The organism is Sporosarcina sp. P17b (genome assembly GCF_002743115.1).
Classification (GTDB): domain Bacteria; phylum Bacillota; class Bacilli; order Bacillales_A; family Planococcaceae; genus Sporosarcina; species Sporosarcina ureae_C.
This window is the reverse complement of the sequence record NZ_PDYP01000008.1, coordinates 1-115343: the sequence shown is the minus strand read 5'-3', so window position 1 is coordinate 115343 and position 115343 is coordinate 1. Positions and strand designations below refer to the sequence as shown.

Below are 115343 nucleotides of genomic sequence, written 5' to 3'. Positions count from 1 at the left end.
GTCTTAAACAGCGGCTGAATCGTAGCCACACGCTTCTTTTCATCATAGGAGAGCACCTTACAAGGCATCGAGGTGTTTATAGTCAGTAACATCTGATTGCGGAAGTTCTCAAAGAACATTGCGGATTCTGCCATATTATTCGACCTCTACTTCTGTATAGAAATTATCACCGCTCCACCCATGTGTTCCTCGTCTAACCCGATAACGTCCTTGTACAAAGCGAGTTTTTATCTGGACAATGGATGCGGTAGTCATTCTGTATTGAAGCAGGCACTTGACCTTGTAGCCTTTACGCCCCTTCTTGTTGTCTGTCTCTTCTTCAAATGGCTCCGGTGCACCAATCAATCCCGTTTCCGCACTAAGCACGAACTGCGCATCGTCGCCTGCGTTAATGGCACGAATGTATAACTTGCTACGGCTGATGTAGAAACTTGCGTTGCAGTCTTTCGCTATCGATTTCATACTGTCTGCAATGGATCCGTTGATAGAGAAGCCTTTAGCGTATACTTTATCATTTGGGAGTTTAAGTACAGCGAGCTTGACGCCGAGCTTGGTAGACAAGTCGGATAGGATGTAGGAGGCTTTGACGCCTTTTTTGTATGACTTCTTCGCTGTCTTTTCAGTATTGAGGGGCTGTGAGTCAATCACAGAGATAATCGTGGGGTGGTCTGTACCGTCTCGTTTCGTAAGCACTTTTGTGATATGACCCGAGAGGATGACACCTTTGTCATTTTTGTAGCCAGCATTCAGTGTGATTTTGCTGTTTTTCTTGAAGCTGTTAATTGTAGTACCAGATAAGTTGTATATGGTGATTTCACTTGTGTTCGGTGTAGGATCGTCGTCAAAGTCGATGTGGAACTCAATCTTAAAATCATCACTGGATAAACGCTTGCCATTGCATAAGACTTCTGCGATGCGGCCGAATTGTATATTACTCATCTTCTTTGTTCACCACCATCAGAAACACGGTTTTACTCAGCGTATCGTAAGAAACTTTGGTCTCTACGCCTGCTTCATCCATAGGAATGATCGTAGGTGCTGGAAAACGATCGTCATGTATTTCAGAAAACAAAGGAACACCATAGACGATTTTCTCGCCATAGACCAACACTTCATCGTCTTTGAGTACGTCGAGAGTAAAGTAGTCATGAAGCTCGTTGTAGCGGACACGCAGTTCAAAGTTCTCTACGCCCAGTTCTACTTCGAAACGATATGGCACCATGTCTTTCTCGATTGGAATATGTTCAAAGCTCATTTCTAGCTCACCTCTATTTCACTCGTATTTTTTGTCCAACTTTTATCTTCTTAGAATCGATATTTCCATTTAGCTTCTGTAGCTGTTGCCATGTCGTGCCGTACTTCGGAGCCAATGCCCAGAGAGTATCACCCTTCTTGATTGTGTGCGTCGTCTTACCTGTGTTCTGGTTCTGCGTTTGCTTCTGTCCTGAAGTGGATTCAGGCTTTGCTGATTTGGATCCTGTCTTATAGGATTTACCTGCAATACGAATCTCTTGAAGAGTCATTGTGAAGTTAAAGCCATTAGCAATGTTGGAATCTGCGTCGTAGGAAAAGTTCTTTACGACCATGTTGTGATACACCTTGCGTCCGGTGTAGGTTGCGACTTTCCCTTGCTTTTCCAAGTTGATGATGCTCGCAATCGCACTATTCACGGCACTACTGGTATTACGTAAGATCTTCCCACTTAGGGAAAGGCTCTGTGGGAGCCTCTCAATGTGGTCCGAGATTCTGATACCGTTTTCGACAGGGTGCTGTGGCACATTCACATCGTTATCCAATGCTTCTTTTTCAACGTGTAAGTATAAACTGTTGAGTTTGGCCATTCATCATCCCTCCATAGTTGCTGGGAATACCGTGCTAAGCGTACTGAACCAGCCTTCGAGTTCATCTTTGATACTGACTGCAGCCGACTGCGGATCTTTTGATCCATCTACATGGATAGTGACCGATGCTTTGACTGAGCCGCTGTTGTTCGTTGTGCTTCGCGTAGCAGTTGATCCGGGATCAACACCAAGTGGGCTGTAACCTGCTACGTTCGCTGTTGCTTCTGGCATGTTCATTTGCGGTGAAGCACCGTCACCTCTTAGGAAGCCTGAGTTTCTTAATGCATTCGCTTGGTTTGCTGTGAGAACGGCTTCGTTCTTGTGGAGCTCTGCAGTATATCCGTTAAACGGTACACGGCCAAGACCTGTTGCGTGAGAACCATTAATGCCTTTTAGTTTCCCCATAGGAACTGCTGGTCCAGATGCTGTTGCCTTAGCATTCGATGATGCCACGTTGTTGTTCATCTTGATGATGCGACGCTCTATGTCACCTGCGATTGCATAGACACTGTTTCTAGCTCCGTTCATCTGACTTACAATGGCTGTACGAACACCTGCGAATGAAGAAGATGCACTGCTTTGTATGTGAGCGAAGATAGCTCTAAGTGCTTGGGACATCTGTAAGCCTTGTACAAGTGCGCCTGTTTTAGCTGCAGCCATTTGAGATATGACCACTACACGCACTTTGATGAATCCTGCGTTCGTTGTGGAAGCTAAAGCTGATGTGAGCTGCCCCATGCTTGCAATGAATGATGTCCAGATAGTTGTTGCGCCCAGTGCAATACCTTGCATGGTCTGCCAGATGTTTTGTCCCATTGCAACGAATCCTGCTGAAGAGACAGTTCCAATTGCTACCATAGATGTACTCATCCAGTTAACAAAGGCGAACCAAATCACTTGAGCCATCAAGACTGTCTGTTGCAAGCCTGCTACGATGGAGTTGCCTACTTGTGCGAACTCTCCTGCAACTGCCATATTCATGCCACCAAGTGAAGTTGTTGCTGTAGTTGCAAGTCCACCTAATGAAGCGGTTGTTATGGCGTCTAATCCAGATAGTGAGCCGGACACTGTACCATTCATCATGCCAAGACTTATTCCTGCAGCAGTCGTCATACCACCGAAGGAAGTAGAAGCAGTGCCTGGGAGCATTCCGAGTGAAGCTGCTGTTATTGCATCCAATCCTGACAACGAACCAGATACTGTTCCGTTCATCAAGCCGAGTGAGTTACCCGCAGCCGTATTCATTCCATCAAATTGAGTGGAAGCTGTACCTGGAAGCATACCAAGAGAAGCAGCAGTCAATGCGTCTAGTCCTGAAAGGGATCCAGATACTGTTCCGTTCATTAAACCGAGTGAGCTACCTGCCGCTGTATTCATGCCACCAAATTGAGTGCTCGCTACACGAGGGAGTCCTGTTAATGCATTAGTCGCTGTGTTGTTGATGCCGAACAAGGAAGTGCCTGTTGCCATGCTTAGATGATCCATGCTGTCTATTGACTTGGAGGTTCCTTCTTGGAATGCTTCTGAGACGCCATTCCAGCTTTGCCCTACTGAGCCGCTAGTGTCTTTTGCATCCTTCTTCAAGCCGCCCCAGTTGTATCCTTTGATTCCATCGTATAGTTTGCTTCCAAGAGCAGATCCACCGATACTTCCAGCGATACCACCAACGACTCCACCGATTGCTGTGCCGATACCTGGTATTACTGAGCCGAGTGCGGCACCTGTTGCTGCGCCTGCCCATGCTCCACCAACACCACCTGCTGTAGCTGTGGCGGTTCTTCCAGCCGTGTCATAGTCCTTAGCCAATACAGAGCCGCCAATAGATACGCCACTGCCAATCAGACCTAAAATCCCTAGTCCTTTAAGCGCCTTGTTTCCACCGCCCAGCTTGCCCATCTTTCCTAGCAACCCTTTAGGTGTAGCAACCTCTTTAGGCTTTGTGACTTCTTTGCTGCTTGTCAATACGGACTTGGTTTTTTGATTCTGACTATCGACTGGATTCTTCTTGCTAGGTCCTTTTTTGCCTTTTTGGCCATTCTTGCCTCCAACCACACCACCGCCACCATTACAGTTGCATTGGATGTTGGATAAAGCACTAATCATTTTGTTTCCAGCGCTATCTAGCTTTTGAGCCGCTGCCATTAATGCTCTGGCAGAGCCATCTTGACCTACAGGGAATGAGTCAGAAGTGACGGTCGCTTTTCCAGCGCCTCCAAATGTATGGACAGTTTGTTTTCTTCCTTTTCCACCCATGCTATCCATTACTTCTCCTGCAAGTGATCTTGACCCACCGTTTCCAAAGCGATTAAAAATCCCTTTGATTATGTGGTAGCCTGCATAGATATTCCCGAAGACACCAAGGATTCCTGCTGCCACGCTTGCTAATGGTGCTGCAATCGTTGTTAGTATAATACTCAAAGCAATGAGACCAATAGAGAATCCTGCAACGAACTTCATAAGGTTCGGATGTTCATTCGCAAAGTCCATGAGCCCATTTGCTGCGTCTAGCGCCACTTCACCTATGCCAGCAAGTAACGGTGAAAGATCTACAAAGGCTGTCGCAAGGTCATCGATTAGCTCAAGCATCTTCGGTGTGTTCTCTTTGACATAGCTAATGAATGCTTTGAAGTTTTCGTTGTCGCTAAGTTCTGATGCCCACTCACGGAACCTGTCTGTCATGTCTACTAAGTACGTCATCATGTCAGATGAAGAAGGACCGAATGCTGCGAAGAACTCTACAAGGCCGACGTTCAAGTTACCGAATATCTCGCCTAGCTTGGGTAGATTTTCTTTCGTATAGTCCACGAACTTCTTGAAGCCGTCGGATTCTCCAACACCGTCAGCCCATAGCGCAAAGCTTGCTGTCATGTCCTCTAAGCCTGTTGCTACCCACTGACTGAGTGGATCAAGCGACTTGACTAGAGACAAGAAACCAATCAGTAAATTACCACCTGTTCTCGTCAGGCTGCCGAGTAGATTAGCGGCTTCATCGTTCAGGTACTTAATCACTTCTTGCCCAAGTTCCGAATCCAAGGAATTGTGCAGAGATTTCATTAGACCCTCACTCATGCTTGTTACTTTCAAGAACAATGGCTCCAGCATCGTTAGGACTTTACTAGTTGCGTCCATGGCCATTGCGTATGCACGCATTGTGGAGTCTTCTGTTTTTTTCATTATTGCCCGATAGTTGTCAACCAGCTTTGATTCTGAGTCCTTCGCTGCTAGCTGCGGTTTGGTCAACTTATCCTTCTTAGGGTCGAGGCCATTTAGTAAATTAATATTTTCAAGGAATGGGAGGAAGCCAGCGAGTCCTGCTACACCTGCGCCTCCAAAGAGTCCGACTGCCCCAAGTAACCCTCCACTTAAAGCACCAATCATCGGGCCTAAGTTTCCGGCTACGTTGGCGAGTCCTGCCATAACAGGAATTAGTGTAGGAGCTAATAGTTTGAGCGATCCCCATGGAGCAAGCATCTTGCCAATAAAGGTAGCACCATTGATTGCGCTAGATTCTATCCAGCGGAACCCATTAACTAGGTGGTCTATTCCACCGCCAATGAGGCTTTTGCCTTCTCTTGTACCGTTTTTATCTTGTCCCTTAAGCATTCGCCTTTGGATTTTATCTAATTCCTGCATATCTTTTACGATGTTTCGTGTAGAGCGTTCGCCGCCTTCAAAGCTTCCTGCCATGCTGCCAGAGTCTTTTGCAGCGCCACTCAAGTCCACTCCACCGATGCTTTTGCTCATTCCACCTGCTGAAGCCTTTGCTTCTTCAAGGTGTTTGCTGATTTCCTTGAGCTGTGCATTCAAGTCTTCCATGCTTTTCGTGAGCTTCGCCATTTCGTCGTTCGTGTTGCCTGACGAGTTAGATGATTCTTCCATGCTGCTTGATATAGTGGACATCTTGTCGCTGACTTTATCGAAGAACTTTTCAGAGCGTCTGGCAGAGGCTTCCATCGTCTTAGATGCCTGACGTATCTCTTCCCCGATGCCGCTGAATGAGTCTTTAAGTTCTCTTGAGGTCCTGCGTATGTTGTCGTCTATGCTACTGAATGTGTCCTCCATGGTTTTCGAGGACTTCTTCATCTGCTTGTTGATGTCTTTCATCGAGCGCTTAATCTCTTGCGTATACTCATGGGTCTCTTTGTTGATTGTAGTGGACGTTTCTACCGTCTTCTTCGAGTGCTTCTGTGTCTCGCGGTTGATGGACTTGCTTGACTTCTCCATCTTGCGCATCGAGTTCGACATAGACCATGAAGTCCGATCTGCGTCTCGAAGGTTTTCATCTAGCTTCTTTGCTTCTTTACGTGAACCTTCGATGTTGTCCTTGTATTGTTCCGTAATATTGGCAGTGTTCTTCATCGTCCGGTTGAGCTGTTGTACCTCTTTATGAGATTGCTCAAAGCCATTGGCAATGTGTTCACTGTCTACTTGTTCTATGGAACGACCAAGGCGACCTACCTTCTGGTTCATGTCTCCGATGCTTCGGTTTGCTTTCTTTGCTGATTCATTTACATCATTGAACTTTCTGTCCAAGCTCTCGACTGGACCTGCATCCAGTTTGCGTAACTTTCGTTCCAGTGCGTCAATTTCCGCATTCAGCTTCTTGAGTGGACCGCTATCGACATCGATACCAATCTCTACTAATAAGTCTCTAAGCATGATTACTTGTGGCCCCCTTTCTTGTTGGCCTTATTGACGGCTTCGATATGAATATCAAGGGCAGCATTCGCTTCCATGATTTCGTCTAGCGTCATCAGGGAAGCGGTACTGTAATCGATTACTTTCTCCATGACTAATCGCCACATTAGCCAATGCTCTTTTGCTTTTCCTTTATAATGCCGTTGAGGTTTCGGTTTAGCGAAAAGTGAACGTCATTGCCTCGCCCATTACGTCTGTGAAACCTGGGTTTTCCTCGAAGAAGTCGAAGTCTACTTTGCCGCCTTCTTTTGTGAAGACAACGTGCTCCATCAACTCACGGTAGATAACTTCCTCAATCATTGTTCCTGCGTCATTCTTAGAACGGTCACGCATACGGATGCTCTCAAGCAATCCTGGGTGTTGGAATAAGTACTCGATACCTTCAATTTTGATTTCTTTCTGTTCGCCGCGTTTAGCCATTTTCAATCTCTCCAATTCTTTGTTCTGATTTTTGGTTTGTAGGTGTGTCATAACTTCTTTAGTGTTGCGTTTCGTTGTTGCTGATGCTTTTTTTGCTGGTGGCTTTCGAGTTGTTGCTTTCTTTGTAGGTGTCTTCTTTTCTGTAGACATAATTAAGAAAGGAGCAGCGCATGGCCGCTCCCCTTCTCCTTATTAGTTAGAAACATAGTCGAACACTTTGATCTCATACGTACGCTCAGAGATCGTGTCGCTATATTCTTTATCCGATGGTTTTGTGACCATCGCTTTAGTCCCACCAGACTTTTCTTTCACTTCGTTGTTGCTGATGACCCAAACCGGAATCATCTTAGATGAAGCAGCTAACTGATCCAACATATTGATAGATGGTGATGTTTGGTTCAGTGTGATTTCCACTGTGCCTAGTGTGTTGTTACGTACAGCTACACCCACATCTCCTTGTGCGGATACGGAAGGCTCGAAACCGTCTTCGTCCTTTGAAGCGGTCACGAATGTAGATTCTGCATAACCTGTGATGAACTTACCGTCTACTGTTACTGTTACTTTCTTAGCGTCATAAACTGCGATATGTGGCATGAATGAATTCCTCCAGGAATATAGTATTTTTGTACATAGGAAAAGCGAAACCTTAGATTAAGATTTCGCCTTGGATTGATGCTTCGTGTATTGCGCCAGCTAGTTCAAAGCTGAACGACAAGCCATTGTAACGACGTTCTGCGCGATCAGCTTGGCTTACTTGTGAGCGGCTTAGTGCGCTGATTGTGTAAAGAGGAAGACCGTCAGCATCTCTAGCAATGATGCCGTTGCTTACTGCTGTTTCCATGACGTTTGTTACAACTGATTCAATCTGTGCAATCCCTGCGTCTGTGAATGGAACCTTGTCAGAAGTAGAAAGCAGTTTCTGAATCTGTTGTTCTAAGTTCAAGCGAACCCAGTCTTTACCGTGGATTACGTCGATGTACTCACCGCTCACTACGATACCTTCAGATGTTTGATTGATGCCTGCTTTTGTTACGTAAGCAACTGCACCTTTCTTATGCAACGACTGCAACTTGCCGCCACTCAAGTCTTGAGGTGTTACGCCAGCGATTGTCTTGAACTTCCAAGTAACCGATCCAACGGGACGTGAACCGACAGCACCAATTAGGCCTGCGCTCGGAACTTCTGTCACTTCGTTGTGGAAGAATACAACTGTGCGGTCATATTTCTTTGTGTTAAACGCTTCTACGTCTGTTTCAAGACCCACTGTATGAACAGCAATCTTCACACCGTTTGCTTCTACTAGGTCCGACACTGCAAGCTTGTCTTCCTTTGTACCGTCAGCCACCATAACGAAATAGAAGTCGTTATAGAAGAACTGCTCAAGCACCTGTACTGCTAGGATTGGCTTTACTGCTTTCTTGTTGAATACAGCGACTGCCACTTTTGCAGGACGGTTGCTCTGGTTAAATACTTTGGAAGCATAGCGATAGACTGCTTTCTCTGCAGTGAAGTCTACCAATAGATCTTCCAGGCTGAAGTATTCCTTGTAAGAAGCTTCAGTTGCTTTGTCGTCCTCTGCGAGAATTAACGGGACACCTAGACCGATCAGAGCTGATGGTTTCTTGATGTCGATGGATACAGTTACGTCTTGTAATGGCATTGTGTTTCCTCCTGTTAGTTGAAAAGATTTTTGTATTGCTTACGCACTTCTTCTTTCGTCTCCAAGGAAGCCTGTGCATATAAAAAAGCCATGCATTTGCATAGCTCCCTTAACTGGTTGATGTTCTTGATGGTGAAGTTCATTTGATTACCTCGACGCCCACATGCTCTATGAAGCCTACATGGACTTGCGTTTGAGTCGTAACTCTGAGCCTGACGTCGAAGCCAAAGCGTCGTTCGAACTCGATGCTGACGAAGTTGTCTCGACTATCGATCGGCTGGACTTTGACGATCGCAACGCTTTGTTCTTGTAGTTGATACATGCCAGTGCCTTTAAACCACCCGAATGCTTTGTGGATGTCTTCGAATGACTGATCCAGTTTGTCACTATAGGACGTGACGGAGACAACTAGCTCTGTTGCTTGACTCAACACGACATCGTCTTCTACAACTGTTTCCGTGCATTGCCCAACAGTTTGGCCAGCACTCAAGATTTTGAGTGTGAAGTAGGGATACTGTGGCGGCTTACCTGATTGGTCAGCCATGATCACGGTATTGCCAGTAGCTTCTTTCAAACCTTTGATCAGTGGCGTTCGTATGCGGTTAAGATCTAGCAAAGCTACTCACCGCCTTTAGTCTGTAGTAATAGAAATCGGTGTAATCGGAGAAGTCTTCTGCCAACTCGACCGAATACTCTCGACCTTTATAGAGGACGCGTGTCTTCAGAGAGAGCGGCTCGAGAATATACAGGAAGCAATCCTCTTCAGTGACGCGGCCGCCACTGTTGTAGATCTGCTTGGTTCTCGCATGGACGATAGCGCCTTGCATCGTAATGTCTTGTGCGACGCTCTCTACGTAATCACCCGTGTCTTCGTCGTAATGACCGTCTGAGGACATCTGAACAGTGAAAGTAACGTAATACTTCTCGATCAACCTCTGAAAGCGATAGGACTTGGTCATTTCACTTTCACCTCCATAGAGTCGATCATGTGGCCCGAGTCTTCCAGCGGGTCGTTTTTGCCTTTTTCTTCTTGTGTGAACGGATGGTTAGCAGGACTGCGAAGATCATCTGCATAGTCACGTATTTGATCACGCATTTCGTCACCCAACATCTTTAGGAACTGCTTGGCAGGGATATTGCCAGCAATCACGTCATCTACATACTTAGAAGCAAGCTGGTAGACATCATCTACACCACGATCAAATCCTGTACGTATGAAGGCTCGTTCTGGAATGGTGATGGTTTTCGTGCTTGCCTTTAGAGGCAAGCCTTGAGCAGCTAAATACGCTCGCATCTTGTCAGTGACTGTGATCGTCGCACCGAACTCTTGAACACCTGCAACCATTTCAGTGTGGTTCTTCTTGTGGTAGCCAACAACAGCAGTATTACGATTCAATTGCTTCATGTTACGCAGAGCTTTTGGAATGTTGTTCTTGTCCTTCTTGATCTTGACGTGCATCTGATTAACCTCCCCATCGCAAGCGTACAAGGCCTGCTTTACGGAGCATGTCAGTCAACGCTTTGTCACGGTCGTTCGTAGATTCAAACTCTTGCTTCATGTCTGCGATCCATTCTGCTTTGATATGGCGGCCACCAGCCAGCTCGTTCTCTACATACTGCGACGCTACTTTCTTTGCAGTCGGCGGTAGTGGATCAAACTGCTGATTGCAAGTACGCTGGATAAAATCAAGCGCATCTTCTAACACAACGAGCAAGTAGTCATCGTTCACTGTGTCGTCTGCAGGTATTCTTAGGCGAATCTTCAACTCGTTTAATCTCATTCTTAGCTTCCTTCTTTCTTCTAGGATGTCGTGTCGTATCGGTCTGACATAGGAGTCGACGGTAACGATAAACGCAATGGTTGAACGTTCTACAGCTACTCCTGACGTAATGTTAGACACAATTGACGTGACACTGGCTCGGTAAGGGCTCAGAAGAGTTTTGGAGAAGCTTTGTTTGATGTAAGACTGGAGAATAATTTTTTTCCCTATAGTGGAATGAATGATAATCGGATTAACACTGGACGCAACAACAACTTCTTGCTCTTTTGGCAATGTTTGGACTTTTATCGTCACTTCCGTTGCAGCTGCCTTTACGAAAGATGCAGAGACGATTTCTGAAGCACGCAGCGTGTCAGTTGTAATTTTTCTGACTGTGGATGTGACTATAGAGATTCTCTTACTTGCAGATGAGCTTACAGCGTGTGTGCCAACTTTTTCTGTGAAGGAGTTGTTAATGAACGTTTCCTTGCGGCTGACAACGATCTTAGAACGGATTGGCATGACTCCTGAAGAAACGAAGGATTCGTAGGTGTGGTCGCCTGATGCGAAGACGTTCGTTGTGATTGGAGAAACAATCGATGTGAGGACGAATGCCTTCTCCTTTTCTATTAAGGTTTCTGCATAACTCGAATGCATGTGAGAAGTTGTAAGAATTTCTTTTGATGCTGTAGCGGCTACCCTACTGTAAATTGCAAGCACATTTGATGCGAAGCCGACTTGTTTGCTCCTAGAAGCTTCTGAAGTAGATCTGATAGGCATTACAAAGGAAGTGGCTATGCAATTGCTACTGTTTTCTTCAATAATGCTAGACTCGCTTGGCTTCGCATGAGAATCAACGACAGTTTGTTTTGTCTTTGTAGCTTCAGAGGTGCTCTCAGCTGCAAAGACGTGAGTATTTGCTTGTCTGGTGGCGGTAGCTTTGCTGATAGCGCTTGCTGTGATGTCTGTTACGGAAGAGATGATGGATACAACCTCACTCTTCTCACGGACACTCTGAGAGCCAATATGTCTACTGAATGAATAAACCTTTGTTTCAAGCTCATGGTGAGCGGTTGTGGCAAAGGAGGCAGAAGATGTTGCAACAATGACCTCATGTGGCTCCAACTCTGGGACGACTAGGTAAGTCATATCAACGAGGTCTGCCTTAGCAGTGCAATGTTCACCAAGTCCCCTGCTTCTCATCCTTCTTTCAACGTAGAAAGTGTCGGCGTTTTCCGGAACAACAGCCCGATAAGGAACATCTGTGTGTTTTCCAGGCGACGTAATCGTCAGTCCGCCATAAGAGATGATCTTTCTGTTGACGTCAAAGAAGTAAACCCACACATGAGCTTTGTCGGAACTGTACGCATCAGAGTCTAAGCTCAAAAGAAAATTCATCTCGGCAGGCGTGCCAGACATCCCTAAATAAGTAGAGAATTGAAGATATCCAGTACCTGTGGTGTGAAAAACAACGGATTTATAGTGACCCGAATAAAGCGTCTTATTGACTGGAAGAGCACGAAGCTCAAGTCTGATAGGTCTTCCCGAAGCCCTTGACTGAATATGTCCGACTTGGGAATCAAGATGTGCGTGCCATGTCTTAATTGTTTCTGAGACGCTCTGTATCGCATTCGCACGGCTATTGGCCAACAGGACAGCAGAAGATGCTCTCTGAGAGCCTGTGTGAACATCTTTCATAAATGAAGTGACTGAAAGTGTTCTGTACCTTCCTAAATGAGAGAAAGAGTCGATCAGTCCAGCAAAGGAGTTTACAGTTGATATTCGTCTTCTACTAAGCTCCGATCTACTGCAAGAATCGATAGGACTGATTAAAGAACTTGTGGCGGCTTTGACGTTTGTGAAGACAACCGTGCCGATTCTGCCGCCTTTCGTCGAGGTAACGACTAAGGCATTCTTAGTGGTGGTTGTCTGAAGCGGTTCAACGTGTGAATAGCTGCTCTTCTGCACTTCAACAGCTGACTGTGACGTGATACGTTTTACTATTACATCAGATGTAACACTTGGACGTATGTTGTTGTCTGCAGCTATTTTCTTGACTGACGTCGTTACAGTAGCTTCGTATGACGTAGCTTCTTTTGAAGCATTAGGGATTGTATAGACTAAAATGACTCTTGCTGCTTCGTCTTTATCTACATTGGCTGCTATTTCTGCACGAAAGTAATGGGCATACCCTGGATACTGGATGGTTCCATCTGCGTCTATATAAGAAACCCCATTATTGAGGGAATAACTTAAGCTGTGGTAGCTTGAATCCATATAAGAAGATTCAATATAGTACGCTACATCGATAGGCTCGGGAATACTCCCCAAAAGAATTGCCTTTCTAGTTAGCGGATTGTACGTATCGGTGCCTACATCCAGCCAGTTCAAATCAGCTATAGTATGATCAATCTTTCTGATCTGCGTATAGGTTCGGTACCAGTTACCACCTGATGTAGAGTTGACTTGTATAGTCTCTACTTCTTTTACGTTTTCCGGAACTGGTATATAGAGCAAGTTTTGTAGCAGCACGGGATTCTTATAACCTTGGTCTATGCTTCCATCTTTGTAATGGTAGCGATAACGAAGGCTGTCTAATTTATTCACTATGCTGCTTTTTACACTTCCTCTTAAGTCTGTGTTTCTATATTCAAGATAGAAGTGGAAACCAGTGATTCTGCCTTTGCCCTCAAACGGCTCTGCGGTGAGATAGGCAGTCTTACTTATGGAAGGTGTAGAAGTTGTGATATTCCAGTAAGGTAAAACATAGGGTCTTGGTGCTCCGTACATAGTAAACCCAGGCTCTAATGTGTAAGTCATTCATTTTCACCGCCTTTCCAACAGATGATGCATTATACTGTCTGAGGCACTTGGATGCGGTGGCGGACTGTGATCTGATCTTCTTCCATTGTCATTTCGAAGTTCGAGTATGGCTCAACAGCTGTAACAGGTGTTGCTTCCCCTGCTGATGTGTAGATAGCAGATGCAGCGAATGTCTGCGGTAGTGTAACTTCAGCGTCACTGCCGTTTACTACGATAGACAGTTCCAACACTTCTGCTTCTGGAACATGTGTGAAGGTTACGCGTGGGTCTGATGTATCCAGACGTATAATTTTTGCTCCTAGATTGTCTTGTAGCTCAATATGGTTCCAGTTAGCCTCGATATGTTCTCTGATGCTTTTGTAACCGGCTTGTGTGATTTCAGCCATTTTTTGTGTCCCCTTTACCCGTTATTTCTTCTTGTTATTAGTCTTGTTATCTTTATTCGGCATTGGCTTAGCGTCTGATTTGACTTCGATCTCTGCTCGTTTCTTAGAGTCATTTTGTTGCTTCTCATGGTAACGTCTTAACAGCACGTGATTCACCTCTCTATAAAAATAGAGGAAGACCGGAGCCTCCCTACTAGCTTCAAATTATGTGATTGTGATCTTAACTGCTTTCGACTCATCTTCAAGTACAACACCATAATGCTCGTCTGCAGAGATAACAGTTGTCTTCTTCAAGATGTCACGATCCGTTTCTACTTCGACTACACGCTTTAAGTAGATAGCAAGAGCGCCAGCTTTTACTAAGTACGCTGTTTTGTCGTCCAACTTGTTTGAGCGGATAACTTGTGCGCCAAGCACTTCGCCGAATACGCCAGTGATTAAAATGCGGTCTCCAAGATCGGATGCTCGTGTCCAGTCAGCTGCTGCATCTTTACGCAATTGTGTTGCTGCTTTTGGTGAACAAATCAACACCATTGCTTCTTGGTCTTCATCATTAAAGATATCCTGCGCTGCTTCTACTGCATCTACAGATAGCTTTGTTGTTGTAGGTGATATAAGAGTCGTTGTAGCCAATACTTCTAAAGAATCGTTGTCGATCTTATTAACGATAGACATGCGTAACTGCTTACCTGCTTCACCAATTGGATCTCCGTAACCGGATAGAACGGATTCATCTGTTAACTCGACTGCTTTACCAGCCTTCTTGATTGTTGCTTGTTGAGTAGAAGTTGTAAGGACTGATGTGCCCATCGCTACGCCTTCCGCTACATCGTCTGCATCTCCGATATATTCGAATCGTGGAACTGTTACTGTATTTCCTGCTTGCCCTTCAAGTGTGCGATCGATACGTGCAAGTGGAGCAAAGCGGATTGCTTTCTCAAGCTTTGCTGAAATCATGTCTTTAAGTACTTCTGGGTTGACCATATTGGCCATTTTAGTTTGTGCCATGTTCTGATTCATCTCCTGATTAAGTAGTAGTTAGTTGCTGGTAGAGCTCTGGATTTTCTGTATACAATCGAGTTCGTTCGTTATAAGGCATCTGTTCGAACTGATCTTTTGTTACAGAGGGTTTGCGGCCACCAGATGGTAATGTCGGAGTTCGACCTTTAATACCATCAGCCTCAAACAAGTAGTCATCTGATAGCTTTATTGCTTTGAGCTGTTCTTCTAGACCGGCAAGTGTGCCACCAGTCAGTTTCATAGCTTCTATATCAAGCAAGGCTTTAACAGCTTTCGAATTCTTGACTTTTGCAGTGCGGAGGGCCCCTTCCAATGCAGAGTCAAAGTCCTTCTTCTGTAGCTTTGCTTCATATTCAGTTACGACTTTCTCGTTGCTCAACTGGAGCTCTTGGATCTTACTCGTCATCTCTTCATGGTTCGTCGTCTGTGACTTCAAGGATTCTAGTTGTGTATCCCTTGCTGTAAGCTGTTCTTTTAGCTCCTTGATTTCATCGTTCTTATCGTTGAGACGACTTCTAGGAACACGGTCTTTGGAATCTTCCTCAATTGCTTGAAGCACATCTTCCACTGTAGATTCACCAATCGATAGCTTCGTCAATAATTCTTTCATAATGATCCATCCTTTCTAATACGAGTTTTACGTGGATACGCCACGATTGAAAGCAAAGCAAATGAGCCGTTTAACGACATGCTCAGGTCGGGGTCTTACAGTTTGTTCCGTAGGTCGCTTAGTCTATCTTTTGCTACTAGGATTCGTTTGTGCTGTTCACCTAGTAAAGCAAGTTGGAAGATTAGGCAGAAGCCTTGAGCGATTCCAACGAAGCTCCAGATGCTTAGGGCGATGATAGCCATTACAGTCATTCATTCACTTCCTTCCACTGTTGTTACTTACAGCTTTCTCATACCAGCATAGTGACCGTTCTTGTCTCGAACGAGTTCAGCTCTGCCATTCTCTTCATTAAAACCAGCGCCACCTCTTATGCCGCTATCATCCTTTTTCTCTTGCTTCTTACGCTGCTTTTCACGCTCCGGATCTTTGACCCATGGATGATTCTCAATCAGTGTTTCTTCAGAGATAATACCCTGACTACTAACGGCCATGTCGATAATTTCTGCTTCATTAGTTAGAAGAAGCTTGTTAAAAGTAAAGAGTATATCCCTATAGTCGAAGCATTTCTGCTCTGTCTCATTGCAGTATTCCGCGATAAACCACATGAACTCTCGCAGTGCTAGAACGAACTTGCGCTCCATGATAGAAGCTTTCATATCTAGCAGTGAGTAAAGGTTCTTCAACGCTACACCAGAAGGAGCACCCCCAATTACGTCCGGAGAAGGATTGACCCCTTGACCAAACGCATAGATGTTTTCCTTGAGCATGTCCGTCTGTGTCTTGTAGGCTTCCACTGGAACTTCTGCACGGACAGTTTCAATGCCGCCTTCTAAGTCAAGCGACACGGCTTTATAGCGTTTCAGATTCTCCATGAACTCGCCTAAATCTTCACCTGTGTAACCTTTCAAAGCCCAAATGAGGGATTGCATATCTGCTAATGTGTTCTGTGCATCTGAGACTAATAAATCGTAAGCATCGATCGCTTCTTTATAGAAGAACAAATCACCAATACGCTCATTGTTATTGGCAAACTCAACGAACGGTACGCGCCCCCAGCTTCTCCACTCAGTTCCGTCCGCATTGGTGAAATGAGGAGCTGGATTCATTTCTTCGCTTTCATCCAGCACCACCTGATGGTCCGTCATCACATAATAGGTGACATCCGTATCTGTCCACACTTCAAGACGAACCGTTTCTTCTGATTCATCATAGAAACGAATGCCAGCTGTTAACTTACCTGTCTTTATGTCTTCAATTGGAATGAATGTTTCTGCTGGGATTAGCATGTAATCAAAAGCACCTTCTTCATCAATGAAAGGATGTAGCCATTCCTTTCCTTTGTTAGAAGCTCCCTTGATTAGCTCAGGCAAGACGTCCTCCCACTTTTCACCGATGAGTTCTTCAATCGTCTCCATGGTTTCTTTACAGCCGCTTTTAGAACTGAATACCATTGGTTCGCCGGACAAGTAGGCTGTCTTCTGATCGACTAGGATTTTATGATAGCCAGAAGGAATGCGTTCATTGCTCGCATCTACATCGACAACTTTGACACCATCACGATAGGCATAGATTTGGCGGCGGCCAATGTCGTTCTTATTAAGATAGTAGTCAATTCCTATTTGCATCTTCTTAGGATTAAATGCATCATAAATCTTCTTAATTTCTTCTGTTGGCAATGGCCTCGGTGCATTCGCTGCCAAGTGTGCCAGAAGCTCTTCTCCGTGCGTCTTGTTGCTAAACAGGTACATTGCGGACCTCCTTTTAACGTAGTATTTTAATAGCGTTCTTCTTCATGTCGTCAGAGAATGCGTAGCGTGTTGCGTCGATTGTATGGTTGTCTTTATCTTCAAGACGCGGCTTAGGATTGCCGTCACGGTCCACTTGATAATCGATGCTCTCAAACTCCTTGGCGATGTTTGGCGTTCGTCTAGAGTCAATACAGATGAAATCTAAGTCGTTAAGCCACTCTTCTCCGTATTCAACAGAGTCAGGACCTTTCTTCACGCCTTTAGCACGACGGATGCTGTGATCATTCTTTAGTTCAGCAATAGATTTTGGCTCAGCAGAGTCACAAAACAACTCCAGTGATTCATAGCCTCGTTCCTTGATCCATTTAGCCAGCTCACGGTTACTAATCTTCTGACCGTAGTATTCATCAACAGCATAGATTCCGTTCTTTTTCTTGTCGTAATGCCAACGTACATAAGCAAGTGGGTCGACTGCGTAACCGAAGTCTACAGCTTGGCGAATGTTATCAAAGTTCTTGATCATATCGTCAGTGATGCATCCTGCTTCAATTTGAAGATTGTCGAAAGGTACAACACCAGAGCCGACTGCTTTGCCAAGATACTCCCATTCGTAGCGGAGCTTGTTTCTTTCTTTGGCGGCTTCTGCTTCAGCGATGAACTGTTCAGAGATAAAGGGATTGTCTAGATAAGTGGAATGGTGAACAAATGTGTTAGTGGGTTGTGTGCTGGATTCATACTTCTTGTTGACCCAGCTTTGTCTGCGTTTCGGTGGATTGTATGAGAAGAAGAATTTGTACTGAAGTTTGTCAGGAAGCTGACCACGAAGGAAGGAGTTTGTAATCGTAGTGATTTCCGACTCCTCTTTAAATTCAGCTACCTCTTCTACCCATAGGATAGTGAAAGGATAGTTAGCGGATTTGAGACCTTTGATACGCTCCGGTTCTTGAGCTCCTCGAAAGACCATGTAGTTGCCACGAGGCGTGTACGTGATTCGCATTGGTGACTTCGTTATCTTAAATAGATGAGAGACACCTTGTTGCTCCATCGCCCATTTCATCTGTTCGAATATTGACAGCTCTAATGTGTTATCTACTTTCCGGATGCCGACTGCATTGACTGGAGAACGCATCAGAAGCTGAATGATGACGTGCGCTATATCAGAAGACTTACCGGATCCACGGCCGCCTTTACAGACGACGTTTAAGATCTCTTCTGCAAGAGCAGCTTTCCATACAGGATGGAACGCTTTAGGGATAAGATCAGATAGTTTAATCTGTTCCATCTGCATCATCCAGTATGTCGTCAACGAATGTGACGGCACTTCTTACATCGACTGTCTTATTCTCCTGCCATATGCCATAGCGTTTGCCAAGGAGTTCAGCTGCACGTATTCGTTCGGTTGTTGTGGGAGGCATATCATCAACGACCTGACTGCCTTTGCCAGTGCCTCGAAGAGTAGCGCCACTTTCTTCACCACGAAGAACTTTCGTTAGAGTTTCAAGAACTTCTTCCTGTTTGGCGATAGTTGGTTTTACATGTTGTTCCATCTTGTCAGCCATATAGGCTTGAATATCAACTTTTGTCAGCAAACGTTGCCCTTGTGATCGAGCTGTCTTCTGAGAGTATCCTGCGCGTATCGCTGCCTGTGTAGCATTCAAGTCGATGATGTATTCATCAGCAAAACGTTTTTGCTTTTCATTCAAAGCCATTGAATCACCTCCTTTCAAATTGTGTAACATCAGTGGGAATTAATTTCCCATTGTTAACTGAATATTCTGTTCATTGCGGGAATTAATTTCCCATTCCACATAAAGAAAGAAGCTATCCTTTTGAGATAGCTCCTACAAATGTTAAGCAAGTTTCCATTGATAACCTTTATGTGTCTTGCCCTTTCCTCTTACAACGCCTGAGATACATGCAGAATTAAAGCCATGATGAGCTGCTTCTGTCATAGAGAAGAAATACAGCGTGTCTTTTTGATTGTACGCAATAACAGGTTTTGACGACCGTCTATTTCGTGTTCCATAGTTGACGTTGTATTCAGCTGTACACCATTCCAAGTTACTGTAGTGGTTGTTGTTCTTCACTTCGTCCTTGTGATTGATCTGAGTATTGTCTTCAGGCTTTCTATTTCGAATAAATGCAGTAGCAACTAATCGATGGACGAAGAATGATTTTTCTACGCCATACTTACGTAATCGAAGATGCTTGTAACCATCTCTATCTGTGGTTTGTGCTAAGAGTTGTCCTTTTACTTTACGGATACTTCCTTTTGACGGCACTATCCGATCTAAACTACGTACCTGTCCATGACTACTTACTTGATAAAATCCTTCATATCCTTCGATGTCTTTCCATATAACTTGTTCCATTGCCAGAACCTCCAGAATCCCTTTGCTATTGTTTATCTGAAGTGAAGTGACATGATTCTTTTCTATCTATACAGTCTGCGAACCAGGTAAGGGGAAAAGGAGGTTTTCGGAGGGAGTAAAACCTTACCTGGTTGGCACACGCTATAGTGTTGGGAGGATAAGAGTAAGCAGTTGAAGACAGTCAACAATAGTAGGAGTGATTTTTGATGTTTCTGCTTACTCTTATATACTTAAGAGCTAAAACTGACTTTTGCTAAGGGGTATATCAGGGATTTACTATTTTTCTCCAAAACAAAAAGGAGATGCTGGATTGCACCTCCTTGATAAAACATATGTTATTCGTCTAGCTCTAGCGGTGGTAGACTATTTACTAAGTCTACTGTTTGTATTGATACGTTGATGATGCTTAACAATAAGTTGAAAATATACTTCTCATCATCAGAATATAGGTTTGGATTATCTACTAAATTTGAAGGTGGGTCTACTTTGACTTGATACTGCTCCATGATCCAATCAATTGCAGATCTTCCATTTAAATCATATTCATATGCCTTTTCCGGTATATTATGAATTTTAATATCATCATTAAAAATAATCGTAGATTTGTCATCTTTTTTTATAAATTTCATTTTAGATACTTTAAATGAAGGTTTATCTGATAAATATTCTATTTCTACTTCTTTACACCCTTCAGTATCTTCGTAATTCAAGTGTAATTCCGCGAGTTTTAATCCTATTTCAACGAACTTTTCTTTGTTTTTAATTACATTAGGAATTCTTGGAAACTCTTTTTTCAAATCATTTTCAAATCGATTTCTAAAATCTTTTGAGTGCATTATTGCATAAGTGTAATAAAAAACATCTTCATTTGAGATAGAAAGCATGCTAGCAGCACTTTCCTGTATATTAGAAGTACTCTTATGATTAAATAAACTATCTACATTTTTTTTGTCATAGAGAGTAAAGCCTTGTGTACCACCATAAAATAAATTTAAATCTGGAATAGTATTCACCATCAAACAAGCGAAATTTCTTTTAGAACCATTATTAGGCACTAGAATTACTTTGTTTTCTTCACCAAAAATGTCTTTCCATTTTCTTGCCCTCTCTATTATACTCTTATCATAATATAACCATTTTTTCACAAAAGGCCGATAGGTATGAATATTTAACTCTTTTGGATTTAATTCAATTTTTTCACCTTTAGCGAATAACTGTTTAAGTCCTGAGCTCCAACTAATAAAATTTTTATTCGAGTATAAATTAGATATTCTCTCCTCTTTATCAGTTATCTTAAATAAACGTTCGATTTCGGAATTATAATTATCAATCATATACTCTGCATTTTTTTTGACTATATCTTTAGAGAAACCATAAACCCAAGCATCTCTATTCGTACTGACACCAAGAGACTTTTGTATAAAAACCTCTCCATCCAGCGACTTATATATTTGACTATTTTTACTCTTTTGATTTAGCCAATCATAGTTGTGATCAGGTTGGATTGCTTGCCATTCTATAGAATTAATTGAAGAGAGTTCAGAGATTACTTGAAGTTTTTGTTCATGATTTAGATAATCTCCAATATCATGATAGTGAATTTCATGGTCTTCAGAGCCATCTTTGACCAGTATAACTATCGCTACCGAAGTTCTACTACCTTCTTTAAAGACGTTTCCAGCTTCTCTTCTACGCTCTTCACCTTGCGTTCTGGCATTTCCTCTTAAGTTAAAGATATATAAATGATTAAAATCTTCATAAAAACTCTTTCTTATACCTGATGCTGTAGGCGAATCGATAAAAGATCCATTTATAACAAACCCTATCACTCCTTTATCTTCTATTCTATCTGTCGACCATCTCAACGCTCGCACCAAAGGATCATAAAGAGTGTTCTTATTTGTAACATTAGAATACTTAACATAAGTTTCTTTTATTCTTTCGTCTATTTTAGGATATATATTTTTTTTATTATTATCATTTTCACTATTTTGTCTAGCTTTATAGGGTGGATTACCTATTATAGCAAATATAGGACTATCCTTTTGCTTTTTTATTCTCTCATTATTCTCATCAAACATTTCATCTATAAATGTATCCTTGGTATCTATAATCTCAAAAGTATCAGTTAATACGATACCATCAAATGATACATAGTTACCACCGTATAAACTATGAAATGTTTCTTCAATATTTATAGCTGCAATGTAATAACTTAATAGAATAATTTCATTAGCGTGAATTTCCTGAGTATATTTCCTTAATAATTCTTCTTTTGAAATCAGTCCACTTTGTAGCAATCGAGTGATGAAAGTACCGGTTCCAGTAAAAGGATCAAGAATATTAACACCTTTACTGGATAATGACTTTCCAAAATGTTTCTTCAATACATCGTCTACTGAACGAATAATAAAATCTACCACTTCTACTGGCGTGAATACAATACCGTATTGTTCAGTAGTACTTTTAAAACCAACTTTGAAGAACTTATTATATAGCTGAACTATAATGTCTTGCTTAGCTTTTAAATTATCGATACCTTCTGCCCGTATTTTCACACTTTCATAAAACCCTTTTAAACTTTCCTGTTCTTTCATTAAACCTTGCTTGTCTAAGATTTCTAAAGTGTTTTCCATTGATCTAGAAACTGGATTCTCATTTACAAAACTATACGATTCAAAAAGTGCTTCAAATACTGGTTTAGTAATTAAATGTTGTGCAAGCATTTCAATTGCTTGTGTTTCTGTAATGGAGTCATTTATATTATGACGAATACTTTTTACAAACTTCATAAACTCCATGTAAACTTTACCGTTCTTATCTTCTAACATTACATTAATACGCAGTATATGCTGTTGAGCAATTTCAGCAACATCCTTCGCCCAATCTTCCCAATAGCGTACATCGCCTACTTTTCGAACAATCTTACCGTATATGGCTCTTTCTAAATCTGTTAAATCTTCTTCTGTCAACATCATTTCTAACTGATGATTTACTGGCGTTAGTTCTCCATCTTCTGGAGCATCTCCAACACCTATAATTTGGATTTGATCTGGCTTCTTCTTATTTAATTCTAACTTGTTGATTGTTGCATCAAAGCGCTCGTCTAATGAGCGTAACGCATTCAACACTTCCCAAACAATACGGTACTTTTCATTACTATCCAATACATTATTAGCATCTTTACCTGCTGGCACACCCACAGGTAAGATTACATAACCATATTCTTTCCCATCTACTTTACGCATAACTCGTCCTACCGCTTGCGCTACATCGATTTTTGATTTTCGTGGTTTTAGAAACATAATTGCATCCAAATCTGGGACATCTACACCTTCTGTTAGGAAGCGAGCATTGGATAAGATCCGACAAGTGTTATCTGGAACTTCCCCTTTTAGCCATGAAATCTTTTTGTTCTTTTCAAGAGCATTCATTGAACCGTCCGCATGATCAATCTCAACATCGTATTGATGCTCATCGTCTGGATCTTGATGCAAGTATTCAGCTACAACATGCGAGAACATATCTGTAATTAATTTGGATTCACGTATTGTACCTGTGAAAGCTATAGCCCGTTTCATCGGAGCACCAAGCGCCTTATCAGAATAACTTTCTCTTCGTACTAATCCATTCCAGCAGCCAATGATTTTAGTAATATCATCAAACTCTAGCTCTGAATCCTTGTTCGCCAACATCTGTTGGAAACGTCGAGCAATCATTTCTTCATTAACGGCCAACACCATTACTTTATAGTCTGTCAAGATTCCTCTACGAATCGCATCTCCAAATCCAATGCGATAGAACTCTTCTCCATATAATGTAGGGTTATCCATATCAGCTACAATAACCGACATTTCTTCAGCCTTTTTAAGAGCTGCTTCACCATAGACACGCGGCGTTGCTGTTTGATACAAACGATGTGCAGCCTTTATGTTGTGATCGTAATGCACTTTAGTAAACCTACTATCTTCTTTTCCTTGTTCAGTTGCACCAGTGGTACGGTGTGCTTCATCGCAAACCACTAAGTCAAACTCATAGAAGCCATTCTTTTGCGCTTCAATGATGACATCAATGGATTGGTATGTAGAAAATACTGCCAGGAAGTCTCCTGCAGACGAATTGTTCTCAATCTTATGTTGATACTCGAGTAACCTCTGATAGTTCGTTGTCGCAGGAAATCCAATGTCAGCTGCAGCAATATCTTCCATCTCTGAATTACCTTGTGTTTTTGTAACTTTGCGATCTGAACAAACCGCTATAGAGTCCATCTGGAAGTTCGTATCCGCGTTCCATCCACGCAATGTCTGCGAAAGTAATTGAATACTTGGCACTAAATAAAGAACACGGAATACATCCTTTTTCTCTTCAGCCATCTTCTCAGCGATAACCATAGATGTATAGGTCTTTCCTGTTCCTGGAGCCATAATTAGCTTCCCTCTATCAGTAGTCTCAAAGCCTTTTACCACTGCTTCAATGGCAGGAATCTGGTGAGGTCTAGGTGTTTTTTTATCCTGTAATCCCACTTCCTTTGGATCACTGAATGAATAAGAAGACCAGTCGATTCTACTTTCATAGAAGTGGGATAAACCGATACGTTGAATATCTTTGTCACGGTCATCTAAGGCTTCTTCAGCATTGTTACTCCATTCGTCAGTAGAAGTAATCACGATGCCTTTAGCATAGTAGCTCTTGCCAACTTCATTTAGGAATGAATCAATGTCATCTTTATAGATTTTCTTTTCTTTATTGTAGAATTTACATTGAATTGCGACTAGATCTCCCGTATCTTTCTCCCTTGCTACCAGGTCCACACCCGTATCTTTTTTAGGTATATTATATTCTGAAGGTACATCGCTTAATTTCCATACAGCGTCAAATAAGCGTGCATATGTAGGCTCTTTCTCAAAGTAAGCTAATACTAACAGTTCGAATAGCGTGCCTCGATCTCGCTGTTCTCGCTTTTCATGATCTATTTCTTCCATTAAGGAAATGAAGCTTTTATAGTTATTGTTTTCCATGCTTATCACCATCCATGCTATATTTTTGAATAGCTTGCTCTGTGAATGATTATATCACTATTACTAAATAAGCATAGACAGAAATTGTAAAATCACACGGACTGTCTAATGATCAATTTGGATTACTTACAAATTTATGGTATATTCCCCTTAGTTAGAGCTTTTATGATAAAAGGGGTGTAGAAATGTATGAACTTTATTTACCAATAGATATTGTTTATAAAACTGCTATTGAATTTTCTAAGGATTTAAAAAGGATAGATCTAAGCAAGTACAAGGGAAAAGAAATTAAAATTAACTTTACAAATTTTATGAAGAATACCGGTCGCATCGAGCCTTTTGCCTCACTATTTTTAATAAACTCAATTAATACTTTTGTAAAATCTGCTAAAAAAGTGGGAGCTATTCCTATAAGGGTTTTTTCATCATTAGATAAAACCAAAAATACTTATGCTATGAACTTAAGATTTTACAGTAGTCTAGGCATACCGATTGGACAAAAACCGGATGAAAACTATACAGGTTCCTCAAGAGGTAAGTTTATTCCAATCATGAGAATGGAAGCCCAAGAAGTTTTTAAATCTCCTGACGAACATAGAGAAATTAAATATATTGCAAAAGACATTGCCACCGTGGCTTCAAGAGGAAACAAGGAACTTTTTGAATGTATTGATTATAGTATTACGGAAATCATACGAAATGTTCTAGAACATAGTGGTTCAAGTACTGTGTGGTACTCTGCACAATATTGGCCTTCGAAAAACGGTGGCGAATTAGTAGAAATTGCTTTAATGGATGAAGGTATGGGAATACAGGATTCATTGCAGGGTGAATTAAATGATGAAGATAATATTTTAAAATTTGCTTTGCTACCAGGTTGTAGTAGTAAGCCAACTACTCATTACATTGATGCACATGCTGATAACTCTGGTTTTGGTCTTTATATGACTAGTGAAATCGGCAAGAAAAACGGTGATTTTATAGTTTGCTCTAACAATGAAACATTGGCAATATCCAGTGAACGTGAAATTATGGAGGAATGCTTGATATCTGGAACTGTCTTGCGCCTTAGACTTCGAATTAATTCTATTAAGTGCTTTGATACAGAAAGGAAAGAGTTGGTTAGCAAAGGCATGGAGCTAACAGATGCATATCTAGGTTATAGAGAAAGAAAAAAATTCGCTCCAGGGCTTCCTCTTCCCGATCTATTCAAATAAACAACAGACTTTGCTTACCAATTAGGATATTTCTCTTCGGTATTGCATGTAGCACATACTTTTGCCAGTCGATTTATAGTACTGCTTTGTTGAAACGTTGTATCGCACATACTCCTGTCTTGTACAGAGCTTCATTCTATTAAAAGAGTCATGAGCAATAAATGGCTGATTGCAGATTTTGCATAGATGCCAACGCTTAGCTGTGACGCGAATATCGCGCCATGTCAGCTGTCGTTTGAGTGGGTTGTCTTTTAGAAGTCGATCTAAAATTGCATGGTATTGCTTGAGGTTCGATTTGAATGCTTGAAAGTCATTCTGTAGATCTTCTTCTGTCGTGTAATCTTCTGTGCGGAAGACGCTTAGAAATTGTTCTGTTAAGTAATTACAAATGATCTTACGTTCTTCAGTGGAGAGATGCATCATATCTGATACACCATACCTTTATTGCCAAGTAGTTCAGAGTTCGTAACTACCTTCTTACGTCCGCTTACACGCATACTTTTTGCTTGATTGCTGAAATCCTCATAGCAGACAAGGTTCTTCTTGTCTTGATTCCGGAAGTAGTCGTATTCATTCTTCTTAGCTTGTTTATTTCCTGCTGATTCAATGCTAGCCGCCGTTTGATGTGAGGGGTACTCATCTTCTATTGACTCACAGGCTTTATCCATTGAGAACGTAGAAGGTGGCCCCTGCTTACGTTGTCTTAAGACTTCCTTTGCAAGCTTGTCTTTATGTTTCGTGACTTCAAGCATTGTAGTGAGGAGAGCTTCGGTAACGATATATGGTGATATGATTCCTTCACCCACGCTCAAGATGTAGTCTGGGAACGCCTCAGCAGGCCTTACATGTTGGTATGCATTATAATTATTGGGCTTTCCATCAAGTATCTCTACAATAATCTGAATAGCTGCTTCCTCTGCATCCATTGCCTCTTCTAAGGGAATATCTGCGTAGAGTTGAATTTCCATGAAGCTTAGTTGCAAAGCATAGCGTAGCCCGATGATTGCTAGATGTATCGGTTCTAGTAGGTCTGATCTCAATGTACGATCAATATCCATCTTGATGATGGCAGCCATGGAATCATAACTGTACGTACCTTCTTCTTGTAGTCTGTAGTAGTTCTCAAGGAGCTTACGTACTCCTTTATGGTTGTATTCATATAGATCCTCAATTGATTTCTGCTTTGTATACGTATCGAACATTCTCCATCTTCCTTTTTAAGATCCTCATAGGGAATTCTTGTCGGGAAGTGCCGTTAGCTTGCTGTTCATCTCATCCTGTGAATTTCTTTTTCTCTCTTGTAAATATAACTATTGCAGCAATTAGCATGATGCATCCGTAAATCGGTTTCACTATAGCCGCAATGCATGCTAGTAACAACAGCTCCAGCATATGATCTCCTCCTCGTGATGATTTACTTACATTATCTTTATTACAGGGTTTTAAATGTTTATAACATCAGTTGTGATATTTTCTATTTCTAAGAATTTTTACTGTGTGATTTTCCTTTTAAAAACCTCTGGTATAATAAGTGGGACTATGACTCTTTCAAATATAAGGAGGTTTTATACATTGGAGAAAAAAAGTGGATGGGCAGATCCTGAAAGTTTTAGTCATGTATTTCGTTGCACTACTGTAAAGTATGCTGAAAGTTTATTAAGAAAAGGGGAAATAAAATTCAGTACACCTAGTTCTTGGGTTAAATACGCTCTTAAAGCAGGAGAAGGACGCGGAGATAAACTAGAAGGAACAATAGCAACATTTAATATGAGAGATGATGAAGGTATATCGGAAACGTACAAAAGTCACAACAAACATCCTGATTTATTTCCTATGAATATTGGTGAACGTGTTTATTTGAAGAAGACTAGAGATATGGAATTACCATGTTTTTGCTTTTATATTTTAAAGATGAACATGTTTACTTCTCCTAATGAAGAAGGAAAACATAGAATATCAACAACAGTGCCTGCAACATATTTCCAGGACTTTATGGATCAATTAGAACCTGACGAAGTAGAGCAATTGAATCCAAGCGACAGGCCAGCTGTAGTTTTTATAAATGATTTCGAAGAATTCAAATTACGAATTGTCAATTCTCTTATGGAACTAGGACTGAGAAGAGAGGAAATAATTTTTGAACGAATTAAATATATAGATTTCAATAAATACGGTAAATATGGTTGGTGGAGTTTTGAAGGGGAAACCCCTTTACAATTAGCTCTTAAGCATGATCGGTTTAAAAATCAAAGTGAAGCAAGAATAATTATAAATACAGATAATGAAAGTATTAAACAAATTTTGATGAATCCAATTGAAATTGGTTCACTAGAAGACATCGCCCAGGTAAGTAACACATATTTTTATGAAGGATTATCAGTAGAATTAAATGTTGACTTGAAATCAATAGATTAAATACTTTATCTTTTGAAATAAAAATGCGGGTAAAAGGGTTCGAGGTAAGACTTTCCTCGAACCCTTTCTTGAAATTTCGTCAAAAATTTGTGTTATACTACTCCTAGTAGCGGTGCAACGCTACTAGGAGTCCTTATCAGTTGTGTGGTTTATGCAATTGGTAAGTTCGTGAATACGTGCACTGTGCAGTTATTGCGCAGTGCGCGTGCTCTTCCAACAGCTTGCAATAACTCTGATTCAACATAAGTAAATTGAATTTCTTGGAGCATCGCATTTTCGCTGTATGTGTTGTAATAAAATTCGTAACCATTTCGCTCAACAAGTATGTACTTTACTCCACTTGTTGACTGGTCAAACGCAGTGACTTTGATCCCTAATAGTTTCGCAGTCATGATGTATTGAGCAGGATTCATGTTTGGCGTTCCTATAACTGCTAAGTCTTCTCCTTTATACTTGTCTATCCCCGTAGTCGCACCAAAGTGACAATCATCTATTACATTAAACCCTAACTCTTTTAAGCTTGCTTTATGCTTTGCGTACGTAATCACATTTCGTTCCCCTACTATCTCCTTTGCATCATTCAAGGCTTGTAAGGTACCTCTCTCCATTTTGTTAAGTGAATTACGACTAAATGATTTGTCGTAATGCGTTACAATCTTTCCTTCTTTTTTAATTGTACCTATATCAATGAACTGAACTTCCTTACCAAAAGCTTTTCGATAGAGCTTTTCTGAAGAAGTGGCTGAAAGAATGATGATGTTAGTATCTTCAAAGTTACTGAATTCATTACGCTTGCCGTACTGGAAGACGCCTTGCTCTGTACGAACAAAGTAATCACATGTTAAGAGCGCTTCAATATTACCTTCAAAGGCTTCCACGTTATCCTGAATCAGCTTCTCTAGACGATCTGTATCGATAATCACTGTTAGTGGTTTCGAATACACACCCACTTCTACAGTCAAAAACTGATTAGCCAATACCTGCATTTGATTCTTAAATGAATCATCTTCTTTAATAGACAACGCTACGAGATTACCTACATCATTAGCTTTGATCTCTCCAGCACTGAACAGCTCAGTCATCATAATATCTTCATCGATAATCAGGGTATCTACTTTATTCTTTATATTAAATATGCGTTTATGTGTTACTAGCAAGTTCTCAGCATGTCTCATACTTTGTATAGCAGATGTGTAATCTAGAACTTGTTGCTGTTCTTCCGTAATGCTATCCACATGTAACTTCATGTATTCCTTGGAAAGATTAAATATTAAAGCCTGTGCTTTCGAGTGCATACCTACACGTTGAAGGTTATTATACTCAATCTCCTTAGTTATCGGCAGCTCTGGTCGTTCTGGAATTAGTAAGAAGTTATGACCCGCTTCTCTTAAACGATCGTGAAACTCACGTCCAAGTTTATGCGTTGGCACTGCAATCATTGTGCTTTCATGATTGAGCTTCGTTACACCTTCCGTTTTCCCAAGCCCGGTCTCCCCTTTGATGACAGTAATGTTATGTCCTTTCAATGCAAATGCGGTGTTCAAAGCTTTCTCGAATTTCTCTTCTGCTTCTGCAATGCTGATAGGTTCTGACGGCAATTCAATCTGCCGGATTTCCCCACGTTTAGCCCCAAGTTTTAATAAGATATTTGTTCGTCGATTCGTACATTCTTCAAAGAACGGACAATTATCAGAGGAACAGCTTGAAGGCATATATCCTTGAGCCTTTGCATAATCGATGCCGCGAACCTTCATTTCTTCTTTACGATTCTGTTCACCGTACTCACTGTTTAGATCCATTGCTTTCATGAATCGGGTTTCTCCACCCTCTAGTTGAATGTAGTTTAGTGCTAAGTGGTACCGACTACTATATGGAAGATATTCACCTGACTCATGTGCAGCAGCAAGTGCACATACCTGGGGAATTTCTTCTAAATCAACGTCTTTTCTCGTTTTCCAAGACGTCTTGTTCTTAAGAATCGATCTATCAGAATTAGGCTTCGGTTTGCCTTTACCTGTTGGTATTTTTATTGGCATGAAGTCAGCCTCTGCTGTATTAAAGTCTGCTTGTAATTCACCTACTTCATTTGTTTTGACAGCCGGAAATCCATTTGTCATATTGAGACTACACTCTTGACAGAACTTGTTGATGTGTCGGGAGTAATTCTTTGGGTCTTCAATACGATATTTAGTAGCCAAGGCTTTCACAATGTCCTCTGGAGTCAATATAGAATTCGTTTCTAAGATGTTCTCTAGACCACCAAAGAATAAGCGAGCTTCGTCCTTACATTGTTGATCTGTTTTGCCATCAAATAACCGCACTAATGTGTTATAGACCATAAAACGTACACGCTTGTCTTTTACAGGCTTATCCAAGAGAAATACAGCTCGGAACCTATGCGCTTCCTCTGTATGGTTGTATGTCGTATATGCAAAGATCGGTTGTACTTTGTATCGATTACAAATATAGGTGAACTCATCTATTGTCATCCCATAATCATAGTCCAACCCGAATATCTGTTGGGATGTCCAGCATTCATTCGCTCTACGTATAACACCATTACTGTCTGGGGTGTTAAAGTAACCACAAGATAAAGCATGTCCGTTGATTGGCGCTTGTTTCAGTTCTTCTATTGATATAGTTACTGGATTAGTCTGTAAACGTACTGAGACGCTCCCTACGTCGTTCTTTGTAGGTTTATGGGTAAACGTCTTCGGGTCGAGCATAAAGGTCACGGTCATGTCTTTTATATCGTTCATAGTAATCTCTCCCATTTTCTATTAATAGCGAAAATATAGGCGCTAAGAAAATACTAGGTATGAAAAAGAAGACTATCTCATTTTTGAGGAATTGACCGCGATCTCTATAGTATATATATAGAGGTCTCGATGATTTCCTCAACTTTGAGAATCTAGCTTCAGCATATTAGTTTCTATAAAGGCGCTTTTTATCTGAGAGTGTTTTTATGTTAGCTTTTTATCGGAAGTGTAATCGTCAGGCGACGATTTAATAGGAATGTTCTAAAGTAGTGCGGGATGTTTTGCAGAATAAGCGGCACCATCAGTCACCATGCGTCCGGATCGGCTTATTTGTGGGAGGATGTGACAGCGATTAAGTCTTTAAGGGAGCAGGTAAGCGGCAGCATTAGTGGGAGGCCTTCATACTCTAAGCTCAACCTATTTGGACTCATCAAGCAGTTATGTCCTTCGATAAATATAAAATAACATCTTTTTCAGCATGAAGCAAGTGTTTGGTTCTAGAATCAATTTCATTGCTAACCAACTAGCTTCTATTGTATAATTAATTTATAATTCTTACATTGGAGGAGCCATTTATGAAAAATAAGATTCGGGAAGTTCTGCCTGAAAGCCAGCTCCATAATCGTCTAAAGACTCGCGTATCAATTGGTACAACTATCAGTACAGATGTTTTGGCTTCTACAAAGGAATATGCAAAAGCTGAAGGCATGACACTAACAAATATTTTCGATATTGCTTTAACAGAATTTCTTGCAGCGCGCGGTATTACAGTACCAAATAAACCTGAATAACGTTTCAAAGGAGCTGATTGCAAGCTCCTTTTTATTTTCTATACAATAAAGCAGAGTATACCTGACACACCTTAAACCCTTGGTGCGTAAGGTCTCACGAGACATTGTAAAGACCCCCTAACACTCCTAGGACAATCCTTACAATAAATATTGCTATCTAATAAGCAATCCTAGCTGTGAAAAATCTATTTACATAGTCAACTACTCTTCATAAAACTGAAAAAAGTTTTTTATTTCGTTCTAACTTCTTTCATAAGATGCTTTAAGTGTATAGCAGAACTTTTTTAAAGCCTTGTAAGCCTTGGTACGTATAGGCTTAGAGCACTTCGTACAGACCCCCTAACACTCCTATGCTACAGCAGACTGTGAGTACTTCATACGAACACCTAAATCACCTTTCAGTCCACAACCAAGATCTCTCTATCCAGTTCAAGCTGTAACAATTCTTCAAAGAAGAAATTCTCTTTATAGCCACCTCTAAATTCAATCATCACACCTCTATTGGTCCTCTGCACAACTTTTCCTGACCGAACCTTATGTCCTCTATCTAGAAATGTAATCGTGTTGACGTTAATGTAATGACTCGCTAATTTGATTCGGTTACGTCTAGCCTCTACTATACGGGCCTCAGTTCGTTCTATTGTTTCGTTTTCTCTCATATGCTTAACACTCATTTTCATCTTCTCCTTTTTTGCGATAGCTTTTTTCACTATCTACATAATTACGGAGACCAATGCGACTATACACTCTTATCCGAAAAACTTTTATTTTTTTCAAGGGTATAGTTCCACAATTATTCAGCATCATTCAATTTGCTAGTTGACAACTATTTCAAATTTCTATATCATCTAACTACAGGCAATGTCATGTTGCCTACCACACACGATAAAGTTATAAATCCACTAACGATAAACGCGCACCCAAAGATAGCGCATAAGAATAGCACTAGACTGCATCTGGAGTATTCCTGATGCTCTAGTGCTGTCTATTCTTATGAGATATCCATTGGATGCTTTTTTTGTTTCCTCAATAAATCCACTACTAGTAAAGTTATTACCATACTCACCAAAAGATAAATAAACTAACAGAGATAAAAAATGGAGTTCGAGAAGATGATTATTGAATTAGAAATGCCACAAGGATTAGAAGTACAGCTCAGAGAGGTCGTACTTGCTACAGTGAAAGATGCTATGGATCAGCACCAGAAATCTTTACTCTCTAAAAACTGGATGAGCCTAAAAGAAGGTGCTGATTACGCAAACGTTTCTTACAACACATTTATCAAGTTCCGTAAACTAGGACTTAAAGTTTGTGAAATCGATGGTGTTAGACGTATATCAAAAAAAGAGATCGATGCCTTTTTAGAAAACAATAGTTATTAATAATTCTAAGAGGCAACGATAGCATTTGAGCTAAACGTCTAAAGTGTGATATATCTAGATTGCTAGGTAAACACTTTAGTGTCTAGCTCACCCCTACCTTGCCTCCAAGTAAGAATCGGGGGATTAAGTAATGGCAAAGAAAAAAACTACTTCTATTGAAGATTACACATTGAAAAATGGTCAGAAACGCTACCGCTTTAAGGTCTACGTTGGAATCGATGCGTTGACCGGCAATGAAAAGCGTACGACACGAAGTAACTTCAAAACAAAAAAAGAAGCTGAACTTGCTTTAGCAAGAATTAAAGTAGAAATCAGTAAAGGTACATTCCAGAACCAACGTGTAGAAACCTACGAAGATATTTATAAGCTATGGGTCGTGTCATATGAAAAAACTGTAGAAGCAAGCACTTTTGTGAAGACGGAAGGTATCTTCAGGAACCATATACTACCTTCAATGGGTGCATACAGAATCGAAAGGATACATGTAGATATATGTCAGAAGCATCTAAATGAGTGGGCATCCAAACTAAAGAACTTCAGGATGGTGAAATCGTACGCGGCGAAAGTATTGGACTTTGCAATTAAGCGTAATTTTATACAAACCAACCCTTTTACTTATGTAGATTCGCCTGTAAACAATAAAAGACAAAGTCTAACAGACGAAGATGAAATCGTGAATTTCTATTCACGCGAACAACTCATTGAGTTCTTGTCATGTTTAGAGCGAGAAGACAATTGTAAAGTATACACTCTGTTTCGCCTGTTGGCTTTCAGTGGGATGCGGAAAGGTGAGGCATTGGCACTTACGTGGAACGATCTCAACTTCACAGCAAATGAAATAAGGATCAACAAAGCCATTTCGCGCGGAAAAGATAGTCAGTTGTATGTAAAATCCACAAAAACAGGTATTGCCCGCACTATAAAGATGGATGAAAGTACAATGGCTATATTGAAGCTGTGGAAAAAAGAGCAGAAAAAAGTATATGAGGAGCTAGATATTAGTCTTTCAAAATCCCAGCAGTTGGTGTTTAGTAATGAACACAATGAATTTCTGCAACCAACCAAGACACGTAAGTGGATGGTGAGTGTGCAAAAGAAATATCAACTAGCACCTATTACAACTCATGGGCTACGTCATACGCATTGCTCCTTACTATTTGAAGCCGGTGCAAATTTAAAAGATGTGCAGGATCGATTAGGTCATAGTGATGTTCAAACAACCATGAACATCTATGCTCACGTTTCCGAGAAGGCAAAAGAAGAAGCTATCAATAGATTCGATAACTTCATGGGTATGTAGAGCATTATTCCACCCGATGCTAACATCGGTTTTAACATCGGTTGTATGCTGGAACTTGCATATTGTATGACATAACGAAAAAAAGAACCCTTGATATACAAGGGTTCTTACGGTGTTTTAAACCATATGAAATTGACATATGGAGACGGTGGGAGTCGAACCCACGTCCAAAGGCTCTGCTACTTCAGCGTCTACGCGTGTAGATTGATCATTAGGTTTCGCGCAAACATTCTGCCATCAATCAGGGCGTCCTGTGCGCTATTCCGGGAATCTCTTATGACACCCTCAGAATGCAGATGTCATCGTAGCTCACTATAAGTGAACCTTACGCCTCCACATGAGCGATGGAAACGGAAGGTAGATTCAACAGCTTACGCTGCGAATGCTAGGTTGTTGTTTGTTTTGCCAGTTATTATTAACTGTCGTTTCTGACGGAGACGATCCCTCCGACGCGCGGCTCAAGCCCAGACCACCCCTGTCGAATCCGTAACGTCCCCGAGGGAAAGTCCGGAACCCAGGCCCGTTTCACTTAAAACGGCGGGTCGTACTTGATACTTCATCTAGTATATAATAAATCGGCTCGATTATCAATCTTGTTGATTCGATTTGAATACTCGCTGCATGTCACGCTTATGCTCTTTTTCTTTCAAGTCTTGGCGCTTATCATAGAGTTTCTTCCCTTTACCTACACCGATCAATAATTTAGCGAAGCCATTCTTAATATACATTTTCAACGGAATGATCGAATACCCTTGTTCTTTCATCGTGCCTGCAAGTGAAGCGATCTGTTTTTTGTGCAACAGTAATTTCCGCACGCGGACAGGATCGTGGTTATGAATATTCCCTTGTTCATACGGGCTGATGTGCATATTCGACAACCATGCTTCGTTATTACGGATTAATATAAAGGCATCGCGCAACTGGACTTTCCCTTTGCGGATCGATTTAATTTCCGTTCCTTTTAACACGATTCCTGCTTCAATCGTTTCTTCAATTGCGTAATCAAAATTCGCTTTTTTATTGACGGCGAGTACTTTACCGGTTCCTTTGGCCATGCAACTTCCTCCCTGACAGAAGACCGGAGACGCGCTCCAGTCTTATTTTTTCTTCGGTCGTTTCTTAGATTTCTTTGGCATACCTTCGTAAAACTTACGCTTTGGCTTCTCGTGCTTTTTATTGCGCTTGTCGCCGTCGCTCTTCGCTCCGCCACCTGCACGAGGTTTAGTAGAATCAGCACCTTGCCCTTTGCTTCTTCCACGTCCTGCGCCTTGGCCTCGGCTCTTGCCTCTGCCAGACTGAATGACTTTCGGTGTTTCTTTACGAGAGCCTCTAAAGTTTTCTTTCATTCCGACGATTTCGAAGTCCACTGATTGTTCTTCTGGCTTAACAGAAGTCACACGCACTTTCACTTCGTCTCCGATACGGTATTGTTTCGCTGTACGTTCTCCGATCATCATCATTTGGCGATCGTCGAATCGGTAATAGTCGTCGTTCATGTTCTTGACATGGACAAGTCCTTCTACTGTATTCTCAAGCTCGACAAAGATCCCGAAGTTCGTAACAGAAGAAATAACGCCTTCAAACTCTTCCCCGATTTTATCCAACATAAACTGTGCTTTCTTCAATGCGTTCGTATCACGCTCTGCATCGACTGCACGGCGTTCACGTTCTGACGTGTGTTTCGCAATCTCAGGTAGCGTCGCAGACCAGTGTGCAACCGTTTGTGCCGATACGTCTTTATTGAATAAATACGTACGGATTAGACGATGAACGATCAAGTCTGGATATCTTCTGATCGGTGCGGTGAAGTGTGTGTAGTAGTCCGTTGACAAACCGAAGTGTCCGATGCTGTCTTCGAAATATTTCGCTTGTTGCATTGAACGCAATAGCATCGTCGAGATCAGCGATTGTTCTGGCATTCCTTCGATCTCCGCAATGATGTCTTGCAATGCGCTGGAATCGACTTTTTTACCTGATCCCTTCACAACGATTCCGAATGTCGTTAAGAACTCGAAGAAGCGTTGTAGTTTCTCTTCTTTAGGATCTTCGTGGATTCGGTAGAGGAACGGTACTTTCATCTTGTCGAAGTGCTCTGCAACTGTCTCATTGGCAGCTAGCATGAATTCCTCGATTAGACGTTCAGATACTGTACGCTCTATAATGACGATATCTTTCGGCCAGCCTTCTTCATCTACAAGAATTTTGGATTCTTTGAAGTCGAAGTCAATGGCGCCACGATCTTTACGCTTCTGACGGAAGTTCCCAGCCAGTTTCGCCATATCGTTTAACATCGGCACGATTTCTTCGTACTTCTTCGATAATTCTTCATCTTGATGTTCGATAATTTGGTACACTTCATCATACGTCATACGGTAGCTTGAATTAATGACACTTGGATAAATCTCATGATCAATCACTTTACCATTTGCATCGACTTTCATTTCGCAAGTGAGAGTCAAACGATCTTCCCCTGCATTCAATGAACAGATTCCGTTCGACAAGCGATGCGGTAACATCGGAATGACGCGGTCGGTTAGATAGACACTCGTACCACGGTCTGCAGCTTCTACGTCCATTGGCGAGTTCTCCGTGACGTAGTAACTGACGTCTGAAATATGCACAAATAGACGATAGGATCCGTTATCTTCTTTGAAGACCGAAATCGCATCATCCAAGTCTTTTGCATCGGCACCGTCAATGGTCATCGTCAGTTCTTTGCGTAAATCTCTACGGCCTTCGAAGTCTTCTGGCTGAACCGTCGACGGTACGCTTGTCGCGTGTTCCATGACGTCTTCAGGGAAATCGACTGCAATGCCGTGCTTGTGGATGATCGATAGAATGTCTACACCCGGATCATTTTTATGTCCGAGAATTTTTGTGATCATGCCTGTTGCATTGTTTTCATCAGTTGGCCAGTTCGTAATTTCCGCAATGACTTTCTGTCCGTCTACTGCTTCGAGTGAATGACCTTTTTCGATATATAAATCCATCGGTAATTTTTTATCATCGGGTAAGACGAAGCCGTATCCTTCGTGTGCTTGATACGTTCCGACAAGTTGTGACGTTTTGCGTTCGACAACTTTCGTAATGACCCCTTCGCGACGATCACCGAATGAGCTGCCGGATACGCGTACTAAGACGATATCGCCGTTCATGGCGCTGTTGATTTCATGAGGTGGGATGAAGACGTCATCGCCCTCTACTTCTTCTGGTACGACGAAGCCGAAGCCTTTTGCGTGACCGATGAATTTCCCACGGATGAGGTTCATTTGTTCAGGCAAGCCGTATCGGTTATTGCGTGAACGAACAATTTTCCCGCTTTGCTCGAGTTGTACGAGCATTTTTACTAGATCTTTAAATTCGTCTGCCTCTGTCAATCCGAGTGCTTCTTCGATTTCATGGACTGTAGACGGCATGTAGGATTTTTCTTTTAGTAAAGACATAACCCGTTCTTGTAACTCTTTTATATTTGGTTCCAAACAATCATCTCCTCCTTTTGTTTCTGTAAAGTAAGTTGGTATAAACGTTGATTTCCGTTCCAGGCGGACGCTTTCCACTACAATCAACTGAGTGTCCTTTTAGAAGGTAATTTCTAGCAAGGACTGAAGTTCAACTTCTTTAGTTATATCTTCCCCTGTTTTCACTCTTGCCAATCAAGGGATTCTAAGAATTTTAGTATATTTTCGTGAAGTTGTGCTTTTTCAGGACCGAGTGTTATGACGTGCCCGGATTCTTCGTACCATTGTAGTTCTTTGTCTGTCGATTCTGCTTCGTCATAGATGATTTGTGCAGAGTTCGGATCGATTACGTCGTCGTGACGTGATTGGACGACGAGTAATGGTGTGTAGATGCAGTCGACTTTGTTTCGTACGCTTTGGACCATCGATTGTAAGCCGTCGAGACCTGGCATGGACTTGGTTTTCAAGTCGTCCATTTCCTCTTTGATTTGTTCATCGGATAAGCCAGCGAACTTTTTGTAGTCGCGTGCGTATTTCAGTACACCTGACCACATGAGATCGGTTGTTTTCATCGACATCGGTGCACACATCGTGACGATGCCTTTTAGCGGAAATTGTGTTGCGAGTCTCAATGAAAATACACCACCGAGCGATAATCCCGCCACCGCAATCTCTTCATATCCTGCCTCTTTTAGTTGATTATATGCATCCAAGACATCTTCCCACCACTGGTCAGGATTTGTCTTGATCAATTCTTCAGGTGGCACACCATGTCCACGGTAATGTGGTGCCAGTGACGTGTAATGATGTTTTTCAAGGAAGCGTCCGAGCATCCGCACGTCCGCCGATGTTCCTGTGAAACCATGCAACAGTAATACCGCACGTTTTCCATATTCAAAAAAGAATGGCTTCGGTTGAGCAATTCGCATGTCTTTCGTTCCTTTCTACGAAAAGCGCCTGACCGTTCAAACATGGTCAGGCGCTTCCATTTATATTTTCATAATCGCAATGGTTAGGACAAAAAATAAGACAGATAAGACGATTGTCGCTCTTTGTAGAACGAGATCCAATCCACGTGCTTTTTGTTTACCGAAAAGTTGCTCTGCCCCTCCGGAGATGGCTCCTGACAGTCCCGCACTCTTACCGGATTGCAATAAAACGACTACTATTAATGCTATAGCTACGACTATCAGCGATGCTGTGAAAACGGCATGCATGTTTTTCCACCTCCAAAAATAGCAAGTTACAACATTTCTATTCTACCAAAGCAAGTCTCTCGACACAACCTTTTGTTGCGAATTATGCCGAGTGACCTGTAACGAATGCTATTATTTGTTTAAATTATAGAATGTGTCTTTACCCAAGTACTGCGCTGTTTCGAATAACTGATCTTCGATACGAAGCAATTGGTTGTACTTCGCTACCCGATCCGAACGAGAAGGTGCACCCGTTTTGATTTGGCCAGCGTTTGTAGCGACTGCGATATCTGCGATCGTTACGTCTTCTGTTTCACCTGAACGGTGAGAGATAACAGCTGTATAGCCTGCGCGTTTCGCCATTTCAATCGCATCGAATGTTTCTGTCAATGTACCGATCTGGTTCACTTTGATGAGGATCGAGTTACCGATTCCTTCTTTGATTCCGCGTGACAACTTCTCCGTATTTGTAACGAATAGATCGTCACCTACTAATTGCACTTTATCGCCAAGACGATCTGTCAATAGCTTGTGGCCATCCCAGTCGTTTTCATCCAAGCCGTCTTCAATAGATACGATTGGATATTTTTCGCAAAGCTCTTCATACCACGTAACCATCTCTTCAGATGTTTTACGGATATCTTCACCTGCAAGGTAGTAGTTGTTTTGTTCTTTATCGAAGAACTCGGAAGATGCTACGTCCATTGCGAGCACGATATCTTCGCCTGCTTTATAGCCTGCTTTTTCGATTGCTACAATGATCGTTGATAATGCTTCTTCGTTAGAAGCCAAGTTCGGAGCAAATCCGCCTTCGTCTCCAACTGAAGTGCTCAAGCCTTTTTCATGTAGAACAGATTTTAGGCTGTGGAAGATTTCAGCGCCCATGCGTAGTGCATGACGGAATGATTCCGCACCCACTGGCATGATCATGAATTCCTGGATGTCGACGTTGTTATCTGCGTGCTCTCCACCGTTTAGGATATTCATCATCGGTACCGGTAATTGCTTCGCGTTGAATCCACCTAGGTATTGGTATAACGGAACGTCTAGGTAATCTGCTGCTGCGTGTGCAACGGCCATCGATACACCAAGAATAGCGTTTGCGCCCAGTTTACCTTTATTATCTGTACCGTCTAGATCGAGCAATGCTCTATCGATGACTACTTGATCCAAAACAGAATAATTTTCTTCCAGTTCTGAAGAGATGACTTCATTGACGTGATCTACTGCCTTCAGTACACCTTTACCGTTGTAACGATTGTCATCGCCGTCACGTAGTTCTACTGCTTCATGCTCTCCAGTCGATGCACCCGATGGTACGATCGCACGTCCAAAGGCACCGCTTTCTGTGAATACTTCTACTTCTACAGTTGGATTGCCTCGTGAATCTAGTACTTCTCTAGCTTGAATGTGAGTAATGATTGGCATGAAGATCTCTCCTTAGAATAATGATTTTCCGGTCATTTCAACCGGTTGTGGAATTCCTAACATTTTTAACATGGTCGGTGCCAAGTCTGCAAGAATACCGTCTGTACGCAGCACCACATCTGGATTCGTGACAATGACCGGCACAGGATTGGTCGTGTGCGCTGTCATCGGTTGTCCACCCATTGTAGTAACTTCGTCCGCATTGCCGTGATCTGCTGTGATGATAGCTGATCCGCCTTTTGCAGACAAGGCATCAATGATTCGGCCGAGACATTCGTCGACCGTTTCAATCGCTTTAACAGTTGGCCCTAGCATTCCGCTGTGGCCGACCATATCCGGATTCGCGAAGTTCAAGATAATCGCGTCTTGTCGTTCCGCTTCGATTTCTGCTACGAGTGCGTCCGTTACTTCGTATGCGCTCATTTCAGGTTTCAAATCATACGTCGCGACTTTTGGCGAATTGATCAGAATGCGAGTTTCCCCTTCAAACGTCTCTTCGCGTCCGCCACTCATAAAGAACGTCACGTGTGGATACTTTTCTGTTTCCGCAATGCGCAATTGACGCTTGCCTTGGTCTTCTAGCACTTCACCGATTGTTTTCGTTAAATTGACATTGTGGAATACAATATCTGCTACTACATCATCATTATAATGCGTAAAGCCGACAAAATGTAAGTCCGTAAACTTTTTGACACCTCTGTTGAAACCATCAAAGCCCGGTTGCGTTAAAGCGCGTGACATTTGGATGGCACGGTCTGGACGGAAATTGAAGAAAATGACTGCATCTCCATTTTCAATCGTCGCCACCGGTTTGCCATCTTGTTGAATAACAAACGGCTCAACAAACTCATCATGTATTTCTTCGGCATAAGAAGCTCTGACTCCTTCTTCTGCCGATTCACAATGTGGTCCGATCCCGTAGACCATCGCGTCATACGTCTTTTGTACACGTTCCCAGCGCTTATCGCGGTCCATTGCAAAATATCTTCCCGATACGGTCGCAATTTGTCCAACTCCGACTTCTTCCATAACATCTTCTGTACGCTTGATATATGGAAGTGCCGTCGTCGGTCCCACATCACGTCCGTCAAGGAATGCATGCAAGTAGACGCGCTCTACGCCGTGTTCTTTCGCCATTTTCAATAAAGCGAATAAATGCTCATAGTGACTGTGAACACCGCCGTCAGACAGCAAGCCCATGACGTGAAGTGCAGAGCCTTTCGTTTTCACATGCTCCATCGTCTCAAGCAACGTCGCATTGTCGAAAAACTCGCCTTCACGAATCGACTTATTAATACGCGTTAAACTTTGATAGACGATACGACCGGCACCGATATTCAAATGCCCGACTTCAGAGTTCCCCATTTGTCCTTCTGGTAACCCTACCGCTTCTCCGCAAGCCGTCAATGTTGCATGCGGGTAGTTCTCCCACAGCAAATCAAAGTTCGGAATCTTGGAGTGTGCAACTGCGTTACCGTATGTTTCATCTCGTAAGCCAAACCCGTCCAGTATGATTAATGCGACCGGTTTATTCGACATGAGTTCCAGCCTCCACCAATTTGACGAATGCTGCCGGATCAAGACTTGCTCCCCCAACCAATGCGCCGTCAATATTGTCTTTGCTCAGTAATTCTGCAATGTTTTCTGGTTTTACACTGCCTCCGTATTGAATGCGAATTGCCTCTGACACGTCTTTTGCGTACAGTGTTTCGACTTTATGACGAATCGCTGCACATACTTCATTGGCATCGTCAGCTGTTGCTGTTTTGCCAGTGCCAATCGCCCAAATCGGTTCATACGCAATGACTGCTTGCTTCGCTTGATCCGCCGTCACACCACTAAATGCTTTTTCGACTTGCGCTGATACGATCGAAACCGTTTCATGTGCATCGCGCTCCTCCAATGTTTCGCCTACACAAACAATTGGTACTAAGTGATGATCGAATGCTGCCAGTACTTTTTTATTGACGCTTTCGTCTGTTTCATTGAAATACTGACGACGTTCCGAATGTCCAAGAATGACATAGTCTACGCCTACGTTTTCAAGCATCGCAGGACTGATTTCCCCAGTGAATGCGCCTTCGACCGTATCATGCATCGTTTGAGCGCCTACTTTGATCGCAGTCGTTTCAAAACGTTGGAGTAAATCGTTCAAATACAACGCCGGTGGACAAATGACCGCCTCGACGTGATCGGATGGCTTGAGTTGTTCTTTGATCTGTTCCGCAAAATCTGCAGCTTCGTTAGAAAGTTTAAACATTTTCCAGTTGCCCGCAATTATTCGTTTTCTCAAAAGAAACCCTCCTTATTCTTGATCTTCTAATACAGCTACTCCTGGCAATTCTTTGCCTTCCATGAACTCGAGTGAAGCACCGCCACCAGTAGATACGTGATCCATTTGGTCTGCTACTTCAAACTTTTCAACAGCTGCTGCAGAGTCTCCCCCACCAATTACTGTATAAGCAGATGTTTCTGCCATAGCGTCCGCTACTGTTTTCGTACCGTTTGCGAATGGTTCCATTTCGAAGACACCCATCGGCCCGTTCCAGATCACGAACTTCGAGTCTTTGATGACTTGCTTGTAACGCTCTGCTGTTTCCGGTCCGATATCTAGACCCATCCAGCCTTCTGTAATGTCTTCCACAGAAACCGTTTTCGTCTCTGCATCCGCCGCAAATTTATTCGCTACGACTGCATCTGTCGGCAAGTACAGATTCACTGCTTTTTGCTTCGCCTTTTCAATGAACGACTTAGCTAGTTCTACTTTATCCTCTTCTACTAATGAATCTCCAGTTTCATGACCTTGTGCACGTGTGAAGGTATACGACAGTCCGCCACCGATCAACAAGTTATCGACTTTATCCAATAAATTATCAATGACGCCAATCTTATCTTTCACTTTCGCGCCGCCAATGATTGCTGTGAACGGACGCTCTGGATGCGACAATGCTTTTCCGAGGACATCCAATTCTTTTTCAAGCAAGAAGCCAAGAACACCGGGTATGTACTCCGCAATTCCAGCAGTAGAAGCGTGTGCACGGTGTGCTGTTCCAAATGCATCATTGACAAATACGTCTGCCAGACTCGCATATTGCTTGGACAGATCTGCATCATTCTTCTCTTCGCCTGGATTGAAGCGAACGTTTTCAAGCAAGATCACGTCGCCGTCTTTCATTTCAGCGATCGCTTTTTCTACTTCTTCACCGATTGATGAATCTAGCTTTTTCACTGTTTTGCCAAGAAGCTCAGACAATTTATCGCCAGTAGGTGTCAAACGCATCTCTTCATTTACTTCACCTTTGGGACGTCCCAGGTGGCTGGCTAAAATAACCTTTGCTCCTTCGTTCGTCATATATTCAATTGTAGGAACAGCTGCTCTGATGCGTGTATCATCCGTTACCATTCCATTTTCCATCGGTACGTTGAAATCCACGCGGCAAAATACGCGTTGGCCATTCAATTTAATATCTTTAATCGTCTTTTTCGTCTTCATAAAGTAAGTCCTCCTTGGCTTAAATACAAAAAGAGGAACGGGTTCACCGTTCCTCTGACCCATATTTATTCATTATAATCGGTTACCTGTAGAATGGCTATGATTTATAACAGAATTGATGGTTTTCGCTTTTTATAGTCCTTGTTCGTTCATATAACGTGCCAAATCGATACAACGAGCAGAGTAACCAGACTCATTATCGTACCAAGAAATAACTTTGACCATATTGCCTTCCATTACCATTGTAGACAAACCATCTACTGTAGAAGAAGCTGTATTGCCGTTGTAATCAACAGATACGAGTGGTAACTCACTGAAGAATAGAAGTCCTTTTAAATCGCCTTCTGAAGCTTCCTTCAATGCAGCGTTCACGTCTTCAACAGTTACCTCTTTCTCTAATTCCGACACAAAGTCCACAAGTGAAACGTTTGGAGTCGGTACACGCACTGCCATTCCGTCTAATTTGCCTTTTAATTCAGGAATTACTTTTGTTACAGCAGAAGCCGCACCCGTTGAAGTCGGGATCATCGACACGCCTGCCGCACGCGCACGTCGGTAGTCTTCGTGTGGAAGATCAAGAATCTTTTGGTCATTCGTGTACGAGTGAATCGTTGTCATCATTCCGCGTTTAACACCGAATGAATCGTTCAATACTTTAACGACAGGTGCTAAACAGTTTGTCGTACATGATGCGTTCGATACGATGTTGTCGCTCGCTGCATCGTACGTTTCTTCATTGACACCCATTACAAGTGTTGTCATTTCACCTTTAGCTGGTGCGGACAAGATGACTTTTTTCGCGCCTGCATCGATGTGCTTTTGTAGTCCTTCTTTCGAACGGAATACACCTGTACAGTCGACAACGATATCTACGCCAAGGTCTTTCCAAGGTAGGTTCGCAGGGTCTTTTTCTGCAAACACGCTGATCTTCTTGCCATTGACATTGATCGATGATTCGTCCGATTGCACGTCTGCGTCAAAGACACCGTGCACAGAGTCATATTTCAATAAATGCGCCAACATCGCTGCATCTGTTAAGTCATTGATCGCTACTACTTCCATATCTTCTGATGCAAATGCTTCTCGAAGTACCAATCGTCCAATACGTCCAAATCCATTAATCGCTAATTTTACTGTCATCTTAAATCGCCTCCGTAAAATGGTTGTTATGTTTTCGCCTTTTAGGCATAATATCTACGCTTTACATAAGCGACAGCATATGTTCCGCTGCGCCTTCGTCTGTTACTAAAATAGTCTGAGACGGTGCACTTGCTAAGTACGACAGCAGTGCTTCCGCTTTGCTTGCTCCGCCGGCTACTGTGAACACGTGCGGTATGTCTTGCAGATGTTCCATTTGAATTCCGACTGTGCGGATTCGATGGACAATTTCACCTTGCTGGTTGAAATAAAAGCCGAATGCTTCTCCCTTTGCTTGCCGATCCAGTAGAATCTGCTGTTCGTCTTCAGGAGAGTTTCGTAATACTGCCATTTTCGCCGCATTGCCGACACCGTGGATGACGCAATCCGTCTGGCTATATAACTCGAGCATTTCTTTTGCTGCTGGTTCATGCTGAAATACCGCATGCGCTTCTTCACTTAATGTGTCTGGATAATAAAACGCTTTGTATGTCGCATGACAACTTTCTGCAAACGAAGCTGCAATCATATTCGCTTGTAATCCAATTTCTTCCCCTACGCCACCTCTTGCTGCGATAAATTGCACATTGGGCAGTTCATCTTGCTGCATAAACGATGGAATCGCGGCTACTGTACTACCGCCTGTCACTGCAACGATTTCATTTCCTTTAATACGGGAACGAAACTGTTTTGCCGCTTGCATGCCAAGCAACTTTTTCGTCAAAGGTGAATCATCAGAATCTCCTTCTACTACATGTACTTTCAGAATGCCCAGACGCTCCGCCAATTCATTCGCAAGTTGACGTCTACCGGACCTTTCTTCCATCGTATCATGCAGCGCAAAGAGTACTTCTATACCTTTTTCCGTAGTCGAAACACCTTCTTTGGCAATATTCACCAATCCCTGCTCTTTCAATAAATCGAGCATCGTCCGTGTTTCCCTTTCGGAATAACCGGACACAGAACTAAGTGTTCTTCTGCCGACAGGACCCGACGCTTTAATCAGTTTCAACATGTGATAACGTTGTTCAATCAATAGCGGAAGTTCTGGTACAAGTGCGAGTTGCGCTTCCAAAAATGATAAGTTCACTCACATCACTCTTTTCAAGTGGGCTGTTTTTGATCCCTTGATATTATTACTGTCCCACCTAGTGTAAAAAAATACTATACACGTAGTATAGCATCTTGAAAATCAAAACACAAATAAGAAAGCGTTTTCACTAGTCAATTAATTCCAAAACGTCGATATAGCCTATATTCCCGTAGGTTCGCACACGTCCTTCGTGTTCAATAACCGGGATCATCAGCATGTATTTTTCATGGATTTCGTCATCTTCTTCTATATTAATGGTCTCCCACTCGAGCGGATGATCTTCCGCTACTAATTTAAGCATGCGCTCCGCTTCTTCGCACAGCTCGCAATTGGGTCTTGTGTAGAATGTAATGTGCATGTCAGGGTTCACCTCGTTTTTTATTATGATGGCATGGATTGGGGCGGATTTCTAGTGAATTGCTTTTTTTAAGGGGGTGATGGGTTTGCTTGTGGGATGTGGGGTGTGGGGTGTGGGCTATGAGCGGTTGCGTGGCCCGATAGAGCGGATAGCGTGTGGCTATGATCGGATACGTGATGTGATAGAGCGGATAACTTCGTGGATAGAGCGTTCGTGGGTAAGTATAGAGCGGTCACCGGGATTCATTGAGCCTCGAGCGATCAGGTCAAGTGCGGAAAGAGAGATGGCACGGCACATAGAATTCGTGGAGATCCGAATGTCGTGCCGCGGGCTTAGAGCGGTTACGCGACTGGATAGAGCGGATAGCGTGTGGCTATGAGCGAATACGTGGCGTGATAGAGCGAATAACTTCGTCGATAGAGCGTTCGCGGGAAGGCATAGAGCGGTCAACGCGATTCATTGAGCCGCGAGCAGCCAGCGCAGCCAGTTAGAGCACAGCGATCAGGTCAAGTGCGGAAAGAGAGATGGCGCGGCACATAGAATTCGTAGAGAACGGAATGTCGTGCCGCGGGCTTAGAGCGGTTGCGTGGCCCGATAGAGCGGATGGCGTATGGCTATGATCGGATACGTGGCGTGATAGAGCGAATAACTTCGTCGATAGAGCGTTCACGGGAAGACATAGAGCGGTCAACGCGATTCATTGAGCCTCGAGCAGCCAGAGCAACCAGTTACAGCGTAGCGATCAGGTCAAGTGCAGAAAGATGGCGCGGCACATAGTATTCGTAGAGAACGGAATGTCGTGCCGCGGGCTTAGCGAAACTCCTCCACAATCAAAAAAGTGACGACAACTCGTCAAACGAGTTATCGTCACTTTTAAAGGCTTACCAGCTTCTGCCGGCGCCGCCTCCGCCACTGGAACCACCGCCGCCGAAGCCACCAAAGCCTCCGCCGCCGCTGCTTCCACCTCCGAAACCTCCACCGAAGCCGCCACCGGAGCCTGGGAAGAATATTGGGCCGCCGCTAGATCGACCGCGTGGACCGCCGCCTCCTCTGCCACCTCTTCCTCCGCCTCCGAAGAAGAGTCGGAAGAGAATGTAGAGGACGATGACAATGATGAAGAAGTTCGGCATTCCTACATCTCCGTCGTCACTTCCACCTTCAAGATACGTGACGGGTAAGTCGTCGCCATTCAAACCATATTCTGCTGCGATTTCATTGTAGAATGCTTTATACGCTTCCATAATCGCGAGGTCTGGTTGTTCATTTCGTAAATATGGCATGGCCAGTTCATCAATGAAACGTCCTACTTTACCGTCAGGCAGTGCTCCTTCTAGACCGTAGCCAGTGAGCAAATAAAATTCACGGTCTATTCCTTGCGCTTCGTCTTTCTCAGTAGAAACGACTAGCAACGCACCGTTTTCTAGCTTGCTATCGCCTAATTTCAATTCACGAAATGTCCGTAATGCATAATCCTCTACAGGCTCGCCTTCAAGTGAATATACTGTACGTACCGCAAGTTCAGCTTTTGTCGCTGCTTGTAATCTTATACCGTATTGCTCTATTTCTGATTCTTGTTCAGGTGATAAAATATTTGCATCATCTACCACCACATCCGTAATCGCATGGGCTGTCGTAGTACTAGTAAGGGCAACTAGTATGGCTACGAGGAACATGCAGAAACGGTTGATCACTTCTTGTCATCCCCAAAATCGACTGATGGCGGTTGTTGCGCCCCTTCGACCGCTTTGAAGTATTCTTTTTCATCGAATCCGAAGATGGAAGCGACAATCTTGCCTGGGAAACGTTTTACTGTTCTATTGAAGACTGAAACGACGTCGTTATAATCTTTACGTGCAACGGCGATTCTGTTTTCCGTACCGGCTAGTTCATCCATTAACTGCTGGAAGTTTTGATTCGCTTTTAAATCTGGATAGTTCTCGACCACGACTAGTAAACGACTCAATGCACTCGATAGTTCTGAATCTGCTGCTGCTTGTTCTTCAGGACCTTGTGCTCCGGCCATTTTACTACGTGCGTTGGCAATGTTTTCGAGCACCTCTTTTTCATGTGAGGCATATCCTTTTACCGTATTGACCAAATTCGGGATTAAATCTACTCTTCGTTGTAGTTGCGTTTCGATTTGTGCATATGATTGATCTACGTCTTCTTCTAAGTTCACTAACTTATTATACGAAGGTACGATCATAATCGCAGCTATGACAACTAGTACTATAATGGCTATAAGCGGACCAGCTAATTTCTTCATAGATCACTACTCCTTTCCTTATCTCTTTAGTATATCCTTACCCTTATTCTTTCACTCCCCAAACTTACAGTTGAAATTAATTAACTGGTAGTAGTTGGGTGTATGTCTAGTTTCACTTTCATTTATAAGCATAGACTACTTTAAATATGATTCGTTTCTCACTACAATCATTGATACGGCTTGGAATTTATTTTCAATTAGCTCTTTACAGATTATTTTTAGTAAGTTATACTATTAAAGTTGCACGAGGGAAAGAATATAGTCCTAATCATGCATTAGAGTTGCGTGAAGGAAACTATTGCTTTATATTAATAAATAAATTAACTACAATTCTACTCAAGTCATATATAATAGTGCTTTATTTTTTGCGTAAAAGTTGCACGAGGGAAAGAAGGAGGATACAGTATGATCGAACCGATAACAGTTAAACATATTAGTGTTTCATATGACGGCAATGAAGTCGTAAAGGATGTATCTTTTTCATTTGGAGCTGGCAGTTTGATTGGTGTGCTTGGACCAAACGGCGCGGGTAAATCCACGTTACTGAAAGCGATGCTCGGCTTGATCCACAAAGATCATGGAGACGTGAAAATCGGTAGCCAGACTGTGAATTCCATGCGTAAACAAATTGCTTATGTTCCACAGCGTTCCAATATCGACTGGAACTTTCCGATCATCGTAAAAGACACGGTCTTACTGGGTACCTACCCAAGAACCGGTATACTTAGACGTCCTCGTAAAGCGGATAAAGAATTCGCTATGGAATGTTTGAAGCAAGTCGGCATGGAAAGCTTCGCAAACCGTCAGATTGGTGAACTTTCAGGCGGACAGCAACAGCGTGTGTTCCTTGCACGTGCGCTCGCTCAAAAAGCAGATTATTTCTTCCTCGATGAACCATTCGTCGGAATTGACGTATCCAGTGAAGAAATCATTATCGGGATCTTACGCGAATTGCAAGCAGCCGGTAAAGTGATTTTCGTTGTTCACCATGATTTATCAAAAGTAAAAAGTTATTTTGACGAGTTGATTCTTATCAATAAAGAGTTAATTGATGCAGGCCCTACTAGTAAAGTCTTCCAGTCGGGCAATATGACGAAAGCATACAATCGTGAATTTATGATCGACGGCTTGGAGGTTACTATGTAATGGAGTTTATTCAAGATTTAATGACCTATAGCTTCTTGCAAAAAGCGTTGATCACTTCCGTTATGGTCGGCGTCATCTGCGGCGTCATCGGTAGTTTTATCGTTCTTCGCGGGATGGCACTAATGGGAGATGCGATTTCCCACGCGGTTCTACCGGGAATTGCCATTTCCTATATGCTCGGTATCAACTATTTCTACGGTGCTGTGTTGACGGGCGTTCTGACCGCATTCGGTATTGGAGCCATTTCTCAAAATAGTCGAATTAAAAATGACTCGTCGATCGGAATTGTCTTCTCCGCATTTTTCGCACTCGGGATTATCTTAATTACTCGGGCAAAAAGTGCGACCGATCTAACGCAAATTTTATTCGGTAACGTCTTGTCTGTCCGCACATCGGATATGTGGCTGACATTGATTATCGGATCTGTCGTTATTCTAGTCGTTGTGTTGTTCTTCAAAGAACTACTCGTTTCCAGTTTTGATGAAACGATGGCTGCAGCATACGGTTTAAAAACGCAGCTTATCCATTATACAATTATGTTTTTACTGACATTGGTTACAGTCGCTTCCTTACAGACAGTTGGCGTGATTTTGGTCGTTTCATTGTTGATTACGCCCGCTTCCACAGCGTATCTGTTAACGAATCGCCTATCGATCATGGTCGTACTCGCAGCATTCTTCGGTGCAGTATCTTCTATTATTGGTCTGTACTTCAGTTTCTTATACAATATGCCGTCAGGACCAGTTATCGCGTTGGCAGCGACAGGAATATTCATCTTGGCATTCCTATTCTCCCCTAAGCAAGGGATTATCGTCAGCAAGATCCGTTCAAGAGCGAAACGCAAAGCGATTACAAATGCTACAAATTAAAGATTCAACCGCTGCGGCGGAAATATAAATTTATTATCCATAAAGGAGTAGAAACGATTACATGAAGAACTTAGCAAAGTGGCTGACATTGTCATTGCTCGCTGTATTTATGTTAGCAGCGTGCGGCAATGACGATAAAGGCAAGCAAGGCGCAGAAGACGGCGACAAAGCAGCGGAAACGGGTGACAAGTTGAAAGTCGTTACATCGTTTACTATCATTGCAGATATGGCACGTGAAATTGGCGGAGACTATGTGGAGGTTTATAACCTAGTACCCACTGGAACGGATCCCCACGAATATGAACCATTGCCAAATGATATTAAAGCCGCAACAGATGCGGACGTTTTATTCTACAACGGCTTAAACCTTGAAGGCGGAGAAAAAGGTTGGTTCTTCAAGATGATGGATTCCGTTGGACAGAAAGACGAAAACATCTACAGCTTGACTGAAAATGTTGAGCCTAAGTATCTTGGTGGCGATGATGGGCGTGAAGAAGAAATCAACCCACACGCGTTCATTGATCCTGCTGTTGGAGTGAAAATGGCAGAAGCTATACGTGATGCTTTGATTGAAAAACACCCAACACATAGCGAACAAATCCAAGAGCAAGGCGACAAGTATGTTCTACGCCTACAAGAGCTTGACGACGAATTCGCAGAGCGCATTTCTACAGTTCCTGAAGAAAATCGCGTGCTTATAACAAGTGAACGTGCATTCCAATACTTGAACGACCACTACGGTTTGAAAGAAGCTTTCATTTGGGAAATTGATACAGAAGAGAACGGTTCTCCTAAACAAATCAAAGAACTTGTTCAGTATATTAAAGATCACAAAGTTCCTGTGTTATTCGTAGAATCCAACGTGGATACTCGTCCAATGGAAACTGTTTCCGAAGAGACCGGCGTACCTATTGCTGAAAAGCCGATCTACTCTGACGAAATTGGTAACCCTGGTGACGAAGTCGATACGTATGTAAAATATTTAACGTATAATATGGATCTAATTCATGACGAGTTGAGCAAAGAACGATAAACTCACGGTCAACCGACCTAATACAAAAAGGAAGTCACACTCCCCTGTGGCTTCCTTTTTTGTTTATAAAAAGTATTGTATATATAAGTCCGTGCTTATATGATAGTTGTACTAAAGAATAAAGGAGAATTATATGAATCCCGAACAAATGGAAAGGTATTTAAAAACTATCGGGGACCAATCCCGTTTACAGTTATTGAAAGCATTAGAAAACAGACCTTTATGTATTTGTGATGTACAGCCTTTACTCGATATTTCGCAGCCCGCTGTCAGTCAGCATATGCGCAGACTAAAAACTGACGAAATCGTATGCGATGAACGGCGCGGACGTTGGGTATACTGGTCACTCAATACGAGCCATCCCCACTATTCTTTACTGCTCAAATTATTGAAGTTATTACCGGTTCCTTCTATTGATCGACAGGAGGAGAGTCGATGCAAATAATAGTAGCGAGTTCGATTTTTCTACTCACGCTCATTTTCGTCATTTGGCAACCACGAAACTTATCAATCGGCTGGTCCGCAATTGCCGGTGCACTTCTTGCGCTACTGGCTGGCGTCGTCAGTTTCACTGACGTAATCGACGTAACAGCGATTGTTTGGAATGCTACATTAACATTTGTCGCTCTAATTATTATTTCGTTAATTTTGGATGAAATCGGATTTTTCGAATGGTCCGCTTTACATATGGCGCGTTTTGCCAAAGGAAGTGGCGTCAGGATGTTCTTGCTAGTCATCCTACTCGGCGCCGGTGTATCGGCTTTATTTGCGAATGATGGCGCAGCTTTGATCCTAACGCCAATTGTTCTTGCGATGGTGCGTGCGCTTGATTTCAAAGAGAAGATGATTCTCCCCTTTGTCATGGCATCGGGATTCATTGCGGACACCACGTCGCTGCCTCTCGTTGTCAGCAATCTCGTAAACATCGTCTCTGCCGACTTCTTCGGTATCGGTTTTGCCGAATACGCAAGCCGGATGATCATTCCGAACTTCTTCAGTCTCGGCGCAAGCATTCTCGTGCTGTTTATCTATTTCCGGAAATCCATTCCAAAACGTTTTGATGAAAAGTTGCTGCGCACACCCGCTAGCGCCATTCGAGATCACAAAATGTTTCGGATTTCATTTGTCGTACTCGGCACCCTACTCGTTGGCTACTTCATTAGCGAATCAATTGGATTACCCGTCTCCTTCATTGCCGGTTCGATTGCGATTGTATTCTTATTGATCGCGAGAACGAGCGATGCAGTAGAAACCAAAACCGTAATCAAAGGCGCACCTTGGGCAGTCGTGTTCTTCTCAATCGGAATGTACGTAGTCGTCTACGGTCTGCGCAACGTAGGACTGACGTCTGTATTGACAGGATTGATCGAGTGGACGGCTGGACATGGTTTGTATGCCGCAACGATCGGCATGGGCTTCATTGCCGCAATTCTGTCGTCGGTTATGAATAATATGCCGACCGTTATGATTGACGCATTAGCCATTCAAGACGCTGCAGTTCCACCAGATGTGCGCGAGGCATTGATCTACGCAAACGTTATTGGATCAGACCTCGGTCCCAAAATGACACCTATCGGCTCACTTGCGACGCTGCTGTGGCTGCACGTACTGTCCCTAAAGGGCGTACGTATTTCATGGGGCTATTACTTCAAAGTAGGAGTAGTTCTGACCGTGCCTACGCTGTTGATCACGTTGACTGGGTTATGGTGGTGGCTGACGGTTTCTTGAAGGTAGTGAGAGGGGAATTATAATCTGGTGCGACTTTGATACAAGATAGGTTGAAATCATGAAACTGGCAAAGGTTAGGGGCGGGAATTGGCGCTACGGAGGGGACGCTTTCCTAGAGGGCTCGCGGTGAGCCAACCAGTCGCAAGCTCCCTTGGTTGTCTCTCCTGTCGAGCTGATCCTCTGGGAGTCGCCCCTCCTACGCGCCAATTCCTTGCAATGTAAGTGGGTGATACCTTTTGTTGTTCATTAAAGTTAGTGTTGTAATAGGTTTTGAACTTCAGTACTTGTACCTAAAGAAGTTAAGACAAAACAATAATTCACATACTATCTACAGTGAGTGATCTAAATAATTGCACTATCAATGTAAGGTTGGAAGCGGAAGTTGGGGCGACTCCGGGAGCATCAGCGTGCGCCTTGAGACCCTGGACTGAGCTGAAAGCGAGGGAAGCGGATCAAGCCACGCCCTTCGAAAAGCGTCCCCAACTGGAGCTTCCATCCCCATGCCAACACTACCTAACTCTCATTTCCATTCACGTTAACCTTTCAACTTAACCCCAACATAAAAACAAGTTTAAAAGAAGTTCTATTAGGGGAAAATGAATAGCATGATGTCGTTTCGGGTAGTCTGATTGACAACACAAAAAAGCGTTTGAACATAATCGCTACATGCGAACTGTTCAAACGCTTTACTATGATGCCCTCGGCGGGAGTCGAACCCACATTTTGAGCTTCGGAGGCTCACGTGCTATCCATTGCACCACGAGGACGAAACATGTATGATCAAGCTTTAGCTATGATAACTCCACTACAGAAAGAACTTTTCTTCTGTAAGAGACATCTTCCATTGTATCTTAGAATATAATGAAAAGCAATGTGTATTTTTAAGGCAAATGATTTGACCTTTGTTGACCTTAATAGGTAAAATACAGTTATAGTTGAAATACAAACTGATTTCAACCGAACGAATATTATGAAGTAATTAAAGGAGGAAGTCTAATTGAATCTAATTCCTACAGTTATTGAACAAACAAACCGTGGTGAGAGAGCGTACGACATTTACTCTCGTCTATTGAAAGACCGTATTATCATGTTGGGTAGCGGCATTGACGACAACGTAGCCAACTCTATCGTTGCACAATTGCTCTTCCTAGAAGCTGAAGATCCAGAAAAAGACATCTCGATCTACATTAACAGCCCAGGTGGAAGCATTACAGCAGGTATGGCGATCTACGATACTATGCAATACATCAAACCAGACATCCGCACAATCTGTGTAGGCATGGCAGCATCAATGGGTGCATTCTTGCTAACAGCCGGTACAGAAGGCAAACGCTACGCATTGCCAAACGCAGAAGTCATGATTCACCAACCACTAGGTGGCGCACAAGGTCAGGCAACTGAAATCGAAATTGCCGCAAAACGCATCTTGCACCTACGCGAAAAACTAAACCAAATCCTAGCAGATCGCACTGGCCAGCCAATCGACGTCATCGCAAAAGACACAGACCGCGATAACTTCATGACTGCCGAACGCGCAAAAGAATACGGCCTAATCGACCACGTTCTAGAACGCAACGAAATCGAAAAGAAATAACAACTACAGGTTGTCGCAGAAAGCCAAAAGGCCTTCCGCGACAACCTTTTTATTTTGTGTTTTTATATGAGTTTGAGTTTGAGTTTGAGTTTGAGTTTGAGTTTGAGTTTGAGTTTGAGTTCGGGTTTGGGTTTATTTTGGTTTTGATTTTGGTTTAATCTTCACAACACAAATGTATCAGCGTTCTAACTCCAAAAAGAGACACCAGTTGGTCGTAGTGGAAGGCGGCGACTCCCGCGGGAATAGCATGAGCCTTGAGACCCCGCAGGTAGCGAAGCGGACGAGGAGGCTCAAGCCATGCCCGCAGGAAAGCGTCCGCCTGGAACGGAGACCAACGGCTTCTCCACGTACCCCCTTATTAAGTCAGAACAAAAAAAGATGACGAAACCTCAAAAGGTCATCGCCACCCATATCCAACTCACTGCTCCACTTCGACTAAATCAGCCAAATTCTGAAGGGCCAAATCCTCATCAATCCCGTCCGTAATCAACGTGATCTCCGTCCCCTTCGCAATCGCCAAACTCATAATCCCCATAATGCTCTTCGCATTCACCTGACGACTATCCTTCTTCAAATAAATATCAGCCGTATACTTATTGGCCTCCTGTACAAACAACGCTGCCTGTCGCGCTTGCAAACCAGGCTTAATTCCTACTATTACTGTTTTTTCTACCATATTGTGTGCTCCTTTTCTTCCTCTTCTCATGAAGGATCTACTAGTAATTTCAACGTAACCGATCTGCAATTTCTTCAATTTTACGCAGTCTATGATTGACTCCCGACTTACTGACCGTTGCACCCGTCACCAGCTCGCCTAGCTCTTTCAATGTCACATCTTGATGCGCAACACGTAATTGAGCAATCTCTTGCAAACGTTCTGGTAATTGATCCAAACCAATCGTGCGCTCAATCAACTTAATATTTTCAACTTGTCTTTGTGCCGCTCCGATTGTTTTATTCAGATTGGCCGTTTCACAATTCACCAATCGATTCACACTGTTTCGCATATCGCGCATGATCCGTACATCCTCAAACTTCATAAGGGATACATGTGCGCCGATGATGCCTAGGAAATCGGATATCTTTTCAGCTTCTTTCAGATAGGCGATAAATCCTTTTTTACGCTCGATAGACTTTGCATTCAATTGAAAACGATTCATCAACTCGACAAGCGATTGACTATGTTCCTGATAGCTCGAGAAGACTTCCAAGTGATAAGAAGACGTCTCCGGGTTATTAACGGAACCTCCTGCCAGGAAAGCTCCCCGTAAGTACGCGCGTGCACAGCAGTCTTTTTCAATTAGCTGTGGATCGATCGTATTGATCATTTGAAAATCATCCGTCATAATCGATAATTCTACCAATAAATGCTTGGCCCCGTCACGGATTCTGCAAATATATACATTATTTTTCTTAAGACGCATTTTTTTTCGTACAAGCAATTCCACTTTATACGGATATAGCGCCTTCACGTTCGAATACAGACGACGCGCAATAGAGGCATTTTCTGTTTGAACGTCGAGACTCAGTTGTTTATTTGAAAAAGACATGACACCATTCATACGGATGAATGCTGCAATTTCAGCTTTCGTACAGCAATCATCCGCTTCAATCTGCGTCAATTCTTTTTTCGTTTTGGATGCAAAAGACATGATATCCCCCCTCTTCGGCGATTTTCATATCTATCCGCCTTCTACGTTCTCTCTATATAGCGCATCAACATGTCTGCTACTTCCGTCGTTTTATGCATAATCGTTCCATCTACAATTGTCGCGATTTCCTGCACAAATACTTCGGGTACTAGCGCTTGCAGTTTTTCTAAATCGTTCTCCACAAGCCAAGGCTCTTCTTTTTCATCGCGGTTGTGCGTGCGTCTGAACGCTTCTGCATTATTCACCAGTACCGCATCGAGGAAAGGTGCTCCAGCATGGTCATAGAGTGCCTGCACGTGCTCAGAAGCGGTGTAGCGATACGTTTCACCACGTTGCGTAGTTAAATTGCCGACATATACCTTTTTAGCGGTGCTTTCGATAATCGCATCGCGAATATCCTGCACTAAAAGAGTTGGCAAAGTACTAGTATACAAGCTTCCCGGCCCAAAAACGATTAAATCTGCATTTTTTAGCGTATCGGCTGTTTCTGGCAATGGTTTTACATCTTGTGGCGTGATGAAGACATTACGAATTTTTCTTCCATAGAGAGGAATTTTCGATTCACCTGTAATAATTGAACCATCTTCAAGCTCTGCATGCAAGGTAATTCGCTGATTTGCTGCAGGTAATACTTTCCCCTTTATATTCAGCACAACGCCCATCTGCTCGACTGCACGGGCAAAATCTCCAGTGATGGTCGTGAGGGCGGTAAGCATTAAGTTCCCAAGAGAATGCCCCTTTAAACCATCTGATCCTTCGAAACGGTGTTGAAACATTTTCTCAATCATCGGCTCGACATCTGAAAGCGCTGCCATAACCTGTCTTATATCTCCGGGCGGCGGGACATTGTACTGGTCGAATAAACGACCCGAACTGCCCCCATCATCCGCCACCGTGACAATAGCTGTCAACTGAATCGGATGCCGTTTTAATCCCCGAAGAATCGTAGATAACCCCGTACCGCCACCGAACACAACGACTTTTTTCATAGTAGTGGATTGCATATTTATGTCAACCCTTTCTTTTTTCAACATCCCGATGCGATACGTATGTCGGGTAGTCCTCTTTAAAGACACCTTTAAAGTATTCAGCAAGTGTAACAGAACGATGTTGACCGCCAGTACAGCCGAATGCAATGACCGCTTGACCTTTACCTTCTTGTTTATACTGAGGTATTAAGAACTTGAATAAATCTGTTAGTTTTTCGATTAATTCTTTCGTATCTGCCCATTTCAATACGTAATCTGATACTTCATGATTCAAACCTGTCAACGGACGCAATTCTTCTAAATAGAACGGATTCGGTAAAAATCGTACGTCGAATACAACATCTGCATCGATCGGCATACCATGCTTAAATCCAAATGACACGAAATTCAATGTAAATTTCGGCTCACCCGCTTCAGAAAATTCACGTGTGATTTTCTCGCGTAATTGCTTTGGCTTTAATTTCGATGTATCAATAATCGAACGCGAAAGTCCTTTTAATTCTTTTAGCAAATGACGCTCTTTGCGAATTCCTTCGAGCAACACGCCACCTTCAGACAATGGGTGTGATCTGCGTGTTTCTTTATAGCGTTTTACAAGTGTTTCATCATCTGAATCCAAGAATAACAAACTTGTTTTCACATCTTCCATTTTGAATAATCCGTCGAGTGCCGCAATCAAAGAATCAAATAAACTTCCACCGCGTGTATCCATCACGGCTGCAATCCGTCTCATTTGATTATCCGACTTCATCATCAAATCCAGGAACGTCACAAATAGTTCCGGCGGCAAATTGTCTATGCAATAGAATCCCATATCTTCAAAGCATTGCATAGCGACTGTCTTACCTGCACCTGACATACCTGTAATTATTACGACTTCATATTCATTTACCGCTTGTGGCTGATCCATAAATGTTATTCACCTTCCGTCGATTGTTGAAGCGACTCCCGCAAGAAGCGGAATTGCTCTGTATAATAGAACGTTCCATACTGCGTACCTTTTTGACTGACAGCAAAGAGAAGATTCTTGCGGTCTCCTTCTGCCATTGGCAATGTATGCAAACTGTCCAGTGGATGCCATTCCAGTTCACCTTCTACGGTGGTCTTCAATAATTCTCCAGAATAATCATGGGCAACAAATGTGAAGAGCAACCATTCATTCAGTAATTCTTTCCCTTCATCATCCATGATCATCATCGTATATACGCCTTTTAAATGTGGTGCGATAGCGTGCGCTCCGGTTTCTTCAAGAAACTCCCGACTAGCTGCTTCATAAACAGACTCACCTTCATCGATTTTTCCACCCGGTGCCACATACCAACCGCGTCTTGGCTTCTTCAGTAAAAGGACTTGACCGTCTTTCACCACGAGCAAATTAGCAATTTTTTGCATATGTAGTTCCCCACTTTTCAAGTATGTAGTTATAGTATACAATGCTTTCAATGAAAACGATAAAAAAAGGTGACTATTCACGGAAGTTTATACCGCAAATAGCCACAAAGTTGCTATATTATGAAAAGGGGGTCTTTCTTCTTTCTATTATCCCCCATCTATATTGCAAGACGATTACATATACGTTACGAATTCATGACCCGTTTATGCTTTCGCTTCTACTTCCTCCATCAACTCTTCAATGTACTTCTGAGCTGCTTGAGCTGCAATACTTCCGTCTCCTGTAGCTGTCACGACTTGACGCAATAACTTCTCGCGCACATCGCCTGCTGCAAAGATACCTGGAATTTTCGTTTCCATAATGTCATTTGTTTCAATATAGCCGTTTTCATCCAAAATGCCGAGATCTTTGAAAGGTTCTGTGATTGGGTCCAATCCGATATAAACGAACATACCTTCAGTTTCCATTTCACGTTCAGAACCGTCTTCAGTAGAAACTAGCGTAATGGAACCAATCTTACCGTCTTTTTCATTCACTTGCTTAACCGTTGAATTCCAAATGAAATCAATCTTTTCATTGGCAAACGCACGCTCTTGGACGATTTTTTGTGCACGCAATGTATCACGACGGTGGATAATCGTTACCTTGTTAGCAAAACGCGTTAAATATGAACCTTCTTCTACCGCAGAGTCACCGCCACCAATAACGACGATATCTTTATTGCGGAAGAATGCTCCGTCACATACCGCACAATAACTTACGCCACGGCCAGTTAGTTCTTCTTCACCTGGTACACCGATCTTGCGGTATTCTGCACCCGTAGTTAAAATAACTGCACGCGCTTTATAACTCTTCTCGCCTACATGAACCGTTTTGAATTCACGGCCGTCTTCGATTTTCGTTACGTCCCCGTAAGCATACTCAGCTCCGAAACGTTTCGCATGATCGAACATTTTAGTTGAGATGTCCGGACCTAAAATACTTTCAAATCCAGGATAGTTCTCAATTTCTTCAGTATTGGCCATTTGACCGCCTGGCAAGCCTCTTTCTAGCATCAATGTAGACATATTTCCACGTGATGTATAGACAGCTGCTGTCATCCCTGCTGGTCCTGCTCCGACTACGATTACGTCATATACCTTTTCTTCCATTGTCATAGTGATTTTCCTCCTTCAAAGTACGCATCCCTTGGTTTTCATCGACTTCACCAAAGATTTTATCTGGCTCGCAGATAAAACTATCGCTATATAAAATCGTACGAGAAATACACTTGAATATCAACTTAAATGCAACATCTGTTTGATACTTAGTCCTTTGTTTGTGGCAAGAATTCGATCAGTTCCTGAATATACTTCGAAAGTGTTGCAACAGAGACGCTATAATTTTCTGCAATAGACTTCTTTGTGACTTTTTCAAAATGCGCCGTTTGGAACATATAGTCCACAGCTGCAGCGATTGCATCTACATTACTGAACGCATATTTCTTTTCCAGTGCATTATCACATAACGTAAACCACATTTGAAATAGCTGTACGCCTTCTTCATCCAGCGGTTTATACTCTTCATACAATACGTCACAAATCGCCAAAGCTTTTTTCAATGCTTTTTCAAACGAATTGCTCGCCTTGAATGAATATTCTAAGCTGTGCGCTAAGAAAAGTTGTTCTGCGGCACTTAACTTTTCAACATCTATATAGCCTGGATGCGAAAGGATCTCTTGTAAATGCGAGGACTTACCTAGCAAGTACAGTCCGAACATTCTCTCACTGCGATAAGGATTTGAGACTTTCTCGATCAAGAACGGTACATCCTCTTCATAGGAATCCGCGTCCAACTCTTCGTCCAGTGATTTCCAAGGTTCGAACCCTTCTTTCGTTGGATCCAGCTTCAGCAAGGCTTCATTAGCTTGTTCCGCCACTTTACGATGACCTGTAAAATAAGCAGCATTCGCTAGCCAGAAGTAATACCCTACATCCCCTTCAAATCCACGTTTCTGCAGACTACGGAGCCAGTGATACGCTTCCTCATAACGACCTGTCAGCGCAAACGTCGCACCCAGTTTATAGCGTTGCTCGAATTGATAAGGTTTAATCTTCGACAAAAGCTCCATCATGCTTTTCAGACGCTCTTCATCTCGGTTGTAATAAAAGAACACAGCCAAGTTGCAAAGCGCGTGGATATTACCTTTCTCTTCACGCAACACATCATATAAAATTTCCTCTGCGTGCTTCTCTTTACCAATATAAAAATACGCTAGCGCCAAATTATTATGGACAGCCCATGTTTTCGGATAATTCACAAGCAAATCTTCTAGCACTTCAATCGCTTCTTCAAAATCCCCTTGCTCCATCATACGTCGCGCTTTTTCTTGCATGAATACTACTGCGCCATCAAGTTGTTCGCCTTCTTCAACGAACATTTCTTCTTGATCAGCGAACTCAGATATTTCATGTGCTTCTTCCACAAATACGCCATCTGGTGCCATACCAACATACTTCAATGCATATTGTTTCGCTTCACGTAATAAACCTAAATGTGCGTGAACTTCTGCTAAATAGAATGTCGTTTCTTCATTATTTGGATCTAGATCATCAGCCGTTTGCAGCAGCTCATATGCGTCTTCAAAACGTCCAACTTCCATAATGAATACACCATATTCCATATGTGTCAGTGCATCATCTGGATTTAGATCCAATGCACGTTTATAGTATTTTTCAGCGTCGGAAAATTGTTCTCGTTGCATAGCTTGCATAGCGCGTTTACGATAAAAATCACCGTCAGGCAAAAATGATATAATTTTATCTTTTATAAATCGTTGGTTGTTTTTCAATCGAACTCCTCCGAAAAAGTAAGAGGAACGCACTTGACGTCCCCCTGCAATGTATCCTCTAGTATACCACAACTACTTAGCCCGTCATTCATTTGCTTTCACCCGCTGCACGTTCCGCCATTTGTTCGGCAGTATATATAATGCGCACTGGGTTTCCACCAGCAAATGTACCAGCAGGAATATCCTTATTCACGAGTGAGGCAGCGGAAACAATTGCACCATCGCCTATTTTGATGCCTGGCAAAATCGTCGTATTGGCGCCAATCAGCACATTATTACCTATTTCCACGTCACCAATTCGATATTCATCAATCAAATATTCATGCGCTAAAATCGTCGTATTAAACCCAATGATGGAATTTTCACCAACAGAAATTCGTTCCGGAAACATGACATCTGGCACGACCATCAGCGCGAAAGCCGTATGCTTCCCGATTTTCATCCGCAAGAACAATCGATAGAGAACATTTTTCCATGAAACAAACGGAGTGTACCGCGCAATCTGGATGACGATGAAATTCTTAGCTACTTTAAAAATCGAGACCGTCCGATAAATATGCCAAAGTGAATTTGCATCTCCTTTGGAAGGATGCCGCTCGGTGCGTCTCATAATTTGATTCCCGCAGTGACTTTCAGTAAATCGGACATATGCTGCAACATGTAGTCAGGTTTGAAAGTCTGCAAATACTCTTCCCCTTTTAACGCCCATGCAACAGCCGCCGTTCGTACTCCTGCATTTCGGCCACCGAGTATGTCATGGAAGTTATCGCCAATCATCAGTGATTCAGCAGGTGTCCGCCCTAGACGTTCTAATGCAAGTAATAATGGTTCAGGATCCGGTTTAGGCTTTGTCACATCATCCAGTCCAATCACCGTTTCAAAATAAGGCGTGATCCCAAGAAGATTGACCCCTCTTTCTACCATGTCACGCTTCTTCGTCGAAACGACCGCCATCTTCAAGCCTAGATCATATAATTTGCGAAGCGTGTCTGTCACGCCTTCGAATTCCGTTACATAGTCATCATGATTTGCTAAATTCCATTCACGATACTCATGGATCAATTGATCGGTCATATCCGGCGCAATAGAGGAAAACGTATCATGTAACGTAGGTCCGATAAACGGCAACATCTCTTCCCGTCCGAAACGTCCAGGGAAATGCTTCTCAAGGACATGTTCAAAAGAAGAGAGTATTAATTCATTTGTATCAGCAAGCGTTCCATCAAAATCAAATAATAATGTAGTAATCGGTTGATTAGTCAATAACAGCTTCCCCCTTCTCTTTCGGCTGCTTCCATAGAATACTCACTGAAATAGTCAGTACAATGGCAGTTACAAGCCGAATGATCAATAATGGCCAAATTGGTATACCCAGTGGTAGGAATAATAGTGTATCCTCAATCACCGCATGGCATGCCATCAAGAATATAAACGCTAATGTAATATCCCGTTTTGATACGCCGTCTTCCTGCACTGCCTGAATCATGACCCCAGCACCATATGCCAATCCAATCAATAATCCCGCAACGAGTGTCATCGACGCATTCGGCTTCACACCGATCAATTTCGTAAACGGTGCCAAGCCATTCGAAAAACGCTCCAAATAATTACGGTCTTTCACATATTGCACAAACAACATGAGCGGAATAACGATCAACGCCAGTTGCAACACACCAAATGCTGCCTTTTCAAGTCCCAGCAAGAATATTTGTAAAAATCCTTCTGGCACGACTTCCGCTTGCGGTGTCAGACCGTATTGTGCGATTTCATTGCCACCTGTCCAAAACAGATTAATGAGTACACCCGCCAGCACAGCCAATCCAAGCCGTACGACGAGCACCATCCATAGCTTAACGCCTACTTTTATGGCGACAGCTGTTTCAATGAACAGATTATGCGCAAAACTAATCATGACAGCGATGATAAATACTTCTTTAACAGTTAATTCCAATGAAATGATACCAGCAATTCCAGCGTATAAGTTTAATGCGTTCCCAAGCACGAGCGGCACGGCTGCTTCACCGCGTAAACCGAAAAGATGCATAATAGGTTCAACTAATTGAACAAGCCAAGGTAAAATAGGTGTGAACTGCAAGATGGTCACGAGTAATGTAATAGGGAAAATAATCTTACCGAGTGACCATGTCGTTTTCAGTCCAACTTGCAAACCGTCTTTCAACGTACTGGATAACGCAATATTATTTTTGTTTGTCATTATAGTTCTCTTTTACTTTCATTACATACCTGCGATATAGCAAGATTGCGATCCCTATGACAACTCCTGCTACAGATACTAACTGCGCTGCACGTAGACTGCCGATCACATACAGACTATCCGTCCGCATTCCTTCAATGAAGAATCGGCCGATTGAGTACCAGATGACGTAAAACAAGAACACTTCTCCACGTTTCATCTTCAGCATTCTTCGGATCACTAAAATCAAAATGAGTCCAACTACATTCCATAACGACTCATACAAGAATGTTGGGTGATACGTGATCCCATCAATCGTCATTTGATTCATAATCCAATCAGGAATGATCGTACTTTCTTTAAACGCTTCTGAAACCGGTCCGCCATGAGCTTCCTGATTCATGAAGTTCCCCCAGCGTCCGATAATTTGTCCAATCAATAAACCAGGTGCCGTAATATCTGCAACTTTCCAAAACGACACGCCGCGCTTCCTACAGAAAATCACAGCTGTAATGACTGCACCGATTAACGCACCATGGATCGCAATTCCACCATTCCAAATTTGAATGATTTGCTCTGGATGATCCTGATAATAATCCCATGTGAAAATAACATAGTAAATTCGTGCACTGATGATAGAAATAGGAATTGCCCAAATGAGCATATCCGTTAGTAAGTCAGGGTGCATTCCCCGCTTCAGCATTTCTCTTTGTACAATCATAAACCCTAAAATAATTCCGAGCGCGATCAAAATACCGTACCAGCGAACTTCTAAGCTGCCAATACTGATCGCGACTGGGTTAATCGCTAGCATGGATACATTCACTTAGTCGCGCCCCTCTTCTTCTAATAGTTCCGCATTGTCTGCGATCGCTTGATCCAAACGCTTAGTAAACTCTTCTGCAGCATTAATTCCAAGACGTTTCATTCGATAATCCATCGCAGCTACTTCAATGATGACTGCGATATTCCGCCCAGGTCTTACCGGAACTGACAATTTTGTAATTTGCGAATCGAGAATTTCTACTTTCTCTTCATCAATCCCAAGACGATCATAATGCTTCTTATCATCCCAAATCTCTAAATCGACCGCTAATAATACACGCTTATCATCTTTCACCGAACTCGCACCGAACAACGTCATCAAATCAATAATACCGACACCGCGAATTTCCAACATATGCTTCAACAGTTTCGGTGACGTTCCAATCAAGATGTTATCGGATACTTGACGAATCTCGACCGAATCATCCGCTACTAGTCTATGCCCTTTTTTAATGAGCTCTAACGCCGTTTCACTTTTCCCTACTCCGCTGCCACCCGTGATTAATACTCCGACACCATACACATCGACAAGCACGCCATGAACTGTCGTCATCGGAGCGAGTTGTCCGACCAAGTAATTCGTCAGCATACCCGAAAACTGAGTCGTCTTATAATCCGTCCGCAAAACAGGAATATTTTTCTCCCCTGCCAACTGGCTCAACTCTTTCGGACCTTCTTCACCATGAGCAATAATGAACGCTGGCGTATCGCTCGAACAAAGTCGCTCCAAACGCTTTCTGCGCGTGATAGCTGGTAAAGTTTCAAGGAAGGACATCTCCTTACGTCCAATCAACTGCACACGTTCTGCAGGATAATAATCAAAATAACCAGCCATCTCAAGTCCTGGCCGTGAAATATCACTCATTAGAATTTGCTTATGAATGCCCTCGTGTCCAGCAATCAATTCCAATCCGAAACGATTCATAATATCTTCTACTGTTAATTCACCCATGAAATCCCTCACTCTCTGCTACAATGAATAAACTCTTTACGTCATTGCTAAATCATCGTTTTTTTTACTTATGTAGCTATCATTCAACCCATTTTACCATGAAGGAAACGAAAAGAAATGGATTACTCCTTGTTCTATACATCCTTTTTGTATCCTTTTCAAAAGTCTTCTCTATATAGAGGATAAAGGAGAGTGGATAGAATTGACACTAATTATTCTCGACGCGGGTCATGGACCGGATACACCCGGTAAACGCACACCTGACGGAAAGCTTCGTGAGTATCATTTTAATTCGGCAGTAGCTGCACTTGTTGGTGGACTTTTAACGAAGGAAGGTCTGACAGTGAAGTATACGCATGACTCTTCACGCGACGTGCCGTTAAACGAACGAGCGACTTCAGCGAATCAAATGAAAGCAGATGCATTTATCTCAATCCACGCAAATGCATTCGGCAATGGCTGGCACACGGCACAAGGAATTGAAACATATATTTATCCACAAGCCAGCAAAAGTTCCGCAACGCTCGCTTCAGTCGTGCAGAAATCCTTAATCTCCGCTTGCCAACGTCCCGACCGTGGCGTAAAAAAAGCCAACTTCGCAGTCTTACGCGACACCAATATGCCTGCAATTCTAGTAGAGTGCGGCTTCATGTCGAACCAGACAGAAGCCACGTTATTGCAAAGCAAAGCCTATCAACACCAATGCGCACGGGCAATTGCTTTTGGGGTTTTGTGTTGGGAGTATGGGCGGTGAATGTTGCTGGGGTGGGGGGGCTGGAGGGAAGTAGCGGGCGATAGGCTATGAGCGGATACGGCGTGGCTTAGAGCACTCAACCCATTTCTATGAGCCGATAAAACCCGGCTTAGAGCACTCAACCCATTTCTATGAGCGGATAAAACACAGCATAGAGCACTCAACCCATTTCTAAGAGCGGGTAAAACGCCGCTTAGAGCACTCACCCCATGTCTATGAGCGGATAAAACACAGCATAGAGCGCTTAACGAGATTCATTGAGCGACAGTAAGCGTCTCCCACTCGAGGATCAAAGATAGATGGCGCGGCGCATAGTTTGCGTGAATACTCAGTGTCACACCGCGGGCTTAGAGCGGTCACGTGCTTTAATAGAGCGGATCACGTGTCGCTATGAGCGAATACAAGACGCAATAGAGCAGATCACTTCATGGATAGAGCGCTCGCGTGGATGCATAGAGCGATTATCGAGATTCATTGAGCGACAGTAAGCGTCTCCCACTCGAGGATCAAAGATAGATGGCGCGGCGCATAGTTTGCGTGAATACTCAGTGTCACACCGCGGGCTTAGAGCGGTCGCATGGCTTAATAGAGCGGATCACGTGTCGCTATGAGCGAATACAAGACGCGATAGAGCAGATCACTTCATGGATAGAGCGGTCGCGCGGATGCATAGAGCGCTTAACGTGTCGCTATGAGCGAATACAAGACGCAATAGAGCAGATCACTTCATGGATAGAGCGCTCGCGCGGATGCATAGAGCACATAAACGGATTCATTGAGCCCCCTTCTCTTTCTCGCCCTCCCCCCTTTGAAGTAACCTCCACCCCCCACCTACTAAATAAACAAAAAAACACCTGCACCGCCATAAAAATGGCCATGCAGGTGTTTACTTATTCTATCAACCCATATCAACAGAGTTATAGCGAACCATAACAGTGCCTGTCTTAGACTCGCCCGTAACATGTAGCGGCTCTTTCGTCTCGTCTACCCCACTCTTGCTGAAACGAATAGTGCGATGCAAGAACTGCTCTTGCTCCTCTACACGCGATACATCCTTTAACTGCAAGTCGAGCTTACCCATGTTGGAAGTAATCTCTCCTTTAACACCTAAAGTAGATGGGAAGTAAATTTCCACTGTACCGCTAATCGACTTCGCTTCCATTCTCTTGGCTTCAGTAGAAGAAGTCGTCAACGTCACATTACCATTTAGAGATTTCGCATCTATATCTGTGATAGCGCCATCTACATAAACACGGCCGTTCAATGTTTCAGCTTCTAGTTTTTCACCAGTTACTTTCAATATACGAATCATACCGTTTGCCGTTTCGAGCTCGGCTTCATGGAATGTAGTATCAGCGCACTCGATTTTCCCATTCGCTGTTTTAATTCGTAGATCTTTGAAGTCCACACCTTCAGCAGAACATCCGCCATTCAACAAACGTACAGAAAGTTTACGATACGGTGTTGTAGCCGGTACGTATAAATGGACATTCACTTGCAACATCTTCAAATCGCTACCGATACGTAGTTTGTCGCCGTCTTTTACAAACAATAATTTTTCAAGGAACTGGCTTAGGGCGCCTGCTTCTGAATCATTATTGAAATGCTTCACGGAAAACTTCGCCACGATCTCATCATTGTCTGAAGGATGAATTTCCACATTACCATGATCGATATGGATGATGATTTCTTCGATGTCTTCTGCAGATTTACTTTCTGTATGTGTGAAGGAAACCGACTTGCTGAATGGTGCTTCGAAATCGAATTCTTTCACACGGTGTACAGCCGTATCCATAAATTGCATGAAGCGGTCACCTGCTGTGACGAATTCTTTGCGGATATCTTCGAAGAAAGCATCAGCTGATGAACTTTCTTCTGCTGTTCCTTGTTCAGATTCTTTACCCATGGCTTCCAGTAATCTCAATGCTTCATCAGCCGTGATTTTACCATCTTCTAGCAACGTAAGTATTCGTATGCGTTCATTTTGCATTTCTGGATTCCTCCTCGTTTTGAACAATCTTTTCAGTACCTATCTATTTATACGGTTCTGCGGAGTAAAAGTTTCATTTTCTATTTTTTTACTACTTGTTTAATTTGTTCCTTCATTCGATTTCGATCTCTATCTAAGATCGTCTTCAAATATTTCCCTGTGTAAGACTCTTTCACTTCAGCTATTTCTTCCGGTGTTCCCGTCGCAACAATTTCTCCACCTTTGTCTCCGCCTTCCGGACCGATATCGATTATATAATCAACCGTCTTAATGACATCCAGATTATGCTCAATGACGAGAACCGTATTCCCTCCGTCAACTAGACGTTGAAGAACTTCAAGTAGTTTGGCTATGTCATGTACATGCAAGCCCGTTGTCGGCTCATCTAGAATATAGAATGATTTGCCCATGGAACGTTTATGGAGTTCGGAAGCGAGTTTTACACGTTGGGCTTCCCCACCTGATAATGTCGTTGCCGGTTGGCCTAATTGTACATAGCCTAGCCCCACATCAACAATCGTTTGTAATTTACGATTGATTTTCGGAATGTTTTCGAAAAATACTACCGCATATTCCACTGTCATCGCTAGTACGTCTGCAATATTCTTACCTTTATACTTCACTTCAAGTGTTTCGCGGTTATAACGTTTGCCGTGACACACTTCGCACGGTACATACACATCAGGAAGGAAATGCATTTCGATCTTGATGATTCCGTCTCCACGACACGCTTCACATCGTCCACCTTTGACGTTGAAACTAAAGCGACCTTTTTTATAGCCGCGTACTTTGGCTTCATTCGTCATCGCAAACACATCACGAATATCGTCAAAGACTCCTGTATAAGTAGCCGGATTTGAACGTGGTGTACGTCCAATTGGTGATTGATCAATATCAATGATCTTCTCTAAATGTTCCACACCACTGATACTATCGAACTTTCCAGGCTTCTGTTTGGATCGATTTAATTTTTGAGCTAACGTCTTATGCAAAATATCATTGACCAATGTACTCTTACCTGAACCTGAGACGCCAGTGACCGCGATAAATTGACCGAGTGGGAACTCTGCATCAATATGCTTCAAGTTATTTTCTGCAGCCCCTTTAACGATAATACTGCGTTCATCACGTGATCTACGTTCAATCGGAAGCGGAATAAATTTCTTTCCACTTAAATATTGACCCGTCAACGACTTCTTGTTTTTCATCACTTTCGCAGGTGTACCCGCAGCGATTACTTCTCCGCCTGCGACTCCAGCGCCAGGACCAATATCAATTAAATAGTCTGCAGCCATCATCGTATCTTCGTCATGTTCTACAACGATTAGCGTATTCCCAATATCGCGCATACTTTGCAACGTGCCGATTAATCGATCATTATCTCGCTGATGTAGGCCGATGGAAGGTTCGTCAAGTATATAAAGAACGCCTGTTAACCGGGATCCGATTTGTGTAGCCAAACGAATTCGCTGTGCTTCTCCACCAGATAATGTACCCGCTGAACGAGATAAATTCAGATAATCGAGTCCGACGTTCACTAAGAAGCCTAGACGCTCCTGGATTTCTTTCAGAATCATGTCGGCAATCTGTGTATCTTTTTCGGAAAGTGTTAATTGGTCAAAGAACTTCGTCGTTTCAACAATTGAACGTTCCGTGATCTTCCCAATATGCTGACCATCCACTAACACCGAAAGTGATTCCGGTTTTAAGCGGTATCCCGTACAAGTCGGACAGGATTTTTCCGTCATATACTTGCCCATTTGCTCACGTATATAGTCTGATGATGTCTCATGATAACGACGTTCTACGTTGCGCAATACACCTTCAAAATAGATGTCGCTGTCGCGTGTATTTCCGAATTCATTCGTATAGCGGAAACTTATTTTTTCCTTTTTGGATCCCAACATAAGTTTTTCAATATCCGAGTCGGCTAGCTCACCAACAGGTACATCCATTGGAATCTTATAATGCTTGGCAATCGTCTTGAGCAGCTCTGGATAATACTGAGAACTCGTTGGCTCCCATGGTGCAATGGCGTGTTCTTTTAACGTCAACTCACTATTAGGAATAACTAAATCAGGGTCGACTTCAAGCTTCATGCCAAGCCCATCACATTCAGGACATGCACCGAACGGACTGTTGAATGAAAACATACGCGGTTCTAGTTCACCGATAGAAAACCCGCAAATAGGACATGCATGATGTTCACTGAAGAACAATTCTTCTTCACCGATTACATCGACAAGAACATTGCCGTCAGCTAGGCGTAATGCAGATTCCAATGAATCACTAAGTCGTGTTTCGACGCCTTCTTTCATGACGATTCGGTCAATGACGATTTCAATCGTATGTTTTTTATTTTTATCCAAGTCTATATTATCATCAAGATCAATCGTTTCGCCGTTAACGCGGACACGTACATAACCTTGTTTCTTTATATCTTCGAATAGTTTAGCGTGCGTTCCTTTACGTTCTGAAATAATAGGCGCCAAAATTTGAATTCTAGTACGCTCAGGCAACTCGATTACGCGATCCACCATCTGCTGAATCGTCTGCGTAGAGATTTCAATGCCATGATATGGACAATGCGGTTTCCCAACCCTTGCGTATAACAACCGCAAGTAGTCATAGATTTCCGTAACGGTTCCTACAGTCGAACGCGGATTTTTGCTCGTTGTCTTTTGGTCTATGGAAATTGCCGGTGACAATCCTTCAATAGAATCCACATCCGGCTTGTCCATTTGTCCAAGGAACTGACGAGCATATGCGGATAATGATTCTACATAGCGGCGCTGTCCTTCCGCGTAGATTGTATCGAAAGCCAGTGAAGACTTTCCTGAACCTGATAGGCCCGTGAGCACGACCAATTTATCACGCGGAATCTTCACCGTTATATCTTTTAGGTTATTCGCTCGCGCTCCTTGTATTATAAGTTCTTTATTTTTCATGCGGACTCTACCTTTCTGCTTTCAGTTCTATTACCGTGTCGCGTAGCTCTGCAGCTCTTTCGAAGTCCAAAGCTTTCGCTGCCTCTTTCATTTCTTTTTCCAATTTGATTAGCAATAAGCCTTTCTCGTCTTTCGAAAGTCTCTTGCCGTTCGTTACCTTCTGCAAATAAGATTCCGTTTCTTCAGCTACTTGAGTCGCACGGATCAATTCGCGAATTGGTTTGACGATAGTTGTCGGTGTGACTCCGTGTTCTATATTATATGCCTTTTGAATTTCACGACGACGCTCTGTTTCATCAATGGCTTTCTTCATTGAATCTGTCATTTTATCCGCGTACATAATAACGCGTCCTTCAGAGTTACGCGCAGCTCGACCGATCGTCTGAATCAATGCACGTTCCGAACGCAAGAATCCTTCTTTGTCTGCATCCAAAATCGTGACCAATGAAACTTCCGGAATATCTATACCTTCACGTAATAAGTTGATGCCGATGAGTACATCGTACGTTCCGACACGCAGTTCACGAATAATTTCTGTCCGTTCAAGCGTCTTGACGTCAGAATGTAGATATTGAACTTTAATCCCGATGTCCTTTAGGTAATCCGTCAAGTCTTCTGACATTTTTTTGGTCAGTGTCGTAATCAATACTCGTTCATTTCGCTCGATTCGAAGGTTGATTTCATCCAGTAAATCATCAATCTGTCCTTCAATCGGTCGGACTTCAATGATAGGATCAAGTAATCCTGTTGGACGAATAATCTGTTCAATCATTTTATCTGTATGCTCTATTTCATATGGTCCTGGGGTTGCAGAAATATACATCGCTTGTTTAACATGTTTTTCAAATTCCTCAAACATTAATGGGCGGTTATCCAAAGCAGATGGTAAACGGAAACCGTGTTCCACCAAAACTTTTTTACGCGCTTGGTCTCCGTTGTACATACCGCGGATTTGCGGCAAGGAGACGTGGCTTTCATCTACGACGATCAAGAAGTCGTCAGGGAAATAATCCAGAAGTGTATAAGGGGTTGCGCCTGCTTCACGCAATGTTAAATGTCTAGAATAGTTTTCAATACCCGAACAGAAGCCCATCTCGCGCATCATTTCCAAATCATAGCGCGTCCGTTGCTCTAGGCGTTGCGCTTCCAATAACTTATCGTTATCACGTAAATATTTAAGCTGTTCTTCCAACTCGATTTCAATATTTTCAATCGCTTTTAATAACTTCTCTTCGCGCGTGACGAAGTGAGATCCTGGGAAAATAGCGACATGATCACGATCGCCGATGACTTCACCTGTTAAGGCATCCACTTCACGGATCCTTTCGATTTCATCACCAAAGAATTCAAGACGTATACAACGCTCATCGCGTGCTACCGGGAAGACCTCGACTACATCCCCTCTGACACGGAATGTACCACGTGTGAAATTGATATCATTGCGTTCGTACTGGATGTCCACTAGTGTGCGCAACAATTGATTACGCGGTATTTCCATCCCTTTACGTAATGAAAAGACCATGTCATTATATTCTTCCGGGGAACCGAGACCGTAAATACACGATACGGATGCAACAATAAGTACGTCATTTCGTTCGAATAAAGCACTAGTCGCTGAGTGACGAAGTTTATCGATTTCATCATTGATTGATGAATCCTTCTCAATGAATGTATCTGTCTGCGGAACATATGCTTCCGGTTGATAAAAGTCATAGAAGCTGACAAAGTATTCTACTGCATTATCTGGGAAAAACTCTTTGAACTCGCTATATAATTGGCCAGCCAACGTTTTATTGTGGGCAATGACCAGTGTAGGTTTATTAATTTCTGTCAGTACATTGGAAACCGTAAATGTTTTACCTGTTCCTGTTGCACCGAGCAATGTTTGATGTTTCTTACCTTCTTTTATGCCATTAACAAGGCTAGCGATCGCTTTTGGCTGATCTCCTTGCGGCGTATATGGTGCCTGCAATTGAAATGTTTCGTTCAAATGGTTCCACTCCTCTTCTTAAACACCTGTCCTTCTATTTTACCACACCTCGTGTTTTTTCTAAAGAAATAACGAACGTACGTTTTAAGCTAACTCTCTATGTACTTTATTGTACCCTTGTACTTTGTGAAAGAAACTTACAGCTATGACATTCTCTACAATAAAAAAACACTGCCAGGATTTCGCCCTAGCAGTGCCTATGAATACATTATTTTGTTTTAAGTTCATATCCTTGTTCTTGTGAAATATCGAGTAATTGTTGTGTATACAGGTCGAATGCGTCTTTGTCATTTTGATCTAGCGCTTCATCAATCAAGGTCATGATTCGCGCTTGCGTTTGTTCCCAATGAATGTGTTGTAGAAACAGATCCCAATAGATTTCATTCAGCAGCTTTTCCGCTTGGAGAGAAGTACTGTTGTTACCTACCGCTTTCAAAAATTCAGCATATGAGTTGTTATTATTCATCTCTCTCACCCCTGATACCTTTTAGTAATTATATATGCAGTAGAATATGAATTGCAACCTTTAATCTAACTATTCGAACTTTTGAATTACTTTCGTATAAATAGTAGAATATTGACTAGGTACATATATTCAGATAATTCTGTTACAAAATGAATAATTACTTGAAAACTATTTCTTACTAACACCATTTCCTTTTACGCCTATCATCATATCTCTCTCACTTGTTCTTTCGTTAATCGAATCGTCGCTTCTCCGACAATCAATGCAACCACCGCAATCAAGACGGGTGTAACGCTTAAGCCATATAACGGCAAGGCCGCCAATAATAGAATAATCGCTTGTAGCCAAATCAATTTTCTTACTAACGAACGAACCGCTTTGATTTGCGATTTTTCCTGCATTTCAGGAAACAGCTGATCCATCGTGAATTCGACTCCGCCTTCGAGTGCCAAAATCAACTGAACGGCAGTCGCAAAGGCTAACGCTCCTACAAATATGAATGACACAATTGGCAATGGTATTAAAAACGCGCCCAATGCAGATAATGCCGTCAATCTTACCCACAACCAAAATGTATCATCTGTACGAATGAATGTCCGGACAATTAAATAATTCTGCACATCTCTACGTTTAAACGTAGAACGTTTCATTGCAAATTTCAACCAGCTACGCTTACTTACTGATCCAACCAAATGTGGTACTTCCGTAAAATAATTCGCGAATCGATAAAACCGCATCATACGATTTTGTTCCAATTCAATAAACTGCTCATAGGGGAACGGATAGTGTGCTGCTTTTTTATCCCAATACTTCGCATAGAGCATGGCGATCAAAATTCCAATGAAGATTGCCACTGGACTCCAACTCAATGCCAATAGAATCGTTAAAAATGTTAGAACTAGTCGAACAACACGATCGGGCCATACGAAATCATGATTGGCGATCCGAACGCTATATTCAGTCGCTACAAACAGTCCTTTAAAAGCGATGATCACTAACATGATTAACATATAATCCGTTCCAGTTCCCACTTCTGTCGCCTTTAATAAAGGCAACGCGACGACCATGGCGATTAGCGGCAATGGCAGTTGGGAAAATGTCGACCAAGTTTTCGAACGTTTCATATAGTTCGGCAATTGATTTTCCAATGGCAAGAAAAATACAATGTCTGCCGGCTTAAGCAAAGTAGTCGGCGCCGCCTTCATTAATAATAGTGCAATGACAACGGATATGATAAAGGCAGACGGGAATGTAACCGGTACTCCCTTCAACCATTCACTGTACGCATAGCCCCCTGCCCCAATTGCGAACATGAAGACGATGGCCAAATGTCCTGTGAATACATAGCGCATATATTTCTGTAATTCATTGACATAATGGAAGAACCGCTGTCCCCAAATCTCATGCATGTTGTTCATGATCGGTTTCCTCAGTCATAGCAATATATAAATCATCCAGTGTGGCATCCGGTCGTCCGAACGCCTTGCGCAAGTCGTCCATCGTACCATTCGCACGCACCCGTCCTTCGTGCAACAGGATAATACGATCACAATATTTTTCAGCCGTAGCGAGCACATGTGTCGACATCAAAATAGAAGCGCCGGCATTTTTTCTCTCGATGATTTGATCAAGCAATGCACGAATCGCCAACGGATCCAATCCAACAAATGGCTCATCGATAATATATAATTTCGGTTCTACAAGGAAAGCACACATGATCATGACTTTCTGTCGCATACCTTTGGAGAAGTGCGCTGGAAACCATTTCAAGCGCTTTTCCATACGGAACTCTTTTAACAATTGTTCGGTACGGATTTCAAATTGCTGCTTGTCCAGACCGTATGCCATTGCAGTCAGTTCCAAATGTTCTTGTAATGTAAGTTCTTCGTATAACACGGGCGTCTCTGGAATATAACTGAATGATTGGCGGTAATGTTCTTTGTCACTAAATGTAGCACCATCAATTTTAATTATTCCTTCGAGCGGGTTCATAACACCTATAATATGTTTAATTGTTGTACTTTTACCTGCGCCATTTAGGCCGATCAACCCGACCAATTCACCTTCTTCTATCTGAAATGAAAGATCATGTAAAACCGGCTTGCGCGTATAACCACCTGTTACATGTTCTAGTTCTAGGATTGCCATTGTATTTCCCCCTATCTTCTTTTATTATTTTAGCAAAGAAATTCTAAAATTGCTTTATCCGCCTTCGTTAACTATCTGAAAATATGCTACAATACATCCAAACATGAAAGGAAGTGTAGAAATGACTTCATGTATTTTCTGCAAGATTGTAGAAGGAACGATTCCAGGAGAAAAAGTATACGAAGATGAACATGTCATCGCCTTTATGGATATTATGCCGGTTACAAAAGGCCACGTACTTCTAATTCCGAAAACTCACCGTGAGAATTTGTATGAATTAACTGAAGATGAAGCAGGAAATCTATTTAAAGTAGCACCAAAAATTGCCAATGCTTTAAAAGAAGAATTTCAGCCATGCGGCATGAACCTTTTGCAAAACAACGGTTCCTTCGCAGGACAGTCGGTTTATCATTTCCATATGCACTTAATTCCTCGTTATGATAAATCAGATGGTCTAAACGTAGAATTCCATACAAAAGTGGAGCAGTTCCCTATGGACGTTGTCTCTGAACTAGCATCAAGCATTTCAAAACGCCTGCAACAATAACACACCGAGTAAGTAGAAAAGAAGTACATTGTATTTCTTTCTACTTCATTTGATAAAAACCTGCACTCGCTTCTACCTTTTAGGTCGAAATGCTTTTGATTGTATAATATTTCATTAATTTTCTTGCTCATATACGTAGTAACATGCTTTAATAAAATAATAACTATACAAAAGGAGTGTCGTCTACATGAAAGCGTCCACATTCTTTATTGGTCTGGCAGCTGGTGCTGTAACCTCTGCTGTAACGGTTCTATATTCTACTCCAAAAGCGGGTAGCGAACTACGAGACAGCGTCAAAACTGCATCATTGGAACTGAAGGATAAGTTGAAAGATGTCAAAGGTCAAGTAGCAGATTTAAAAGATTCTGTAACGGATTTATCTAAAGAAGCAAAAGAGCTTGTACCAGAGACTGTCGAAGAAATGAAAGTTTCCGTAGCAGACTGGAAGCGCTCGACTGAGCACAATAAGAAGCGATTAGAGAAAGAAATTTCTGCCATTCAAAATGCATTGGATGATCTAGAGAAATCCATCGGAACTCGTTAATCTATTTCTCTTTCGGCGTCCATCCAGTACTTGCTGGTCAGCGTGTGCATACCCACATGATACAAGCTATTAAACAGCTGTATTACATGGGTATATACACCTAGGTATAATTATTTTATTATTCCGTCTTTTTTATTTGTTGCTTTTTTGGTATAATAAATAAAAAGACTGACAGAAAGCAGGTGTCTCGATGGCAGAGCAAATCATTTCACGTAAAGATGCCATGATCTTCAATCAGCGCGTAGCCCAAATGTCCAAAGCATTATGGAAAGCTGTAGAGAAAGATTGGCAACAATGGATTAAACCGTATGACCTCAATATCAACGAACATCATATCTTATGGATCGCTTACCACCTTGAAGGCGCCACCATTTCAGATATCGCCAAGTTCGGAGTTATGCACGTCTCAACTGCCTTCAACTTCTCCAAGAAACTGGAACAACGTCAACTTCTATACTTTTCCAAAAAGGAAGACGATCGTCGCAATACATATGTGACGGTTTCAGAAGAAGGCAAAAAGTTGCTCGTAGAGATGAACGCAAATTATCATAATGAAGATTACAGTGTTCTTCAAGGGTCACTTCCTATTCGCGATATTTACGGGAAGTTCCCAGAATTTCTCGAGGTCATGTCTGTCTTACGTAATATTTATGGCGATGACTTTATGGATATTTTCGAACGCGGTTTTCAAAACATCGAGAAAACCTATGTCGACTCGAATGATTACCTAACAAAATCTCGAGTGGAGTCTTAACTAAAATCTCGAGTGGAGTCTTAACTACCTTCTCCATACAAGGTTTAGGTTTTTCCTTTTGCTCACAAATTCTGCTATGATGGTACAGAAGCAGAAAGAGGAGGTCTAAAATGGTTATAGCGATTACCATTCTATTTTCATTGTTCTACTTATATCAAATTAATAAAATGACATTTGCTCTTTGCCAATCTAGAGAGATTCCAGAAGAAAAGCAGCCTAAGATATATCGGACTGTAAACATTCTAATCACAATCCTCATTTTATCCTTATATGTAGAAGTATTCTTTAGCGCATAACACTATGTATTGCCCACCCCCATTGCTGGGGGCGGGCTTTTTTTTAGCACAAGTATGCAGCACCTACAATGATCAACAAAATGAATAACACAACAATTAAAGCAAAGCCTGATGATCCAGAACCGCCTTGAGTGTAACCGCTCATGGTGACACCCCCTTTCACATTGTATCCTATGCGAATGTCGAAAAAAACGGTTGGGCATATCAGATCTATCCGTTCAATTGAGTGGTACAAAACACAAATTATCGCAAAGAATAGACCGCTAATTCGCATAGGAATTAGCGGTCTTTAAATGGAAAGATGAAATAACAACCTTCTATTAGTAGCACCTTCACTTCTATAATTCACGATATATAGGAATTGAAATTCATTCAAATAATGATTGTTATGCAATGAACTCGTTGTATCCATAATTCCCCCTGTTGAATAAATCAAGATTTCCCTCAAAATGTTTTATTGCCATCCACCTTTACCTATTCTTAAAATCGAGTTGATTCGTGTGTTATTTAATTTGGTATCTCGTATTTTGTACTATTCAATCGAATGGGTTACATTTCAGACGAAGGGAACCTTTTTGATTTCCATCCGTTCTATGCTATAGTGTTTACTTAAAGAATATACAGAATCAATACTTAGATTAGGGGAGTTAATTACATGAAAAAGAAAATGTTAGCATTTACACTTGCAGCTTCGGTTGCCGCTTTATCCGCATGTTCTGGTGGCGGCGATGAAAAAGTCATGACATCAAAAGCAGGAGACGTTACGAAAGATGAATTCTATCAAGAAATGAAAGCATCTGTCGGTGAACAAGCTCTACAAATGATCATCTTGGAAAAAGTTTTGGATGATAAATATGATGTAGACGATAAGCAAGTAGACGCAGAATTTGATAAAAACAAAGAACAACTCGGTGAAAACTTCGATGCATTCTTGGCTCAACAAGGTCAGACGCCTGAAAGCTTCAAGAAAATGATCCGTTTAAATAAACTACAAGAAGCTGCATTGACTGATGGTGTGGAAGTTTCTGATGAAGATTTAGAGAAGCGCCTTGAAGAATCTCAAACTGAGATCAATGCTCGTCATATCTTAGTTGAAGATGAAGCAACAGCAAAAGAAGTAAAAGAGAAGTTGGATAAAGGAGAAGACTTTGCAAAAGTAGCAAAAGAATTCTCTACTGATCCAGGTTCTAAAGACGAAGGCGGCGATCTTGATTGGTTCGCATACGGTGTCATGGTTCCTGAATTCTGGAACGCTGCATATGACCTAGAGCCAGGCAAAATCAGTGAGCCGGTTCAATCAGAAAACGGCTTCCACGTTATTGAAGTAAAAGAAAAGCGTAAAACTGATGATGAAAAAGTGACTGACGAAAAGAAAGATGAAATTCGCCAAGAACTATTGATGGAAAAAGCTGACGAGAACGAACTATTGGCTAAAGTTTCGAAGTTAGTGAAAGATGCTGACGTGAAGATTAAGGACGAAGATTTGAAATCCGCTCTTGACCTGTTCAAGATGGATGAGAAACCAGCTGAAGACGCTCCTGCTGTCGAAGAAGAAGCACCTGCAGAAGACGCTCCAGCTGATGACGCTGAAGTAGAAGTTGAAGAAGAAAAGTAATTGGTACATGAAAAAGGTCTGTCTCGGAAATTCCGATGACAGACCTTTTTTGTTGTTTTACAAACCCTTTTCTCTTCTTGTGTTTTGCAGAGGTAGTGGTTTGACTAGCAATGTAAATGGGGTGATCATTGGCCCCACTTCGACGGTGGCGGATGGCTTCCGCAATGAGCCAGGCAGGAAGAGCGCCTGGCTGTCTCATTGCTACGCCTACCACGTGCAGCCGCCTACGTTAGATTATGTGTAGGGCAGTTCTGATTCTTCTTTTGCAAGAATAAGGAACGAATACTACCAGGTCACTGGTTTTATCTTCTATAAACCGCAACCTGACTTGGTAAGTACTTAGTAGCGCAGGCACAACTGCGGGGTAGGCCGTGGCCATGAGACAACTGGCAGCTCCACCGCCAGCTGGCTCATGGCTGTAGGCAATCCCCCACGTGCCTGTGCGGGTCCGAAAAGCAGAACCTTTACTTATTTCCATGCACAAGTCATCCTCGAGCAACGACCCAATAAGTAGATCAACGTTGCCTTCTACTACCCTGACTCGTTATTTACCTACATCACTCAAAAGTTGGCTTATAGAACGAACGGTTATCCAGTGGGAATACGCGCTCAGAGAACTCGCCTGGCGTAGTTTTCGACATGACGCGGTTCAGCATATTCATCTTCGCATCGATATTATCAATATAATGAAGAATCTCCGCCTCCTTCAACATCGGACGCTTCGGACTGCCCCACTCCTCTTTACCATGGTGAGACAACACCATATGCTGAAGCAACATCACTTCCTCGCCCTCAATCTCCAACTCTTCTGCAGCCTTGGAAATTTCATTGACCATGATCGTAATATGCCCTAGCAAATTCCCTTCGATCGTATACTGCGTACCGACCGGGCCTGACAACTCGATAACTTTACCGATATCATGCAAAATAATTCCTGCATACAGTAAATCTTTGTTCAATGTTGGATACAATTCCGCAATTGCCTTACCGAGTTTCAACATCGAAACAACGTGGTCTAATAAGCCTGAAACGTAGTCATGATGATTTCTCGTAGCCGCTGGATATAATACGAAATCTTGCTGATGTTTCTTCAATAAATGACGTGTCACGCGCTGGATTTGTGGATTCTGCATTTCAAAGAAATACTGCATTAATTCGTCTAACAATACTTCCTTGCTCTTTTCGGCAGAAGGTACTAAATCCGCAATTGTTACCCCTTCATCTTCTTTCGCAGGACGAATTGCTTTCAAACGAAGTTGATTTTTTCCACGGTACTCATGAATTTCTCCGCCTACTTTTACGATGGTTGCTCCCTGATACATCTGAGCTTGTTCTTCACCCGCATCCCAAAGTTTCGCTTCAAGGTCACCACTTTTATCTTGCAGAATCAACGTCATGAACGGACTCCCTTGCTGTGTGACACCTTTTGTTGCCTGCTTAATCAATAAATACATGTCGATTGTTTCGCCGACTTGATAGTCAAGTAGTTTTTTCATCAGTGGATCTCCCCTTTAACTTTTCGTCCAATCTCAATTGTATGAGGTTCACTTGGCCATTTCGACTTCATTTCTTGATGGCAAGTAAAGTACAGAAATTGATGAGATGGTTGTAACTCCGTAAGTATTTCTATCATACGCGAAAGTCGCTCATTATCAAAGTGAACAAATGGGTCATCCATAATAATTGGAAACGGTGCGCGCTCTGATAATTCATACGCTAACGCCAAGCGCAACGAAAGGTAGGCTTGCTCTTTTGTCGCTTGACTAAGCTCATTGATCATGAAAGATTGCCCTTCTGTTGTGACTGCCTCGAAATAGCCTTCCACAGTTAAGCCAAGCGTCGCATATCGATTCCCAGTTAATTTGCTAAACCATTCATTCGCCTGAAGAAGAACGGCCGGTAATTGATGTTCTTTCCACTCGCTCATCGTTTGCCGAATTGCCTCACGGACGGCTTTTCGGATTACCCATTGTTCTGTCATATCTTCTAGCTCAGCTTTTCGCACTTCAAATAATTGCTGAAGTTCGCTATACGTTCGGCTTGCAACCATTTGCGAGATTTCATGTCCAACTTTCACTTGCTCATCTACAAGCTCCACTACTTCTTTGCGAATCATTTCCAGGCGGTTTGTCGTTTCACTGCGCTGTCGCTCAAGTTCAGGTAAGGTCCACTCTTTAACTACCGGTTCCTTGGTATATAAGGACAGTTGTGCTTCTACTTCTTTTAGCTGTCGTTTTAATAATTGTGCATCTTGATCTTGCTGATATGCTGTGTAAAATTGTTCTTTTTCTGATACCCCAACAACCTCGAACAATTGTTGAATTTCTGCTGTTACCGTCTCCAACAATTCCTGTGTTTCAACTAATTGCTCTTTAATTTCACGTAGCGTTTGTTCTTTACTTAGATGCTTTTCTTGTAGGCTGTTCTGACGCTGTAGTTCTTGACGAAGTCTCTCATACAAACCTTCTTCAGCCACTGGCCCGAGTACTTCTTCCACTTCTTGAATTAATGACCGTATTAGCTGTGTCGTAGTTTGTAGACGTTGTTGCCATGTTCTCTGATCTATCTCCACGTCTTGATACTCGCGCAACAAACGAAAGCTTTCTTGGATATTGAATGTTGGATCGAATGGCTCATCTCGTAACAGATCTTGCAACTTCTTCACCGCTTGTTGTTTTAACTGATAAAGTTGTTCCATTTCCTCTGCGTATTTCTGCAATTTACGATCCATTCTTTCAATCTCTGTTGATATTTGTTGCTGATCACGTTGTTGCATGTCATGACGTGCAGCTAGCTTTTCCAGTTCGATCGCCAGCTCTTCATGGTCTCGAATGAACGTTTGCTGGTCTGATACAGAATCAGGTTTTTGTGTAAATAACCAAAATCCGACCGCCATGACTACTAGACCAAGCCCCACGAACAACCACTGCTGCTGCATGACACTATATGCCCCGATCACTAGTCCAATGAGCAAAATAATGATCGGAACCATTCCATTCGAAGCCTGCTGACCCCCTGCAGATACAATGAATTTAGCTTCTGCAAGTTTACGCTGCAATTCCGGCCAGGTTGCCAGTTTCTCTCGTTCAGAATCAGTCAATCTCAAACGTTCAGTCCGTTCTTTTTGTCGCTCCGCTTCTTGACGTTCACTTTCCGCCTCCGCCAATAAGCGCTGCAATGCTTTTAATTGCTGATCCATTTCTTTCTGTTCTTCAAGAACGGGTTCGAGTTGGCGTTCACGTTGAATGGAAACATCCATTGTCCCTATAGATGCTAGTTGTTCATCCGTTAATCCTAAACGATTGATGAACTGGTGCCGTTTCTTTTCAAGTACTTGTATTTCCTGTTCAGCAGTAAGCCGCTCCGATCGTAATCGATGCCATTCTGCTTCTTGTGCTACCCAGCGTTCCAGTTTTTGTTGTTCACTTTTGGGGCGCAAGTCGATCAATTCCGATTGCCACTCCGCTTGTTCTTTCTCTAAACGTGATTTCTTTAACTTCAATTCTGATTGCTTACTTGCAAGTTCTTCGTAACGACGAATACCTGCTGCTGGAAAATCATCAGGTAGATGGGAGATTTGTTCAAGTAATTGGTTGCGCTGTTGCTGCAACGGAACAACTTGCATCGCGATTCGCTGTTCTTCAGATTGCTTGTAAAGGCGCTGCTCTTCTGAACGTAATGCCGCCACTTGTTCGTCAAGTTCTTGCTTGCGAATAGTCAACGGTTCATACGTGGAAAGCTTTTGTTGTTCTTTCAACATCGCTTGTTCCAGTTCACGTATTTCGGCCAGTTTTTTATTCATGGGTGGTATTTTGCCCGATTTTTTGAAGAGGCCACCCATTTCCTTCTCCATCTTCTTTTCCACTTTCCATAACGTATCGAGACCTGTCGTCCCAGACGCAAGTAATGTCCGACTCAAATCATTTTCATCCATTTTCTCAAGATCTTGTAGTTGGAATAAGGAGAAAGAGAAGATCGATTCAAATGCTTGCCGATCATAACCTCTTAACAACCTCTTCAATTCCTCTTCTTCTGCAATACGTCCATCATCAAAACGGATAGAGACGTCACCCGAAGACTTTCCACGCACTCGTTCGATCATCCAATTACCATACTCTTGATCATCTATATAGAGACAGCCACCGTATTTCCCACCTGTTTTCGGTTCATAGCGTAGCTCTTGTTGATTCTTTTGAGGAAATCCAAATAAAATATGAAGGATGGCTTGCTGAATAGTCGTTTTCCCCGCTTCATTCGGTCCATATAACAGGTTCATGCCGGGTCGCAAATCCATTTCCAAATTTTCATGCTGACCGAATCCGTACAGAAGTATTTTTCGGATTTTCATTTTAGCCCTCCTTCCACATTTCATCCTCTAGCAATGCGGCTGCCTGCTGTTTCAATCGCTCAAAATCTGTAGGTGTTAACGCTTCTAAATAGCGACCCGCTTTATGGCTATACACTTCTTTTACCAAGTCATTCCAGTCATCTGTTTCCCAGCCGGATAACGTGCTCTCCACTGGCTCAAGTAATGAATTTGAAACTACCGTATCTCTGATCAATGGCCATTCAATCGATGAAATCCAGACGAATGGCTCCATGTCTTCATATTGTTCTCGCAGAATATCAAGCCACTCCACTTCAGATCTAGCTAAATCGTTTGCTAGCCCTTCCGTATGTTCCATCACTAGTTCTACGACGACACTGCCAATTTCGGCTGTCAATTGATCAACGGCTTCCTGACATGCTGAAATCCAGTCATCCGCATATTCGATTCCTTCGCATGAAACAGTCAATGACGTGAAGACAATATCCGACGTTTCCACAAATGTAAGAGACGTGTTGGAAGGTGTCAACGAGACGTCGTAAAATCCTTTATGCCCTTGTTCATTACGGTGCCTTCCTTGAATATTACCTGGATAGACGATGGGCGGTTCTTGAGACAACACTTGGCGTTTATGAATATGACCAAGCGCCCAGTAATGGTAGTGCTTACTTTGCAATTCATTGATAGTAAACGGTGCATAGACGGCATGCTCTGCGTCACCCGCCACACTTCCGTGTAACAGGCCGATATGTATTCCATCTGCCGCATTTGGATAGTGCGAAATCATCGGTTCTTTGACATGACGCTGCGGGTAGCTAAAGCCGTGTAAATAAATAGTTTCATTACGAATAGTTAGTTGTTTTTGCTCTACATGTTCAGAAAACACGTGAACGTTTTCCGGCAATGACACGCGAGTCCATCTGCCTGCTAAATGGTCGTGATTTCCATATGACAGGTAGACCGGGATCTTCACTTTTTGAAGTTGTTGCATACCTTGCTGGAAACGAATTTGCGCACGCAAGCTACGGTCTTCACCGTCGTATAGGTCACCGACAATGACAATGAAATCCGGTCGCTCTTTAACTGCGTAGGCTATGAATCGGTCGAACGCAGCGAATGTAGACTGCTGCAGTCGAGCGAGCTCGTCCGGCCCTGCTGCGGACATGCCTTTAAAAGGGCTGTCCAAATGCAGGTCGGCTGTATGTAAAAAACGGATGGGTTCCATAGGTTGCACCTCTTCCACGAATACTTGTTCCTATTTTACCATATTTCATCTATTACTGGAAAGCGGACAGGCGAAACAGTAGTAAATGGGAAAGCACCGTTAATCGACGTTCCAGGCGGACGCTTTCCTGCGGGCATGGCTTGAGTCTCCTCGTACTCACTAACTCCCCTTACACTTGAATTTGAACTTGAACTTGAACTTGAACTTGAACTTGAACTTGAACTTGAATAAGTTTAGGCATAACAACAGTTCACACACTACTTACAATGAGTGATATAAGTACCTCCACTCAATAAGTAGGATGGAAGCGGAAGCTGGTGGCGAAGTGCAAAGACGTGCTCCTAACGCTGCGCTTTTACTCGCAAAAGCCGTTCTTCGTTACGGCTCTTCCCGCAGGATCAGCTCGAAAGGAGAGACAACCAAAAGGGAGCTTGCGACCTGGTTGGCTCACCGAGAGCCCATGGGAAAGCGTCCGCCAGCTGGAGCTTCCATCCCTTGTACTCACTAACTCCCCTTACTCTTGAACTTGAACTTGAACTTGAACTTGAACTCGAACTTGAACTTGAACTCAAACTTAAATCCACATAAAAAAAGTATCCCAAGAAGCACTGTAACTTCAAGGGACACTCTTCACCTAAACCTATTCCTTTCCAAGCTGTATAGCCTTCTTCAAATCCTTAAGCGAACGAGACGGCCCATACATCAACACACCGCCACGGTACACCTTCGCACCGAACCAGCCAAGGATGAAGATCGTCACTAGCATGATACCGATCGAAAGCAATGGCTCCCACAACGGTAAATCGAGCATACCAACCCGCAAGAACATGACGAGTGGAGCGAAGAATGGGATGAAGGAAGCAATTTTCAAATAGCCCATCTCTGGATTCCCAAGCCCCGTTGCAGCGATAATGAAAGCTGCCACGACGAGTAACGACATCGGCATAATCATCTGTTGTACGTCTTCTGTCCGGCTTACTAATGAGCCAAGTAGCGCGGCTAGAGTGGCATAAAGGAAATAGCCTAGCAAGAAGAAAATGACAGCATAGACCAGCGTGCTAACTTGCAAGTTTTCCAGGCTGAAGAATGCAGATAGTTCATTTTCCTCTCCTGTGGATGATAGTTTATAAGCCAAAAACCCTGATACGGCATAGACTAGAATTTGCGCAATCCCGAGCGATCCGATTCCAAGCACTTTCGCAAACATATGCTTAACAGGTGATACGCTTGAGATCAAAATTTCCATTACACGTGATGATTTTTCCGTAGCTACTTCCGTCGCAATCATCGAAGAATAAATGATCACCGCAAAGTAAATGACGAACATTAATACATACACTAAGACTCGAGCTTGGTTCAGCTCTTCTTCTGACTTTGCTGTTTCTGAAATATTATGCTTTTCAAATTGAATCGGCGCAAACAACTCAGAAACTTGTTCGCCCGATAAAGACAGCTGTTCAGCTTTCACTTGCGTTTGAATATTTTGCAATGCATCTTGTAGAGCTGAAGGCAAAAATTGATCTACCAAACTACCTGTTGTATAAGATGCTTGGATAGTTTGATCTTTATCAAAACTCAATACCATGAACGAAGCGATTTCTTCCAATTTCACTTGCTCTGCCAACTGATCTTGCGAGTCTTCTGTCAGCTCCAATGAAATTCCTTGTTCATTTTGCTGAAGTTGTTCATGCAACCGGTCAAACAATACCCCACTCTCATCTACGACTAGTACACGGTCATCTTCACTGCTCCCCATTAACTGACCGACTTTGTCTATAATGCTCGGCAAATTCGCAAAGAGAAAAATACCCGCTACCATGATGAGCGTTGTAATGAAAAATGATTTCGTTTTAGCTTTGGTCAAGAAACTTTGTTTAAAAATAATCCAAAATTCACGCATGCTCTTTCCCCACTTTCGCAATGAATATATCTTGCAAAGATGGTTCTTCTATTTCGAAATGGCGTATTGGCCCTTTTTGCAATGCTGCTTGTAACAACGCATGTGCCACTCGTTCATCTTCTACCTGAAAAACTGCACCTTCCAAAGAATAATGAGCAGTCGTAACTCCTTCAAAGCCCTCTAGCTCAGTGAGGGGGAAGTCTGAACGAATCCGGACATTCTGTTTGCTGAACGAACGCTTAACGTCACGCAACTTTCCACTGACTAGTTGTTTGCCATGATGAATAATACTGAGTTGCTCACATAACTCTTCCACATGATCCATACGGTGGCTGGAGAACAAAATCGTTGCTCCGTTATTGCGGAAATCCACTATCGCTTTTTTCAACATCTCGACATTTACTGGATCTAGTCCTGAGAACGGTTCGTCAAGGATCAGCAATTTAGGATCGTGCAATAATGCTGCGATAACTTGTATTTTCTGTTGATTACCTTTAGACAACTCTTCTACTTTTTTATTCGTATTTTGCGGTACTTCAAAACGATCCAACCACTGAAGTGCCGAACTTTTCGCAGCAGACTTTTTCATTCCACGCAACTGTCCGAGAAAGATTAACTGATCTAGCACTTTCATTTTTGGATACAGGCCACGTTCTTCTGGCAAATAACCGATGAGCGGGCTCGTTTCATAGGATATGGTGCGTCCGTTCCAAGTAATATTTCCTTCTGTCGGAGTTAATAATCCGAGGATCATTCGGAACGTAGTCGTCTTCCCAGCACCGTTTGCTCCGAGGAAACCGTACATTGTCCCCTCTTCTACTGTCAATGACAGCTGGTCCACAGCTGTAAAATCTCCAAACTGTTTAGTCACTTGTTCTAATTCTAAGGCCACGCACATCGTCCCCTTTAGTAATCTCATTATCTTGTTATACGATTCAATTGAAAATAGGTTTCAAAATTATAAATATTCTTCTACTAAAGTTTAACATGAAGAATCTTTTATGCTTTCAATATTATGAACAGCTATTCATTTGACGTGATTCATAGTATACTGAATAAAAGGTTTATGGAGGCGATATGATGAAAACTTACAAACTTACTGCTTATGAAAAAAACGGTTCACTCATTACAGAAGAGACCTTCTCTGCAGAATCAGATGACGCAGCAAAAGAACAAGGTAATCAGATGCTGATCGAAAAAGATCTGCTTGACCGAACACATCGCTTGGCTTCTCCACTTGGGAAACTATTATTATTCCATACGTAATTACACGACGAAATCTCCTTTTCACAAGAGATTTCGTCTTTTTTTTGATCAATTCTTCCTATACATAAATTGCTACCCTAGTACTCTTGCACGTTTTAAGCATAAGGGAGATACTATTTCATGCACGAAATGCAAGAAAACTAGGAGGAACAGATTTGAAGAAGATTTTGTATTCATTATTTATCGTGGTACTGATGCTCGGTGTATTTCCGCAGCAACAAGCTTTTGCTAAAGGATTTCCAGACGTTTCACAATATACGGATGAAATCCAATTTCTCACGGATAAAAAAATCATTACAGGATATCCAGACGGAACATTTAAACCGAAAGACAATCTAACTCGCTTACAAGCTGTTACTATGATTTTGCGAGAAAAACAGATTACTGATTTCACAGCACCAGACCCTGGCTTCACTGATTTGAAGAAAGGGAATCACGGCTATGAAAAAGTTGCAAAGGCCGTGCAATTAGGTTTTATATCTGGAAAGACCCATACAAACGGTTCAAAGTACTTTGATGCTTCGGCTCCGTTGACACGCGGACAAATGGCAAAAATCTTAGTTCAAGGCTATCAGTTACCTAAAACCAAAGATGTATACTTTACAGATGTTAGTGATCTAAATGGATTTAAAGATGATATCAGTGTCTTAGCTTCTGAAAATATCACTACAGGCTATTTGGATGGTTCATTCGGACCGAATAATAAATTGACGAGACAACATTTCGCAGTCTTTATGGCGCGAATGATGAATCCGAGTTTTAAGCCGATGCCAAATATGCAAGTTCACTTCATCGACGTGGGGCAAGGGGATTCTATTCTGATCCAATCGCCAGACGGCAAAAATATGTTGATTGATGCGGGAACTGCGCTCGACGCACCTAAAGTCATTGCCTTCCTGAAATCTCGAAATATCAAAACGTTAGACATCGCGCTGGCTACACATCCACATGCTGATCATATTGGTGGTTTTGAAGAAGTCCTTAACACTTTTACAGTAAAACAATTTATCGACAGTGGGAATGTTCATACGACTGCAACATATGTTAATTTACTTACATTAATCGACAAAAAGAATATCCCATTCTCAGTAGCACAAACAGGTGACGTAATCGCTCTCGATCCTGCGATTAAACTGAATGTACTGCACACAGATGACCGAGCAATTGATCATAACGCCGCTTCCATTGTCACACGACTAGCGTATGACAATGTCAGTTTCTTATTTACAGGTGATGCGGATGAACGTGTAGAGAAAGAAATGATTGGTCAATCTAATCTAAAGAGCACGTATTTGAAAGTAGGTCATCATGGTTCACGGACAAGTACTTCTGCTGATTTTCTTGCAGCTGTGAAGCCACAAGCCGCCATATTGTCTTATGGGAAAAATAATATATATGGACATCCACATGCGGAAACCGTCAAACGTTTAAAAGATGCGGGTATAAAATCCTATGCTACGGAAACTGCAGGTACGATTACAGTGACTACGAACGGCACAGCCCATTCCGTTACTACATCACTGACAAAACCCGTGCCAGTTCCTAAGCCTGTACCGAAACCCGACCCTAAACCCGTACCAAAACCTGATCCTAAGCCTGTACCAAAGCCTAACCCTAAACCAGATGTCAATTCAGGGTTGTACGTCATACCGGGTGCGCCTACTTCATTCAAGAATTGTACCGAGATGCGAAAAACCTATCCAAACGGTGTAAAAAAAGGTCATCCGGCATATGCTAGTAAGCATGATCGAGATAAAGATGGGTGGGCATGCGAACGATGACAAAAGGTCAACGATACACATTAGATCGAATTGATGACGGTTTTTATGTCTTTTTGTATTATGAGAATGAGCAGAAAGAACTTGTGATTCCTGTAACTGAACTATCTGCTGAGTTGACTGAAGGGGATGTAGTAGAACTCTTCATCGAGGACGCGCATTATAAAGTTCGTATCTTACAAGAAGAAACCAAGGATCTACAAAAGAAAGTTGAAAATCTATTGGAAAAACTAAAAAACAAGAAGTAATATCCAACTACTATCCCTTGATGAGACGTTTACAGTTCATCAAGGGATTTTTGGGTGCGGATAGATTTACTTAAACTTATACTAAAAAGCACAAGATTTTTAACGTTTTTTGTGATACGCTATGGTCGTTAAGATATCGTAGAAGGAAGTGACTCGTTTGAACATTGCTTTGATTGCGCATGATGAAAAAAAGGCTGAATTGGTCAATTTCGCCATTGCTTATGAGCAGATTTTTGCTAAACATACCCTTTATGCAACGGGCACAACAGGATTACGCATTATGGAAGAAACAGATCTATCCATTACACGACTGAATTCAGGACCGCTTGGTGGCGATCAACAGATCGGTGCCATGATTGCGACCGGACAGCTTGATTTGGTTTTATTCTTCCGCGATCCGCTTACAGCTCAACCACATGAGCCGGACGTCAGTGCTTTACTTCGATTATGTGATGTCTATGGGATTCCGCTAGCTACAAACTTGGCTTCAGCAGAGTTACTATTGCGCGCCATAGAAAAAGGCTATTTCTCTTGGAGAGAAACAGCCGCTAAGTATCAATAATTTTTTAATAACAGTTATAGATATACACAAGACGCGCAGTTTTCATAGCGCGTCTTCTTCATGTCTTTTATTGACCTGTGAAGTTTGGTTTTCTTTTCCCTACGAATGCTTGAACGCCTTCACGATGGTCAGTTGTTAAGCGCATAGCTAATTGTGCTTCACCTTCAAGTTTCAATACTTGCTCGAGCTTTGCAATACCTTCTGCATGAAGAATTTTCTTTGACGCGATCATGGAAGCTGTTGGCGAATGTAAAATGACTTGGGCACGTTGTTGTGCCGTGTTCCATGCTTCTCCGTCCGCAACGGCTTCATCGACGAGCCCAATTTGCATAGCACTTTTTCCGTCGAGTACTTTCCCCGACCAGATGAGTTGTTTAGCTCTTGCAGTACCTACGCGTTCTTTCAAGAAGAAGTGACCTCCCCCATCTGGCACAAGTCCGATTCCAATAAAGTTCATGGCGATTTTACTTGATTCTTCCGCGATGACGACGTCGCATGCAATGGCAATACTGCATCCTAATCCCGCTGCCGCACCATGTACGGATGCAATAGTGATTTGAGGCATACTGTACATCGCCAATGCCAATCTCGATAAGTCGACCATAACATCTTCCATTTTCATCGGACCATTTGGATCTAGCATAGCTTTAACGTTACCGCCAGCAGAAAATGCGCGGCCAGCTCCTCTAAATAGTACAACATGCACGGATGAATTATTCTTTAGTTGATCCACAATATCTGCCAGATCCTTCATCATGACTCCGTCCATCGCGTTCATTACTTCAGGCTGGTTAAAAGTTACGGTTGCTAATCTTCCTTCAACTTCTACTTCAATCTGTTTTGTCAAAATTAATTCCCCCTTTGAATGAATGGTTGTTCATTCACTACATTATACACAATTGGCTGATCATTTGCATAACTTTCACAAAAAAATATCCCCAACGACTTTTGCGTTAGGGATATCCGTATTACTTGAGGGGGTGCGTAGCTGGGAATAACTCTTCCAAATACGCTATTTTCTTATCGATCGCTTCTTCAAATCCTAAAATATAAGCCCCAGGTTCTTTCGGATTGTGGAATTGCGTCAACTTGCCTGTTGCCGGTTCCATAAACTTACTCGATGCTCCGCAACCCATACCGATAATGGTCTGTGCTTCTTCCATGATCAAAATATTATAAAGACTCTCTTCGCCAGGTTTCGAGTACCCGACATTCTCAAGATTCCCTAAAATGTTTTTCTGACGGTAAAGATAATACGGTATGTAGCCGTTAGCGCGAGACCATTCTTCACCACGCGTCATCATTTTTCCTACTGTTTCACGATCCGCCACTTGATACTTGTCTTTATTGCGTGTCATTTCAGAAGCACGCTTGAATGACAACGTATGGATCGTTAATGATTCAGGTTGCATCTTTTCTGTTTCAGCGAGCGAATGCTCAAATTCCTCCAGACCTTCATTCGGTAAACCGATGATCAAGTCCATATTGATATTGCGCATTCCTTGCTCTCGAGACAACCAATACTTATCGATTGTTTCCTGTACAGTGTGATGACGACCGATAGCTTTCAATGTTTCATCCGTATAGGACTGCGGATTGACACTGATTCGATCGATCCCCCACTTCTTTAATACTTCAAGCTTAGGTACTGTAATCGTATCAGGACGTCCGGCTTCCACTGTCACTTCACGCACATGTTCCATATAAGGGAATGAGTCCATCATCGTTTGATAAAGCGCGTCCATTTCTTCTGCTTCAATAGATGTGGGTGTTCCTCCACCGAAATAAATTGTCGTGATACGAATATCATGTTCTTTCAGCCATTTACCCATTGCACGCATTTCTTCATGCAAGCCATCGAGGAATGTTTCCACTCGGCCGCTTTTGCGATGAATGGCATAGGCAGGAAACGTACAATACGCACATTTTGTCGGACAAAACGGAATGCCGATATAAATACTCACTTCTTCTTTTAATGAATACAAATCAGGTAACGCATTCAACTGAACGTCTGCAATTTCTGCAATTAATTCACTTTTCCGTACGGATACACGATGACGTTGCTGAAGTAATTGCTTCGCTTCATCAACGGTATGACCATCTTGGCGATACATATGATACAACTTAGTAGGACGGATTCCTGTTAAAATACCCCACTCTTGATCCATTCCTGTTGCTTGTTCCAATACATCAAGCAACACGTGGGAATACATTCTTTTACGCTGACGTAATTGTTGACGTTCTTCCGTTTCTTTTATCTCTTCCATAAAACGAGATGTGAAGTGCTTACCATTCCACTGAATATCCGCGGTGATGTTAGGCGTTTCTCCATAGTCCTCATTAAACTGAAGAGTAATTGCTGTATCTTCTGCATGATCTATAACAATTTTAGACTGTTCAAAAAATAAATTGGCTAAGTGCGTAAACATTCGAATCCAATCTTGGGGGAATTGTTCTTTTACTAGTAATTGCTGCATCGTTTTCTCCTACTCTCCATCTGTTAAAAAAAACCGGCCAAGGCCGGTTTAGATGTATCTATTAATTAAATCCTTCGTATAAATCTTGAATGGGTTTCAATACTACACGGTTTACTTCTTCAATCAATTCGCTTAGTTTCATTTCAGCAGTAAGCATCGCCAAGATTTTCGGATTTTCCTGAGCGAGTTGTGCTGTTTTCTGTGCATGCTCAAGCTCATCTCCTTCAATCTCTTCGCCTGCCATTTGCTTCTGTTGCAAATTCATTTGGATTTCACGGAAGCTTTCGAACAATGCACGTGCTTGCTCGTCACTTTTCACTTCTGCCATCGCTGTTTTCACCGCTACATACTCATCTGTCTTGCGCAAAGTAGATTCCAATTTGTTCATATCATCATAAATATTTACTGACATACTATCTCCTCCTACAATCCATTTAGTGTAAGTGCAATAATTCCTTGCACGATTCCAATGATCCCACCAAGAAATGCGCCTAGAACCGTGATCATCTTAAACTCTCTGCGTGAAATCCCCAGCACCAAATCTTCTAGTACTGCCACTGGGAACGTGTCTACTTGCTCTTTCACCATTTCATCGAGTTTTAACTTCTTTAATGATTCTTCAAGCTGCGACTCTGCCTGAGCGAATAAAAAGCTGACAATCTGTGGTGTTACATTAGCAGCCGTCCAAGTAGATCCTTGTGGCCAGTAATGTGACAAGCTGTGATCTAGTCTTTCTCGTAGTGCCAATTGATCCAGTGCATATTTTCTTACTGAAGCAAAAACACTATCAAAGTCAAAGCCAGACGTCAACTGTTCCATCGGTTGCTGCTGGACATTCTGCCACTCTTTCCAAATCAGTTGATCCAATAAATCTTTTGTTCCAGGAGCTTCTATAAATCGAAGTGCTTCTCGCTGAACCTTGCCGACAAGTGATTCCGATTCTCCAAAAAACATATTGAGCATACCGCCGAATGTCCCTTTTGAAGCCAAGAAGTCATCAATCAGCTTTTGGAATGTCTGTCTTCCTTCTGCCGAATCTACAAATTGACTTGCACGTTGCAATACAAAATCAGAAGCTAAAGGAATTCTTTCTTCGATTTGTTGTTGCCAACGAAGCGGCATGACTTCTTCCACTGTACCTGTTGTTACTTTTACCTTCATATCATATAGCTGCTGATCGATCAATGTGACTAACTTATCTTCGACTTGCTCAGGAAGTGCTTGAGCACCTGCAAGCTCGAGCCAGTCGGTCAATGTTTTATCTGATTGCAGTACATATTTATCCATTTTACTTTGAATAAACGTTTCTACACGCTTTTCCATTCCAGGCGTCAACATCTTTTTCCTGAACAGGTCAGGTGTCAGCAAATAATTTGTTACCGTTTTTCCAAGCTGCGTTGCCAATTCATTTCGGCGTTTCGGGATCAAGCCGGGTGTAAATGGCAATCGGGTTTTTCCAATGTATTTTGCTTCATGTGGTCTGAACAGCATCTTAATCGCCAGATGATTCGTTACCCCACCGATCAATGCGCCAATAAACGCCATGAACAAAATAGTTAACACTATTTTCAATCGCTTCACCTAATTCCACGTGGTCTTCGTTCCAATTATAACAAAAACCCGCTGAATGAAAAGCAATTAGAGGCGAAGATTCCTGACTTTACATTTGATTGCCGTTCAGGTACGTTGCAAGTAGAGTATTATGAACTATAACCATTAGATTGTTCACAACACTAAAGGAGGTACTTATTTCATTGAAGAAAGAACTGATTGACCACTTGGGAAGAAACGTTGTTTATAATTTTCCACCGAAACGAATCGTTACCTTATGTCCAGGTATTACAGAAACATTATTCGGAATTGGTTTGGAAAATGAAATTGTCGGACGCACACGATATTGTATCTATCCAGAACATGCAAAAAGTGTTCCAGCTGTAGCAGGAACGAAAGATCTGAAGTTGGACATGATACATGAAGTACAACCTGATTTGATTATTATGGAAAAAGAAGAAAATACAAAAGAGATGGTTGAAACGCTTGCCGAGTTTTATCCTGTATATGTAGCGGAAGTGCAAACCATTCCAGATGCCTATCGCATGATTACAGATATGGGAGCATTGACAGATCGCGAGCAACAGTCGGAATCGCTCGTTACTGAAATCAAACAAGCATTTTCAGAACTTCCTACTCTCCCTGCTGCGCGAGTTGCCTACGTTATTTGGCGAAAGCCCTATATGGTTGCGGGTAAGGACACCTACATCAATTCGTTGTTGCAAAAACTTGGCTTCATCACGCCCTTTGCTGAATCAGCTGACCGCTATCCAGTAGTAACGGAAGAGCAATTTAAAGAAGCAAATCTCGATTTAGTATTGCTGTCATCTGAACCTTATCCATTTAAAGAAAAACAGCAAGCTCAGTTCCAAGAAATGCTACCCGATTCAGCGATTCAGCTAATTGACGGCGAAATGTTCTGGTATGGCGTTCGGATGCTTGAAAGCGCCAAGTATTTTAAAGACTTTTCATTCGACGTGTGAATTACTTCGTTCCATTAAATATGGTAGACATTCGAATCGCATGCTCCATATCATCATGTAAAGCGATAAAAATCGGATCATATGCCTCTTCAGAAGGAATGGTCAAAAACAATTCTTTACATTGCTCTACTGATTCGAGTTCGAAAACTAGCGCATTTTTAGCTGACTCTTTAAAATTAGTACAAGGCGCCGGCTTTTTCGGATTCGGCACAAACTCGTTTGTTAGAATATAATACAATTGCTGGAACATCTCATAATGACTTTTTTCATCCTCATACGCGTGGCGAATGAATTCCTGCCATAGCAAATCATTCGTCAGCTGATACATGGACTTATAATAAAAATACGTTTTATACTTTTCCTCTACCGCATTGCGTAGTTGAGTAACAAACACACACTCATCCTTTCGTTCCTTTTGGTCAGTTTATGAAACGAGCGGACAGGATATCACTAATGGAACCATAAAGGAGAAAACAAGATGCTACAACACTTCAACCATAAAAAGATGTTCGCGGACACTGATTTGCCTGGATGGACGATCTCATTTTATTACCAAAACAAGCAATACAAAGGTGACTACCACAAAGACGGCACGGTCAACTGGACAAACGGCACGCCACCTGACGAAGAAAATGTTCTCAAAATGGTGCACGATCTCATGACTTTCCACGTTTATGAATGAGACCATCCTAAATCGACCATCCTTTAACTAGAGGAGGTGCTTTTATGGGCAGAGAACAATCAAAAGGCAAAAAGCAATTGGAAAAAGAGCGTCTAAAGGTACAGAACGAAAAAACCGAAAACGTCTTCGAAGACAAAAGCCGCATCCCCAACGAGCAAAACGCCTTTAAGGAAACCCAGCCACAATACGGCGAGTAAATGCATGTCCTAAGACTGAAGACTAATCCCTTTTAAAAGGACTTGGTCTTCAGTCTTTTATTAATTTCTTCAGCGTATTAACAAAACAAAAATAGTTACTAGCTGTAGCACTTCTCTTCTTATCTATAGCTATCGATCGACACATTTTGCATCCCTAAACCGTTTTTTTCTATTCTGTAAGCAAATCGAATTGTATTTTCTCTATAAATAAATTATTATGAAAGATAACTAACATTACTTTACAGGAGGTGTACGCTTTGTTCTTTTCCCTCATCTGGGTTAAGTGCGAAGCTATTATTTGGATATTGCCATACGCTTGGCAGCTTTTGCTGCCTTGATCGCAGTCACCGCTTTTTTTGTTGCGTGTGAATTTGCAATCGTGAAAGTCCGCTCATCACGTCTCGACCAACTGATCGACGAAGGTAATCAACGCGCGGTTCTCTCAAAAAAAATTGCCGATAATTTAGATGAATACTTATCTGCTTGTCAGCTCGGAATTACGATTTCGGCACTTGGCCTAGGTATGCTTGGGGAACCAACAGTACGTATGATGTTGGCTCCAGTTTTCGATACGTTTACTTTGGATGCTAATGTCGAAACTATTCTTTCCTTCACTATCGCTTTAGCGATTGTTACCTATTTGCATGTCGTGGTAGGAGAACTAGCTCCAAAGACCATCGCATTGCACAAGGCGGAAGAATTATCCCTATCCCTTTCCGTACCACTGAATGTATTTTACCGTCTCATGTACCCGATCATTAAAGGGATGAACGGATCGGCACGTCTTGTTACACGATTGCTAGGCTTCAAATCCATTTCCGAATTAGAAGTAGGACACACAGAAGAAGAGTTGCGCATCATCTTATCCGATAGCTTGCGTAGCGGTGAAATTAACCAGTCTGAATACAAATATGTAAATCGTATTTTTGAGTTTGATGATCGAGTCGCAAAGGAAATTATGCTGCCACGAACTGAAATGATGACAGTCGATAAAGAAATGACGTTATCCGAAGTATTTGAACTACTAGGAGTAGAACAGTTTACACGTTATCCAATTATCGATGGCGACAAAGATCATGTCATCGGATTGATCAACATGAAACATTTACTGACTGCGTATATTAAAGACCCGACGAACGGTAGTAAATCTGTTATGCACTATATGCAGCCGATTATTCGCGTTATTGAAACTATCCCAATTGGAGATTTACTCTTAAAAATCCAACGTGAACGGATTCATATGGCTATTTTATTAGATGAATATGGTGGAACTTCAGGACTCGTCACCATCGAGGATATCTTGGAAGAAATCGTTGGCGAAATCCGCGATGAATTCGACTTGGATGAACTACCTGAACTTCAAATAGTTGATACAGATCATTATATTCTAGACGCTAAAATGCTGATTGAAAACGTCAATCATGCATTAGGCATAGAAATTCTCGAAGATGACATTGATACGATCGGCGGTTGGTTCATGGATCAACGCTTTGAAGCTATACAAGGTGAGAAGATTATCGAACAAGGATATGAGTTTACTGTCAAAGAAGTAGACGGCAATCACATTCTTTACTTGGAAGCCAAAAAACAACCCCCCGATCATGCAACTAATGAAGTTACCGATGCGTCAAAATAAAAGCTTTCCCGCCTAAACGGGAAAGCTTTTATCTATTATCCTATCGTAAGGAGTGACTATATGAATAAAAAACAGGAAAACTGGCTTCTCGCTATGTGGTCCGTTGCACTTATCGCGACACTCGGTTCTTTATATTTTTCTGAAATTAAAGGCTATGTCCCCTGTACAATGTGCTGGTATCAACGGATATTCATGTATCCGATTGTATTGATTGGCCTACTCGCGCTCATACAAAAAAACGTGACGATTGCGTGGACTACTGCCTCACTTTCATTTATTGGAGGTTGTATTTCTCTTTATCACTACGGTATTCAAAAACTAACGTTCTTACAAGATAGTGTACCCGTATGTGGTGGTGTTTCATGTACAGGCGCATACATCAATTATTTGGGTTTCATTACAATTCCTTTCCTAGCACTAGTAGCATTCGCTTTTATTTTCATCGCAAGTCTTGTACTCTTAAAACAAACGAAGGAGTGAAATACATTGAAAAAATTATTAGCTATTGGTGGAGTGATTGTCGTGATCTTTATTTTGATCATCGTCCTCAATAATAAATCCAATGAAACAAAACTGGCTAAAAATCCGTACGGCACAGATAATCTACAACAATCTACAATTGATTTATTAGACAATGAAAGTTATCAGAACGTTGCACTTCCTGAAGAAATCTTCAAACAGATTGAAAGTGGCGAACCCACAACCGTTTATTACTTCAGTCCAGACTGTCCACATTGTATGGATATGACACCTCGTCTAATGCCAATTGCAGACGAATATGATGCACATGTCTATCAATACAATATGTTGGAGTTCAGCGATCAGATAAAACAGGAATACGATGTAACAGCATGGCCTACTCTCGTTCATTATAAAGATGGGAAAGAACAAGGCAGAACGGTTGGTTCACAACCTGATGACCAAATCAGAGCATTTTTTGATGAATTCGAAAGCAAATAAGGAGACTACGTAGATGACAAGTTTTCATTATACAACTGAAACACCGGGCGAGACGATTGAAAAATTACTAAGAGAACAATGGCAAGGCGGAAAGAAGTCTGTCCATCAAATGCGTATGGACAAAAGTGTAACAGATACAGAAGGACAACCCGTTGAATGGAAGGAACCCCTTCCTGAAGGGACGGAACTAATCTTCGGTTTTAATGACGCACAGTCTTCATATAAACCGGAACCTTCAAACTCCTTAAACGTTCTGTGGGAAGACGAGCATGTACTAGCAGTATTCAAGCCTGCTGGTCTGTCCGTACACCCAGAACGCTTGCCAGGGACCGGCACATTGATGAATGAAGTCATGGGCTATATCGAAGCCAAAGGTGGAAGCTATGCAGAACATATTCACCGCTTAGACCAGCATACGTCGGGCGTTTTACTTATTGCAAAGAATCCATTGGCAAAGACATTATTCGACCGCATGCTGGAGCAGAATCAAATCGAACGGTATTATACTGCCGAGCTTGAAGGCCAGCTAAGAAAACCACGTGGCACAATCAACATGCCCATCGGTAAAGACCGCAGTCATGCTACAAGACGCAGGGTATCCCCTTCTGGCCAATCCGCGGTCACGCATTTTAAAGTGCTCGAGCGCAAAGCGGATACAACTCTTGTTGAAGCACAGTTGGAAACAGGCCGAACACACCAGATCCGTGTTCATTTCTCACATATGGGTCACCCTGTCGTCGGAGATCAGCTGTATGGCAACGAGACGATTACCAGAGGTCCATATAAGCTAGTCGCTTCCAAAGTGGCTTTCACACATCCTATTACGTCAGAGATGATTGTAATCGAAACTGAATAAAATTAAACAGAGCTGTCCAAGAGATCGTAGTATTACGACTTCTTGTGACAGCTCTTTTCTATTCTCGTTAGAAGAAGTAAAGTTGCAGTAGCTAGAGGTGGTTTAGGGGTGGGGTTTAGGGGTGGGGATTTCGAGTGCAATGACGTGCTCTCAACGCTTCGCTTATGTTCGCAAAGTAAATAGAGGATACTTTTTATTGTGCATTAAAGTAAGTTTTGTAATAGGTTTTGAACTTTAGAACTTGAATTAAAATAAGTTAAAACAAAACAATAATTCACATACTATCACCAATGAGCGATTTAAGTACCCCTACTATCAAAGTAGGATGGAAGCGGAAGTTGGCGGCGACTCCTGATGGATCAGCCCGATCAGGTGAGACAACTAAGAGAGCATAGCGAACAGTTGGCTCACCGCGGGCCCATAGGAAAGCGTCCGCCAACTGGAGCTTCCATCCCGAACCACTCACAAACTCACTCTCCATTCCATTGCCTTGCCCTGAACTTAAGAAAGTTCAAGCACTATTTGCAGAAGCAAAAAAAATGCCCTGGAAGTGGTAGCTTCCAAGGCATCCATATTCAACTACTTCACCAGCAACTGCTCAATCCCGCTCTCTAAGCGCTTATCCACTTCCTTCGCATCATGAATATGCTCCACAATCAACTCATGCGCAGAAGAAAATAAAGAATTCGCTTTCTGTAACTCTACCTGCATAAGCGCGGATAATTCATTCTGTTCCACAATCATCTTCTCAATAGAAGAAATATCCACCTGACTCCCTTGGACCGTCTCCAAAATATGATCAATTTTAGACGCAGTCTGCAAACTTACCGCCACACCTTGTTCAATCAACTTCGAACTCTTTTTCGTAGCCTCTAGCGCTTGCAAGATCTCCTCTTTTAAAGAATTCGTTAACTGCTGGATATCCTTTGTGCTAGTAGATGTGCTTTCCGCCAGCTTTCGAACTTCCTGTGCAACGACAGAAAACCCTTTGCCGTACTCTCCTGCTCTCGCTGCCTCAATTGAAGCATTCAATGCCAACAGATTCGTTTGCGCTGCGATGTTTTCAATCACACCTACAATGGACTGAATCTCTACGGACCGATCGCTCAATTGCGTCATACTTTCTTCCGACTTCTCCATATGCGTGCCTAAATCATTCATAACTTGAGCCGTTAAACGGACATCCTCCGCTCCATTTTCCGCTTCTTTCACCATGTATAATGATTTTTCTTCCAATGAACGACCATTTTCATGCAGCTGCGCAGAAGACTTTGTCGTTTTCTCACTTAATTCCTGAATGATATGAAAGCTTGATTCAATATCAGATACTGCTTCACCTAAGACATTGTGCTGAGCGTTCACTTTCTCGTGTTGAGCGACTGCAGCAGTTAATTCTGTCTCTACTTGTTTAAATCGGCTGTTATCTGCTTGCTCGACTTCAACTGGTGTCGAATGTACCGTCACCTTCTCTTCCACTACGCGCCGATCTGGCTGTCGTCTAAAGATCCCCACGTTACGTTCCCCCTTTTATCCAGATTTATTTAAAACGAATCTGGATTCTGACCTGTCCGTTCATCTTGATTTAATGCATTAATCAATGCCATATCAGAAAGCGTTAATTCGAAATCAACTATTTCACTATTTTCTTTAATCCGATTAAATGAAATCGATTTTGGGATGACAATCAATCCATTTTGGATATGCCATCTAATGATGACTTGCGCAACAGTCTTTCCGTGCTGTGCAGCAATCGCCATGAGTGTTGCATCTTCTAAAATTTGTCCCCTAGCTAATGGACTCCATGAAGTGACCGCGATTTGATGCTCGCTGCAAAACTGGCGCAATGGTTCTTGGGTTAGACGCGGGTGAACTTCTATTTGATTCACCATTGGTCGGATATTCGCAATCGCAAATATTTCTCGTAAATGGGCTTCATGATGATTGGAAACGCCTGTAGCTCGAATCAATTTTTCATCATATAATCTTTCAATTGCTCGATATGTATCCACATAGCTGCCTGTAACTGGCCAGTGTGTTAAATATAGATCTAGATAGTTCATATCTAATCTCGTCAATGAACGCTCGAATGCACGCAATGTTTCATCATACCCTTGTTCGTCATTCCACACTTTGGATGTCACAAACAAATCTTCACGCGCGATACCCGTGTTACGGATTGCTTCACCTACAACTTGTTCATTTTCGTAAATAGATGCTGTATCAATTGCACGATAGCCTAATGAAACCGCTTTCTCAACTGCTTGCATCGTTTGCTCCGGTTCTGTCATCTTATATGTACCTAAACCGAACTGCGGCATCTGCACGCCGTTACCTAGTATAACCATCTGATCAAAAATCGTTGACATAATAACTCCTCCTCTATGAACTCATAGTGTAATTGTACATTATTTTACAGGTTTTACGAATACATTTTCGATATAATAAGTTGATTTCTTTCATAAAAACGAATATTATTGTCTATGGTCTTTACTATGTTCGTAATTTAAGGAGAGAATATACTGTGTTTCAATTAAAGAAAAATCAAACGACTGTCAAAACAGAACTTCTGGCGGGAATGACTACTTTCCTAACGATGGTTTATATTGTCATCGTCAATCCTATTATTTTATCCGAGGCCGGAGTTCCGTTTGATCAAGTCTTTTTAGCCACTATTATAGCCACTGTCATCGGTACGCTTTGGATGGCGTTATTTGCAAATTATCCTATCGCCATTGCACCCGGTATGGGATTGAACGCGTACTTTGCTTCTGTCGTTATCGGATCGGACGGTCAACTAGATTATCTGACGGCTTTTTCTGCAGTATTTATTGCAGGTCTCATCTTTGTATTATTATCGATGACTTCTTTCCGAGAAAAACTAATTGAAGAAATTCCCGAAAACCTTAAACATGGGATCACAGCCGGAATTGGACTATTTATCGCATTCATCGGCCTGCGATTATCAGGATTAGTCGTTCCGCATGAGTCAAATATCGTGCAGCTAGGGGAACTCACCTCGCCTGCCGTACTACTGACCTTGTTCGGATTACTCGTGACGATTGTTTTGATGAATCGCAACGTCTATGGCGCTATATTCATTGGAATGATTGCAACAGGCCTTGTCGCATTTTTCACCAAGCAGTTACAATTCGATGGGGTTATGAAAATACCTCACCTTCCTGAAGGCATTCTTGTATGGAATCCAGTACTGGCAATGGGAGATGTTATTTCATACGGTTTATACGGTGTCGTCCTGTCGTTTTTACTTGTTACTTTATTCGATACAACCGGAACGATGATTGGAGTAGCTAAGCAAGCTGGACTCATGAAAGGTAATTCTTTACCTCGTGCACGCCACGCGCTTCTAGCTGACTCAGTAGCCGCCACAGTCGGCTCAATGGTCGGAACCAGCCCAACATCCGCTTATGTTGAATCGTCGTCTGGCGTAGCTGTAGGTGGTCGTACAGGGTTGACTACTTTAACAGTTGCAGTGCTATTCATAGCCGCAGCATTTTTCAGTCCTATCGTCAGTGCTTTGTCTGGTGTCGCGGCTATTACGGCACCTGCTTTGATTATTGTTGGTAGTTTGATGATCGGCGCAGTGAAAAATATCGATTGGGATTCATTCGACGAATCTTTCCCTGCATTTCTTGTCATTTTGACGATGCCGCTTACCTCAAGTATTGCGACTGGTATCGCACTCGGGTTTATCACATACCCGTTATTGAAAATTACAAAGGGCAAGGGTAAGCAAGTTCCTATGTTGATGTATATCTTCGCGGTACTATTCGCCTATCAGCTACTATTCCTGCCTCACTAAGATTTGTTAGGAACCTGTCACATAAAATGACGAAGATTATTTCATTTATATAATTTTTACGGTATACTGTACAAAGGACTATTGATTTCATAGGAGGTACAAACAATGAGACTAATTCTAATTATGGCCGTTTGTTTTGCATTCTTATCTGCAATCTTGACTGGCGGATACGATAACAAGCCAGGCGAATCAAAAACGAACCAAATGAAGTAAATAGAAAAGGGATTGGCTATGAGCCAATCCCCTTTTTTTATGCATTATGTTAAATGTGCAAATTTCTGTTGACGAAGTGCTTCATAAATGAGGATCGCAGCCGTATTTGACAAGTTCAATGAACGGATGTGCTCATCGTTCATCGGTATGCGTAAACAACTCTCTTTATATTTCTCCGTAATTTCATTCGGCAAGCCGGTAGTCTCTTTTCCAAACACAAAGAAAATATCCTTATTAGTATCCGAGTAATCAAACGTATCATAGCTCGTCTCTCCGAATTTTGTAATAAAATAAAACTCGCCTTCCGGATACGCGTCTATAAACTCCTGAATTCCTTCATGATACGTAATGTCAACATGTTCCCAGTAATCTAAGCCCGCCCGTTTTAACATTTTATCTTCAGTAGAAAAACCAAGTGGCTTTATTAAATGGAGAGCTGTATCGGTTCCCGCACAAGTACGTGAAATATTCCCTGTATTTGCCGGAATTTGTGGTTCGAATAATGCAACGTGAATCGTCATCTTACTACCTTCTTTCAATTTATGTGGAGCTGTTTCATAGCTTGTGTAATTTCACTTACGACAAACTCATCTTCTTCCGTAACCAAACTTTCATTCAGCACATCTTGCGCTTCTATCTTTCCAATCTCACCAAGTGCCCAAGCCGCTGTTCCTCTAATCATTGGCCGCGGATCTTCTTTTAACAATCTCGTTAATTCAGGTATCGCTGATTCGTCTTTGAAATGCGCCAAAGCAATCAATGCATTTCGCTGAATTGGATTCTTTCCGCGCCAAGAGCCTGACATATAGCCATACTGCTCTTTGAACTGTCGGTTGGATAAGGTCAATAGTGACAGCAGCAAAGGTTTCACGAGCTCCGGCTCAGGCGTGAATTCCAGCTGGTGTGTGTGATTCATTCCTTTGTTTTTTGGACAAACCGTTTGGCAAGTATCACATCCATACAATCGATTCCCGATCTTATGTCGAAACTCTTCAGGTACAGGTTTCTTTGTTTGTGTCAAAAACGCAATGCAACGCTGGGCATCTAATTGTCCAGGCTGTACAAGTGCACCCGTCGGACAGACATCCAAGCATAAATTACAATCTAGACACTGATCTTCCATCGGCTCATCTGGTGCAAACGGCAAATTCGTAATCATCTCACCCAAATAAACATAAGATCCGAACTCCGGTGTAATGATCGAACAGTTCTTAGCCGACCAACCGATACCTGCACGTTCTGCTACTGCACGATCTACAAGCTCTCCTGTATCTACCATGGAACGAAGTCGCGCATCTGGTACCTTAGTAAGAATGAATAATTCAAGCTGTGCTAGTTTGTCACGCAACACGGTATGATAATCTTCACCCCAAGAAGCCCTGCAAAACATACCACGACGTTCCCCTTTTTTCCCACGGGGACTATCTGACATTTTTGAGGGGTACGCCACGGCTATAGCTATAATACTCTCTGCTTGATCTAGCAATAATAAAGGCTCTGTTCGTTTCTCTATATCCGGCTCTTCAAAACCGGATTGATAGTTCAATCGTTGCTGTTGTTTCAGACGATCTTTCAATTTCATAAACGGAGCTGCCGTCGTAAAACCAATTTTATCTATTCCAATGGACGCCGCAAACGTTTGTATTTCTTGCTGTAACTGAGCGACATTCACCATTCTCCGCCTCCCTTATGATAAGATGAAGTAAAATTACAAGCAGGTGGTACTGATGCAACTTACTGTTAATTCTTCTATATTCGCGAAAATCCCTGATTTTAAATTAGGCATAATCTATTATAACAAAACAATCGTCTCTGCATCACCTCAGATGCTAAAAGGACGCCTACAATTATTTCAAGAACAATTATATTTCGAACTACTTGACAAAGACTTCGCAGATTTCAAAGGTCTAGCAGAATGGCAATCCATCTGGACAACTCTTGGTGCAGACCTTTCGACTAAGCCACCAGCTCTTCAATTACTCTTACAGCAGATCAAAGATCGACACTATACTTCTTCTTTCCATAGTGCAGAAGATCTGAACACGTTCTTTTCCCTGCAATACGAAATCCCAACAGTTATTTACGATGCTGACAAAATAGCTGGAGATATTTTGTTGTCTGTCGGCAGCGCTGAGGACGGCTACGAAGGATTGAATAATCAATTCAATACCTTTGAAAACATCTTACTCCTAAGCGACGGTTACAGTCCATTTGGTAGCCCATATGTCGATTCTATACGAACGGCCGTAACTGAGGAAACTGAAAACATTATACAACTGCTTTTCATTCATCCTTCATTGGAACAAGAAAAGGCTCAACAACTAGTCGAAGCTTGTGGTAAAATGTTCACTAGCATAAACGGTGGTGACTATCATAGTTCTGTAGTGGATAGTCAAAATCCTAACTTTATCCTAACAAAAGAGGTGGAATCATGAATATTACATTAGCCGAAGGCATTAAATTAAAAAGTATTCTATCCAAGCAAATACGTGAACTCGAAACAGAAGCCCAACGAGTGGCTTTCATAACGATTGAAAAAGGTGCACCACGTCCAATAATTAGCCGAACATTACAAGACGTAGAAGCCGAGATGGAACAAGTTAGACTAGATCAACGCAAACTAGATTATCTCATCTATGCAGCAAACAGCACAAATACAGTAGAATTTGAAAACCAACAACTGCCATTAGTTGAAGCCATTGAACTAGCTATCCAATTGCGTGCAAAGTCTTCTTACTACAAACAATTCTCTTTAGCGAGTAAAGAAGAAATACAATATGGTTTTGCCGAATCGACTACGATTTATCGTGTAGCATTGTTTGATCCAGAAGAATATCGATTGAAAGCACAACAAGCTGAAAAAGCAGCGCATCAATTATCGAATCGTATCAACATGAAAAACTATACAATCGTTCTCGACTTCGATGGCGCTAACTACTTTTAACCTCAAAAAGGTGAGACTCCTTTTTGAGGCGTAGAGTGGGGAATATGAACACAAACTTGCTAAACCCATTACTTGTTACCCTTTACACATTGACCAATGACCCATTACCAACCACGTCCATGGCAATGAACCCTTACTGAGTAACACCCTTTCATATTTCTCCTCTATGGCCTGCTGCCTGTCATTTTGACAGACAGCAGGTATTTTTATATTTTGTCATGATAAAAAAGAGGCGCGATCTAGCTAGCCCAGAAATAATCTGGAGAATAGTGATTCAGCATTTCTTGAAGTCTCATCCTTATAAATACTTTAAATTTGGGTAGACTAAAGTGAAATAAATAATTGGGATGAGGAGTCATGACTATGTCAAACAAGCCGCAAGGTCAAAGCTATAAAGAACAACAAATGAAACGGCAGCAACAACAATTGAAGGATAACCAATCGCTAGTAGAACAACAATTCGATACAAAAAAGAAGATGGCGTTGCAAGCGATGCAACAGGCGGTACAATCACTTCAGCAAATGTCCTCTATGTCGGACTTGGCAACGTTACAACAAGCACAACAACAACTCCAACAAGCAGTTCAGCAGCTAAATTATATGCAAGGCATCTCCATTACACAATCTACAACTGCTGAACAACAGCAACTAGAACAAGTACAACAACAAATTGAACAAGCCGCACAAACACTTCAGCTCATTCAATCACTTAACAGCGGAAATCAAAGCTTTAAAAAAGGGTAAAAAACACATCCAGAACTTTCTACTTTGAAAGTCCTGGATGTGTTTTATTTATGGAATGATCATTTGATACAATCAATGAATTCACTGCATCTTTAATTTCTTGATATCCTGTACATCTGCAAATATTGGATTGTAACCACTTCTCTACGATTTCTTCATTCGCATTTGGATGGTCGGTCAGTAACGCATGACAATTGACGATAAAACCGGGTGTACAAAACCCGCATTGAATCGCCCATTTATCAACAAAAGCTTCTCGAACAGGCGAATCTAATAGTCCTTCAATTGTTGTGATTGGTAAATCAACAACTTCAACTGCCAATGATAGGCATGAATGGCTAGGTTCTCCGTTAATAAGTACCGTGCATGCCCCGCAATCCCCATTTTCACACGACTGTTTGGCGCCTGTTAATCCAAGCTTTTCCCTTAAAGTAGACAGCAAAGTATCCGCGTTTCGAACAGCCACTTCCTGTGTTTCCCCGTTCACATGTAAATGAATAAAAGCTTTAGATGCTGTGTTTTGCTTATTCATTCGCCCATCTCCATTTCTTCTATGACATCTAGCAACACATTTTTTAACACAAATGCCCTATACTCTCTAGAACCTTGGAGATCATCCACGATACTTGAAGGCAGATTGTCCATGACTTTGTCTATTCTATCCATAACAGGGATGGTTAAATCATTTATGATCGTCTCTATTTCACTAGATCTGAAAGGATAATTACACACACCGCTAAAAGCAATACGTAATCGGTTTCCCTTCAAAATTGCTGCTACCGATACGACAGGATAACCTACTTTCGAAAATTTCGTCCTTTTTAGACTTATATACGGTAGATCGATATAGGATGAATCAATAATAATTTGAAGAAGTAATTCCCCTGGAGACAGTTTTATTTTCCTATCAAATAGGGACTGTAAGGAGACAACTCTTTCATCAGTCCCCTTCAAAACTTTTACTTTCGCATCTACTAGCAAAAGTGGTAAAATACTTTCCTTATATATCAATTCACTATTAATATTCCCACCTATTGTAATTTTGTTTCGCGAGGTGTGATCTGCGATTTGTTCCACAGTAGCCCCTAGAAACGGAAATAGGTTGGAATCCGTAATTTTATTTAATGAAACCGCCGCTCCAATTAGTAAATCACCGCCACGCATTTCCAACACATTACATTCAGGAATTCCTTTACTATCAATGATCGCATCTGCATAAATCTTGTTCATACGGGCAAAGGTAATAAATTCAGTGCCACCCGATATGAACAAGGCCTTTTCACCTTGTTCATGAACCTCGTTGTACATATCTATTATTTCCGTAACGGAAGAAGGTTTAAAGTACGTAAAATCAAAAGAAATCATTTAGTTCCCTCCTTCTTCTTTTGCCAAATGGATTCTGGTGTAAGTGGTAATTCATTTAACTCCACATCAGTTGCAATGGAAAGACTGTTTGCCAAACATGCGGGTGCTCCAATAACGCCATATTCACCTATTCCACGGGCACCAAAAGGTCCATCAATTGCTGGGCTTTCGATAAAATCCACATGATATTCTGTCGGTTGTTCACCATAGCGCAACATTGGATAGCCCCGAAGGTCTGAGTTTTGTACAATTCCCTGATCATCAAAAACAAACTTTTCGCTTGTCGCATAACTCAAGCCCATATACATGCCGCCACGCATTTGTTGTGTGGCTGTCATCGGGTTAATAATGGTGCCTCCGTCAAGGACCGTGACGCCTTTTAAAATAGAATACGTAAAATCCCTTGTGTCTAATTCAATTTCTACAGCTTGTACACCAACCGACCACCACGGTCCGGGCTTCCCAAAACCGGTTTGTTGATCCATCGGCGTTAAATGTCGCTGTATATGTTTCCCGATACCGACAATTTGTCCTTCTATTGAATGCCCACTTGGATACGTATAACCCAAGGAAATATCCTTAATATCCACACCAAATGTAGGATCAGGCTTTAAGTACACCCTTCCACCGCCAACTTCTAAGTCATCAGGAGAACATTGCAACACAACGGCAGCTGTTTTCTTTAACTGTGCAATTGCATGATCTGCAGCGTATACGACAGCCCTACCCGCTAAAAAAGTTGAACTGCTCGCAACGGTACGCCATTGGTGAGGGTCGTATTGTGTATTGACTTCCATTGTGACATGAACTTTATTCATGTCCATGCCTAACTTTTCTGCAAGAATTTGTCCGAGTATCGTTTTAGTTCCTTGTCCTAACTCTATCGCTGCACAATTCAAATTCACGCTACCGTCTGCTTCAAAAATAATAATGGCGCCTGCCTGTGCATTTGTAGCCGTCGTGGAAGTTTTCCAAAACGTACTAATCCCTTTCGCGCGCACTTTGTTCTTTCCACTCTTAACTTTTTGTCCTTCATCCCACTTGATTAACTCTTTAGCACGGTTAATGCATTTCTCCAAATCGCCAATATTATTCGCTGTCAAGACGGTTTGAGTCGGAGTTGTATCTCCTGGTTTAATACCATTCATCATACGAAACTGAAGAGGATCCATTTGTAACTTCTCAGCTAGCTGATCCATCGTTCGTTCAACTGCAAATGTTAGCTCGGGATGTCCATATCCCCTAAATGAAGTCGCAAAAGGATGATTTGTATACATACAATATGAGTCACACCATACATTTGGAATGTTATAAGGACCTGTACAATCAAGTGCCGCCGCCCTTGTAATCCCTGCGGCTTGATCAGAATACGCACCTGAATCCAGTAAATACGTATATTTCCCCGCTACCAACTTCCCTTCTTTCGTTACCCCAAGCTGAACGGTTGCGTCGAAGCCAATTCGACAAGGTGCTGTTGTCATATCTTCTTCTCGGTCAAACTCCAATTTCACTAATTTTCCACCAACTGCTTTCGAAGCCAAATAAGCAAGTGGTTCTAACTGAACAGTTCCCTTCCCACCAAACGCACCACCTACCATCGGAATATGAACGAGGATATCTCCAACGTCGACATTAAAAAATTGGTTTAGCACTTTTTTGATTGTAAATGGTGACTGACTACAGGAGTGGACAATGACCTTGCCCGCTGGATTAATTTCAACTCGCGTACTTCTCGTTTCCATCGCGACATGATCTGAAAGATTAAATGAATAAGTCGCTGTGATGGTTTCCTCACAATTTGCCCAAGCTGCATCAAAGTCACCTTTACGAATTTTAATATGACTCCCAATATTTGTAGACGCTTTTGGATAGACATCGCTTATGATTTTCGTGTATTGTTCAGCGTTGTCATGTACAAGTGGCGCATCTTTTAGAAATGCTTGTTGCACGGAGTTCACAATAGGTAAAGTTTCATATACAACTTTCACTTTCTCGGTTGCACGTTTTGCCTGATGTTCATGATCTGCTACGATAATCGCCACAGGTTCACCATAATAACGGACTTTCTCAAATGCCAATGGAGGTCGGTCCGCCAATATAGGTCCTATATGGAACGGAAACATATTGCCAGTAACAATTGCACGCACACCAGGCATTTTCCATGCTTCAGTCGTATCTACGGAAATAATTTCGGCATGGGCTTGTGTGCTTTTCACAAGTTTGGCATGCATAAGTCCAGGAGCTGAGTAATCCCCTATATACCTAACTTTTCCTGTCGATTTTTCCACCGCATCAATCCGTTGTTCTGGTTTCCCAACTGTGGACCATGGTTTATTGGTCATTCACTTAACGCCTCCTGAACTATAGTTATCGAGCTACTATAATGACTGTGTCCTTGTTCACTTCATGTGCTGAAGCATCCATAATTTTCTCAATCGTCATGCTTATTTCTTGTAATTCCATTTCATTTATCACAATGAAAACAGGCGCTCCTCCCCCTTGAATTACTTCGGGCTTCGTTGTAATAACTGCAACAATTTCCGCGTGTTGATTTTCCAATTTACTCAACCTCCAAATACAAAATCCATAAATAACACTATTATTTTATGAGTTGTCCTTATCGGCTTCCTTAGGCATCCGAATTGCACTATCCAGAATCGGAACTTTGTCTAACACTGCTTTAATCTGATTAAATTCCTTTTCTCGTGGCAAGAAAAACAATGCAATTCGACCGTCTGCCATATCTCTTTTCGTAAGTGGAATTAACGCTGGTTCACCTGAGTCAAGATAGCTCCCTAGAATAGTTGCCACATGATGTAGCATCGCCTGTCGTTGTCCTAGGAAAGACAATGTAACAATACTGTTTTGATTTTTCGGTGTAACGATTGCACCCACTGCTTGTTCAGTGATGATTTTTCTCGTATCTTCTAATCCCACATTTTTAATTAATATATCGTCAACGAAAAGCGTTGGCCCTTCAAAGCGGATTGCCGCTTCTTTAACATCTGCGATATCACTCAAAAACTTACCTGACATATTGAACTTCACAACAATCAGCATAATAATTCCACCGATAATACCTATCCAAAATGAAAATACGGCACACAATGTAGTGACAAGTGCCGTGAACATTACTAAATAATTTTTGCTTTCAAACGCCTGAGCCATCCCTTCAACAAAAGGTGCTCCGCGCTTCACAAGTTCGAATTCATCTATTTTCTCAAGTGATTCCCTTTCCATTTTCCTCACTTCCCGGAACTGAGTCGCTGCAAGGCCTAGAAATGTAACCGCAGTCCAATCAGATTCTAGAACAGCAGGAATTGCTACAGCACCGATGAAAGCAGATATAAAACCAAATGAGAGATGAATAATCCTTCCAGTAGGATAGGTTGGATATTGCCGAAAGTCCGTGCGTAACAATAGCATTCGTGCAATAAAGCCAAAAATAATTCCGATGATAACCGGAAGTAAGTAATTATCCACATGTATCCCCCTAGAAATAGTATTGATCTACCGTATTCTAACCAATACAAACACAATTTATAATGTGGGGATGATATTTTAATAATGAATAATAGGATTACGTAATGGATAAGGTGATTTAAAAGGATGAAGGTGAAAAGTTGAAATCTATGCAGCAAATAATCGAAACGGTCTTGGCTGACACTCAACCCGCTGCACTTGCAATAATAGTTAATGTGGAAGGATCCTCTTATCGAAAGGAAGGTACGTGGATGCTTATTCAAGAGAGCGGTGTACAGATCGGAATGATAAGTGGTGGTTGTTTAGAAAATGATTTACATAGTCATGCGACGCAATTGTTTAGGACAGGCAAAGCAACTACTGTCCAATATGATTTAAGTTCTGAGGACGATCTTGGATGGGGACGTGGTGCAGGATGTAACGGTGTTGTCACTGTATGGATACGCGACATTGATGAGGATTTCCGAGGGGTCCTTGATATCCTACACAAGCAGATGCAAGCCAATGAACCTGCATACTTTCTTCAATCAATGACAGACATTAACCAGTACGGCTGTATAACCTCAGATGGAAAACGATTTGGCAAAATACAATCAAATATTATGCTAAATTTTATTGACGTTATCCCCTACCAAAGAATAGCTAAACAAATGAACTTTGGTGAAGAAATGGTATATTTCCAACTTATTTGGCCACAACCCCATCTTTATATAATTGGAGCGGGCCTCGACGCAAGACCACTTGCTCAGCTTTCAGGGAATATCGGCTATGCCGTTCATCTCTTGGATTGGCGTAGCAATATTTGTAACGAAATGCACTTTCCCACTGCAGCTTCTATTCAAATTGGCGACGTTAAAAAACTGCTATCAAATATTAAATTCAGCTCGTTGGATTCAGTGATCCTCATGACACATGATTTTCAATTAGACTTTGAAATCGGACGGTATTTGCTTGAATGCAAGTTGTTGTATCTTGGCATATTAGGGTCAAAAAAAAGAACGAAACGCCTATTTGATGGAACACTTCCAAATAGTGTTCATTCACCAGTAGGACTATCGATTGGAGCGGATGGACCTGAAGAAATTGCTGTAAGTATCGTAGCGGAACTCATTGCTGTGAGAAGAGGAAAAATGATATGAAAATCATTGGCATTTATCTAGCTGCCGGAAATAGCACACGGATGGGTACTCATAAATTAGCATTGCCTGTTGGTACTATGTCTCTCGGTAGCTTGGCACTGGAAACTGCATTAAATTCTCCACTGGATGAAATTTTTGTAATTACTAAAGACATAGATGACACAGAATGGATTCCTTCACATATGAAATCCAACGCTAAATGCACAATCATTCAATGTCCTACTTCAAATGAAGGCCAATCTGAATCCTTGCGCTGCGGTATTCAACACGCACAAGAACGACATGCTGATGGCGTACTCGTCATGCTAGCCGACCAACCATTTATAACGGTTCAAATGCTTTCTGAAATGATTACTTGTATGAGTGAAAAGCCCGACTGCAGATTTGTAGCCACTACATCCAAACAAGTCACTATGCCCCCCGTTCTATTTTCTGCCTACATGTACCCTGAACTTTTAAAGTTACGCGGAGATAAGGGAGCGCGAGCAATTTTAAAAGGTGACTTTCTCCAACAAGGAAAGCTTCTAAATTGTAACGACAAAAGACTAGTTTTCGATGTCGATACAGTTAAGGATTACGAAACACTTAAAGCATTCAATAAAGGAAATGAATAAAGTACTTCTTTACACTTTACTAGCAAACTCGATTAATTAAAATAAGAAAGTTGTTGTAATTCAATCACTGAATATCGAAGGATGTTTAAAGCCATTTTGTAAAGTATAGATATAGAACTTCCTCATACTACTATACAATTCAAATCACATTATATTAATTTGTTACGTTTGATTCTCGTTATACACACCGCTCGTGTGTCAGCATCTACGCATTGGCCTGTATCGTTGTTCCTGGATTATAGTATATCAATCCAGTATATGAGCCCTCTGTGGCTGCTGCACGATCATTCAAACAGGCAACGCGCTCTTACCTTTTTACTGGAATATAAAAAGAGGCTGGGACAAAACCCTCCTTGAAATCGAAAAAGAACGGACCCATTGAAGTTTATGGGGTCCGTTCTTTTTTATATAGGATTTTTTAATTTTAGGAAGAAAAAAAGGATACCTTCTGATAAAATTTAGTCACC

The 115343-nt window shown here is 42.1% G+C and carries 114 protein-coding genes, 1 tRNA gene and 1 other RNA gene (1 of these 116 running past the window's edge); 34 read left to right on the top strand and 82 right to left on the bottom strand.

The features are described from left to right. The 23 genes from CSV76_RS11075 to CSV76_RS10975 form a co-directional block, all read right to left on the bottom strand. Positions 1 to 134, bottom strand: partial view of a hypothetical protein gene (locus tag CSV76_RS11075; RefSeq protein WP_099625618.1) — the 5' end (the start) only. It extends 376 nt beyond the left edge of the window; only the first 134 of its 510 coding nucleotides appear in the window; its start codon is at positions 132 to 134; the stop codon falls past the left edge of the window. Between the two features lies 1 nt (position 135). Continuing rightward, positions 136 to 939 carry a phage protein gene (locus CSV76_RS11070; protein WP_099625617.1) on the bottom strand — a complete coding sequence of 268 codons (804 nt, stop codon included), beginning with the start codon at positions 937 to 939 and terminating at the stop codon, positions 136 to 138. After that, positions 932 to 1255 (bottom strand): phage baseplate plug family protein, encoded by a 324-nt coding sequence (locus CSV76_RS11065; protein ID WP_099625616.1) that lies wholly within the window; start codon positions 1253 to 1255, stop codon positions 932 to 934. The genes CSV76_RS11070 and CSV76_RS11065 overlap by 8 nt, the downstream gene beginning before the upstream one ends. Positions 1256 to 1268: 13 nt before the next feature. Beyond that, entirely contained in the window at positions 1269 to 1841 is a 573-nt protein-coding gene (locus CSV76_RS11060; RefSeq protein ID WP_099625615.1) for a LysM peptidoglycan-binding domain-containing protein, read from the bottom strand. A gap of 3 nt (positions 1842 to 1844) precedes the next feature. After that, the gene (locus CSV76_RS11055) at positions 1845 to 6500 is read right to left on the bottom strand and encodes a hypothetical protein (protein WP_143560363.1); all 4656 of its coding nucleotides are present in this window, start codon (positions 6498 to 6500) and stop codon (positions 1845 to 1847) included. Positions 6501 to 6502: 2 nt separating this feature from the next. Beyond that, positions 6503 to 6646: a hypothetical protein gene (locus CSV76_RS17550; protein WP_199173055.1), complete on the bottom strand. Its 144-nt coding sequence runs from the start codon at positions 6644 to 6646 to the stop codon at positions 6503 to 6505. Positions 6647 to 6695: 49 nt separating this feature from the next. Then, on the bottom strand, positions 6696 to 7109 hold the full coding sequence (locus CSV76_RS17710; RefSeq protein WP_233204457.1) for a hypothetical protein: 414 nt from the start codon (positions 7107 to 7109) through the stop codon (positions 6696 to 6698). A gap of 42 nt (positions 7110 to 7151) precedes the next feature. Beyond that, positions 7152 to 7553: a phage structural protein gene (locus CSV76_RS11040; protein ID WP_099625612.1), complete on the bottom strand. Its 402-nt coding sequence runs from the start codon at positions 7551 to 7553 to the stop codon at positions 7152 to 7154. Between the two features lie 52 nt (positions 7554 to 7605). Next, positions 7606 to 8619, bottom strand: a complete 1014-nt coding sequence (locus CSV76_RS11035) for a DUF3383 family protein (RefSeq protein ID WP_099625611.1) — start codon at positions 8617 to 8619, stop codon at positions 7606 to 7608. A gap of 139 nt (positions 8620 to 8758) precedes the next feature. Further along, entirely contained in the window at positions 8759 to 9235 is a 477-nt protein-coding gene (locus CSV76_RS11030) for a phage neck terminator protein (RefSeq protein WP_099625610.1), read from the bottom strand. Further along, complete coding sequence (locus tag CSV76_RS11025; RefSeq protein WP_099625609.1) at positions 9222 to 9578, bottom strand: hypothetical protein; 357 nt, start codon at positions 9576 to 9578, stop codon at positions 9222 to 9224. Before CSV76_RS11025 ends, CSV76_RS11030 begins: the two co-directional genes overlap by 14 nt. Continuing rightward, the gene (locus CSV76_RS11020) at positions 9575 to 10078 is read right to left on the bottom strand and encodes a hypothetical protein (RefSeq protein WP_099625608.1); all 504 of its coding nucleotides are present in this window, start codon (positions 10076 to 10078) and stop codon (positions 9575 to 9577) included. Before CSV76_RS11020 ends, CSV76_RS11025 begins: the two co-directional genes overlap by 4 nt. 4 nt (positions 10079 to 10082) lie before the next feature. Further along, positions 10083 to 13199, bottom strand: a complete 3117-nt coding sequence (locus CSV76_RS11015) for a head-tail connector protein (RefSeq protein WP_099625607.1) — start codon at positions 13197 to 13199, stop codon at positions 10083 to 10085. A 32-nt stretch (positions 13200 to 13231) separates the two neighbouring features. Beyond that, positions 13232 to 13588: a hypothetical protein gene (locus CSV76_RS11010; protein ID WP_099625606.1), complete on the bottom strand. Its 357-nt coding sequence runs from the start codon at positions 13586 to 13588 to the stop codon at positions 13232 to 13234. 21 nt (positions 13589 to 13609) lie between these two features. Then, entirely contained in the window at positions 13610 to 13744 is a 135-nt protein-coding gene (locus tag CSV76_RS17850; protein WP_255406942.1) for a hypothetical protein, read from the bottom strand. A 48-nt stretch (positions 13745 to 13792) separates the two neighbouring features. Further along, on the bottom strand, positions 13793 to 14596 hold the full coding sequence (locus CSV76_RS11005; protein WP_099625605.1) for a N4-gp56 family major capsid protein: 804 nt from the start codon (positions 14594 to 14596) through the stop codon (positions 13793 to 13795). A 19-nt stretch (positions 14597 to 14615) separates the two neighbouring features. Further along, the gene (locus CSV76_RS11000; protein ID WP_099625604.1) at positions 14616 to 15218 is read right to left on the bottom strand and encodes a phage scaffolding protein; all 603 of its coding nucleotides are present in this window, start codon (positions 15216 to 15218) and stop codon (positions 14616 to 14618) included. A 95-nt stretch (positions 15219 to 15313) separates the two neighbouring features. Further along, the gene (locus CSV76_RS17330) at positions 15314 to 15469 is read right to left on the bottom strand and encodes a hypothetical protein (protein ID WP_158232792.1); all 156 of its coding nucleotides are present in this window, start codon (positions 15467 to 15469) and stop codon (positions 15314 to 15316) included. 27 nt (positions 15470 to 15496) lie between these two features. Further along, positions 15497 to 16966: a phage portal protein gene (locus tag CSV76_RS10995; RefSeq protein WP_099625603.1), complete on the bottom strand. Its 1470-nt coding sequence runs from the start codon at positions 16964 to 16966 to the stop codon at positions 15497 to 15499. 13 nt (positions 16967 to 16979) lie between these two features. Next, positions 16980 to 18248 carry a PBSX family phage terminase large subunit gene (locus tag CSV76_RS10990; protein ID WP_099625602.1) on the bottom strand — a complete coding sequence of 423 codons (1269 nt, stop codon included), beginning with the start codon at positions 18246 to 18248 and terminating at the stop codon, positions 16980 to 16982. Further along, positions 18235 to 18675, bottom strand: a complete 441-nt coding sequence (locus CSV76_RS10985) for a terminase small subunit (RefSeq protein WP_099625601.1) — start codon at positions 18673 to 18675, stop codon at positions 18235 to 18237. The genes CSV76_RS10990 and CSV76_RS10985 overlap by 14 nt, the downstream gene beginning before the upstream one ends. A 141-nt stretch (positions 18676 to 18816) precedes the next feature. Beyond that, complete coding sequence (locus tag CSV76_RS10980; protein WP_099625600.1) at positions 18817 to 19338, bottom strand: NUMOD4 domain-containing protein; 522 nt, start codon at positions 19336 to 19338, stop codon at positions 18817 to 18819. Positions 19339 to 19673: 335 nt separating this feature from the next. Continuing rightward, positions 19674 to 24356: a DEAD/DEAH box helicase gene (locus CSV76_RS10975; RefSeq protein WP_099625599.1), complete on the bottom strand. Its 4683-nt coding sequence runs from the start codon at positions 24354 to 24356 to the stop codon at positions 19674 to 19676. Between the two features lie 185 nt (positions 24357 to 24541). Here CSV76_RS10975 and CSV76_RS10970 point away from each other — a divergent pair, with 185 nt between their 5' ends. Beyond that, complete coding sequence (locus tag CSV76_RS10970; RefSeq protein ID WP_099625598.1) at positions 24542 to 25573, top strand: hypothetical protein; 1032 nt, start codon at positions 24542 to 24544, stop codon at positions 25571 to 25573. A gap of 21 nt (positions 25574 to 25594) precedes the next feature. Here the strand turns inward: CSV76_RS10970 and CSV76_RS10965 are convergent, their stop codons facing one another. Together CSV76_RS10965 and CSV76_RS10960 are read right to left on the bottom strand one after the other, a co-directional pair. Further along, positions 25595 to 25996 (bottom strand): hypothetical protein, encoded by a 402-nt coding sequence (locus CSV76_RS10965; protein ID WP_099625597.1) that lies wholly within the window; start codon positions 25994 to 25996, stop codon positions 25595 to 25597. Continuing rightward, positions 25993 to 26775, bottom strand: a complete 783-nt coding sequence (locus tag CSV76_RS10960; RefSeq protein ID WP_099625596.1) for a hypothetical protein — start codon at positions 26773 to 26775, stop codon at positions 25993 to 25995. Before CSV76_RS10960 ends, CSV76_RS10965 begins: the two co-directional genes overlap by 4 nt. 370 nt (positions 26776 to 27145) lie before the next feature. Here CSV76_RS10960 and CSV76_RS10955 point away from each other — a divergent pair, with 370 nt between their 5' ends. Beyond that, positions 27146 to 27988, top strand: coding sequence for a hypothetical protein (locus CSV76_RS10955; protein ID WP_099625595.1), 843 nt, complete (start codon positions 27146 to 27148; stop codon positions 27986 to 27988). Positions 27989 to 28137: 149 nt separating this feature from the next. On the opposite strand, the gene CSV76_RS10950 is transcribed toward CSV76_RS10955, so the two are convergent. Then, complete coding sequence (locus CSV76_RS10950) at positions 28138 to 30747, bottom strand: hypothetical protein (RefSeq protein ID WP_099625594.1); 2610 nt, start codon at positions 30745 to 30747, stop codon at positions 28138 to 28140. A gap of 575 nt (positions 30748 to 31322) precedes the next feature. Here CSV76_RS10950 and CSV76_RS10945 point away from each other — a divergent pair. Continuing rightward, entirely contained in the window at positions 31323 to 31538 is a 216-nt protein-coding gene (locus CSV76_RS10945) for a hypothetical protein (protein ID WP_099625593.1), read from the top strand. 398 nt (positions 31539 to 31936) lie between these two features. Here the strand turns inward: CSV76_RS10945 and CSV76_RS10940 are convergent, their stop codons facing one another. Beyond that, positions 31937 to 32212, bottom strand: coding sequence for a hypothetical protein (locus CSV76_RS10940; RefSeq protein ID WP_099625592.1), 276 nt, complete (start codon positions 32210 to 32212; stop codon positions 31937 to 31939). A gap of 438 nt (positions 32213 to 32650) precedes the next feature. Between CSV76_RS10940 and CSV76_RS10935 the strand changes: the two genes are divergently transcribed. Then, positions 32651 to 32920, top strand: coding sequence for a helix-turn-helix domain-containing protein (locus tag CSV76_RS10935; protein ID WP_233204456.1), 270 nt, complete (start codon positions 32651 to 32653; stop codon positions 32918 to 32920). Positions 32921 to 33050: 130 nt separating this feature from the next. Then, positions 33051 to 34220, top strand: coding sequence for a site-specific integrase (locus tag CSV76_RS10930; protein WP_099625591.1), 1170 nt, complete (start codon positions 33051 to 33053; stop codon positions 34218 to 34220). A gap of 137 nt (positions 34221 to 34357) precedes the next feature. Here CSV76_RS10930 and ssrA read toward each other — a convergent pair. The 14 genes from ssrA to CSV76_RS10855 form a co-directional block, all read right to left on the bottom strand. Continuing rightward, positions 34358 to 34717: a transfer-messenger RNA gene (gene ssrA / locus CSV76_RS10925) on the bottom strand. 90 nt (positions 34718 to 34807) lie between these two features. Continuing rightward, positions 34808 to 35275, bottom strand: a complete 468-nt coding sequence (gene smpB / locus CSV76_RS10920; protein ID WP_099625590.1) for an SsrA-binding protein SmpB — start codon at positions 35273 to 35275, stop codon at positions 34808 to 34810. A gap of 42 nt (positions 35276 to 35317) precedes the next feature. Further along, a complete protein-coding gene (rnr, locus tag CSV76_RS10915) occupies positions 35318 to 37663 on the bottom strand; it encodes a ribonuclease R (protein WP_233204462.1) in 2346 nt (781 codons plus the stop codon). Positions 37664 to 37860: 197 nt separating this feature from the next. Next, positions 37861 to 38607 (bottom strand): alpha/beta hydrolase, encoded by a 747-nt coding sequence (locus CSV76_RS10910; protein WP_099625588.1) that lies wholly within the window; start codon positions 38605 to 38607, stop codon positions 37861 to 37863. 60 nt (positions 38608 to 38667) lie between these two features. Continuing rightward, entirely contained in the window at positions 38668 to 38895 is a 228-nt protein-coding gene (gene secG / locus CSV76_RS10905) for a preprotein translocase subunit SecG (protein WP_029054061.1), read from the bottom strand. A gap of 111 nt (positions 38896 to 39006) precedes the next feature. Continuing rightward, on the bottom strand, positions 39007 to 40302 hold the full coding sequence (gene eno, locus CSV76_RS10900; protein WP_085426946.1) for a phosphopyruvate hydratase: 1296 nt from the start codon (positions 40300 to 40302) through the stop codon (positions 39007 to 39009). 12 nt (positions 40303 to 40314) lie between these two features. After that, the gene (gene gpmI / locus CSV76_RS10895; protein WP_085426947.1) at positions 40315 to 41841 is read right to left on the bottom strand and encodes a 2,3-bisphosphoglycerate-independent phosphoglycerate mutase; all 1527 of its coding nucleotides are present in this window, start codon (positions 41839 to 41841) and stop codon (positions 40315 to 40317) included. After that, a complete protein-coding gene (gene tpiA, locus CSV76_RS10890; protein WP_099625587.1) occupies positions 41831 to 42595 on the bottom strand; it encodes a triose-phosphate isomerase in 765 nt (254 codons plus the stop codon). Before tpiA ends, gpmI begins: the two co-directional genes overlap by 11 nt. Positions 42596 to 42607: 12 nt before the next feature. Further along, the gene (locus CSV76_RS10885) at positions 42608 to 43795 is read right to left on the bottom strand and encodes a phosphoglycerate kinase (protein ID WP_099625586.1); all 1188 of its coding nucleotides are present in this window, start codon (positions 43793 to 43795) and stop codon (positions 42608 to 42610) included. A 132-nt stretch (positions 43796 to 43927) separates the two neighbouring features. Beyond that, the gene (gene gap / locus CSV76_RS10880) at positions 43928 to 44935 is read right to left on the bottom strand and encodes a type I glyceraldehyde-3-phosphate dehydrogenase (protein WP_099625585.1); all 1008 of its coding nucleotides are present in this window, start codon (positions 44933 to 44935) and stop codon (positions 43928 to 43930) included. Positions 44936 to 44996: 61 nt separating this feature from the next. Further along, positions 44997 to 46022, bottom strand: a complete 1026-nt coding sequence (locus CSV76_RS10875; protein WP_099625584.1) for a sugar-binding transcriptional regulator — start codon at positions 46020 to 46022, stop codon at positions 44997 to 44999. A gap of 130 nt (positions 46023 to 46152) precedes the next feature. After that, a complete protein-coding gene (locus CSV76_RS10870; protein ID WP_099625583.1) occupies positions 46153 to 46383 on the bottom strand; it encodes a glutaredoxin family protein in 231 nt (76 codons plus the stop codon). Positions 46384 to 47264: 881 nt separating this feature from the next. Further along, the gene (locus CSV76_RS10860; protein WP_099625581.1) at positions 47265 to 48074 is read right to left on the bottom strand and encodes a TPM domain-containing protein; all 810 of its coding nucleotides are present in this window, start codon (positions 48072 to 48074) and stop codon (positions 47265 to 47267) included. After that, positions 48071 to 48649, bottom strand: a complete 579-nt coding sequence (locus CSV76_RS10855) for a LemA family protein (protein ID WP_085426954.1) — start codon at positions 48647 to 48649, stop codon at positions 48071 to 48073. Before CSV76_RS10855 ends, CSV76_RS10860 begins: the two co-directional genes overlap by 4 nt. A gap of 405 nt (positions 48650 to 49054) precedes the next feature. Between CSV76_RS10855 and CSV76_RS10850 the strand changes: the two genes are divergently transcribed. From CSV76_RS10850 to CSV76_RS10830, 5 genes are all read left to right on the top strand, one after another. Then, positions 49055 to 49795 carry a metal ABC transporter ATP-binding protein gene (locus CSV76_RS10850; RefSeq protein ID WP_099625580.1) on the top strand — a complete coding sequence of 247 codons (741 nt, stop codon included), beginning with the start codon at positions 49055 to 49057 and terminating at the stop codon, positions 49793 to 49795. After that, on the top strand, positions 49795 to 50664 hold the full coding sequence (locus tag CSV76_RS10845) for a metal ABC transporter permease (protein ID WP_099625579.1): 870 nt from the start codon (positions 49795 to 49797) through the stop codon (positions 50662 to 50664). The genes CSV76_RS10850 and CSV76_RS10845 overlap by 1 nt, the downstream gene beginning before the upstream one ends. Before the next feature lie 61 nt (positions 50665 to 50725). Continuing rightward, positions 50726 to 51697 carry a metal ABC transporter solute-binding protein, Zn/Mn family gene (locus CSV76_RS10840; RefSeq protein ID WP_099625578.1) on the top strand — a complete coding sequence of 324 codons (972 nt, stop codon included), beginning with the start codon at positions 50726 to 50728 and terminating at the stop codon, positions 51695 to 51697. Positions 51698 to 51830: 133 nt separating this feature from the next. After that, positions 51831 to 52142, top strand: coding sequence for an ArsR/SmtB family transcription factor (locus tag CSV76_RS10835; protein WP_085426958.1), 312 nt, complete (start codon positions 51831 to 51833; stop codon positions 52140 to 52142). Continuing rightward, positions 52133 to 53425: an arsenic transporter gene (locus CSV76_RS10830; RefSeq protein WP_099625577.1), complete on the top strand. Its 1293-nt coding sequence runs from the start codon at positions 52133 to 52135 to the stop codon at positions 53423 to 53425. The genes CSV76_RS10835 and CSV76_RS10830 overlap by 10 nt, the downstream gene beginning before the upstream one ends. A gap of 695 nt (positions 53426 to 54120) precedes the next feature. Here CSV76_RS10830 and CSV76_RS10825 read toward each other — a convergent pair. Continuing rightward, positions 54121 to 54192 (bottom strand) — tRNA-Arg (locus CSV76_RS10825). A 230-nt stretch (positions 54193 to 54422) separates the two neighbouring features. Between CSV76_RS10825 and clpP the strand changes: the two genes are divergently transcribed. Further along, on the top strand, positions 54423 to 55019 hold the full coding sequence (clpP, locus tag CSV76_RS10820) for an ATP-dependent Clp endopeptidase proteolytic subunit ClpP (protein WP_085426964.1): 597 nt from the start codon (positions 54423 to 54425) through the stop codon (positions 55017 to 55019). Between the two features lie 418 nt (positions 55020 to 55437). On the opposite strand, the gene CSV76_RS10815 is transcribed toward clpP, so the two are convergent. The 12 genes from CSV76_RS10815 to hprK form a co-directional block, all read right to left on the bottom strand. Then, a complete protein-coding gene (locus CSV76_RS10815; protein WP_085426966.1) occupies positions 55438 to 55695 on the bottom strand; it encodes an HPr family phosphocarrier protein in 258 nt (85 codons plus the stop codon). A gap of 49 nt (positions 55696 to 55744) precedes the next feature. Further along, positions 55745 to 56671, bottom strand: a complete 927-nt coding sequence (whiA, locus tag CSV76_RS10810) for a DNA-binding protein WhiA (protein WP_085426967.1) — start codon at positions 56669 to 56671, stop codon at positions 55745 to 55747. 41 nt (positions 56672 to 56712) lie between these two features. Further along, positions 56713 to 57660, bottom strand: coding sequence for a gluconeogenesis factor YvcK family protein (locus CSV76_RS10805; protein ID WP_099625637.1), 948 nt, complete (start codon positions 57658 to 57660; stop codon positions 56713 to 56715). Positions 57661 to 57682: 22 nt separating this feature from the next. Then, positions 57683 to 58570 (bottom strand): RNase adapter RapZ, encoded by an 888-nt coding sequence (rapZ, locus tag CSV76_RS10800; RefSeq protein WP_085426968.1) that lies wholly within the window; start codon positions 58568 to 58570, stop codon positions 57683 to 57685. 5 nt (positions 58571 to 58575) lie between these two features. After that, positions 58576 to 59052 (bottom strand): 8-oxo-dGTP diphosphatase, encoded by a 477-nt coding sequence (locus CSV76_RS10795; protein WP_085426969.1) that lies wholly within the window; start codon positions 59050 to 59052, stop codon positions 58576 to 58578. 204 nt (positions 59053 to 59256) lie between these two features. After that, a complete protein-coding gene (gene trxB / locus CSV76_RS10790; protein ID WP_085426970.1) occupies positions 59257 to 60210 on the bottom strand; it encodes a thioredoxin-disulfide reductase in 954 nt (317 codons plus the stop codon). A 149-nt stretch (positions 60211 to 60359) separates the two neighbouring features. Further along, positions 60360 to 61883 (bottom strand): tetratricopeptide repeat protein, encoded by a 1524-nt coding sequence (locus CSV76_RS10785; protein WP_099625636.1) that lies wholly within the window; start codon positions 61881 to 61883, stop codon positions 60360 to 60362. 88 nt (positions 61884 to 61971) lie between these two features. Then, complete coding sequence (locus CSV76_RS10780) at positions 61972 to 62493, bottom strand: acyltransferase (protein WP_099625576.1); 522 nt, start codon at positions 62491 to 62493, stop codon at positions 61972 to 61974. Next, positions 62490 to 63146: a pyrophosphatase PpaX gene (gene ppaX / locus CSV76_RS10775; RefSeq protein ID WP_099625575.1), complete on the bottom strand. Its 657-nt coding sequence runs from the start codon at positions 63144 to 63146 to the stop codon at positions 62490 to 62492. The genes CSV76_RS10780 and ppaX overlap by 4 nt, the downstream gene beginning before the upstream one ends. After that, positions 63139 to 64098, bottom strand: coding sequence for a nucleoside recognition domain-containing protein (locus CSV76_RS10770; protein WP_085426973.1), 960 nt, complete (start codon positions 64096 to 64098; stop codon positions 63139 to 63141). Before CSV76_RS10770 ends, ppaX begins: the two co-directional genes overlap by 8 nt. Beyond that, positions 64082 to 64891, bottom strand: coding sequence for a prolipoprotein diacylglyceryl transferase (gene lgt / locus CSV76_RS10765; protein ID WP_085428996.1), 810 nt, complete (start codon positions 64889 to 64891; stop codon positions 64082 to 64084). The genes CSV76_RS10770 and lgt overlap by 17 nt, the downstream gene beginning before the upstream one ends. A 12-nt stretch (positions 64892 to 64903) precedes the next feature. Continuing rightward, positions 64904 to 65854 carry an HPr(Ser) kinase/phosphatase gene (gene hprK, locus CSV76_RS10760; protein ID WP_099625574.1) on the bottom strand — a complete coding sequence of 317 codons (951 nt, stop codon included), beginning with the start codon at positions 65852 to 65854 and terminating at the stop codon, positions 64904 to 64906. A 202-nt stretch (positions 65855 to 66056) separates the two neighbouring features. Here hprK and CSV76_RS10755 point away from each other — a divergent pair, with 202 nt between their 5' ends. Further along, positions 66057 to 66608 (top strand): N-acetylmuramoyl-L-alanine amidase family protein, encoded by a 552-nt coding sequence (locus CSV76_RS10755; protein ID WP_369823323.1) that lies wholly within the window; start codon positions 66057 to 66059, stop codon positions 66606 to 66608. Positions 66609 to 67506: 898 nt separating this feature from the next. On the opposite strand, the gene CSV76_RS10750 is transcribed toward CSV76_RS10755, so the two are convergent. From CSV76_RS10750 to CSV76_RS10725, 6 genes are all read right to left on the bottom strand, one after another. After that, complete coding sequence (locus tag CSV76_RS10750) at positions 67507 to 68598, bottom strand: DUF4097 family beta strand repeat-containing protein (protein WP_099625572.1); 1092 nt, start codon at positions 68596 to 68598, stop codon at positions 67507 to 67509. 80 nt (positions 68599 to 68678) lie between these two features. Beyond that, entirely contained in the window at positions 68679 to 71546 is a 2868-nt protein-coding gene (uvrA, locus tag CSV76_RS10745) for an excinuclease ABC subunit UvrA (protein WP_099625571.1), read from the bottom strand. A gap of 7 nt (positions 71547 to 71553) precedes the next feature. Beyond that, a complete protein-coding gene (gene uvrB, locus CSV76_RS10740; protein WP_085426978.1) occupies positions 71554 to 73536 on the bottom strand; it encodes an excinuclease ABC subunit UvrB in 1983 nt (660 codons plus the stop codon). Positions 73537 to 73744: 208 nt separating this feature from the next. Next, positions 73745 to 74002 carry an IDEAL domain-containing protein gene (locus CSV76_RS10735; protein ID WP_085426979.1) on the bottom strand — a complete coding sequence of 86 codons (258 nt, stop codon included), beginning with the start codon at positions 74000 to 74002 and terminating at the stop codon, positions 73745 to 73747. A gap of 206 nt (positions 74003 to 74208) precedes the next feature. After that, entirely contained in the window at positions 74209 to 75420 is a 1212-nt protein-coding gene (locus CSV76_RS10730; RefSeq protein ID WP_099625570.1) for an ABC transporter permease, read from the bottom strand. Next, positions 75404 to 76150 carry an ABC transporter ATP-binding protein gene (locus tag CSV76_RS10725; protein WP_085426981.1) on the bottom strand — a complete coding sequence of 249 codons (747 nt, stop codon included), beginning with the start codon at positions 76148 to 76150 and terminating at the stop codon, positions 75404 to 75406. The genes CSV76_RS10730 and CSV76_RS10725 overlap by 17 nt, the downstream gene beginning before the upstream one ends. A 121-nt stretch (positions 76151 to 76271) precedes the next feature. On the opposite strand from CSV76_RS10725, the gene CSV76_RS10720 reads away from it, so the two are divergent. The 4 genes from CSV76_RS10720 to CSV76_RS10705 all read left to right on the top strand — a co-directional run bounded on the left by CSV76_RS10720 (position 76272) and on the right by CSV76_RS10705 (position 78291). Beyond that, positions 76272 to 76697, top strand: a complete 426-nt coding sequence (locus CSV76_RS10720; RefSeq protein ID WP_099625569.1) for an HIT family protein — start codon at positions 76272 to 76274, stop codon at positions 76695 to 76697. 187 nt (positions 76698 to 76884) lie between these two features. Beyond that, positions 76885 to 77241, top strand: a complete 357-nt coding sequence (locus tag CSV76_RS10715; protein WP_085426983.1) for a YtxH domain-containing protein — start codon at positions 76885 to 76887, stop codon at positions 77239 to 77241. Positions 77242 to 77431: 190 nt separating this feature from the next. After that, positions 77432 to 77995: an HTH-type transcriptional regulator Hpr gene (locus CSV76_RS10710; protein ID WP_099625568.1), complete on the top strand. Its 564-nt coding sequence runs from the start codon at positions 77432 to 77434 to the stop codon at positions 77993 to 77995. Between the two features lie 110 nt (positions 77996 to 78105). Further along, a complete protein-coding gene (locus tag CSV76_RS10705) occupies positions 78106 to 78291 on the top strand; it encodes a hypothetical protein (RefSeq protein WP_029054118.1) in 186 nt (61 codons plus the stop codon). A gap of 43 nt (positions 78292 to 78334) precedes the next feature. Here the strand turns inward: CSV76_RS10705 and CSV76_RS10700 are convergent, their stop codons facing one another. Further along, entirely contained in the window at positions 78335 to 78436 is a 102-nt protein-coding gene (locus CSV76_RS10700) for a YjcZ family sporulation protein (protein WP_099625567.1), read from the bottom strand. Between the two features lie 144 nt (positions 78437 to 78580). After that, positions 78581 to 78727, bottom strand: coding sequence for a hypothetical protein (locus CSV76_RS17325; RefSeq protein WP_158232791.1), 147 nt, complete (start codon positions 78725 to 78727; stop codon positions 78581 to 78583). Between the two features lie 219 nt (positions 78728 to 78946). Between CSV76_RS17325 and CSV76_RS10695 the strand changes: the two genes are divergently transcribed. Beyond that, the gene (locus CSV76_RS10695; RefSeq protein WP_099625566.1) at positions 78947 to 79906 is read left to right on the top strand and encodes a peptidylprolyl isomerase; all 960 of its coding nucleotides are present in this window, start codon (positions 78947 to 78949) and stop codon (positions 79904 to 79906) included. Positions 79907 to 80463: 557 nt separating this feature from the next. On the opposite strand, the gene yhaM is transcribed toward CSV76_RS10695, so the two are convergent. The 5 genes from yhaM to CSV76_RS10665 all read right to left on the bottom strand — a co-directional run bounded on the left by yhaM (position 80464) and on the right by CSV76_RS10665 (position 88250). Then, entirely contained in the window at positions 80464 to 81402 is a 939-nt protein-coding gene (gene yhaM / locus CSV76_RS10685; RefSeq protein WP_085426988.1) for a 3'-5' exoribonuclease YhaM, read from the bottom strand. Then, entirely contained in the window at positions 81402 to 84254 is a 2853-nt protein-coding gene (locus CSV76_RS10680; RefSeq protein ID WP_158232790.1) for an ATP-binding protein, read from the bottom strand. The genes yhaM and CSV76_RS10680 overlap by 1 nt, the downstream gene beginning before the upstream one ends. A 1-nt stretch (position 84255) precedes the next feature. Continuing rightward, positions 84256 to 85458, bottom strand: a complete 1203-nt coding sequence (locus CSV76_RS10675) for a metallophosphoesterase family protein (protein ID WP_099625563.1) — start codon at positions 85456 to 85458, stop codon at positions 84256 to 84258. A 640-nt stretch (positions 85459 to 86098) separates the two neighbouring features. Then, on the bottom strand, positions 86099 to 87358 hold the full coding sequence (locus CSV76_RS10670; protein ID WP_099625562.1) for an ABC transporter permease: 1260 nt from the start codon (positions 87356 to 87358) through the stop codon (positions 86099 to 86101). After that, positions 87351 to 88250 carry an ABC transporter ATP-binding protein gene (locus CSV76_RS10665; protein ID WP_099625561.1) on the bottom strand — a complete coding sequence of 300 codons (900 nt, stop codon included), beginning with the start codon at positions 88248 to 88250 and terminating at the stop codon, positions 87351 to 87353. The genes CSV76_RS10670 and CSV76_RS10665 overlap by 8 nt, the downstream gene beginning before the upstream one ends. A gap of 188 nt (positions 88251 to 88438) precedes the next feature. Between CSV76_RS10665 and CSV76_RS10660 the strand changes: the two genes are divergently transcribed. The 4 genes from CSV76_RS10660 (at position 88439) to mgsA (ending at position 91212) form a co-directional block, all read left to right on the top strand. Then, positions 88439 to 88624, top strand: a complete 186-nt coding sequence (locus CSV76_RS10660; RefSeq protein ID WP_085426993.1) for a YhzD family protein — start codon at positions 88439 to 88441, stop codon at positions 88622 to 88624. A gap of 155 nt (positions 88625 to 88779) precedes the next feature. Continuing rightward, positions 88780 to 90405, top strand: a complete 1626-nt coding sequence (locus CSV76_RS10655) for an S-layer homology domain-containing protein (protein WP_099625560.1) — start codon at positions 88780 to 88782, stop codon at positions 90403 to 90405. After that, positions 90393 to 90650, top strand: a complete 258-nt coding sequence (locus tag CSV76_RS10650) for a DUF3006 domain-containing protein (RefSeq protein ID WP_099625559.1) — start codon at positions 90393 to 90395, stop codon at positions 90648 to 90650. Before CSV76_RS10655 ends, CSV76_RS10650 begins: the two co-directional genes overlap by 13 nt. A 157-nt stretch (positions 90651 to 90807) precedes the next feature. Then, entirely contained in the window at positions 90808 to 91212 is a 405-nt protein-coding gene (mgsA, locus tag CSV76_RS10645) for a methylglyoxal synthase (protein ID WP_085426996.1), read from the top strand. 67 nt (positions 91213 to 91279) lie between these two features. On the opposite strand, the gene CSV76_RS10640 is transcribed toward mgsA, so the two are convergent. The 4 genes from CSV76_RS10640 to CSV76_RS10625 form a co-directional block, all read right to left on the bottom strand. Then, a complete protein-coding gene (locus CSV76_RS10640) occupies positions 91280 to 92062 on the bottom strand; it encodes an enoyl-CoA hydratase (protein WP_099625558.1) in 783 nt (260 codons plus the stop codon). A gap of 118 nt (positions 92063 to 92180) precedes the next feature. Then, positions 92181 to 93689 carry a coproporphyrinogen III oxidase gene (locus CSV76_RS10635; RefSeq protein ID WP_085426998.1) on the bottom strand — a complete coding sequence of 503 codons (1509 nt, stop codon included), beginning with the start codon at positions 93687 to 93689 and terminating at the stop codon, positions 92181 to 92183. Positions 93690 to 93750: 61 nt separating this feature from the next. Continuing rightward, positions 93751 to 94101 carry a YlbF/YmcA family competence regulator gene (locus CSV76_RS10630; RefSeq protein ID WP_085426999.1) on the bottom strand — a complete coding sequence of 117 codons (351 nt, stop codon included), beginning with the start codon at positions 94099 to 94101 and terminating at the stop codon, positions 93751 to 93753. 11 nt (positions 94102 to 94112) lie between these two features. Then, positions 94113 to 95234: a DUF445 domain-containing protein gene (locus CSV76_RS10625; RefSeq protein ID WP_199170432.1), complete on the bottom strand. Its 1122-nt coding sequence runs from the start codon at positions 95232 to 95234 to the stop codon at positions 94113 to 94115. A gap of 209 nt (positions 95235 to 95443) precedes the next feature. Here CSV76_RS10625 and CSV76_RS10620 point away from each other — a divergent pair, with 209 nt between their 5' ends. Next, entirely contained in the window at positions 95444 to 96223 is a 780-nt protein-coding gene (locus CSV76_RS10620; protein ID WP_099625556.1) for a helical backbone metal receptor, read from the top strand. A gap of 1 nt (position 96224) precedes the next feature. On the opposite strand, the gene CSV76_RS10615 is transcribed toward CSV76_RS10620, so the two are convergent. Further along, complete coding sequence (locus CSV76_RS10615; RefSeq protein ID WP_085427002.1) at positions 96225 to 96617, bottom strand: ferritin-like domain-containing protein; 393 nt, start codon at positions 96615 to 96617, stop codon at positions 96225 to 96227. An 84-nt stretch (positions 96618 to 96701) separates the two neighbouring features. On the opposite strand from CSV76_RS10615, the gene CSV76_RS10610 reads away from it, so the two are divergent. From CSV76_RS10610 to CSV76_RS10590, 6 genes are all read left to right on the top strand, one after another. Beyond that, complete coding sequence (locus CSV76_RS10610; RefSeq protein ID WP_085427003.1) at positions 96702 to 96905, top strand: DUF5342 family protein; 204 nt, start codon at positions 96702 to 96704, stop codon at positions 96903 to 96905. A gap of 44 nt (positions 96906 to 96949) precedes the next feature. Then, on the top strand, positions 96950 to 97102 hold the full coding sequence (locus CSV76_RS17320) for a hypothetical protein (RefSeq protein WP_157129929.1): 153 nt from the start codon (positions 96950 to 96952) through the stop codon (positions 97100 to 97102). A gap of 298 nt (positions 97103 to 97400) precedes the next feature. Continuing rightward, positions 97401 to 98738, top strand: coding sequence for a hemolysin family protein (locus tag CSV76_RS10605; RefSeq protein WP_198166264.1), 1338 nt, complete (start codon positions 97401 to 97403; stop codon positions 98736 to 98738). Between the two features lie 60 nt (positions 98739 to 98798). Further along, positions 98799 to 99218: a disulfide oxidoreductase gene (locus CSV76_RS10600; RefSeq protein WP_099625555.1), complete on the top strand. Its 420-nt coding sequence runs from the start codon at positions 98799 to 98801 to the stop codon at positions 99216 to 99218. A gap of 6 nt (positions 99219 to 99224) precedes the next feature. Continuing rightward, on the top strand, positions 99225 to 99698 hold the full coding sequence (locus CSV76_RS10595) for a thioredoxin family protein (RefSeq protein ID WP_085427005.1): 474 nt from the start codon (positions 99225 to 99227) through the stop codon (positions 99696 to 99698). A gap of 13 nt (positions 99699 to 99711) precedes the next feature. Beyond that, the gene (locus CSV76_RS10590; RefSeq protein ID WP_085427006.1) at positions 99712 to 100554 is read left to right on the top strand and encodes an RluA family pseudouridine synthase; all 843 of its coding nucleotides are present in this window, start codon (positions 99712 to 99714) and stop codon (positions 100552 to 100554) included. A 274-nt stretch (positions 100555 to 100828) separates the two neighbouring features. Here the strand turns inward: CSV76_RS10590 and CSV76_RS17315 are convergent, their stop codons facing one another. From CSV76_RS17315 to CSV76_RS10575, 3 genes are all read right to left on the bottom strand, one after another. Continuing rightward, the gene (locus CSV76_RS17315; protein ID WP_099625554.1) at positions 100829 to 101020 is read right to left on the bottom strand and encodes a hypothetical protein; all 192 of its coding nucleotides are present in this window, start codon (positions 101018 to 101020) and stop codon (positions 100829 to 100831) included. A gap of 113 nt (positions 101021 to 101133) precedes the next feature. Continuing rightward, positions 101134 to 102066 carry a methyl-accepting chemotaxis protein gene (locus CSV76_RS10580; RefSeq protein WP_085427007.1) on the bottom strand — a complete coding sequence of 311 codons (933 nt, stop codon included), beginning with the start codon at positions 102064 to 102066 and terminating at the stop codon, positions 101134 to 101136. A gap of 29 nt (positions 102067 to 102095) precedes the next feature. Continuing rightward, on the bottom strand, positions 102096 to 102920 hold the full coding sequence (locus CSV76_RS10575; RefSeq protein WP_099625553.1) for an aldo/keto reductase: 825 nt from the start codon (positions 102918 to 102920) through the stop codon (positions 102096 to 102098). Between the two features lie 155 nt (positions 102921 to 103075). Between CSV76_RS10575 and CSV76_RS10570 the strand changes: the two genes are divergently transcribed. Then, positions 103076 to 104374 carry an NCS2 family permease gene (locus CSV76_RS10570; protein ID WP_085427009.1) on the top strand — a complete coding sequence of 433 codons (1299 nt, stop codon included), beginning with the start codon at positions 103076 to 103078 and terminating at the stop codon, positions 104372 to 104374. A 257-nt stretch (positions 104375 to 104631) separates the two neighbouring features. On the opposite strand, the gene trmL is transcribed toward CSV76_RS10570, so the two are convergent. Further along, entirely contained in the window at positions 104632 to 105108 is a 477-nt protein-coding gene (trmL, locus tag CSV76_RS10565; RefSeq protein WP_085427010.1) for a tRNA (uridine(34)/cytosine(34)/5-carboxymethylaminomethyluridine(34)-2'-O)-methyltransferase TrmL, read from the bottom strand. Positions 105109 to 105122: 14 nt separating this feature from the next. Then, a complete protein-coding gene (queG, locus tag CSV76_RS10560; RefSeq protein WP_099625635.1) occupies positions 105123 to 106259 on the bottom strand; it encodes a tRNA epoxyqueuosine(34) reductase QueG in 1137 nt (378 codons plus the stop codon). A gap of 55 nt (positions 106260 to 106314) precedes the next feature. Here queG and CSV76_RS10555 point away from each other — a divergent pair, with 55 nt between their 5' ends. From CSV76_RS10555 to CSV76_RS10545, 3 genes are all read left to right on the top strand, one after another. Beyond that, entirely contained in the window at positions 106315 to 107022 is a 708-nt protein-coding gene (locus CSV76_RS10555; protein ID WP_085427011.1) for a B3/B4 domain-containing protein, read from the top strand. Then, positions 107016 to 107531 carry a hypothetical protein gene (locus CSV76_RS10550; RefSeq protein ID WP_099625552.1) on the top strand — a complete coding sequence of 172 codons (516 nt, stop codon included), beginning with the start codon at positions 107016 to 107018 and terminating at the stop codon, positions 107529 to 107531. Before CSV76_RS10555 ends, CSV76_RS10550 begins: the two co-directional genes overlap by 7 nt. Positions 107532 to 107894: 363 nt before the next feature. After that, positions 107895 to 108275, top strand: coding sequence for a hypothetical protein (locus CSV76_RS10545; RefSeq protein ID WP_232319597.1), 381 nt, complete (start codon positions 107895 to 107897; stop codon positions 108273 to 108275). A 19-nt stretch (positions 108276 to 108294) separates the two neighbouring features. Here CSV76_RS10545 and CSV76_RS10540 read toward each other — a convergent pair whose 3' ends face one another. Genes CSV76_RS10540 through CSV76_RS10520 form a run of 5 tightly spaced genes read right to left on the bottom strand, consistent with a single transcriptional unit; the run spans position 108295 to position 113123 of the window. Beyond that, positions 108295 to 108807: a (2Fe-2S)-binding protein gene (locus tag CSV76_RS10540; protein WP_099625551.1), complete on the bottom strand. Its 513-nt coding sequence runs from the start codon at positions 108805 to 108807 to the stop codon at positions 108295 to 108297. After that, a complete protein-coding gene (locus CSV76_RS10535) occupies positions 108804 to 109640 on the bottom strand; it encodes an FAD binding domain-containing protein (RefSeq protein ID WP_085427015.1) in 837 nt (278 codons plus the stop codon). Before CSV76_RS10535 ends, CSV76_RS10540 begins: the two co-directional genes overlap by 4 nt. Further along, a complete protein-coding gene (locus CSV76_RS10530) occupies positions 109637 to 111982 on the bottom strand; it encodes a xanthine dehydrogenase family protein molybdopterin-binding subunit (RefSeq protein WP_099625550.1) in 2346 nt (781 codons plus the stop codon). The genes CSV76_RS10535 and CSV76_RS10530 overlap by 4 nt, the downstream gene beginning before the upstream one ends. Before the next feature lie 25 nt (positions 111983 to 112007). After that, positions 112008 to 112199, bottom strand: a complete 192-nt coding sequence (locus tag CSV76_RS10525; protein ID WP_085427017.1) for a capping complex subunit for YIEGIA — start codon at positions 112197 to 112199, stop codon at positions 112008 to 112010. Positions 112200 to 112244: 45 nt separating this feature from the next. After that, complete coding sequence (locus tag CSV76_RS10520; protein WP_199173054.1) at positions 112245 to 113123, bottom strand: YIEGIA family protein; 879 nt, start codon at positions 113121 to 113123, stop codon at positions 112245 to 112247. Between the two features lie 149 nt (positions 113124 to 113272). On the opposite strand from CSV76_RS10520, the gene CSV76_RS10515 reads away from it, so the two are divergent. Both CSV76_RS10515 and CSV76_RS10510 read left to right on the top strand, forming a co-directional pair. Further along, positions 113273 to 114262, top strand: a complete 990-nt coding sequence (locus CSV76_RS10515) for an XdhC family protein (protein ID WP_158232789.1) — start codon at positions 113273 to 113275, stop codon at positions 114260 to 114262. Continuing rightward, positions 114259 to 114876 (top strand): nucleotidyltransferase family protein, encoded by a 618-nt coding sequence (locus tag CSV76_RS10510; protein WP_085427020.1) that lies wholly within the window; start codon positions 114259 to 114261, stop codon positions 114874 to 114876. Before CSV76_RS10515 ends, CSV76_RS10510 begins: the two co-directional genes overlap by 4 nt. The last annotated feature ends 467 nt before the right edge of the window (positions 114877 to 115343 follow it).

Excerpts from the sequence above, each read along its gene's own strand:
- CSV76_RS11070 (WP_099625617.1), bottom strand. The coding sequence starts at position 939 with ATGAGTAATATACAATTCGGCCGCATCGCAGAAGTCTTATGCAATGGC.
- CSV76_RS11065 (WP_099625616.1), bottom strand. The coding sequence starts at position 1,255 with ATGAGCTTTGAACATATTCCAATCGAGAAAGACATGGTGCCATATCGT.
- CSV76_RS11060 (WP_099625615.1), bottom strand. The coding sequence starts at position 1,841 with ATGGCCAAACTCAACAGTTTATACTTACACGTTGAAAAAGAAGCATTG.
- CSV76_RS11055 (WP_143560363.1), bottom strand. The coding sequence starts at position 6,500 with ATGCTTAGAGACTTATTAGTAGAGATTGGTATCGATGTCGATAGCGGT.
- CSV76_RS17550 (WP_199173055.1), bottom strand. The coding sequence starts at position 6,646 with ATGTGGCGATTAGTCATGGAGAAAGTAATCGATTACAGTACCGCTTCC.
- CSV76_RS17710 (WP_233204457.1), bottom strand. The coding sequence starts at position 7,109 with ATGTCTACAGAAAAGAAGACACCTACAAAGAAAGCAACAACTCGAAAG.
- CSV76_RS11040 (WP_099625612.1), bottom strand. The coding sequence starts at position 7,553 with ATGCCACATATCGCAGTTTATGACGCTAAGAAAGTAACAGTAACAGTA.
- CSV76_RS11035 (WP_099625611.1), bottom strand. The coding sequence starts at position 8,619 with ATGCCATTACAAGACGTAACTGTATCCATCGACATCAAGAAACCATCA.
- CSV76_RS11025 (WP_099625609.1), bottom strand. The coding sequence starts at position 9,578 with ATGACCAAGTCCTATCGCTTTCAGAGGTTGATCGAGAAGTATTACGTT.
- CSV76_RS11020 (WP_099625608.1), bottom strand. The coding sequence starts at position 10,078 with ATGCACGTCAAGATCAAGAAGGACAAGAACAACATTCCAAAAGCTCTG.
- CSV76_RS11015 (WP_099625607.1), bottom strand. The coding sequence starts at position 13,199 with ATGACTTACACATTAGAGCCTGGGTTTACTATGTACGGAGCACCAAGA.
- CSV76_RS11010 (WP_099625606.1), bottom strand. The coding sequence starts at position 13,588 with ATGGCTGAAATCACACAAGCCGGTTACAAAAGCATCAGAGAACATATC.
- CSV76_RS11005 (WP_099625605.1), bottom strand. The coding sequence starts at position 14,596 with ATGGCACAAACTAAAATGGCCAATATGGTCAACCCAGAAGTACTTAAA.
- CSV76_RS11000 (WP_099625604.1), bottom strand. The coding sequence starts at position 15,218 with ATGAAAGAATTATTGACGAAGCTATCGATTGGTGAATCTACAGTGGAA.
- CSV76_RS17330 (WP_158232792.1), bottom strand. The coding sequence starts at position 15,469 with ATGACTGTAATGGCTATCATCGCCCTAAGCATCTGGAGCTTCGTTGGA.
- CSV76_RS10995 (WP_099625603.1), bottom strand. The coding sequence starts at position 16,966 with ATGTACCTGTTTAGCAACAAGACGCACGGAGAAGAGCTTCTGGCACAC.
- CSV76_RS10990 (WP_099625602.1), bottom strand. The coding sequence starts at position 18,248 with ATGGAACAGATTAAACTATCTGATCTTATCCCTAAAGCGTTCCATCCT.
- CSV76_RS10985 (WP_099625601.1), bottom strand. The coding sequence starts at position 18,675 with ATGGCTTTGAATGAAAAGCAAAAACGTTTTGCTGATGAATACATCATC.
- CSV76_RS10980 (WP_099625600.1), bottom strand. The coding sequence starts at position 19,338 with ATGGAACAAGTTATATGGAAAGACATCGAAGGATATGAAGGATTTTAT.
- CSV76_RS10975 (WP_099625599.1), bottom strand. The coding sequence starts at position 24,356 with ATGGAAAACAATAACTATAAAAGCTTCATTTCCTTAATGGAAGAAATA.
- CSV76_RS10970 (WP_099625598.1), top strand. The coding sequence starts at position 24,542 with ATGTATGAACTTTATTTACCAATAGATATTGTTTATAAAACTGCTATT.
- CSV76_RS10965 (WP_099625597.1), bottom strand. The coding sequence starts at position 25,996 with ATGATGCATCTCTCCACTGAAGAACGTAAGATCATTTGTAATTACTTA.
- CSV76_RS10960 (WP_099625596.1), bottom strand. The coding sequence starts at position 26,775 with ATGTTCGATACGTATACAAAGCAGAAATCAATTGAGGATCTATATGAA.
- CSV76_RS10950 (WP_099625594.1), bottom strand. The coding sequence starts at position 30,747 with ATGAACGATATAAAAGACATGACCGTGACCTTTATGCTCGACCCGAAG.
- CSV76_RS10945 (WP_099625593.1), top strand. The coding sequence starts at position 31,323 with ATGAAAAATAAGATTCGGGAAGTTCTGCCTGAAAGCCAGCTCCATAAT.
- CSV76_RS10940 (WP_099625592.1), bottom strand. The coding sequence starts at position 32,212 with ATGAGTGTTAAGCATATGAGAGAAAACGAAACAATAGAACGAACTGAG.
- CSV76_RS10935 (WP_233204456.1), top strand. The coding sequence starts at position 32,651 with ATGATTATTGAATTAGAAATGCCACAAGGATTAGAAGTACAGCTCAGA.
- CSV76_RS10930 (WP_099625591.1), top strand. The coding sequence starts at position 33,051 with ATGGCAAAGAAAAAAACTACTTCTATTGAAGATTACACATTGAAAAAT.
- smpB (WP_099625590.1), bottom strand. The coding sequence starts at position 35,275 with ATGGCCAAAGGAACCGGTAAAGTACTCGCCGTCAATAAAAAAGCGAAT.
- rnr (WP_233204462.1), bottom strand. The coding sequence starts at position 37,663 with ATGTCTTTACTAAAAGAAAAATCCTACATGCCGTCTACAGTCCATGAA.
- CSV76_RS10910 (WP_099625588.1), bottom strand. The coding sequence starts at position 38,607 with ATGCGAATTGCTCAACCGAAGCCATTCTTTTTTGAATATGGAAAACGT.
- secG (WP_029054061.1), bottom strand. The coding sequence starts at position 38,895 with ATGCATGCCGTTTTCACAGCATCGCTGATAGTCGTAGCTATAGCATTA.
- eno (WP_085426946.1), bottom strand. The coding sequence starts at position 40,302 with ATGCCAATCATTACTCACATTCAAGCTAGAGAAGTACTAGATTCACGA.
- gpmI (WP_085426947.1), bottom strand. The coding sequence starts at position 41,841 with ATGTCGAATAAACCGGTCGCATTAATCATACTGGACGGGTTTGGCTTA.
- CSV76_RS10885 (WP_099625586.1), bottom strand. The coding sequence starts at position 43,795 with ATGAAGACGAAAAAGACGATTAAAGATATTAAATTGAATGGCCAACGC.
- gap (WP_099625585.1), bottom strand. The coding sequence starts at position 44,935 with ATGACAGTAAAATTAGCGATTAATGGATTTGGACGTATTGGACGATTG.
- CSV76_RS10870 (WP_099625583.1), bottom strand. The coding sequence starts at position 46,383 with ATGCACATTACATTCTACACAAGACCCAATTGCGAGCTGTGCGAAGAA.
- CSV76_RS10855 (WP_085426954.1), bottom strand. The coding sequence starts at position 48,649 with ATGAAGAAATTAGCTGGTCCGCTTATAGCCATTATAGTACTAGTTGTC.
- CSV76_RS10850 (WP_099625580.1), top strand. The coding sequence starts at position 49,055 with ATGATCGAACCGATAACAGTTAAACATATTAGTGTTTCATATGACGGC.
- CSV76_RS10845 (WP_099625579.1), top strand. The coding sequence starts at position 49,795 with ATGGAGTTTATTCAAGATTTAATGACCTATAGCTTCTTGCAAAAAGCG.
- CSV76_RS10840 (WP_099625578.1), top strand. The coding sequence starts at position 50,726 with ATGAAGAACTTAGCAAAGTGGCTGACATTGTCATTGCTCGCTGTATTT.
- CSV76_RS10835 (WP_085426958.1), top strand. The coding sequence starts at position 51,831 with ATGAATCCCGAACAAATGGAAAGGTATTTAAAAACTATCGGGGACCAA.
- CSV76_RS10830 (WP_099625577.1), top strand. The coding sequence starts at position 52,133 with ATGCAAATAATAGTAGCGAGTTCGATTTTTCTACTCACGCTCATTTTC.
- CSV76_RS10815 (WP_085426966.1), bottom strand. The coding sequence starts at position 55,695 with ATGGTAGAAAAAACAGTAATAGTAGGAATTAAGCCTGGTTTGCAAGCG.
- whiA (WP_085426967.1), bottom strand. The coding sequence starts at position 56,671 with ATGTCTTTTGCATCCAAAACGAAAAAAGAATTGACGCAGATTGAAGCG.
- CSV76_RS10805 (WP_099625637.1), bottom strand. The coding sequence starts at position 57,660 with ATGAAAAAAGTCGTTGTGTTCGGTGGCGGTACGGGGTTATCTACGATT.
- rapZ (WP_085426968.1), bottom strand. The coding sequence starts at position 58,570 with ATGGATCAGCCACAAGCGGTAAATGAATATGAAGTCGTAATAATTACA.
- CSV76_RS10795 (WP_085426969.1), bottom strand. The coding sequence starts at position 59,052 with ATGCAAAAAATTGCTAATTTGCTCGTGGTGAAAGACGGTCAAGTCCTT.
- trxB (WP_085426970.1), bottom strand. The coding sequence starts at position 60,210 with ATGACAATGGAAGAAAAGGTATATGACGTAATCGTAGTCGGAGCAGGA.
- CSV76_RS10780 (WP_099625576.1), bottom strand. The coding sequence starts at position 62,493 with ATGAGACGCACCGAGCGGCATCCTTCCAAAGGAGATGCAAATTCACTT.
- CSV76_RS10770 (WP_085426973.1), bottom strand. The coding sequence starts at position 64,098 with ATGACAAACAAAAATAATATTGCGTTATCCAGTACGTTGAAAGACGGT.
- lgt (WP_085428996.1), bottom strand. The coding sequence starts at position 64,891 with ATGCTAGCGATTAACCCAGTCGCGATCAGTATTGGCAGCTTAGAAGTT.
- hprK (WP_099625574.1), bottom strand. The coding sequence starts at position 65,854 with ATGGGTGAATTAACAGTAGAAGATATTATGAATCGTTTCGGATTGGAA.
- CSV76_RS10750 (WP_099625572.1), bottom strand. The coding sequence starts at position 68,598 with ATGCAAAATGAACGCATACGAATACTTACGTTGCTAGAAGATGGTAAA.
- uvrA (WP_099625571.1), bottom strand. The coding sequence starts at position 71,546 with ATGAAAAATAAAGAACTTATAATACAAGGAGCGCGAGCGAATAACCTA.
- CSV76_RS10735 (WP_085426979.1), bottom strand. The coding sequence starts at position 74,002 with ATGAATAATAACAACTCATATGCTGAATTTTTGAAAGCGGTAGGTAAC.
- CSV76_RS10730 (WP_099625570.1), bottom strand. The coding sequence starts at position 75,420 with ATGAACAACATGCATGAGATTTGGGGACAGCGGTTCTTCCATTATGTC.
- CSV76_RS10725 (WP_085426981.1), bottom strand. The coding sequence starts at position 76,150 with ATGGCAATCCTAGAACTAGAACATGTAACAGGTGGTTATACGCGCAAG.
- CSV76_RS10720 (WP_099625569.1), top strand. The coding sequence starts at position 76,272 with ATGACTTCATGTATTTTCTGCAAGATTGTAGAAGGAACGATTCCAGGA.
- CSV76_RS10715 (WP_085426983.1), top strand. The coding sequence starts at position 76,885 with ATGAAAGCGTCCACATTCTTTATTGGTCTGGCAGCTGGTGCTGTAACC.
- CSV76_RS10710 (WP_099625568.1), top strand. The coding sequence starts at position 77,432 with ATGGCAGAGCAAATCATTTCACGTAAAGATGCCATGATCTTCAATCAG.
- CSV76_RS10705 (WP_029054118.1), top strand. The coding sequence starts at position 78,106 with ATGGTTATAGCGATTACCATTCTATTTTCATTGTTCTACTTATATCAA.
- CSV76_RS10700 (WP_099625567.1), bottom strand. The coding sequence starts at position 78,436 with ATGAGCGGTTACACTCAAGGCGGTTCTGGATCATCAGGCTTTGCTTTA.
- CSV76_RS10695 (WP_099625566.1), top strand. The coding sequence starts at position 78,947 with ATGAAAAAGAAAATGTTAGCATTTACACTTGCAGCTTCGGTTGCCGCT.
- yhaM (WP_085426988.1), bottom strand. The coding sequence starts at position 81,402 with ATGAAAAAACTACTTGACTATCAAGTCGGCGAAACAATCGACATGTAT.
- CSV76_RS10680 (WP_158232790.1), bottom strand. The coding sequence starts at position 84,254 with ATGAAAATCCGAAAAATACTTCTGTACGGATTCGGTCAGCATGAAAAT.
- CSV76_RS10675 (WP_099625563.1), bottom strand. The coding sequence starts at position 85,458 with ATGGAACCCATCCGTTTTTTACATACAGCCGACCTGCATTTGGACAGC.
- CSV76_RS10670 (WP_099625562.1), bottom strand. The coding sequence starts at position 87,358 with ATGCGTGAATTTTGGATTATTTTTAAACAAAGTTTCTTGACCAAAGCT.
- CSV76_RS10660 (WP_085426993.1), top strand. The coding sequence starts at position 88,439 with ATGAAAACTTACAAACTTACTGCTTATGAAAAAAACGGTTCACTCATT.
- CSV76_RS10650 (WP_099625559.1), top strand. The coding sequence starts at position 90,393 with ATGCGAACGATGACAAAAGGTCAACGATACACATTAGATCGAATTGAT.
- CSV76_RS10635 (WP_085426998.1), bottom strand. The coding sequence starts at position 93,689 with ATGCAGCAATTACTAGTAAAAGAACAATTCCCCCAAGATTGGATTCGA.
- CSV76_RS10630 (WP_085426999.1), bottom strand. The coding sequence starts at position 94,101 with ATGTCAGTAAATATTTATGATGATATGAACAAATTGGAATCTACTTTG.
- CSV76_RS10625 (WP_199170432.1), bottom strand. The coding sequence starts at position 95,234 with ATGGCGTTTATTGGCGCATTGATCGGTGGGGTAACGAATCATCTGGCG.
- CSV76_RS10610 (WP_085427003.1), top strand. The coding sequence starts at position 96,702 with ATGCTACAACACTTCAACCATAAAAAGATGTTCGCGGACACTGATTTG.
- CSV76_RS17320 (WP_157129929.1), top strand. The coding sequence starts at position 96,950 with ATGGGCAGAGAACAATCAAAAGGCAAAAAGCAATTGGAAAAAGAGCGT.
- CSV76_RS10600 (WP_099625555.1), top strand. The coding sequence starts at position 98,799 with ATGAATAAAAAACAGGAAAACTGGCTTCTCGCTATGTGGTCCGTTGCA.
- CSV76_RS10590 (WP_085427006.1), top strand. The coding sequence starts at position 99,712 with ATGACAAGTTTTCATTATACAACTGAAACACCGGGCGAGACGATTGAA.
- CSV76_RS10575 (WP_099625553.1), bottom strand. The coding sequence starts at position 102,920 with ATGTCAACGATTTTTGATCAGATGGTTATACTAGGTAACGGCGTGCAG.
- trmL (WP_085427010.1), bottom strand. The coding sequence starts at position 105,108 with ATGACGATTCACGTTGCATTATTCGAACCACAAATTCCGGCAAATACA.
- CSV76_RS10555 (WP_085427011.1), top strand. The coding sequence starts at position 106,315 with ATGCAACTTACTGTTAATTCTTCTATATTCGCGAAAATCCCTGATTTT.
- CSV76_RS10545 (WP_232319597.1), top strand. The coding sequence starts at position 107,895 with ATGTCAAACAAGCCGCAAGGTCAAAGCTATAAAGAACAACAAATGAAA.
- CSV76_RS10540 (WP_099625551.1), bottom strand. The coding sequence starts at position 108,807 with ATGAATAAGCAAAACACAGCATCTAAAGCTTTTATTCATTTACATGTG.
- CSV76_RS10535 (WP_085427015.1), bottom strand. The coding sequence starts at position 109,640 with ATGATTTCTTTTGATTTTACGTACTTTAAACCTTCTTCCGTTACGGAA.
- CSV76_RS10530 (WP_099625550.1), bottom strand. The coding sequence starts at position 111,982 with ATGACCAATAAACCATGGTCCACAGTTGGGAAACCAGAACAACGGATT.
- CSV76_RS10515 (WP_158232789.1), top strand. The coding sequence starts at position 113,273 with ATGCAGCAAATAATCGAAACGGTCTTGGCTGACACTCAACCCGCTGCA.
- CSV76_RS10510 (WP_085427020.1), top strand. The coding sequence starts at position 114,259 with ATGAAAATCATTGGCATTTATCTAGCTGCCGGAAATAGCACACGGATG.